Origin of the sequence: Gemmobacter caeni, from assembly GCF_003054195.1 — a bacterium.
In the GTDB taxonomy this organism is placed as follows: Bacteria; Pseudomonadota; Alphaproteobacteria; order Rhodobacterales; family Rhodobacteraceae; genus Gemmobacter; species Gemmobacter caeni.
This window is the reverse complement of the sequence record NZ_QBKP01000009.1, coordinates 1-112,122: the sequence shown is the minus strand read 5'-3', so window position 1 is coordinate 112,122 and position 112,122 is coordinate 1. Positions and strand designations below refer to the sequence as shown.

Annotated in this window: 109 protein-coding genes and 4 tRNA genes (1 of these 113 only partly in view); 45 read left to right on the top strand and 68 right to left on the bottom strand. The window is 65.0% G+C overall.

Annotated features, from left to right (window positions below; translation table 11 throughout):
- A protein-coding gene (locus C8N34_RS14900) for an OmpA family protein (protein WP_108129469.1) crosses the window boundary here: on the bottom strand, positions 1-649 show its start. The gene continues 1,154 nt to the left of window position 1, outside the view; only the first 649 of its 1,803 coding nucleotides appear in the window; it begins with the start codon at positions 647-649; the stop codon falls past the left edge of the window.
- A 288-nt stretch (positions 650-937) separates the two neighbouring features.
- Here C8N34_RS14900 and rpsF point away from each other — a divergent pair, with 288 nt between their 5' ends.
- From rpsF to rplI, 3 genes are read left to right on the top strand one after another with little or no spacing between them, the layout of a single operon-like run.
- Positions 938-1,369 (top strand): 30S ribosomal protein S6, encoded by a 432-nt coding sequence (gene rpsF, locus C8N34_RS14895; RefSeq protein WP_108129468.1) that lies wholly within the window; start codon positions 938-940, stop codon positions 1,367-1,369.
- 24 nt (positions 1,370-1,393) lie between these two features.
- Positions 1,394-1,621 (top strand): 30S ribosomal protein S18, encoded by a 228-nt coding sequence (rpsR, locus tag C8N34_RS14890; protein ID WP_023666208.1) that lies wholly within the window; start codon positions 1,394-1,396, stop codon positions 1,619-1,621.
- A gap of 12 nt (positions 1,622-1,633) precedes the next feature.
- A complete protein-coding gene (gene rplI, locus C8N34_RS14885) occupies positions 1,634-2,203 on the top strand; it encodes a 50S ribosomal protein L9 (protein WP_054304426.1) in 570 nt (189 codons plus the stop codon).
- Positions 2,204-2,259: 56 nt separating this feature from the next.
- On the opposite strand, the gene hisI is transcribed toward rplI, so the two are convergent.
- Positions 2,260-2,619 (bottom strand): phosphoribosyl-AMP cyclohydrolase, encoded by a 360-nt coding sequence (gene hisI, locus C8N34_RS14880; protein WP_054304427.1) that lies wholly within the window; start codon positions 2,617-2,619, stop codon positions 2,260-2,262.
- Between the two features lie 66 nt (positions 2,620-2,685).
- Between hisI and C8N34_RS14875 the strand changes: the two genes are divergently transcribed.
- The gene (locus C8N34_RS14875; protein WP_054304428.1) at positions 2,686-3,126 is read left to right on the top strand and encodes an iron-sulfur cluster assembly scaffold protein; all 441 of its coding nucleotides are present in this window, start codon (positions 2,686-2,688) and stop codon (positions 3,124-3,126) included.
- Positions 3,127-3,268: 142 nt separating this feature from the next.
- Here the strand turns inward: C8N34_RS14875 and C8N34_RS27170 are convergent, their stop codons facing one another.
- From C8N34_RS27170 to sciP, 5 genes are all read right to left on the bottom strand, one after another.
- Positions 3,269-3,391: a hypothetical protein gene (locus tag C8N34_RS27170; protein ID WP_255349808.1), complete on the bottom strand. Its 123-nt coding sequence runs from the start codon at positions 3,389-3,391 to the stop codon at positions 3,269-3,271.
- A gap of 134 nt (positions 3,392-3,525) precedes the next feature.
- A complete protein-coding gene (recG, locus tag C8N34_RS14870) occupies positions 3,526-5,610 on the bottom strand; it encodes an ATP-dependent DNA helicase RecG (protein WP_108129540.1) in 2,085 nt (694 codons plus the stop codon).
- Positions 5,607-7,856, bottom strand: coding sequence for an NAD-dependent DNA ligase LigA (gene ligA / locus C8N34_RS14865; RefSeq protein WP_242013804.1), 2,250 nt, complete (start codon positions 7,854-7,856; stop codon positions 5,607-5,609). The genes recG and ligA overlap by 4 nt, the downstream gene beginning before the upstream one ends.
- A gap of 60 nt (positions 7,857-7,916) precedes the next feature.
- Positions 7,917-8,630, bottom strand: a complete 714-nt coding sequence (gene ctrA / locus C8N34_RS14860) for a response regulator transcription factor CtrA (RefSeq protein ID WP_054304430.1) — start codon at positions 8,628-8,630, stop codon at positions 7,917-7,919.
- A gap of 96 nt (positions 8,631-8,726) precedes the next feature.
- Positions 8,727-9,005, bottom strand: coding sequence for a CtrA inhibitor SciP (gene sciP / locus C8N34_RS14855; protein WP_054304431.1), 279 nt, complete (start codon positions 9,003-9,005; stop codon positions 8,727-8,729).
- Between the two features lie 129 nt (positions 9,006-9,134).
- Between sciP and mnmA the strand changes: the two genes are divergently transcribed.
- Complete coding sequence (gene mnmA, locus C8N34_RS14850; protein WP_108129467.1) at positions 9,135-10,271, top strand: tRNA 2-thiouridine(34) synthase MnmA; 1,137 nt, start codon at positions 9,135-9,137, stop codon at positions 10,269-10,271.
- Here mnmA and lpxB read toward each other — a convergent pair.
- The 15 genes from lpxB to C8N34_RS14780 form a co-directional block, all read right to left on the bottom strand.
- Positions 10,268-11,392, bottom strand: coding sequence for a lipid-A-disaccharide synthase (gene lpxB, locus C8N34_RS14845; RefSeq protein WP_108129466.1), 1,125 nt, complete (start codon positions 11,390-11,392; stop codon positions 10,268-10,270). The genes mnmA and lpxB overlap by 4 nt on opposite strands.
- Entirely contained in the window at positions 11,389-12,192 is an 804-nt protein-coding gene (locus tag C8N34_RS14840) for an LpxI family protein (RefSeq protein ID WP_108129465.1), read from the bottom strand. The genes lpxB and C8N34_RS14840 overlap by 4 nt, the downstream gene beginning before the upstream one ends.
- Positions 12,189-12,977 carry an acyl-ACP--UDP-N-acetylglucosamine O-acyltransferase gene (gene lpxA / locus C8N34_RS14835; protein ID WP_054304435.1) on the bottom strand — a complete coding sequence of 263 codons (789 nt, stop codon included), beginning with the start codon at positions 12,975-12,977 and terminating at the stop codon, positions 12,189-12,191. Before lpxA ends, C8N34_RS14840 begins: the two co-directional genes overlap by 4 nt.
- A gap of 4 nt (positions 12,978-12,981) precedes the next feature.
- Positions 12,982-13,449 (bottom strand): 3-hydroxyacyl-ACP dehydratase FabZ, encoded by a 468-nt coding sequence (gene fabZ, locus C8N34_RS14830; protein ID WP_054304436.1) that lies wholly within the window; start codon positions 13,447-13,449, stop codon positions 12,982-12,984.
- Between the two features lie 42 nt (positions 13,450-13,491).
- Positions 13,492-14,109 carry an OmpH/Skp family outer membrane protein gene (locus C8N34_RS14825; protein ID WP_108129464.1) on the bottom strand — a complete coding sequence of 206 codons (618 nt, stop codon included), beginning with the start codon at positions 14,107-14,109 and terminating at the stop codon, positions 13,492-13,494.
- Positions 14,110-14,111: 2 nt separating this feature from the next.
- Positions 14,112-16,493, bottom strand: a complete 2,382-nt coding sequence (gene bamA / locus C8N34_RS14820; RefSeq protein ID WP_108129463.1) for an outer membrane protein assembly factor BamA — start codon at positions 16,491-16,493, stop codon at positions 14,112-14,114.
- A gap of 156 nt (positions 16,494-16,649) precedes the next feature.
- The gene (locus C8N34_RS26395) at positions 16,650-16,790 is read right to left on the bottom strand and encodes a hypothetical protein (RefSeq protein ID WP_170120559.1); all 141 of its coding nucleotides are present in this window, start codon (positions 16,788-16,790) and stop codon (positions 16,650-16,652) included.
- A gap of 82 nt (positions 16,791-16,872) precedes the next feature.
- Positions 16,873-18,210 (bottom strand): RIP metalloprotease RseP, encoded by a 1,338-nt coding sequence (rseP, locus tag C8N34_RS14815; RefSeq protein WP_054304439.1) that lies wholly within the window; start codon positions 18,208-18,210, stop codon positions 16,873-16,875.
- A 50-nt stretch (positions 18,211-18,260) separates the two neighbouring features.
- Entirely contained in the window at positions 18,261-19,451 is a 1,191-nt protein-coding gene (dxr, locus tag C8N34_RS14810; RefSeq protein WP_054304440.1) for a 1-deoxy-D-xylulose-5-phosphate reductoisomerase, read from the bottom strand.
- A gap of 1 nt (position 19,452) precedes the next feature.
- Positions 19,453-20,115, bottom strand: coding sequence for a phosphatidate cytidylyltransferase (locus tag C8N34_RS14805; protein ID WP_108129462.1), 663 nt, complete (start codon positions 20,113-20,115; stop codon positions 19,453-19,455).
- Positions 20,112-20,789: a polyprenyl diphosphate synthase gene (uppS, locus tag C8N34_RS14800; protein ID WP_229825238.1), complete on the bottom strand. Its 678-nt coding sequence runs from the start codon at positions 20,787-20,789 to the stop codon at positions 20,112-20,114. The genes C8N34_RS14805 and uppS overlap by 4 nt, the downstream gene beginning before the upstream one ends.
- An 84-nt stretch (positions 20,790-20,873) precedes the next feature.
- Positions 20,874-21,440, bottom strand: coding sequence for a ribosome recycling factor (frr, locus tag C8N34_RS14795; protein ID WP_054304443.1), 567 nt, complete (start codon positions 21,438-21,440; stop codon positions 20,874-20,876).
- Positions 21,441-21,565: 125 nt separating this feature from the next.
- Positions 21,566-22,300, bottom strand: coding sequence for a UMP kinase (pyrH, locus tag C8N34_RS14790; protein WP_108129461.1), 735 nt, complete (start codon positions 22,298-22,300; stop codon positions 21,566-21,568).
- A gap of 133 nt (positions 22,301-22,433) precedes the next feature.
- Positions 22,434-22,700 carry a hypothetical protein gene (locus tag C8N34_RS14785; RefSeq protein WP_108129460.1) on the bottom strand — a complete coding sequence of 89 codons (267 nt, stop codon included), beginning with the start codon at positions 22,698-22,700 and terminating at the stop codon, positions 22,434-22,436.
- Positions 22,690-25,485, bottom strand: coding sequence for a [protein-PII] uridylyltransferase family protein (locus C8N34_RS14780; RefSeq protein ID WP_108129459.1), 2,796 nt, complete (start codon positions 25,483-25,485; stop codon positions 22,690-22,692). Before C8N34_RS14780 ends, C8N34_RS14785 begins: the two co-directional genes overlap by 11 nt.
- Before the next feature lie 118 nt (positions 25,486-25,603).
- On the opposite strand from C8N34_RS14780, the gene C8N34_RS14775 reads away from it, so the two are divergent.
- The 7 genes from C8N34_RS14775 (at position 25,604) to C8N34_RS14745 (ending at position 29,511) form a co-directional block, all read left to right on the top strand.
- On the top strand, positions 25,604-26,074 hold the full coding sequence (locus C8N34_RS14775) for a YbaK/EbsC family protein (RefSeq protein WP_108129458.1): 471 nt from the start codon (positions 25,604-25,606) through the stop codon (positions 26,072-26,074).
- A gap of 51 nt (positions 26,075-26,125) precedes the next feature.
- The gene (locus C8N34_RS14770; protein ID WP_158640696.1) at positions 26,126-26,686 is read left to right on the top strand and encodes a TetR/AcrR family transcriptional regulator; all 561 of its coding nucleotides are present in this window, start codon (positions 26,126-26,128) and stop codon (positions 26,684-26,686) included.
- Positions 26,683-27,024, top strand: coding sequence for a DMT family transporter (locus C8N34_RS14765; RefSeq protein ID WP_108129456.1), 342 nt, complete (start codon positions 26,683-26,685; stop codon positions 27,022-27,024). The genes C8N34_RS14770 and C8N34_RS14765 overlap by 4 nt, the downstream gene beginning before the upstream one ends.
- A gap of 137 nt (positions 27,025-27,161) precedes the next feature.
- Positions 27,162-27,626, top strand: coding sequence for a DUF2852 domain-containing protein (locus C8N34_RS14760; protein WP_108129538.1), 465 nt, complete (start codon positions 27,162-27,164; stop codon positions 27,624-27,626).
- A 67-nt stretch (positions 27,627-27,693) separates the two neighbouring features.
- Positions 27,694-28,143, top strand: a complete 450-nt coding sequence (locus C8N34_RS14755) for an RDD family protein (protein ID WP_108129455.1) — start codon at positions 27,694-27,696, stop codon at positions 28,141-28,143.
- Between the two features lie 136 nt (positions 28,144-28,279).
- Positions 28,280-29,116 (top strand): arginyltransferase, encoded by an 837-nt coding sequence (locus C8N34_RS14750; protein WP_054304451.1) that lies wholly within the window; start codon positions 28,280-28,282, stop codon positions 29,114-29,116.
- Entirely contained in the window at positions 29,113-29,511 is a 399-nt protein-coding gene (locus tag C8N34_RS14745; protein WP_054304452.1) for a VOC family protein, read from the top strand. The genes C8N34_RS14750 and C8N34_RS14745 overlap by 4 nt, the downstream gene beginning before the upstream one ends.
- 105 nt (positions 29,512-29,616) lie before the next feature.
- On the opposite strand, the gene C8N34_RS14740 is transcribed toward C8N34_RS14745, so the two are convergent.
- Complete coding sequence (locus C8N34_RS14740; protein ID WP_054304453.1) at positions 29,617-29,925, bottom strand: DUF2834 domain-containing protein; 309 nt, start codon at positions 29,923-29,925, stop codon at positions 29,617-29,619.
- Positions 29,926-30,170: 245 nt separating this feature from the next.
- Between C8N34_RS14740 and C8N34_RS14735 the strand changes: the two genes are divergently transcribed.
- Positions 30,171-30,587 (top strand): GNAT family N-acetyltransferase, encoded by a 417-nt coding sequence (locus C8N34_RS14735; protein WP_054304454.1) that lies wholly within the window; start codon positions 30,171-30,173, stop codon positions 30,585-30,587.
- A gap of 127 nt (positions 30,588-30,714) precedes the next feature.
- Here C8N34_RS14735 and C8N34_RS14730 read toward each other — a convergent pair whose 3' ends face one another.
- Positions 30,715-32,580 (bottom strand): PhoX family protein, encoded by a 1,866-nt coding sequence (locus C8N34_RS14730; protein ID WP_108129454.1) that lies wholly within the window; start codon positions 32,578-32,580, stop codon positions 30,715-30,717.
- Between the two features lie 498 nt (positions 32,581-33,078).
- On the opposite strand from C8N34_RS14730, the gene C8N34_RS14725 reads away from it, so the two are divergent.
- Positions 33,079-34,845, top strand: a complete 1,767-nt coding sequence (locus tag C8N34_RS14725) for an acetolactate synthase 3 large subunit (RefSeq protein WP_054304498.1) — start codon at positions 33,079-33,081, stop codon at positions 34,843-34,845.
- Positions 34,846-34,942: 97 nt separating this feature from the next.
- A complete protein-coding gene (ilvN, locus tag C8N34_RS14720; protein ID WP_054304456.1) occupies positions 34,943-35,503 on the top strand; it encodes an acetolactate synthase small subunit in 561 nt (186 codons plus the stop codon).
- 38 nt (positions 35,504-35,541) lie between these two features.
- Here the strand turns inward: ilvN and C8N34_RS14715 are convergent, their stop codons facing one another.
- The 4 genes from C8N34_RS14715 to C8N34_RS14700 all read right to left on the bottom strand — a co-directional run bounded on the left by C8N34_RS14715 (position 35,542) and on the right by C8N34_RS14700 (position 39,433).
- A complete protein-coding gene (locus C8N34_RS14715) occupies positions 35,542-36,315 on the bottom strand; it encodes an enoyl-CoA hydratase-related protein (RefSeq protein ID WP_108129453.1) in 774 nt (257 codons plus the stop codon).
- A gap of 67 nt (positions 36,316-36,382) precedes the next feature.
- The gene (locus tag C8N34_RS14710; RefSeq protein WP_108129452.1) at positions 36,383-36,829 is read right to left on the bottom strand and encodes a cytochrome c-type biogenesis protein; all 447 of its coding nucleotides are present in this window, start codon (positions 36,827-36,829) and stop codon (positions 36,383-36,385) included.
- Positions 36,830-36,833: 4 nt separating this feature from the next.
- Positions 36,834-38,807, bottom strand: coding sequence for a heme lyase CcmF/NrfE family subunit (locus tag C8N34_RS14705; protein ID WP_108129451.1), 1,974 nt, complete (start codon positions 38,805-38,807; stop codon positions 36,834-36,836).
- Between the two features lie 194 nt (positions 38,808-39,001).
- A complete protein-coding gene (locus tag C8N34_RS14700; protein WP_054304499.1) occupies positions 39,002-39,433 on the bottom strand; it encodes an Lrp/AsnC family transcriptional regulator in 432 nt (143 codons plus the stop codon).
- A gap of 109 nt (positions 39,434-39,542) precedes the next feature.
- Here C8N34_RS14700 and rocF point away from each other — a divergent pair, with 109 nt between their 5' ends.
- Together rocF and C8N34_RS14690 are read left to right on the top strand one after the other, a co-directional pair.
- Positions 39,543-40,469, top strand: a complete 927-nt coding sequence (gene rocF, locus C8N34_RS14695) for an arginase (protein ID WP_108129450.1) — start codon at positions 39,543-39,545, stop codon at positions 40,467-40,469.
- A 10-nt stretch (positions 40,470-40,479) separates the two neighbouring features.
- Positions 40,480-41,538 (top strand): ornithine cyclodeaminase, encoded by a 1,059-nt coding sequence (locus C8N34_RS14690; protein WP_108129449.1) that lies wholly within the window; start codon positions 40,480-40,482, stop codon positions 41,536-41,538.
- 3 nt (positions 41,539-41,541) lie between these two features.
- Here the strand turns inward: C8N34_RS14690 and C8N34_RS14685 are convergent, their stop codons facing one another.
- The 4 genes from C8N34_RS14685 to C8N34_RS14670 all read right to left on the bottom strand — a co-directional run bounded on the left by C8N34_RS14685 (position 41,542) and on the right by C8N34_RS14670 (position 44,222).
- Entirely contained in the window at positions 41,542-42,216 is a 675-nt protein-coding gene (locus tag C8N34_RS14685; protein WP_108129448.1) for a GntR family transcriptional regulator, read from the bottom strand.
- Positions 42,217-42,293: 77 nt separating this feature from the next.
- Positions 42,294-43,133, bottom strand: a complete 840-nt coding sequence (gene olsA / locus C8N34_RS14680; protein WP_108129447.1) for a lyso-ornithine lipid O-acyltransferase — start codon at positions 43,131-43,133, stop codon at positions 42,294-42,296.
- Complete coding sequence (olsB, locus tag C8N34_RS14675; protein WP_108129446.1) at positions 43,130-43,915, bottom strand: L-ornithine N(alpha)-acyltransferase; 786 nt, start codon at positions 43,913-43,915, stop codon at positions 43,130-43,132. The genes olsA and olsB overlap by 4 nt, the downstream gene beginning before the upstream one ends.
- A 124-nt stretch (positions 43,916-44,039) precedes the next feature.
- On the bottom strand, positions 44,040-44,222 hold the full coding sequence (locus C8N34_RS14670) for a DUF3553 domain-containing protein (RefSeq protein WP_189379896.1): 183 nt from the start codon (positions 44,220-44,222) through the stop codon (positions 44,040-44,042).
- 38 nt (positions 44,223-44,260) lie between these two features.
- Between C8N34_RS14670 and C8N34_RS14665 the strand changes: the two genes are divergently transcribed.
- Positions 44,261-44,857 carry a histidine phosphotransferase family protein gene (locus tag C8N34_RS14665; protein WP_108129445.1) on the top strand — a complete coding sequence of 199 codons (597 nt, stop codon included), beginning with the start codon at positions 44,261-44,263 and terminating at the stop codon, positions 44,855-44,857.
- 70 nt (positions 44,858-44,927) lie between these two features.
- A complete protein-coding gene (locus C8N34_RS14660; RefSeq protein ID WP_054304467.1) occupies positions 44,928-46,241 on the top strand; it encodes a M10 family metallopeptidase C-terminal domain-containing protein in 1,314 nt (437 codons plus the stop codon).
- An 18-nt stretch (positions 46,242-46,259) separates the two neighbouring features.
- Here the strand turns inward: C8N34_RS14660 and C8N34_RS14655 are convergent, their stop codons facing one another.
- The 8 genes from C8N34_RS14655 to rplU all read right to left on the bottom strand — a co-directional run bounded on the left by C8N34_RS14655 (position 46,260) and on the right by rplU (position 52,892).
- Positions 46,260-47,516: a glutamate-5-semialdehyde dehydrogenase gene (locus C8N34_RS14655; protein ID WP_108129444.1), complete on the bottom strand. Its 1,257-nt coding sequence runs from the start codon at positions 47,514-47,516 to the stop codon at positions 46,260-46,262.
- A gap of 78 nt (positions 47,517-47,594) precedes the next feature.
- Positions 47,595-48,710, bottom strand: a complete 1,116-nt coding sequence (gene proB, locus C8N34_RS14650; RefSeq protein WP_054304500.1) for a glutamate 5-kinase — start codon at positions 48,708-48,710, stop codon at positions 47,595-47,597.
- Positions 48,710-49,741, bottom strand: coding sequence for a GTPase ObgE (gene obgE / locus C8N34_RS14645; protein WP_054304469.1), 1,032 nt, complete (start codon positions 49,739-49,741; stop codon positions 48,710-48,712). The genes proB and obgE overlap by 1 nt, the downstream gene beginning before the upstream one ends.
- A 72-nt stretch (positions 49,742-49,813) precedes the next feature.
- Positions 49,814-50,344 (bottom strand): GNAT family N-acetyltransferase, encoded by a 531-nt coding sequence (locus C8N34_RS14640; protein ID WP_054304470.1) that lies wholly within the window; start codon positions 50,342-50,344, stop codon positions 49,814-49,816.
- Positions 50,341-51,378, bottom strand: coding sequence for a GNAT family N-acetyltransferase (locus C8N34_RS14635; protein ID WP_108129443.1), 1,038 nt, complete (start codon positions 51,376-51,378; stop codon positions 50,341-50,343). Before C8N34_RS14635 ends, C8N34_RS14640 begins: the two co-directional genes overlap by 4 nt.
- A 9-nt stretch (positions 51,379-51,387) precedes the next feature.
- Entirely contained in the window at positions 51,388-51,984 is a 597-nt protein-coding gene (locus C8N34_RS14630) for a GNAT family N-acetyltransferase (protein WP_108129442.1), read from the bottom strand.
- Positions 51,985-52,213: 229 nt separating this feature from the next.
- Entirely contained in the window at positions 52,214-52,483 is a 270-nt protein-coding gene (rpmA, locus tag C8N34_RS14625) for a 50S ribosomal protein L27 (protein ID WP_054304472.1), read from the bottom strand.
- Positions 52,484-52,496: 13 nt separating this feature from the next.
- Complete coding sequence (gene rplU / locus C8N34_RS14620; protein WP_108129441.1) at positions 52,497-52,892, bottom strand: 50S ribosomal protein L21; 396 nt, start codon at positions 52,890-52,892, stop codon at positions 52,497-52,499.
- Positions 52,893-53,189: 297 nt separating this feature from the next.
- On the opposite strand from rplU, the gene C8N34_RS14615 reads away from it, so the two are divergent.
- Both C8N34_RS14615 and C8N34_RS14610 read left to right on the top strand, forming a co-directional pair.
- Positions 53,190-54,035, top strand: coding sequence for a helix-turn-helix transcriptional regulator (locus tag C8N34_RS14615; RefSeq protein ID WP_158640697.1), 846 nt, complete (start codon positions 53,190-53,192; stop codon positions 54,033-54,035).
- Between the two features lie 31 nt (positions 54,036-54,066).
- Positions 54,067-54,597, top strand: coding sequence for a YbhB/YbcL family Raf kinase inhibitor-like protein (locus tag C8N34_RS14610; RefSeq protein WP_108129439.1), 531 nt, complete (start codon positions 54,067-54,069; stop codon positions 54,595-54,597).
- 11 nt (positions 54,598-54,608) lie between these two features.
- Here the strand turns inward: C8N34_RS14610 and C8N34_RS14605 are convergent, their stop codons facing one another.
- Positions 54,609-55,487, bottom strand: a complete 879-nt coding sequence (locus C8N34_RS14605) for a DUF2059 domain-containing protein (RefSeq protein ID WP_170120558.1) — start codon at positions 55,485-55,487, stop codon at positions 54,609-54,611.
- Positions 55,488-55,729: 242 nt separating this feature from the next.
- Here C8N34_RS14605 and C8N34_RS14600 point away from each other — a divergent pair.
- Positions 55,730-55,819, top strand: a tRNA-Ser gene (locus C8N34_RS14600).
- Positions 55,820-56,513: 694 nt separating this feature from the next.
- On the opposite strand, the gene C8N34_RS14595 is transcribed toward C8N34_RS14600, so the two are convergent.
- The 3 genes from C8N34_RS14595 to C8N34_RS14585 all read right to left on the bottom strand — a co-directional run bounded on the left by C8N34_RS14595 (position 56,514) and on the right by C8N34_RS14585 (position 57,103).
- Positions 56,514-56,589, bottom strand: a tRNA-Pro gene (locus tag C8N34_RS14595).
- An 80-nt stretch (positions 56,590-56,669) separates the two neighbouring features.
- A tRNA-Ser gene (locus C8N34_RS14590) sits at positions 56,670-56,759 on the bottom strand.
- Positions 56,760-56,839: 80 nt separating this feature from the next.
- On the bottom strand, positions 56,840-57,103 hold the full coding sequence (locus tag C8N34_RS14585; RefSeq protein WP_054304484.1) for a hypothetical protein: 264 nt from the start codon (positions 57,101-57,103) through the stop codon (positions 56,840-56,842).
- Between the two features lie 179 nt (positions 57,104-57,282).
- Between C8N34_RS14585 and C8N34_RS14580 the strand changes: the two genes are divergently transcribed.
- Complete coding sequence (locus C8N34_RS14580) at positions 57,283-58,083, top strand: helix-turn-helix domain-containing protein (protein WP_054304485.1); 801 nt, start codon at positions 57,283-57,285, stop codon at positions 58,081-58,083.
- Positions 58,084-58,144: 61 nt separating this feature from the next.
- Here the strand turns inward: C8N34_RS14580 and C8N34_RS14575 are convergent, their stop codons facing one another.
- From C8N34_RS14575 to C8N34_RS14565, 3 genes are read right to left on the bottom strand one after another with little or no spacing between them, the layout of a single operon-like run.
- Positions 58,145-58,876, bottom strand: coding sequence for an alanyl-tRNA editing protein (locus tag C8N34_RS14575; RefSeq protein ID WP_108129438.1), 732 nt, complete (start codon positions 58,874-58,876; stop codon positions 58,145-58,147).
- On the bottom strand, positions 58,873-61,611 hold the full coding sequence (locus C8N34_RS14570) for a DUF3772 domain-containing protein (protein ID WP_158640698.1): 2,739 nt from the start codon (positions 61,609-61,611) through the stop codon (positions 58,873-58,875). Before C8N34_RS14570 ends, C8N34_RS14575 begins: the two co-directional genes overlap by 4 nt.
- Positions 61,612-61,616: 5 nt before the next feature.
- The gene (locus C8N34_RS14565) at positions 61,617-62,651 is read right to left on the bottom strand and encodes a cysteine synthase A (protein ID WP_054304488.1); all 1,035 of its coding nucleotides are present in this window, start codon (positions 62,649-62,651) and stop codon (positions 61,617-61,619) included.
- Positions 62,652-62,908: 257 nt separating this feature from the next.
- Between C8N34_RS14565 and C8N34_RS14560 the strand changes: the two genes are divergently transcribed.
- Together C8N34_RS14560 and C8N34_RS14555 are read left to right on the top strand one after the other, a co-directional pair.
- Positions 62,909-63,493, top strand: a complete 585-nt coding sequence (locus tag C8N34_RS14560) for a TRAP transporter small permease subunit (RefSeq protein ID WP_054304503.1) — start codon at positions 62,909-62,911, stop codon at positions 63,491-63,493.
- Positions 63,490-65,334 (top strand): TRAP transporter large permease, encoded by a 1,845-nt coding sequence (locus C8N34_RS14555; protein ID WP_108129436.1) that lies wholly within the window; start codon positions 63,490-63,492, stop codon positions 65,332-65,334. The genes C8N34_RS14560 and C8N34_RS14555 overlap by 4 nt, the downstream gene beginning before the upstream one ends.
- Before the next feature lie 175 nt (positions 65,335-65,509).
- Here C8N34_RS14555 and C8N34_RS14550 read toward each other — a convergent pair whose 3' ends face one another.
- Positions 65,510-66,607, bottom strand: a complete 1,098-nt coding sequence (locus C8N34_RS14550; RefSeq protein WP_108129435.1) for a TRAP transporter substrate-binding protein — start codon at positions 66,605-66,607, stop codon at positions 65,510-65,512.
- 225 nt (positions 66,608-66,832) lie between these two features.
- Complete coding sequence (gene epmA, locus C8N34_RS14545) at positions 66,833-67,873, bottom strand: EF-P lysine aminoacylase EpmA (protein ID WP_108129434.1); 1,041 nt, start codon at positions 67,871-67,873, stop codon at positions 66,833-66,835.
- A gap of 98 nt (positions 67,874-67,971) precedes the next feature.
- Between epmA and efp the strand changes: the two genes are divergently transcribed.
- The 5 genes from efp to ptsP all read left to right on the top strand — a co-directional run bounded on the left by efp (position 67,972) and on the right by ptsP (position 74,959).
- Entirely contained in the window at positions 67,972-68,541 is a 570-nt protein-coding gene (efp, locus tag C8N34_RS14540; RefSeq protein WP_054304491.1) for an elongation factor P, read from the top strand.
- A gap of 135 nt (positions 68,542-68,676) precedes the next feature.
- Positions 68,677-70,059: a bifunctional enoyl-CoA hydratase/phosphate acetyltransferase gene (locus C8N34_RS14535; protein WP_108129433.1), complete on the top strand. Its 1,383-nt coding sequence runs from the start codon at positions 68,677-68,679 to the stop codon at positions 70,057-70,059.
- A gap of 91 nt (positions 70,060-70,150) precedes the next feature.
- Positions 70,151-71,005 (top strand): bestrophin family protein, encoded by an 855-nt coding sequence (locus C8N34_RS14530; RefSeq protein ID WP_108129432.1) that lies wholly within the window; start codon positions 70,151-70,153, stop codon positions 71,003-71,005.
- A gap of 88 nt (positions 71,006-71,093) precedes the next feature.
- Positions 71,094-72,353, top strand: a complete 1,260-nt coding sequence (locus C8N34_RS14525; RefSeq protein WP_108129431.1) for an aspartate kinase — start codon at positions 71,094-71,096, stop codon at positions 72,351-72,353.
- Positions 72,354-72,715: 362 nt separating this feature from the next.
- Positions 72,716-74,959 carry a phosphoenolpyruvate--protein phosphotransferase gene (ptsP, locus tag C8N34_RS14520; RefSeq protein WP_054304495.1) on the top strand — a complete coding sequence of 748 codons (2,244 nt, stop codon included), beginning with the start codon at positions 72,716-72,718 and terminating at the stop codon, positions 74,957-74,959.
- Here the strand turns inward: ptsP and C8N34_RS14515 are convergent, their stop codons facing one another.
- Complete coding sequence (locus C8N34_RS14515) at positions 74,960-75,766, bottom strand: EcsC family protein (protein ID WP_108129430.1); 807 nt, start codon at positions 75,764-75,766, stop codon at positions 74,960-74,962.
- Positions 75,767-75,812: 46 nt separating this feature from the next.
- Positions 75,813-76,301, bottom strand: coding sequence for a GNAT family N-acetyltransferase (locus tag C8N34_RS14510; protein WP_054303729.1), 489 nt, complete (start codon positions 76,299-76,301; stop codon positions 75,813-75,815).
- Positions 76,302-76,444: 143 nt separating this feature from the next.
- On the opposite strand from C8N34_RS14510, the gene C8N34_RS14505 reads away from it, so the two are divergent.
- Genes C8N34_RS14505 through C8N34_RS14495 form a run of 3 tightly spaced genes read left to right on the top strand, consistent with a single transcriptional unit; the run spans position 76,445 to position 78,704 of the window.
- Positions 76,445-77,695 (top strand): DoxX-like family protein, encoded by a 1,251-nt coding sequence (locus tag C8N34_RS14505; RefSeq protein WP_108129429.1) that lies wholly within the window; start codon positions 76,445-76,447, stop codon positions 77,693-77,695.
- Positions 77,692-78,162 carry a DUF2269 family protein gene (locus tag C8N34_RS14500; protein ID WP_242013805.1) on the top strand — a complete coding sequence of 157 codons (471 nt, stop codon included), beginning with the start codon at positions 77,692-77,694 and terminating at the stop codon, positions 78,160-78,162. The genes C8N34_RS14505 and C8N34_RS14500 overlap by 4 nt, the downstream gene beginning before the upstream one ends.
- Positions 78,163-78,170: 8 nt before the next feature.
- Positions 78,171-78,704 (top strand): adenine phosphoribosyltransferase, encoded by a 534-nt coding sequence (locus C8N34_RS14495; RefSeq protein WP_108129427.1) that lies wholly within the window; start codon positions 78,171-78,173, stop codon positions 78,702-78,704.
- Positions 78,705-78,977: 273 nt separating this feature from the next.
- On the opposite strand, the gene C8N34_RS14490 is transcribed toward C8N34_RS14495, so the two are convergent.
- The 10 genes from C8N34_RS14490 to coxB all read right to left on the bottom strand — a co-directional run bounded on the left by C8N34_RS14490 (position 78,978) and on the right by coxB (position 87,966).
- Complete coding sequence (locus C8N34_RS14490; RefSeq protein ID WP_108129536.1) at positions 78,978-80,372, bottom strand: FAD-binding oxidoreductase; 1,395 nt, start codon at positions 80,370-80,372, stop codon at positions 78,978-78,980.
- Positions 80,373-80,444: 72 nt separating this feature from the next.
- Entirely contained in the window at positions 80,445-81,029 is a 585-nt protein-coding gene (locus tag C8N34_RS14485; RefSeq protein WP_054303733.1) for a GNAT family N-acetyltransferase, read from the bottom strand.
- Positions 81,029-82,288 (bottom strand): M16 family metallopeptidase, encoded by a 1,260-nt coding sequence (locus C8N34_RS14480; protein ID WP_108129426.1) that lies wholly within the window; start codon positions 82,286-82,288, stop codon positions 81,029-81,031. The genes C8N34_RS14485 and C8N34_RS14480 overlap by 1 nt, the downstream gene beginning before the upstream one ends.
- Positions 82,285-83,670: a threonine synthase gene (gene thrC / locus C8N34_RS14475; protein WP_108129425.1), complete on the bottom strand. Its 1,386-nt coding sequence runs from the start codon at positions 83,668-83,670 to the stop codon at positions 82,285-82,287. The genes C8N34_RS14480 and thrC overlap by 4 nt, the downstream gene beginning before the upstream one ends.
- Before the next feature lie 9 nt (positions 83,671-83,679).
- Positions 83,680-84,345 (bottom strand): SURF1 family protein, encoded by a 666-nt coding sequence (locus C8N34_RS14470; protein WP_108129424.1) that lies wholly within the window; start codon positions 84,343-84,345, stop codon positions 83,680-83,682.
- 91 nt (positions 84,346-84,436) lie between these two features.
- A complete protein-coding gene (locus C8N34_RS14465; protein ID WP_054303737.1) occupies positions 84,437-85,240 on the bottom strand; it encodes a cytochrome c oxidase subunit 3 in 804 nt (267 codons plus the stop codon).
- Between the two features lie 21 nt (positions 85,241-85,261).
- Entirely contained in the window at positions 85,262-85,837 is a 576-nt protein-coding gene (locus C8N34_RS14460) for a cytochrome c oxidase assembly protein (RefSeq protein WP_108129423.1), read from the bottom strand.
- Positions 85,837-86,052, bottom strand: a complete 216-nt coding sequence (locus tag C8N34_RS14455; protein ID WP_054303739.1) for a hypothetical protein — start codon at positions 86,050-86,052, stop codon at positions 85,837-85,839. Before C8N34_RS14455 ends, C8N34_RS14460 begins: the two co-directional genes overlap by 1 nt.
- Position 86,053: 1 nt before the next feature.
- The gene (gene cyoE / locus C8N34_RS14450; protein ID WP_108129422.1) at positions 86,054-87,001 is read right to left on the bottom strand and encodes a heme o synthase; all 948 of its coding nucleotides are present in this window, start codon (positions 86,999-87,001) and stop codon (positions 86,054-86,056) included.
- A 77-nt stretch (positions 87,002-87,078) separates the two neighbouring features.
- Positions 87,079-87,966 (bottom strand): cytochrome c oxidase subunit II, encoded by an 888-nt coding sequence (coxB, locus tag C8N34_RS14445; RefSeq protein WP_054303740.1) that lies wholly within the window; start codon positions 87,964-87,966, stop codon positions 87,079-87,081.
- A gap of 175 nt (positions 87,967-88,141) precedes the next feature.
- Here coxB and tldD point away from each other — a divergent pair, with 175 nt between their 5' ends.
- A complete protein-coding gene (gene tldD, locus C8N34_RS14440; protein WP_108129421.1) occupies positions 88,142-89,563 on the top strand; it encodes a metalloprotease TldD in 1,422 nt (473 codons plus the stop codon).
- A gap of 169 nt (positions 89,564-89,732) precedes the next feature.
- Here tldD and C8N34_RS14435 read toward each other — a convergent pair whose 3' ends face one another.
- Both C8N34_RS14435 and C8N34_RS14430 read right to left on the bottom strand, forming a co-directional pair.
- Positions 89,733-90,212 carry a VOC family protein gene (locus tag C8N34_RS14435; protein WP_108129420.1) on the bottom strand — a complete coding sequence of 160 codons (480 nt, stop codon included), beginning with the start codon at positions 90,210-90,212 and terminating at the stop codon, positions 89,733-89,735.
- 83 nt (positions 90,213-90,295) lie between these two features.
- Entirely contained in the window at positions 90,296-92,626 is a 2,331-nt protein-coding gene (locus C8N34_RS14430) for a Tex family protein (protein ID WP_108129419.1), read from the bottom strand.
- Positions 92,627-92,878: 252 nt separating this feature from the next.
- Here C8N34_RS14430 and C8N34_RS14425 point away from each other — a divergent pair, with 252 nt between their 5' ends.
- The 6 genes from C8N34_RS14425 (at position 92,879) to C8N34_RS14400 (ending at position 100,656) form a co-directional block, all read left to right on the top strand.
- On the top strand, positions 92,879-93,844 hold the full coding sequence (locus tag C8N34_RS14425) for a TAXI family TRAP transporter solute-binding subunit (protein ID WP_407645958.1): 966 nt from the start codon (positions 92,879-92,881) through the stop codon (positions 93,842-93,844).
- A 90-nt stretch (positions 93,845-93,934) separates the two neighbouring features.
- Positions 93,935-96,025, top strand: coding sequence for a TRAP transporter permease (locus C8N34_RS14420; protein WP_108129418.1), 2,091 nt, complete (start codon positions 93,935-93,937; stop codon positions 96,023-96,025).
- A 3-nt stretch (positions 96,026-96,028) separates the two neighbouring features.
- The gene (locus C8N34_RS14415) at positions 96,029-96,400 is read left to right on the top strand and encodes a DUF1850 domain-containing protein (protein WP_054303744.1); all 372 of its coding nucleotides are present in this window, start codon (positions 96,029-96,031) and stop codon (positions 96,398-96,400) included.
- A complete protein-coding gene (gene lhgO / locus C8N34_RS14410) occupies positions 96,397-97,596 on the top strand; it encodes an L-2-hydroxyglutarate oxidase (protein ID WP_108129417.1) in 1,200 nt (399 codons plus the stop codon). Before C8N34_RS14415 ends, lhgO begins: the two co-directional genes overlap by 4 nt.
- 7 nt (positions 97,597-97,603) lie before the next feature.
- Positions 97,604-99,343 carry a sensor histidine kinase gene (locus tag C8N34_RS14405; RefSeq protein WP_054303746.1) on the top strand — a complete coding sequence of 580 codons (1,740 nt, stop codon included), beginning with the start codon at positions 97,604-97,606 and terminating at the stop codon, positions 99,341-99,343.
- A complete protein-coding gene (locus tag C8N34_RS14400; RefSeq protein ID WP_054303747.1) occupies positions 99,340-100,656 on the top strand; it encodes a sigma-54-dependent transcriptional regulator in 1,317 nt (438 codons plus the stop codon). Before C8N34_RS14405 ends, C8N34_RS14400 begins: the two co-directional genes overlap by 4 nt.
- A 3-nt stretch (positions 100,657-100,659) precedes the next feature.
- Here the strand turns inward: C8N34_RS14400 and purU are convergent, their stop codons facing one another.
- The 3 genes from purU to C8N34_RS14385 form a co-directional block, all read right to left on the bottom strand.
- Positions 100,660-101,544 (bottom strand): formyltetrahydrofolate deformylase, encoded by an 885-nt coding sequence (gene purU, locus C8N34_RS14395; RefSeq protein WP_054303748.1) that lies wholly within the window; start codon positions 101,542-101,544, stop codon positions 100,660-100,662.
- 207 nt (positions 101,545-101,751) lie between these two features.
- Entirely contained in the window at positions 101,752-102,087 is a 336-nt protein-coding gene (locus C8N34_RS14390) for an Hpt domain-containing protein (protein WP_054303749.1), read from the bottom strand.
- Between the two features lie 19 nt (positions 102,088-102,106).
- Positions 102,107-103,111, bottom strand: coding sequence for a response regulator (locus C8N34_RS14385; protein WP_054303750.1), 1,005 nt, complete (start codon positions 103,109-103,111; stop codon positions 102,107-102,109).
- 277 nt (positions 103,112-103,388) lie between these two features.
- On the opposite strand from C8N34_RS14385, the gene C8N34_RS14380 reads away from it, so the two are divergent.
- The 3 genes from C8N34_RS14380 to C8N34_RS14370 all read left to right on the top strand — a co-directional run bounded on the left by C8N34_RS14380 (position 103,389) and on the right by C8N34_RS14370 (position 109,044).
- Positions 103,389-106,889: a CHASE domain-containing protein gene (locus C8N34_RS14380; RefSeq protein WP_108129416.1), complete on the top strand. Its 3,501-nt coding sequence runs from the start codon at positions 103,389-103,391 to the stop codon at positions 106,887-106,889.
- 163 nt (positions 106,890-107,052) lie between these two features.
- Positions 107,053-108,633, top strand: a complete 1,581-nt coding sequence (locus C8N34_RS14375) for an ATP-binding protein (RefSeq protein WP_108129415.1) — start codon at positions 107,053-107,055, stop codon at positions 108,631-108,633.
- 21 nt (positions 108,634-108,654) lie between these two features.
- Positions 108,655-109,044 carry a response regulator gene (locus C8N34_RS14370; RefSeq protein WP_054303753.1) on the top strand — a complete coding sequence of 130 codons (390 nt, stop codon included), beginning with the start codon at positions 108,655-108,657 and terminating at the stop codon, positions 109,042-109,044.
- A 42-nt stretch (positions 109,045-109,086) separates the two neighbouring features.
- On the opposite strand, the gene C8N34_RS14365 is transcribed toward C8N34_RS14370, so the two are convergent.
- Positions 109,087-109,162: transfer RNA gene (locus C8N34_RS14365), tRNA-Val, on the bottom strand.
- Between the two features lie 593 nt (positions 109,163-109,755).
- Positions 109,756-109,902: a hypothetical protein gene (locus C8N34_RS26390; RefSeq protein WP_170120557.1), complete on the bottom strand. Its 147-nt coding sequence runs from the start codon at positions 109,900-109,902 to the stop codon at positions 109,756-109,758.
- Between the two features lie 151 nt (positions 109,903-110,053).
- On the opposite strand from C8N34_RS26390, the gene C8N34_RS14355 reads away from it, so the two are divergent.
- Both C8N34_RS14355 and C8N34_RS25955 read left to right on the top strand, forming a co-directional pair.
- Positions 110,054-110,677 carry an SOS response-associated peptidase gene (locus C8N34_RS14355; RefSeq protein ID WP_108129413.1) on the top strand — a complete coding sequence of 208 codons (624 nt, stop codon included), beginning with the start codon at positions 110,054-110,056 and terminating at the stop codon, positions 110,675-110,677.
- Positions 110,678-110,896: 219 nt separating this feature from the next.
- Complete coding sequence (locus C8N34_RS25955) at positions 110,897-111,616, top strand: PIN domain-containing protein (RefSeq protein WP_145693608.1); 720 nt, start codon at positions 110,897-110,899, stop codon at positions 111,614-111,616.
- The last annotated feature ends 506 nt before the right edge of the window (positions 111,617-112,122 follow it).

The following is a 112,122-nucleotide window of genomic DNA, read 5'->3' as shown; positions in this document are numbered from 1 at the left end:
TCGCCTGGTCCTCTTCGGCACGCGGCTTGCGCGGCTTGCGCGGCTTCTGTTCGGCAGGGGCGGTATTGGCGGTGTTGACCGACGTATCGGGCGCCAGCGTCGGCGCATTGTCGTTGTCCGAGCTGCGCGGCGCGCCGCTGGGCACTTTCACCTGCGGCTCCTCGACCGGCGCGACGGCTTCGCTGCGCGTGGGTGCCTTCGGGACTACCTTGTCCTTCTTGTCGTCTTTCTTCTCTTTCTTCTCGGCCTTCTTCTCCTTTACGGGCTTGTCGGCCTTCTTCTCCTTGGCGGGTTTCTGTTCCTCAGCCGCCTTTTTCTGCTTCTTCACCGGCTCATCCGCCGCCTTCTTCTTGGCAGGCGCCGCATCCTGCTCGGCAGCAGCTTTTTTCTTCTTCGGCTGCTCGGCGCCTTCGCCGTTCTTGCGCTCAGGCGAGCCGCCACCGAATTTCTCGAAGGCGCGCTTCTCGCAATTCGCGGGGTTCTTTACCACGATGCAGTTGGCGCCATCCGGGCAGGCCGTCTTCTTGTCGGGCAGGCAGACCACGGTCTGCCCCTGGACCTGGACACGGGTCTGCGCGCTCAGGGCTGCGGGATTGATGCCAGCCAGAGCGACGGCCAGTGCCGTCGTGCAGTTCAGAATACGGTTCATGCCTATCCTCTTTCGATTCTTTGCGGTGGGCCAAAGGGCAACCACCTGCACCGGAGATGGTTCCCTGTAGACAAAAATCCCCGCTGATATGCCATATCATGCCACCGACAGCCCCTGACAGGCGGGAATTCCGGCAACTCCCCGGAAGTTTGCTTGCGCCAAAGCACAATCCTGTGTAAGGACGCCCATCCTTCCGCATGACCCATGAACCGGCGCAGCCTCTCGTGGACGGGCCGCGGAAGGCGAAAAGGCCCGCCCTATGAAATGCGCCTATGATACGGAGCTTACATGCCTCTCTACGAGCATGTCATGATCGCGCGTCAGGATCTGTCCAACGCGCAGGCCGAAGGTCTCATCGATCATTTCTCCACGGTCCTCGCGGACAACGGCGGCAAAGTCGTTGAACACGAATACTGGGGCGTCAAAACGATGGCCTACAAGATCAACAAGAACCGCAAGGGCCACTACGCCTTCCTGAAATCGGACGCGCCCGCCGCTGCCGTGCAGGAAATGGAACGCCTGATGCGCCTGCATGACGACGTGATGCGCGTGTTGACCATCAAGGTCGAAAAGCACGCCGAAGGCCCGTCGGTCCAGATGCAGAAGCGCGACGAGCGCGAGCGTGGGGACCGTGGCGATCGCGGTGACCGTGGGGACCGTCCGGAAGGCGAACGTGGCGAACGCCGCGAGCGCAGCTTCGGCGGCGACCGTCGTCGTTGATCTGACAGGGAAAGGACCATCATCATGGCGAACAAACCCTTCTTCCGCCGTCGGAAAGTCTGCCCCTTCTCGGGCGACAATGCCCCGGCGATCGACTACAAGGACGTGCGTCTGCTGCAACGCTACATCAGCGAGCGTGGCAAGATCGTTCCGTCGCGCATCACCGCCGTCTCGGCGAAGAAGCAGCGTGAACTGGCCCAGGCCATCAAACGCGCCCGCTTCCTCGCCCTGCTGCCCTATGCCGTGAAATAAGGAGATACTTCGATGCAAGTCATCCTTCTTGAGCGCGTGGCCAAGCTGGGCCAGATGGGCGATGTGGTGAAGGTGAAGGACGGCTACGGCCGGAACTTCCTGCTGCCGCAAGGCAAGGCGCTGCGCGCCACCGACGCGAACATCAAATCCTTCGAGGCCCGCAAGGCGCAACTCGAAGTGCAGAACCTGGAAACGAAGAAAGAAGCCGAAGCCGTGGGCGCCAAGCTCGACGGTCAGGCGTTCATCGTCATCCGTTCGGCTTCGGATTCCGGCGCGCTCTATGGTTCCGTCACCACCCGTGACGTGGCCGATGCGGCGACCGAGGGCGGCTTCACCGTCGCGCGCGGTCAGGTCGTTCTGGATCGTCCGATCAAGGATCTGGGTCTGCATTCGGTGACCGTCGTTCTGCACCCCGAAGTTTCGGTGCGCATCACGATCAACGTCGCCCGTTCGGCCGAAGAAGCCGAACTGCAAGCCTCGGGCAAGTCGATCCAGGAACTCGCAGCCGAAGCGGAAGCCGCGGCCGAGTTCGAGATCGCGGAACTGTTCGACGAAGTGGGCGCTGCCGCTTCGGACGAGTGATCCGACCGACAGAATGGAAAAGGCCGCGCGGGTTCCGCGCGGCCTTTTTCTTTGCCTCAGGCGATAGGGTCCGAGGTCACCACCTCCTGCCCGTCGCGGATCGCAGTATAGAAACACGACCGCCGGTTGGTGTGGCAGGCGGGTCCGATCTGATCGACCTGCATCAACAGGCAATCGCGGTCACAATCCACCCGCAGCTCCACCAGCCGCTGCACATGGCCCGAGGTCTCGCCCTTGGCCCAGAACCCCTGACGCGAGCGGGACCAATAAGTCACCTGCCCGGTTTCCAACGTGCGCTTCAGGCTTTCGGCATTCATCCAGGCCATCATCAGCACCTCGCCCGTGGCATGGTCCTGCGCGATGGCCGGGATCAGACCGTTCGCATCATACTTTAGGCCAGCCGGATCGAATGGCATCGGCGCCTCCTTTGCATTGCCGCAGTTGCAGGTCTATCTATGCGGGGACAGCGGCGGAGAAAAGCGATGAGCGACAGCGATCTTGTGAAACTCTATTCCGGCCGGATTCTGGCCCTGGCCGCCGACATCCCGCATCTGGGCCGCCTGCCCGCGCCACAGGGCAGCGCGCGCCGCCGCTCGCCGGTCTGCGGCTCGACCATCACGGCAGATGTGGTGATGCGGGATGGCCGCGTCGCGGAATTTGCGCAGGACGTGAAGGCCTGCGCACTGGGTCAGGCCTCGGCCGCCGTGGTGGGCGGTGCCGCCATCGGCCGCAACCGGGCTGAGGTTGAAGCTGCGCGGGACGCGCTGCGCGCCATGCTGAAGGACGGGGCGCCACCGCCTTCGGGCGCTTTCGCCGGGTTCGAAGTGCTGTTGCCCGCGCGGGATTACAAGAACCGCCACGCTTCGATCCTGCTGGCGATCGAGGCGCTGGCAGAGGCCATCACGGCGGCAGAGGCCGCATAAAAAAAAACCGCCGCAGTCATGCTGCGGCGGTGAGTGGCGTGTCTGGCAGGCAGGTGCGTCGGGGACAGTGACGCGGGCATCGCTTGGGGTCGATGCGCCCTTAACAGACCGCAGGCAGTGAAAAACCGGCAGTGTCAGCGGCTCAGGCAAGGCCTGGCAGATTCAGGCCGACAATCAAGAGAACGAACAGCGAGACCGCCCCGGCGGCATCCTCCAGCAAAGTTGCGCGGGAGCGGGTGATGATGGCTTTGACTTCCTTCAGCATCGGAACCTCCTGTCGTTTGTTCCATTATTGTTCTCACATGATTCACATCCTGTAAAGAACTTTTTGAGAACATCCGTGAACATAAAGAGAGAACGCCAGAGCGCGCCCCAGGGTTCCAACACAGAAAGGCGAGCTCAACCCACAGAAATCAGCCTGATCGCCCGATCCTGATCTAGCAGCCACAGCAGCAGGCGCACCGCCCGGCCGCGCGGGCTTTCCAGCTGCGGATCTTCAGCCAGCAGCCGCCGCGCATCACTTTGTGCAATTTCCATCAGCGCCGATTGCCGTTCCAGATCAGCGACCCGGAACCGTGGCAGGCCCGATTGCGCCGTGCCAATCAGATCGCCGGCGCCACGCATCGCCAGATCTTCTTCGGCAATACGAAAACCGTCCTCGGTATCGCGCAACGTGGTCAGCCGCCGCTCGCCGCCCTCGCTCAGCGGCGCCTGATACATCAGCAGGCAAGTGGATTCCGCCGATCCGCGCCCGACCCTGCCGCGCAGCTGGTGCAACTGCGCGAGGCCAAAGATCTCGGCCCGCTCGATCACCATGATCGAGGCATTGGGCACGTTCACCCCCACCTCGATCACCGTCGTGGCCACCAGAACGCTGATCTCCCCGGCGACAAATCGCGCCATCGCCGCGTCCTTCTCGGCGGGTGGCATCTGGCCATGCACAAGGCCGACACAATCGCCAAGGGCGGCGCGCAGATGTTGAAACCGCGCCTCGGCGCTGGCGTAATCGACCGTTTCGCTGTCTTCCACCAGCGGACAGACCCAATAAGCCTGCCGCCCTTCGGCCACCGCGCGCGCCAGATGCGCCACCACCTCATCCAGGCGCTGCGTCGAGACCATCACCGTCTTGACCGGCTTGCGCCCGGCGGGCTTTTCATCCAGCACCGACACATCCATGTCACCATAGCTCGCCAGTGCAAGGCTGCGCGGGATCGGCGTCGCGGTCATCACCAGCACATCCGCCGCCGCCCCCTTTGCGCCCAGCTCCATCCGCTGCGCCACGCCGAAACGGTGCTGTTCGTCGATCACCGCCAGCCGCAGGTCATGAAACTGCACATCCTTCTGGAACACGGCATGGGTGCCGACCAGAATGTCCGTCTCGCCCTCGGCCAGCGCGCGCAGCTTCGCCGCACGCTCCGCCCCCTTGTCGCGCCCGGTCAGCAGGTCAAGCCGCACCCCGGCCGCCTCGGCAAGCGGTCGCAGCCCCTCCAGATGCTGCCGGGCGAGGATCTCGGTCGGCGCCATCATCACGCCCTGGCCGCCCGCCTCCACCGCGACCAGCAGCGCCATCAGCGCGACCAGCGTCTTGCCCGCGCCGACATCGCCCTGCAACAGCCGGTTCATCCGCAGGCCAGAGGCCATATCGGCCGCGATCTCGCCCACGGCCCGACTTTGCGCCCCTGTCGGTCCATAAGGAAGTGAATCCAATACCTTGCGCTGCAAAACCCCGGTTCCGACCGAGGCACGCCCCTTACCGCGCCGCGCCCGCATCCGCGCCAGCGCCAGAGTCACCTGATGGGCAAACAACTCATCATAGGCCAGCCGCGCCCGCGCCGCAGCTGCAGGCGCCAGATCGGCGGCACTTTCCGGCGCATGTACGGCCTGAACTGCCGCGTGCCAGTCCGGCCAGCCCTCGCGTCGCTTCAACGGCCCGTCGATCCATTCTGCCAGCTCTGGCGCCCGCGCCACTGCCGCCTGCGCCGCTTTGGCCAGAACCTTCTGCGTCACGCCGGCGACCAGCGGATAGACCGGCTCGAACTCTGGCAGATCGCCCGCTTCTTCAGGCCGCAACACATGATCGGGGTGGACCATCTGCGCGATGCCGTCGAACAGCTCCACCCGGCCAGAAACGATCCGGCGCTGCCCGGTCGGCAACAGCCGCGACAGGAAATCGCCGCGCGCATGGAAATAGACAAGCTGGAATTCCAGCGCCGAATCCTTCACCGCCACACGATAGGGCCGCCCTTTCTGGCGCGGCGGAAAATGGCTGCCCACCGTCACCTCGACCGTTACCACCGCAGGCGGCACCACATCACGGACCGAGGCGCGGCGGCTGCGGTCCACCCCGGAATGCGGCAGAAGGAACAGCAAGTCCTTCGGCCGTTCAACCCCCAGCCCGGCCATCGCCTTCGCCGTCTTGGGGCCGACGCCTTCCAGCGTCTCCAGATCGGCAAACAGCGGGAAAAGCTCGGGCGGGCGGCTCATCCGGCGGCGCCCGCCAGGGCCAGCCATTCCTCCTCGTCAATCACCCTTACGCCGAGTTCCGCCGCCCGCGTGGCCTTCGAGCCGGCACCCGGACCAGCCACCAGCAGATCGGTCTTGGCGCTGACCGATCCCGCAACCTTGGCCCCCAGCGCCTCGGCCCGCGCCTTGGCCTCGGCCCGAGTCATCTTTTCCAGCGTGCCGGTGAACACGACAGTCAGCCCGGCAACCGGGCTTTGCGTTGCGCGGGCTTCGGGCGGTATGATCTCGGCCAGCTCTGCCACCAGATCCTCGACCGCCTGACGCTCATGCCCGCCCGCCGCAAGCGTGGTCACCAGAGAGGTTGCCAGAACTGCGCCAACCCCTTCAATCGACAGCATTTCCTCCCATGCCGCGCGCGCCTCGGGGCTGGCTTCCGCCATGATCTGCGCCCGCGCCTTCGAAACCTCGGCCCGGCGACCTGCTTCAGCCGCCGCCGCGCGCTCTGCCACCTCGGCCTCATCCGCTTTCAGGTGCAGGAGCGCAGCCGGATGCGCGGCGTCGATGGCCTGCGCCAGCCCGGCCCAACTGCCGTAATGCCGGGCCAGATCCTTGGCCGCGACCTCGCCCAGATGGCGGATGCCAAGCGCGAAAAGGAAGCGTTCAAATGCGATGCGGCGCCGGTCGTCGATGGCTGCGAACAGCTTTTCGGCACTGCGCTTCCCGAACCCGTCGCGGTTCGCCAGTTTCGCAAGGTTGCGGGTGTCCCGGTCCTGAAGGGTGAAGATATCGGCAGGCGCACGCACCGGCAGCAGATCGTCGGCAAAGAACATCTCGATCTGTTTTGCCCCCAGGCCCTCGATATCGAAAGCACCACGACTGACGAAATGCTTCAGCTTTTCAATGGCCTGCGCAGGGCAGATCAGGCCGCCCGTGCAACGGCGGACCGAATCGCCCGGCTCCCTGATCGCGGGGCTGCCACATTCGGGGCAGGTTTCGGGGAAGGTATAGGGCGCGGCCTCTTCGGGGCGCTGCGCCAGATCGACATCAGCCACCTTGGGAATTACATCCCCCGCCCGATAGACCTGCACCCAATCACCGATGCGGATGTCCTTGCCATCACGGATCGGCGCGCCCGAGGAATCGCGACCCGCGATATAATCCTCATTATGCAGCGTGGCGTTGGAGACGACGACGCCGCCCACCGTCACCGGCGTCAGCCGCGCGACAGGGCTCAGCGCGCCGGTGCGACCAACCTGAATGTCGATCGCCTCCAGCCGCGTCCAGGCCAGTTCGGCGGGGAATTTATGCGCGATGGCCCAGCGGGGGGTTGCCGCGCGAAACCCGAGCCGCCGTTGCAGCGCCAGATCGTTGACCTTGTAGACGACACCGTCGATGTCATAGCCCAGAGTCGCGCGCTGTGCCTCGATGCTGCGATATTGCGCCAGCATTTCCTCGACCGTCAGGCAGAGCCGTGTCAAAGGGTTGGTCCGAAACCCAAGCGCCGCCAGCCGCTCGATGGCGCCGGACTGGGTTTCCGACAGAGGTTCCGACAGCGCCCCCCACGCATAGGCAAAGAAGCTGAGCGGACGCGAACGGGTGATCGTTGCATCGAGTTGCCGAAGCGAACCGGCGGCGGCATTGCGCGGGTTGGCAAAGGTTTTCTCACCCGCCTCGGCCGCGCGTGCGTTCAACGCGGCGAAATCGGCGTGGCGCATATAAACCTCGCCCCGCACCTCCAGCACATCGGGGGCGCCGATCAGCCGGTGCGGAATATCGGCGATTGTACGCGCGTTTTCGGTAACATTTTCTCCCGTTTCGCCATCACCGCGCGTTGCCGCCTGCACCAGCACACCGCCCTCGTAGCGCAGCGATAGTGACAAGCCATCGATCTTTGGCTCGGCAGTGAAGCTCAGCGGCCCTTCATGGCCCAGATAACTGCGGATGCGGGTCACGAAATCCGTCACATCCGCATCCTCGAAGGCATTCTCAAGGCTGAGCATCCGCACTTCATGCCGGACCTTGCCAAAGCCTTCGGCCAGCGGGGCGCCAACCTGATCCGAGGGGCTGTCGGCACGTTTCAGCGCCGGGAACTGCGCCTCGATCTCCAGGTTTCGGCGTTTCAGCGCATCGTAATCCGCATCACTGATCTCGGGTGCGTCCTGCCGGTGATAGGCTTCATTCGCCCTGGCAATCGCCTCGGCAAGCCGGGCCAGTTCGGCCTGAGCTTCGGCTTCGGTCATACGATCGACAGGCTGATCTGTGGCCATGTTCCCCTCCGGCTTTGCGCCAGATTTAGGACGCCAGCCCCTCAAGGTAAAGCGCGCGCCTCACGCCCCCATCGCCAGTCGCCGCCCCAGATCATCGGGCAGCGGGTCGCGCAGCACATAGCCACGGCCCCAGACGGTTTCGATGTGGTTCTGCCCACCCGTCGCCTCGGCCAGTTTCTTGCGCAGCTTGCAGATGAAGACGTCAATGATCTTCAGCTCCGGCTCATCCATACCGCCATAGAGGTGGTTGAGGAACATTTCCTTGGTCAGCGTGGTGCCTTTGCGCAGGCTCAGCAGCTCCAGCATCTGATATTCCTTGCCGGTCAGATGCACGGTCTTGCCATCCACATCCACAGTTTTGGCATCCAGATTGACGCAGATTCGTCCGGTACGGATCACCGATTGCGAATGTCCCTTGGACCGGCGGATGATGGCATGGATACGCGCCACCAGTTCCTCACGATGGAAAGGCTTGGTCATGTAGTCATCCGCGCCGAAGCCAAAGCCCTTCAGCTTGCTGTCGGTATCGTCCGCGCCAGAAAGAATCAGGATCGGTGTATCCACCCGTGCAAGGCGCAGTTGCCGCAGGACCTCATGCCCGCTCATGTCCGGCAGGTTGATGTCCAGCAGGATCAGATCGTAGTCATAGAGCTTGGCCAGGTCGATGCCATCCTCGCCGAGATCCGTGCAATAGACGTTGAGATTCGCATGGGTCAACATCAGTTCGATACTGCGCGAGGTCGTCGGGTCATCCTCCACCAGCAAAATGCGCATCTCTGTCTTCTCCGCTTCAGCGCCAGGGTTGTTAACGATACTGGAGGGCAATGGTTAACTAGCGGTTACTGTGACATAGGTTGCGCAGAAAACAATCTAAAGTTGTCTATACTTTTGGATGGCTGTCACTTTCAGGGCTTTCTCGCCATGGCGTTCGACTGCGGCACGCCACAGCGCAAATTCCTCTTCCGACAGGGCATAGCGTTCCAGCGCCTCGGCCAGCGGAAGAAGCCCGTAGATCACCGCCTTAACCACCACTGCCTTGCGCGAGGCCACCCAGCGACTGGTCTCCGGCGGTGGCAGATCGGCGCGGGTCAGGATCGAGCCATCCGGCAGCGTGACCTGCCGCGGCCCGTGGACACGTTTCAGATACATGGCATTCCCCTCGTCTATCACGCGAAGTTTCGGCCGACAGGCTTAAGCCTTGGTGAAGCGACGGGTTGAGAGTGTCGCGCATTTTCCTATATTGCGCGTAACTTTCCCTGATCCTGCCAGAGCTCCGTCATGCTGGACCATCCGCTGAATTCCCTGGGCTTCGCAAAGCCCCCCTCCGAGACGCGCGTCGTCGTTGCCATGTCGGGCGGCGTCGACAGTTCGGTGGTGGCCGCGCAGCTGAAGGAGGAGGGTTATGACGTTGTCGGCGTGACGCTGCAACTTTACGACCATGGCGCGGCGCTGGCGAAAAAGGGGGCCTGCTGTGCCGGACGCGACATCCATGATGCCCGCCGCGTGGCCGAGACGATGGGCTTTCCGCACTACGTCCTGGATTACGAGAACACCTTCCGCGAGGCGGTGATCGAGGAATTTGCCGATGCCTATCTGGCCGGCGCGACGCCAGTGCCCTGCATCCGCTGCAACGAGCGTGTGAAGTTCAAGGATCTGCTGGCCACGGCGAAGGATCTGGAGGCCGATTGCATGGCGACCGGCCATTACATCCAGCGCATGCAAGGCGCGGCCGGGCCGGAACTGCATTGCGCCGCCGATGCCAACCGCGACCAGAGCTATTTCCTGTTCTCGACCACGCCGGAACAGCTCGATTACCTGCGTTTCCCTCTGGGGCATCTGGCCTCGAAGGCGGAAACACGGGCGCTGGCGTCGAAATACGGGCTGCCGGTGGCGGACAAGCCCGACAGCCAGGACATCTGCTTTGTCCCGAACGGCAATTATGCCGCTGTGATCGAAAAGCTGCGCCCCGGCGCGGCCGAACCGGGCGAGATCGTCGATCTGGAGGGTCGCGTGCTGGGCACCCATCGCGGCGTGATCCATTACACCATCGGGCAGCGCAAGGGGCTGGGCATCGGCGGTCTGGGCGATCCGGTCTATGTCGTACGGCTGGACCCCGACAGTCGCCGTGTGATCGTCGGCCCGAAAGAGGCGCTGTCCACCCGCATCGTGCCGGTGCGCGAGGTCAACTGGCTGGGCGATACACCCTTTGACAGCCGGGCGGAATGGCATGTGAACGTCAAGGTCCGCTCCACCCGCCCGCCGCGCCCGGCAGTGATCCGCCCCATCTCTGCCACCGAGGCAGAGGTGGAATTGCTGAACCCCGAGGATGGCGTCAGCGCAGGTCAGGCCTGCGTGTTCTATGCGCCGGAAGGCAGCCGCATCCTCGGCGGCGGCTGGATCTGGCGCGGGCGTTAAAGCACCGAAAGCACAGAGCGCGCCGCGCGCAGGCCGGGCGGCTCGCCACCTTTGCCCAGACGCTCCATCGTCAGGCGCATCGCCGCCTCCTGCGCCGCGCGCTCGGGGCCTTGTGCCAGCAGGGCCAGTACGGCGGGGGCGATGTTTTCGGCCAGACAGGCGGGGCCAAGGAATTCCGGCACCGCCCGCGTCTCGGACACCAGATTGACCAGCGTTACCGTATCAATCAGCGCCGCACGCTTCATCAGCCAGAAGCTGACGGGATGCAGGCGATAGGCAATGACCATGGGGCAGCCATTGGCCGCCAGCTCCAGGGACACGGTGCCCGAGGCCGCCAGCGCCACATCAGCGGCGGCAAAGGCGCCACGCTTGCGGGCCGGGTCCAGCACGATTTCGGGTGCCACCGGCCATTCGGCGGTCACCTCGCGCACCAGAGGCTCTACCGTCGGCAGGGTGGGCAGCACCACGCGCAGGCCCGGATGACGCGCCCGTAACAGGCCCAGAACCGCACCCAACACCGGTGCCAGCCGCCGCACCTCGCCCTGACGCGATCCGGGCAGGGCCAGCAGCAACGGACCATCAACGGCAAAGGCCGCACGCTCCACCTCCGTCGCCAGCGGTTCAGCCACAACCGGATGGCCGACGAAATTGCAGCTCATCCCCGCCGCCGTCATATAGGGCGGCTCGAAGGGCAGCAGCGCCAGAACGTGATCGACCGCCGTCGCCATCTTCGCCGCCCGGCCCGGCCGCCAGGCCCAGACCGAGGGCGCGACATAGTGGATTGTCCGCAGGTCGGGCCGCGCCGCCTTCACCAGCCGCGCCACGCGCAGGCAGAAATCGGGGCTGTCGATGGTGATCAACGCCCGCGCCCCGCTGGCCAGCACGGCCTCGGCGGTTTCGCGGATACGCCGCTTCAGGTGGCGATATTTCGGCAGCACCTCGGCAATGCCCATCACCGAAAGCTCAGCCATCGGGAACAGGCTTTGCATCCCTTCGGCCTGCATCAGTGGGCCGCCCACCCCGTCAAAACGGACACCCGGCGCGAGGTCCTTCAGCCCCGCCATCAACGCGGCCCCCAGTCGGTCGCCGGAAGGCTCGCCCGCGACGAGGAACAGCTTCATGGCTCGCGCGCCCAGAGGAACAGGCCCAGCCGGTCTGCCTCGGCAATCATCGCCGTACGGTCGAGCAGGATCACCCCGCCCGCCTCGAAGGCAATCCCTGCAAGCCCGGCGGCATGGGCACGTTTCAGCGTCTCCAGCCCCAGCGCCGGAAGGTCGATGCGCCGATCCTGCGCCGGTTTCGGCGCCTTGTAGAACACGCCTTTCGCGCCATTCGGGTCAGGACGGCGGGCGGTTTGCGCCACCCAGTCCAGCATGGCATCGGTGCCCGGCAACGCCTCGACCGCAAGGCACAGCCCCTGTGCCACCACAGCACCCTGCCCCACATCCACGGCCCCGAGCGCGGCGACAATGGCAGCGGCCCGCGCGGCGTCGCGCTCATCGGAGGCACCCGGCGTTCCGCACAGGATGCCCGGCCCCGGCACCAGATCGGGCGCGACCTCCTGCGCGCCGACAACGGCGAATCCGGCTTCCTCGAAAATCGCGACCACCTCGCGCAGGGTGGCATCATCGCCCGCCTGCATCGCGGCCAGAAGGCGCGGCACCATCTGGGCGGTGCCCTGATCGAACAGCGACGGGTCCAGTCTTGGCCGCTGCACCGCACCTGCAAAGACCACACGGGTCACGCCCGCATCCTCCAGCGCGCGCAGGAAGGGCACCAGCCGTTCCACCCGGAACAGCTGATCCACGGCCAGCCCTGCGGGGGTGAAACCGTCCAGCGTGCAAACCAGTGGTGACGGCAGCGCGGCGGCAAGGGCAGCGGGCAAGTGCCCGGCGCCTGCAATGATGGCGGTGCGGCTCATTTCGGGGTCAGGAAACTGCGGTCAGTCTGAGACAGGATGAAATCGGTCATTTCGCGCACATGCTGGCTGTCGGTTTCATCCGCCAGACGGCGCGCGCGGTCGAGGAAAGACCCTTCACCCTGCGCCAGCATCTGATAGGCGGCGCGCAGCGCGGTGATTTCCGACCGTTCGACCCCGCGCCGCTTCAGCCCCACGAGGTTCAGCCCATCCAGCACGCCGCGCGGTCCCTGCACCAGACCATGCGGCAGCACATCATTCGTCACCATCGTCACTGCACCGATGATGGCACCACGCCCGACGCGGACCCATTGATGAACGCCGGACAGCCCGCCGATGATGACATCATCCCCGATATGGCAATGCCCGGCGATGGCAGCCTGATTGGCCATGACAACGCGGTCGCCGATGATCGCGTCATGGCCAACATGGCTGCCGGTCATCATCAGCACATCGTCGCCCACGCGCGTTACGCCACCACCACCCTCGGTGCCGGTGTTCAGTGTTGCACCCTCGCGGATGCGGCAGCGCTTGCCGACGATCAGCCGCGTGCGCTCCCCCTTGTATTTCAGATCCTGCGGCACCTCGCCCACAACGGCGCCCGGAAAGATCACCGTGCCCTCGCCGACCTCGGTCCAGCCAGTGACCACGCCATGCGGCTTCACCACCACGCCGGGGCCAAGCGTAACCTCCGGCCCGATCACCGCGAAGGGGCCGATGTCACAGCCGGGGCCGATGAGCGCCCCCGGTTCGACCACCGCCATGGGATGAATGCGCGCGTCCGACATCCGCTCAGGCCTTCGGCACGTCAAACATGGCCATGAACTCGGCCTCACAGGCCAGTTCGTCGCCGACCATCGCCCGGCCCTCGAATTTCCAGACCCGGCCGCCGCCGCGCACCGCCTTCACATGCAGTTCCAGCACGTCGCCGGGGCCAACCTTGCGGCGAAACTTCACCTTGTCGACGCCCATGAAGAACACCTTGGCATTCTTGTCGACCAGATCCATCGACAGACCGACGAGAATGCCCGAAGTCTGCGCCATCGCCTCGATGATCAGCACGCCCGGAAACACCGGCATCTCCGGGAAATGCCCGGTGAACTGCGGCTCGTTCATCGTGACATTCTTGATGCCGACGCAGCTTTCGTTGACATAGATGTCACGCACCTTGTCGACCAGCAGGAACGGATAGCGGTGCGGCAGGATGCGCTGGATCAGCGCGATATCAGCAGTCTGCGGCGCGGTCTCGGTTGCGGTCATCGATCACTCCTCTCAGGGGCCGCCGTACCGGCAGCCCGCGTGTCATTGTTCGGGCTGGCCCGCATCGGACGGTTCCGGGGCCTCGGCCGGGGCCTCGCTCGCCGACCCGTCACCCAGCGTGCTGTCGATCCGCGCCACCGCACGGTCCGTCACGTCAATCGCTTCCAGCGAGATGATGATATCGGATTTGTCCATCAGCGCCACGGCACCGATTTCCGCCATCAGCCGCGCCAGAACGGGATAGGCGGTCTGGAAGAACCGCTGCCGGTCCTCCTCGGCCTGGCGGGCCACGGCGCGGCCCTTGGCCTCCTGCGCGGAACGGATGCCCTCAACCTTGGCGTCGAAGGCATCGGCCAGCTTGCGGAACTCGGCGGGTGTCATCGTCGGGCGGCGCTGGGTCAGCGCACGTTCTTCCGCTTCCAGACCGGCCTCGATGCGCTGGTTTTCTGACAGAAGCGACTGCCGGGCCGCCTCGATCCGGGCCTGAACCGCCTTGCCATAAAGCGTGCGCGCGAAAAGCTGGTCCTGCTGCACCACGGCAAGCTGGCTTTTGAAGACAGGACCGGGCTGACCCTCCTGCGCCAGGGCGGGCATGGCCCACAGGGCGGGCGAAAGACCCGCCCAAAGCGCCAGAAGCGCCTGTCGCAGGCCCCGCCCCATGATCAGAACTTCGTCGAGATCGTCAGGTCGAAGACCTGTTCCTTGTCGTAGCTCTGCTTCGACATGGCTTTGGCGAAGTTGAAGCGCAGCGGCCCGATCGGCGTGTTCCAGAACACCGAGAAGCCGACGGCCGAGCGCAGGTGGAAGCCGTCATCCACCGTGCCGCTGGCCCCGGCCACGTCATCGAGGCTCCAGACCGAGCCGAAATCGGCGAACAGACCGCCGGTGATGCCGTATTCCTCGGGCAGGCCCAGCGGGAAGTCGGCTTCGAACCGTGCGACGGCAAACAGGTTGCCGCCCAGGGCGTCATCGGTCGCCAGATCGCGCGGGCCAAGACCGCCGCGTTCAAAGCCACGAATCTTGCCACCGCCGAAGTAGCGGTCGGTCACGCGGCTGTCGCCGTCCAGCATATGCACCGCGCCGCCTTCAAAGATCGCGCGCAGCGTGACTTCCTCGTTCCAGACCTTCTGTTCGGCCACGGCCAGGGCGCTGGCGGTCACGCTTTCGACATCGCCGCCCAGCCCCGCATAATCCAGACCGAAGCGCAGCAACACACCGCCATTGGGATTGAGCCCGCTGGTGCGGTTGTCATAGGTGTAGCTCAGCCCCACCCCCGACGACATCATGTTGCCCCGCGCCGCATCCCGCTGAATGATCGGCGTGGTCGCCACCACGGTTTCATCAACATCGAGGGTCGCCGGATCATCCGCCACCGCCTGACGCAGGTCCAGCAGCTTGGAATTCTTCAGGGTATAGCGCAGTTCCAGCCGCCCCAGTTCGCTGACCGGGAATTCGATGGCCGGCGAAATACCGATCAGGCGCGTGTCATAGGTCGCATCCTGATTGTCGGTCTCGTTGTAATAGGCGTTGAACTTGAACTTCAGGTCACGGCCAAGGAAGGCCGGTTCGACGAAAGTGATCGAGCTGTTGGCGTTGTCGGTGCCCGAGCTGATGTTCAGGCCCAGGGTCTGCCCACGACCAAGGAAGTTGTTCTCGGTGAGGCCCATGCTGAGGCCGACGCCGGTCTGCACCCCATAGGACACGCCGAAGGACAGCGAGCCGGTGGGCTGTTCTTCCACATCGACGTTGACCACCACCTGATCCGGCGCCGAGCCGGGTTCGGCATTGACCTTCGCATCCGCGAAATACCCCAGCGCACGGATACGCTCGGCCGATTGACGGATCTCGCGCGGGTTGAAGGGGTCGCCTTCGACCGTGCGGAACTGGCGGCGCACCACCTGGTCGAGCGTGGTCGTGTTGCCTTCGATGTCGATACGCTCGACGAACACTTTCTGTCCGCGCACCAGCGTGAAGGCGATATCCAGCGTGCCATCCCGGTCGTTCCGGGTGATGCGCGGCTCGATGGTGACGAAGTTCAGCCCCTGCTTCAGCGCAAGGCTTTCCAGACGGGCAATGTTGGTATCGACCACCCCCGGCGAATAGACCGAGCCGGATTTCACCTTCAGCGCCGCGTCATAGGGGGCGGCATCCAGCCCCTCGATCTCGCTGACGGTGGTGATCTTGCCGAACCTGAACTGCTGCCCCTCACGAACCGAGAAGGTCACGAACACGCCATCACGCTCGCGCGCGACTTCGGCGGCGGCATCCAGCACCTCGAAATCGACGAAGCCGCGCGACAGGTAGAAATCCCGCAGCAACTGCTTGTCGACATCCAGCCGTTCCGGTTGCAGCGAATCGCGGCGGATGAAGGTGCGCAGCAGACCCGCCTGCTTGGTTTGCAGAACCTGCCGCAGGCGGCGGTCGCTGAAGGCACGGTTGCCGACAAAGGCCAGACGCTCGATCTCGACCGATTTGCCTTCGGTGATCTCGAACACCAGATCGACGCGATTGTCGGAGCGGCGGATGATCTTCGGCGTCACGGTGGCAGCAAGGCGACCCTGCACCTCGTAGCCTTCCGCGATGGAGGCGGCATCGGCTTCGGCCAGCGCGGGCGAGTAGGCCCGGCGCGCCTTGGACTGGATCGCCTCGGACAGCACTTCGTCCTTCAGGCGCTTGTTGCCCTCGAAGGAAATGGCGTTGATCATCGGGTATTCCTTGACCCGGATAACCAGCCGCGAGCCCTGCGGCTCGACCGAGACTTCCTCGAACAGACCCGAATTTTGCAGCCCCTGATAGGCGTCATTCAGCTGCGCGGCCCCGATCGGCCCGCGACCGATTCCGGCCAGTTTCAGGATGGTGGTATTGTCGACGCGCTGGTTTCCTTCCACGGTCACCTGCGTCAGGTTGATCCCTTGCGCCAGTGCCGGGGTCAGTGCGGGCTGCGAAACGATTGCCCCCGCAAGAAAAACCGATACGGCGACACTGCGCATCAGAACAGACTTGCCCCGGTTCCGGGCTTTCGTTGCGCGCTGTGCCTGATCCATGGCCGGTCCCACACCTGAATGAAATTCCTGGACCTGACTAGCGGGATTGGCGGGACTTGTCAAAAGACTCGGCGCTATCTCTAGGGGCATTGTGGGTCTCGGGCACCAGCCCTGTCGTGCCCGCCGTCAGCCGCGGGCACGAAACCTGACCCGGCGTCAGAACGCGGGCAGCAGTTGGGTGCCCAGAAAGGCCCCGGCCAGAAGGCCCACGAGAACGGTGCCAAGCGTGAACAGCCAGTCCCAGTTGAGACCGACCAGATAGGACAAGCCGCGATAGCCATTCATGACGGTTTGCATGTCACACCTCATATCGACACGAGGATGTGATATCGCGCCATTGTGGCATGATTTGGGCGGCCCGGAACCGCCTCAGCGTGGCTCAGCGGCAGAACAGATCGTTCGTCAGACCGAAGGCCATGGTCGCCAGAACCACGATCAGCCCCAGCGACATCAGTCGCTGCAACATCGCATCCGAGGGCGGGCGGCGCATGACCGCTTCCCAGGCGTAGAACACCAGATGGCCGCCATCCAGCACCGGCACCGGCAGCAGGTTCATCAGCCCGACTGCCGCCGAAAGCAGCGCCACAAGCCAGATGAAACTGTCGATCCCCTGCGAAGCCGCCGTGCCCGTGGCCTCGGCGATTCCCAGCGGACCTTGCAGGTTGCACGACGAAATCGCGCCGGTGATCATGTGCCACAGGCCCGACAGGCTGGTGCGTGCGACAAGGCCCACCTGCTGCACGCCCAGACCCAGCCCCTCGGCCACGCCGGGGGTGCGCAGTTCGGGCCCGAAGGCCAGCCCGCCGGTCAGCCCGATCAGCCAGCGCGTCTCGAATCCGCCTTCGCGCAGCGGCAGGTCAACGCGGCGGGGCGTCAGCGACAGGTCCAGCAATTCGCTGCCCCGCTGCACGGTCAGCACCATCGTGCGGCCTTCCGAGGCGCCGACGATTTCGCGCATCTGGCCGAAGCTTTGCACCGCAGTACCGTCAATGGCCCGCACCAGATCGCCCGGCAGGATACCGCTTTCATCCGCCGCCGATTTGGGCTGCACCGAATCCACCAGCGCCGGATAGGGATGCGGGCCAATGATCTCCTGCTCTGCCCCGTCGCGCAGCACGCGGTAATCCGCGTTGGGCGCCGGTGGCAGGGCATTGCCCCGCGCCATCAGTTCTTCCAGCGTGGTGACCGGCGTGCCCTCCAGCGCCAGAATGCGATCTCCGGGCAGCAGCGGCTGGCCATCATAGGGAAAGGCCTTGGTCTTGCCCACCAGCGGCTCGTCGGTGGCGATCCCGCTGACCCAGAAGAAGCCTGCAAATACCAGCGCCGAAAAGATGAAGTTGAAGACCGGCCCCGCCGCTACAGTGGCCGCCCGCGCCCAAAGCGGCGCGCCATGCATCGTATGGCGCCGCTCGGCAGGGGACAGCCTGCCAATCGCCTCGCCATCCTTGCCCGAGGCTGCATCGGCATCGCCAAGGAATTTCACATAGCCGCCGAAGGGCAGTGCCGCGAGTTGCCAGCGCGTGCCGTGCCGGTCCACCCGGCTCAGCAGAACCGGGCCGAATCCCAGGCTGAACACTTCGGCATGGATGCCCGACCAGCGGCCGACGATGTAATGGCCGTATTCATGCACCGCCACGATGATCGACAGCGCCAGAACGAAGGCCAGCACCGTCAGGGCCAGATTTCCGAAACCGGGCATCAGTGCGAGAATGTCCAAACCTTCGTCCTTTCCTCAATCGTCCGGCGTGCGGCAGTCGGGCGAGGGCCTCAGCCCGCGCGCCGCGCCGCCAGATCCGACGCAATGCCGGTCGCCAGGGCACGGGCACGAAGATCCGCCGCCAGAACCTCCTGAAGGCTCATCGGGGCATTTCCAAGGCCGGTCTCGCGCGAAAGCGCGGCAAGCGTGTCTTCCACGATTCCCGCCATATCGGCAAACCCCACCCCTCCGCCAATGAAATGGTCGAGAGCGATCTCTTTCGCGGCATTGAACGCCGCACCCGCCTGGCCGCGCACCGCCATCACCTCGCGCGCAAGCCGCAGCGCCGGATAGCGCGCCTCGTCCGGCGCGCGGAAACTCAGGCGACCGAGGGCCGCGAAATCCAGCCGCGCCACCGGCAGTTCGCCACGCTCGGGCCAGTTCAGCGCATAGCCGATGGCATGGCGCATGTCCGCCGCCCCCAGATGCGCCATGATGGCACCGTCGCGGTAACCCACCATGGAATGAATGATGCTTTCGGGGTGGATGATGACCTCGATCTGCTCCGGCGCGACACCGAAATATTCGCGGGTCTCGATCACCTCCAGCGCCTTGTTGAACATCGAGGCGCTGTCGATGGTGATGCGCGGCCCCATTGACCAGTTGGGATGCGCCAGCGCCTCGGCCACCGTGGCTTTCGCCAGCTTGTCCAGCGGCCAGTCGCGCAGCGCGCCCCCAGAAGCGGTGAGGACGATGCGTTCCACCGCCGCCAGATCCTCGCCCACCAGCGCCTGAAAGATGGCGCTGTGCTCGCTGTCCACCGGCAGGATACGCGCACCATGACGCGCAGCCTCGGCCATCAGCAGCGGCCCGGCGGTCACAAGGCTTTCCTTGTTCGCGAGCGCCAGCGTGGTGCCATGGCGCAGCGCCCGGAACCCCGGTGCCAGCCCTGCCGCACCGACGATGGCCGACATCACCCAGTCCGCCGGGCGGTCTGCGGCTTCCAGCAGCGCCTCAGACCCCGCCGCCGCCGCAATGCCGCTGCCTTCCAGCGCGTCGCGCAAGGCGGGCAGACAGTCGTCATGCGCGGTAACCGCCACCCCGGCCCGCAGGGCGCGTGCCATCTCGGCCAGCCGGGTCACATTGCGCCCGCCGGTCAGCGCGACAGTGTGAAACGCCTCCGGCCCGCCCGCCCGCATCATCAGGTCGAAGGTGGATTCGCCGATCGAGCCGGTGGCGCCGAAAACCGAAATGCGCCGCATGTCAGTGCCCCGCACCGAAAAGGAACAGCGCCGCCGCGCCGACAACAATCGCCGCGAAGATCAGCGCGTCAAACCGATCCAGCACACCGCCGTGACCGGGGATGAGGTTCGAGCTGTCCTTGACACCTGCCCGCCGCTTGATCGCGCTTTCCGCAATGTCGCCCATCTGCCCGGCGAAAGCCACAAACGGCGACAGCAGCACGAGGCCAGGACCCGTCCCCCGGTCCAGCGCGGCAAAGACCACACCAACCAGCGCCGCACCGATCCAGCCCGCGACTGTGCCGCTCCATGTCTTTTTCGGGCTGATGCGCGGCCAGAACTTCGGCCCGCCAAGCGCACGGCCCGCGAAATAACCCATCACATCGGATGCAATGACCACGGCCAGCAACCAGCAGATCAGCAAAAATCCGTTCGGCAGACCGCGCAGCCAGATCAGCGCCGCCCCGGCCAGCAGGATGGCCAGCCCGTAACCGGCCCAGAGCGGGGTATCCCGGCCCTGCCCCAGCGTCATGCGCCACAGCTCCCACTGCATCGCGGCAACGGCTGCAAGGATCAGCAGCAGATAGACCGACCCGCCCAGCCAGATCGCGACGGCGCCGACCGCCAGCATCACCAGTGCCGACAGGCTGCGTGCCCGAAGATCGGCCCAGTTCGCGCCGCTCATGCGCCGAAGACCCCGCCGAAGCGGCGTTCCCGCACGCCAAAGCGGCTCAGGATGCGGCCCAGTTCCTCGGGCGTGAAATCGGGCCAGAGCGTTTGCGTGAACTCGTATTCGGCATATGCCGCCTGCCAGGGCAGGAAATTCGAGGTCCGCGTCTCGCCGCTGGTGCGGATCACCAGATCGGGGTCGGGCAGATCGGCGGTATCCAGATGCTGCGTCAGATGCGCCTCGGTAATCTGCGCCGGATCGACCAGCCCTGCCGCCACCGCCTTCGCCAGATCGCGCGCGGCACGGGTAATTTCGTCCCGGCCGCCATAGTTGATGGCAACCGTCAGGTTCAGCCGGTCATAGACCGCCGTCCGAGCCTCGATCCCGGCCATCAGCTTTTGCAGCTTCGGATCCAGCCGCGACCGATCCCCGATGAACCGCATCCGCACCGATTCAGCGGCCAGCCGGTCGGCCTCGCGCTCGATGTAGCGCGCAAAGATCGACATGAGGCCCAGCACCTCTTCGGTCGAACGCTTCCAGTTCTCCGTCGAAAAGGCATAGATCGTGAGCCATTTCACGCCCAGATCCGGGGCGCAGCGCACGATTTCCTTCACCCGCTCGGCGCCCTTGCGATGCCCCACCAGCCGCGGCCAGCCGCGATTGGTGGCCCAGCGGCCATTGCCGTCCATGATGATGGCCACATGACGCGGGCCGGTTGCGGATGTGTCGCTGGCGGCCAAGAGCAGCCCTTTCGCTGGCGCGGATGCAGGTCGTCAGACCTGCATGATTTCCTGTTGCTTCGACTCGAGCGCCTTGTCCACCTGCGCGATGGCCTTGTCGGTCAGCTCCTGCACCTCGTCGGCATACATCTTCTGGTCGTCCTCGGACATGCCCGAGCCTTTGGCCTTCTTGATCTGGTCCATGCCGTCGCGGCGCACGTTGCGGATGGCGACCTTGGCGCTTTCGGCATATTGCGCGGCGACGCGGGTCAGTTCGCGGCGGCGCTCTTCGTTCAGTTCGGGGATCGGCAGGCGGATCAGCGGCCCGTCGGTCACCGGGTTGATGCCCAGACCGGATTCGCGGATCGCCTTTTCCACCTTGTTGATCATGCCCTTGTCCCAGACATTGATCACGACCATGCGCGGCTCGGGCACGTTCACGGTGCCAAGCTGGTTGATCGGGGTCATCTGGCCATAGGCCTCCACCTGAATCGGGTCGAGGATCTGGGCCGAGGCGCGGCCGGTGCGCAGCGAGGCGAATTCCATCTTCAGGGCGGTCATGGCGCCGTCCATGCGGCGGCTCAGGTCGTCGAGGTCGATTTCGATTTCGTCGTGCGACATGGGGTCCTCATCTTTCGGCTCGGGCGCCGTTTCGGGCCTCTATAACAGCAGGCGGCGCCGTTGGATATAGGGGGATGCGCGCCGCAGGGGCGCGATGGGCGACGCCTTGCCGCCCGGAAGCCGGATCAGCCCTGCACAGTGGTATAGGTGCCCTGCCCGGCCAGAATGCCGCGGAAGCCGCCCGGCTCATCCAGCGAGAACACGATGATCGGCAGGTTGTTGTCGCGGGCCAGCGCAATGGCCGAGGCATCCATAACGCCCAGATGTTTCGCCAGACACTCGTCATAGCTGACATGATCGTAGCGTTTCGCATCGGCGTGTTTCTTGGGGTCCTTATCATAAACCCCGTCGACCTTGGTGCCCTTGAAGATCGCCTGACAGGCCATTTCATTGGCGCGCAGCGTGGCAGCCGTATCGGTGGTGAAATAGGGGTTGCCGGTGCCTGCGGCGAAGATGCAGACCCGCTTCTTTTCAAGGTGCCGCACCGCGCGGCGGCGGATATAGGGCTCGCAGACCTGATCCATCGGAATGGCGCTGATGACGCGGGTAAAGACCCCCATCTGCTCCAGCGCCGATTGCATGGCCAGCGCGTTCATCACGGTGGCGAGCATCCCCATGTAATCGGCGGTGGTGCGTTCCATCCCCTGCGCAGATCCGGCCAGACCACGGAAGATATTGCCGCCACCGATCACCATGCAGACCTCGACGCCCAGATCGCGGACCGATTTCACCTCGGCTGCGATGCGGGCCACGGTCGGCGGATGCAGGCCAAAGCCCTGATCGCCCATCAACGCCTCCCCCGAGATTTTCAGCATGACGCGGCTGTATTTCACGGGCGGATGGGCGGTGTCGGCGGTCATCGGGTTTGTCCCTGTCGTTGTTTCGGGTGGCGGCGAAATTGTCGTGGCGCAAAATGTCGGAAAACGCGGGCAGGTTCAACCGGGCAGAACCGGGCGAAGCGCCGGGGGTCCGCGACAGATCGCCGGATGGGGCTCAGCCCGCCATGCGGCCGATGCGGCCACCGCGACGGCGCGGCGCTTCGGGCGCGGCCCGCGCGGCTTCAAGGATTGCCGTCATCGGGTGATCCGCCGCCGCGCCATAGCGCGCCAGCAGCACGCTCAGCGCCTCGGGCGTTTCGGTGCCCGCGCGCAGGCTCAGCGCCCAGTCGATGAAGATCGACCGGCATTCGCCGTCGGTGATCCCGTCGATGTTATAGCTTTCGCGTATCAGCCCCTTGGGGTCCGCTTCTTCAAGCTGCATCTGTCGTCTCTCCCAGCCGCGCGTCGATCACCGCCGCCGCCGCGGCAACCGCCGCCTCAAGCCGCGCCGACAGATCCGCGCCGTCTGCCGCCCCGGTCTCGCGCACCAGAAAGGCGCGTCCGCCCTCGCCCACAGTGTCGAGGTCCAGCGTCCGGTCGGTCAGAAGCCGCGTTCCCGCCTGCAACCGCCACAGAAGCCTGTAGGCATCCAGCAACACCTGCTCGTCGGAAACCGACAGGAAACCGCGCTTTACGCCCGCGCGCAGTTGCTGTTCCACCCGCCGCGCCGGATCGGCCACGCGCAGGCAGGCGGTCTGCGCCAGCAACTCAATATCCATCAGGCGGCCCGCCCCGTTCTTCGCCTCCCACGAGCCGGCCGGGGGCTTGGCCGCTTGCAGGCGCTTGCGCATCTCGGCCACATCGGACAGCACGCTGTCGCCGCCCGCCTTGGCCGCCAGCACCTCGCGCCGCACCCCCTCAAGATCAGCGGCAAGGTTCGGATCACCCGCCAGCACCCGCGCGCGGGTCAGGGCCAGATGCTCCCATGTCCAGGCCTCGTCCATCTGGTAGCTGCAGAAGCTGGTGATCGAGGTGGCCACCGGCCCCTGCCGCCCCGAGGGGCGCAGCCGCATGTCGACTTCGTAAAGCCGCCCTTCCGGCATCTGGGCAGTCAGCGCCGTCACCATGGCCTGCGTCAGCCGGGCGAAATAGGGCCGCGTCGCAAGCGGCTTCGGCCCCTCGCTGTTTTCCGCGCCCTGCGCATCATAGATGACGATCAGGTCCAAGTCAGATCCGGCGTTCAGCCGCCCGGCCCCAAGGCTGCCCATGCCCAGCACCACCGCCCCGCGCCCTGGCGCAGGCCCGTGCTTGCGGGCGAATTCGGCGCTGACCACGGGCCAGAGCGCACCCACGATGGCATCCGCCAGATCGGCATAGCTTTTCCCGGCTTCGAAGGCGTCGATCAGCCCGCGCAGGTGATGCACGCCGATGCGGAAGTGCCATTCCTTCATCCAGCGCCGCGCGGTATCAAGCTTCGCCTCGTAATCCGCCACCTCCCCCAGCGTCGCGGTCAGGTTGGCACGCAGGTCAGCGGTGCCGGGCCAGTGGGCCCAGAAGCTGCCGCCGATCACCGCATCCAGCACCCCGGCGTTGCGGCTGAGGTAACGCGCCAGCGCGGGCGTCGTGCCGGCGATGTCCACGATCAGATCGACCAGCACCGGATTGGCGTCAAACAGCGCGAAAAGCTGCACCCCTGCGGGCAGGCCCTTGAGGAACCCGTCAAAGGCCAGCAGCGCCTCGTCGGGGTTCGCCGCCTTTTGCAGCGCGCGCAGCAGCGTGGGACGCAGGCGCTTGAAGATGCGCACAGCGCGTTCCGATCGCAGCGCCGGATAGGCGCGCCAGCCATCGACGATCTCGCGCGCGCTGTCCGAAAGCTCCGGCCCTTCCTCGGCGGCGCCGGGGGCGAAGAAACCCTCGGTCAGCGCCTCGGTCCGTTCCAGCCGCGCCTTCAGCGCTGCCCGGAAGGCAGCCACATCGCCCTCGCCGCAGAAGGCCGCGATGCGCGCGACACCCTCGGCGCTGTTCGGCATGTCATGGGTCTGGGCATCGGCGACCATCTGCAAGCGGTGCTCGATTTCCCGATGCGCGCGGTAAAGCGCGGTCAGCTCGTCCGTCACCTCGCCCGGCACCCAGCCCGCCGCCGCCAGCGCGGCCAGCCCCCCCACCGTGGTCCGGTCGCGCAAGGACGGGTCGCGCCCCCCCGCGATCAATTGCCGGGTCTGGGTGAAGAACTCGATCTCGCGGATGCCGCCGGGGCCGAGCTTCATGTTATGCCCCTCGATCGAGATGGGGCCGTGAAGCCCGCGATGATCGCGGATGCGCAGCCGCATGTCATGTGCATCCTGAATCGCCACGAAATCCAGATGCTTGCGCCAGACGAAGGGCACCAGCGCCTTGAGGAACCGCTCCCCCGCCGCCAGATCGCCGCCCGCTGGCCGCGCCTTGATATAGGCCGCGCGTTCCCAGGTGCGGCCCTGCGCCTCGTAATAGGCTTCCGCCGCCGCCATGGAGATACAGACCGGCGTCACCGCCGCATCGGGCCGCAGCCGCAGGTCGGTGCGAAAGACATAACCCTCGGCCGTGATGTCGGACAGCAGCGCCGCCATCTTGCGGGTCACGCGGATGAATCCCATCCGCGCCTCCTGCCAGTCTTCGCCATAACGGTCCTGATCGAACAGACACACGAGGTCGATGTCGGACGAATAATTCAGCTCGCCCGCACCGCCCTTGCCCATGGCCAGCACCACCATCCCGGCGGCGGTTTCGGCATCCTCGGGACGCTGACCGGGCAGTTTGCCACGACGGATTTCATCGGCCACCAGCCGCCTGAGGCTGAGGTCCACCGCCCGGTCGGCCAGCGCCGACAGCGCGCCGGTCACCGCCTCCAGCGGCCAGACGCCGCCCAGATCGGCCAGCCCGGTCAGTAGCGCCACCCGCCGCTTGGCCTGCCGCAAGGCGCTGCCCAGGCCGTCCAGCGGCACCTCGTCCAGCCCCTCCAGCACTGCCTCGATGGCAGCTTCCGGCGCCCCGGCAAGTGCGGCGCGCAGCCAGTCGGCCTCGCGCCCCATCAGCCCTTTCAGATAGGGCGAGCAGCCCGCCGTTCCGGCCAGCAACCCGCGCAGTTCGGGCGCAAGATCGGCGAAACTCGCGGCGGCATCCGCCCCGGCCTCGGGGTCGAAAGCGATGGGCGAGCGGGTCAGGCGGGCGGCGAAATGCGTCTGTGTCATGCCGCGACCATGGCGCCCGGCCACGCCCGCGTCAACGGGCGGAACCGACCCTGCGCCCCCTTGACCCGCCGCACCGGGAATGGCCGTATCCCCCCTGTGCCCTGCGAAGGATGTGCCGATGTCGAAAAGCCTTGCCCGTGTCACCGCTGCGCTGGAGGCCGCCGGGGTCGCCGCGCGCCCGGTCGAGATGCCCGCCGAAACCCGCACTGCCGAACAGGCGGCCGCGGCGGCGGGCTGCGCGCTGGACCAGATCGTGAAATCCATCCTGTTCCGGGGCGAAGGTTCGGGGCGGCTTTACCTGTTCCTGACGGCGGGCGGCAACCGGATCGACGCGGTCAAAGCCTCGTCCCTCGCCGGGGAGCCCCTGGGTCGCGCTGATGCGCAGGAAGTGCGTGCGGTGACGGGCTTTGCCATCGGCGGGGTCAGCCCGGTCGGGCATCTGACACCCAGCCCCGAATTCCTTGACCCCCGCCTGATGGATTTCGCGCAGGTCTGGGCGGCGGCGGGCACCCCGCGTCACATCTTCCCCATCGAGCCGGGCGAACTGCTGCGCATCACCGGCGCCAAACTGGCCGATTTCACGGCTTGACGAAAACATACCCTACGGTATCTTTCTGGGGAAATCCCCGGATGCTCCGCCGTGTCAGACGCCCATCGCCGCCCTAAAACGCCCGAGGCCACCCGGCAGGCCCTGCTGGACGCAGGCGTGCGGCTGGCGCTGGCCGAGGGGCTGGCGGCGCTGGCCCTGCCTGCGGTTTCGGCTGAAGCCGCCGTGACGAAAGGCGCTCTCTTTCACCACTTTGGCAATCGTCAGGGGCTGGTCGAGGCGGTAGCGGCAGAAATCCTTGCCCGGATCGACGCCGAGTTTCAGGCGGCGCTGGCCAAGGATGCAGGGGGGCACGGCGTTCTGACCCGCGCCTATCTGCACTGCATCTTCCATCCCGCCAGCCCGCACAGCCCCTGGGCCGCGCCCTCGCTGCGCAGCCTTGCCGATACGGCACTGGCCGGGCTGTGGCGCGACTGGATTGCCGCGCAGATGGCGGTTCATGCCGACACGGACAGCAACACCGCGCTGGTGGCGGTGCGGCTGGCGGCCGACGGCTACTGGATGTCGCGCGTCTTCGGATCGGTCCCCGTGCCGCCGGGGCCGGACGCGCTGTTTGCTCATCTTCTTGCCCGCACCCGGAAGGACGCGCCATGACCCTGCCCGCCACCTATGCCATCCTTGGCTTCGCCATCGCGCTGGAGGTCATCGGCACCTCGCTTCTGAATGCGACACAGCAATTCACCCGCCCCCTGCCCACCGTCATCATGGCGCTGTGCTATGGGGTGTCGTTCTATTGCCTGTCACTGGCGGTGCGTGTTCTGCCCGTTGGCATCGTCTATGCGATCTGGAGTGGCATGGGCATCGTGCTGATCGCCGCCGTTTCGGTGGTTTTCCTGCGCCAGAGCCTCGATTTCTGGGCCCTGACCGGGCTCGGGCTGATCATCGCCGGGGTCGCGGTCATCAATCTGATGTCGAAAAGCCTGCCGCATTAAGCACTTGGCGACCCGGCTTCCCCTGCGTCAGATAAAAATGTGAAAATCTTTCACATCAGCCCTTGAAGCGGGGGCGTCCCATGCGCATCTCGGATCATGTGAAAGCAATTCACATCCAACGCAACCGGGAGACCGCCATGTCCTACGCCACCTCCACCGCCGTGCCGAGCGGCCCCACCAACATCTTCCGCCGCGCCGAAGGCTGGCTGGACCAGCGCGGCAAGCTCGCCTGGATCGCCGCCATGGTGCTGGGCTTCATCTTCGTCTGGCCCGTGGGCCTCGCGCTGCTGGCCTACATGATCTTCGCCGGCAAGTTCAGATCCTCCAGCTACTCCGACCGAAAGGATGACACCATGTTCTGCCGTCACCGCCACCATCACCATGACCATGCCGCCTTCCGCAGCTCGGGCAATACCGCCTTCGACGCCTACAAGGCCGAAACGCTGAAGCGGCTGGAAACCGAGCAAGAGGCTTTCGAAAGCTTCCTGCAACGCCTGCGCGAAGCCAAGGACAAGCAGGAATTCGACAGCTTCATGGATGAACGCGCCCGCCGTGCCGCCGAACCCAAAGCCGAGGAACCGGCAGCCCCCGGCGCGTATTGATCCACAGGACGGGGGCTTCGGCCCCCGCCCTTCCCCGAACCGAGGCCCGAACCAAGGACCGCCGCCGATGTATGCCAACAGCGAAGACCACTTCCTGCCCGACCCCGAACGCCACGCCGAATTCTATGAAGGCGTGACGATGAAGCGGGGCCTTGCCTGGGTGGTGGATGTGATCCTGACCGCGATCATCACTGCGATGATCGTGCCATTCACCGCCTTCACGGCGCTGTTCTTCCTGCCGCTGCTGTATCTTTGTGTCAGCTTTGCCTATCGGGTGCTGACGCTGGCCTCCTCTTCGGCCACGCCCGGCATGCGGCTGATGAACATCACCTTCCTGACCCGCAATGGCGAGAAATTCGATTTCGCCCATGCCTTCCTGCACACGCTGGGTTACACGCTGTCCATCGGTACGCTGCTGGTTCAGGTGCTGTCGGTCTTTCTGATGGCGACCTCCTCCCGCGGTCAGGGGCTCAGCGATCACGTTCTGGGCACGGTGGCGATCAACCGTCCGCGCTGAACCCTGACGAAAGCCGGGCCACTGCCCGGCTTTTCATCCTCTCGCAATCCGGTCTTGGCGAGCGGGCGCGGGCTTGCTAGGCTTCGCGCGACAAAGCCCTTTCCCATCCCGCAACCGGACAGGCCCGCCCGCCAAGATGCGCCACACGGTCCCCATCGCGCCGCAGTTCTATGTGACGGCCCCACAAGCCTGCCCCTATCTGGACGGGCGGATGGAGCGCAAGCTGTTCACAGCCCTTCAGGGCGAACATGCGCAGCGGCTGAATGATGCGCTGTCCAAGCAGGGGTTCCGGCGCAGCCAGAACGTGCTGTACCGGCCCTCCTGTGCCGAATGCTCTGCCTGTCTGTCGGCCCGCATCCGCGTCGCGGATTTCGAACCGAACCGCACGCAGCGCAAGATCCTCCGCCGCAACGCCCATCTGCGCCGCAACGCCACAAGCCCCTGGGCGACCGAAGATCAGTTCGCGCTGTTCCGTCGCTATCTGGATCATCGCCATGCCGATGGCGGTATGGCCGACATGGACATCTTCGAATTTGCCGCGATGATCGAGGAAACCCCGATCCGGTCGCGTGTCATCGAATATACCCGCCCCGCCGGGGATGGCAGCCGCGCCCGGCCGCTGGCCGCCGTCTGTCTGACCGATGTGTTCGATGACGGGCTGAGCATGGTCTACAGCTTCTATGACCCTGACCTGACGGCGCAGAGCCTGGGCACCTATCTGATCCTTGACCATATCGAGATCGCGCGCGAGGCCGGGCTGCCTTATGTCTATCTGGGCTACTGGGTGCCGGGCAGCCGCAAGATGGGTTACAAGGCGAATTTCGCCGCGCTGGAGCTTTACAAGGCTGGCCAGTGGCAGGACATCGGCAGCCCCGAGGATCACACGGCGGAACTGCACCCGCTGTCCGTCGACCCGATCGCCGAACAGGTGGCGCGCATCGCCCTGCCCGAAGCCCGCCCCCATCACGAATGACCGCACCGCTTTCGGATGCGCGCATCGCCGCGCTGGCGCTGATCGTGCCGGATTACGCGGCGGGGCTGGCGTTTTATGTCCAGAGGCTCGGCTTCCGGCTGATCGAGGATGTCGATCAGGGCCGCAAACGCTGGATCACCGTCGCGCCGCCCGGCGGTGGCCCGGTATTGGTGCTGGCCCGCGCCGACACGGAGGAACAGCGCGCCGCCATCGGCAGGCAGGGCGCGGGTCGGGTCTGGCTGTTTCTGGAAACCGGCGATTTCGCCCGCGACCACGCCGCCCTTCTGGCCGCAGGCGCCATCTTCGAGGAAGCCCCGCGCCACGAACCCTATGGCACCGTCGCGGTCTGGCGCGATCCTTTCGGCAACCGCTGGGATCTGCTGCAACGGCATTGAGGCCATCTGAACGGAGCGCACGAGGCCAGCGCTTCGCGGGATGGAATACTCGGGGGGATCGGCCCCCCATAATGAACTGGAGCGCGGGACTGATGGTCGCCCTCGTCAGTCCCGCTCTCTCAGATACAGGTAGAGCGGGAGCGCCAGCGAAAGACCCACGAAGAAACTTGCGGGCAGAACCAGCCACCACCGCTCGACCTTGTGCTTCGCTGCGTCAGACCAGGACCATACCCAGAATATCAGAATCGAAATGAGCACATCTGCCGAGAAGCCCGCAGCGGGCCCGTTTGCGAACAGCGACTGAATAAAGAGCGGAAGCGCGAGCCCGTGCTGCGCGAAAAAAGAGCCGAAGAATAACCATGGCACCCCGGTCCCGACAATCGCCATCAGGAGATAAAAGTTCCTGATTGTCATATGTTTATCCCCCTTGGAAAAGTCTTTCGTATCCAGATGATCTTTCGAGAGGCATTAGCAAAGGTTGACCGCGGGCGCTATAGCAGCCGGAGGTTCGGGGGCGGGTCGGAGACCTCAGGCTGGCAGGATTGAATGGAACCTCTGCCGGACACCCAAAAGAGGACCCGCGACCTTTGCAGTCGACAGCCAAACTCACTAGGGTGCTGTTTCTGCAAGTGCAAACCGATCCCGAAAGGAAGCCGAACATGGCCGGAAACACCTACAAGGTTGTCAGGCGGACACCCACTGTCGGCGAATATATGCAGCTTCGCGCAGAGGCGGGCCTGAGCCCGTTTTCCGAAGAGGCCGCCACGAAAGGCCTCGCCGGTACAGTCTTTGCCGTGGTGCTTGAGCATGGCGACCGCGTCGCAGGCATGGGCAGGCTGATCGGGGACGGCGGGTGCTTTTTCCAGATCGTGGATATTGCCGTGACCCCGTCGGATCAGGGACAGGGGCTGGGCAAGACGATCATGGGGGAGTTGATGGAGTTTGTCACAACCCGGCTTCCCGCATCAGCCTATGTCAGCCTCATCGCCGACGTTCCGGCAAATAAGCTTTACGAAAAGTTCGGGTTTGTGGAGACGGCGCCCCGCTCTCTCGGCATGGCGCGTCGGGCGCGGTAACGCTCGGGCCGCCTGCCCTGCACGGCTGACACGGCACGCTTACCCACAGGTCATCCGGCACAACGCTCTGCCAGTCACAGCAAAAGGAGCCGCTTGCGACGGCCCCTTTCGTACCATGCGTTAACGCTCAGGCCAGCGTCGCGCCATCGGTGCGGCGGATGGCGATAAGGGTCGAGCGCGGCAGGCCACCTGCCATATCAGGGAAATCGCCACCCGGATGCTGGATGCCCACAAAGACCGTGCGGCGATCCGACGAGAAGGTCATGCCCGTCACCTCCGAGCCTTTGGGGCCGGTCAGGAACCGCTCGATCCGGCCAGAGGCCGGGTCACCGACCAGCATCTGGTTGTTGCCCTGCCCGGCGAAATCGCCCTCGTTGCTGTCTTCGCCATCGGTCTGGATCCACAGCATTCCGGTCTGATCGAACATCATCCCATCGGGCGAATTGAACATGTTGCCCGCGTTGATGTTGGACGATCCGGCATAGGCATCCTTGTGCACCCCGGGGTTGCCCGCCATCACGAAGAGATCCCAGCGGAAGCTGTCGGCCGCGTGATCCTCGTCCGCCGGATACCAGCGCACGATCTGGCCATAATGGTTTTCGGCACGCGGGTTCGGACCGCCCACCGGGGTTTCGTCGCCACCGGCATTGGATTTCATACCCCGGTTCTTGTTGTTGGTCAGGGCGCAATAGGCCTCGATCGCGCGGGGGTTCACCGCCACCCATTCCGGGCGGTCCATGGTGGTGGCGCCAACCTTCGACCCGGCCTGACGGGTGTGAATGCAGATTTCCGCCGCCGTCATGCCGGTCGCCTCGGGCGTCAGGGCAAGCCACTTGCCGGTGCCGTCCTCGGCGAATTTGGCGACGTAAAGCTGGCCTTCATCCAGCAGCGCATCGGTCGGCGCGCCGGGGGCGTAAACGCCGGTCGAGACGAATTTGTACAGAAACTCGCCACGTTCATCATCGCCCAGATAGACCACCACGCGCCCGTCGCGCGCCAGGGTGCAGGCGGCGTTTTCATGTTTGAAGCGGCCGAGGGCGGTACGCTTCACCGGCTTCGAGGTGGCATCGGCCGGGTCGATCTCGACCACATAGCCGAAGCGATTGGGTTCATTCACGTTCTTCGCCAGATCGAAACGCGGATCGAACTGTTCGTAACCATAGACCGATTCCGCCTCGATCCCGTACCGGGCGAAGGCTTCGGGCAGCTTTGCCCCGACATCGGTCGCACCGAAGTACCCGTTGAAGTTTTCCTCGCAGGTCAGATAGGTGCCCCAGGGCGTCTTGCCTGCGCCGCAGTTGTTCAGCGTGCCCAGAACCTCGGTGCCAGCGGGATCAGCCGGGGTGCGCAGCAGCTCATGCCCCGCCGCCGGGCCGGACAGGCGCATCGGCGTCAGATGGGTGATGCGGCGGTTGAACGGGCTGTCGGGCACAATGGCCCAGCCATCCGGCCCTTCCGCGACTTCCATCACCGTCACGCCCTGCAGGTTTTGCAGCAGGCGCACATCGGCCTCGGACTTGACCTTTTCCTCCTGCTCCGCCGGCAGGTTGATCTCGGGGTTCACATATTCATGGTTCACCGCGATGACCTGATGGCCGCCGATATTGAACAGCTCCATCCCGTCGGTGTTTTCACCGAACACCCGGTCGGCCCCCTGCGAGGGCACGCCCTTTGCCGCGTCATAGGCCGGTGCATCGGAAAACAGCGCATCACCCCAGCGCGCCACCGGCTTCCATTCATAGCCTTCCGGCACATGTACGGTGCCATCGGTGGCGACCGGGATCGGCGTGAAGGCGAAACGGGCGGTCGCGGCCTCTGCCGCCGTGCCGCGCAGCAGGCTGCCCATGACGCTGGCACCCGAGCCGAAAGCCACGAGCCCGGTCAGGAAGCCGCGACGCGACAGGCCACTCGCCACGATACGGTCGAAATCGGTGGTTTCGGCACGCGGGCTGCGGGCCTCGTCGAAGTCGTCGAAGGAAAAGCGGTCGGTCATCACTGGCTCCTGAAAGGCTGGATCGGCGCCCCTCCGTCACCTTCGGGGACCCTTCCGGCTGACTGCCAGTCGGAGGTGACACGGGGGTTACAGCCTTGCGAAGGTTGCATGACGCGGCGACTCGCCCCTTCCCCGACCCATGTATTTTGCAGTTATTTCCATTAATTGCCAGTAAACGCAATAAAAGTTCAACTTTCTGCGTCACTGCGACATTTTTCTTGGATTTTTGCCATTGACGCCCCCCGCCGCCGCTCATAAGGTCCGCTGCACTGAATCAAGCCACTGGGGACACGACATGATGTCGCTTCTCGTCATCGTAGGGATTGGGCGCATGGGCCGGTAACGGCAGACCATCTCGGTTCCCCATGCGCCCCCCGAGGAAACTCCGGGGGCTTTTTCATACCCGTGCCCGCCGCGATATTGCGGCAAGAAGTGCCCGCCGCGGTATCGCGGCAAGAACGTGCCAGCCGCGGTGCAAGCGGCAAGAAGGAAGAGAACATGACTCAGGCGAATGCGAGCGCCATGACGGGCGCAAAGATGATCGTGAAGGCGCTGAAGGATCAGGGGGTCGAGGTCGTATTCGGCTACCCCGGCGGCGCCGTGCTTCCGATCTATGACGAACTCTTCCTGCAAAACGACATCCGGCACATTCTCGTCCGTCATGAACAGGGCGCGGTGCACATGGCCGAAGGCTATGCCCGCTCCACCGGGAAACCGGGGGTGGTGCTGGTGACCTCCGGCCCCGGCGCCACCAATGCGGTGACCGGGCTGACCGATGCGCTGCTGGATTCGATCCCGCTGGTGGTGCTGTCGGGTCAGGTGCCGACATTCATGATCGGCACCGATGGCTTTCAGGAAGCCGATACCGTGGGCATCACCCGCCCCTGCACCAAGATGAACTGGCTGGTGAAGGATACCGCGAAACTGGCGGAAACCATTCATACCGCCTTCCATGTGGCAACCTCGGGCCGTCCCGGCCCGGTGCTGGTGGACATTCCGAAGGATGTGCAATTCGCCCAGGCCGAATATGTGGCGCGCGAGAAGATCAAGACCTCGCATTACCAGCCGCGCGTGAAGGGCGACATCGAGGCCATCACGAAACTGGTCGAACTGCTTGAGAAGGCCGAACGCCCGGTGTTCTACACCGGCGGCGGCGTCATCAACTCGGGCACCGCCGCGAGCCAGCTCTTGCGCGAACTGGTGGATGCGACGGGCTTCCCCATCACCTCGACCCTGATGGGTCTGGGGGCCTATCCGGCCAGCGGCAGGAACTGGCTGGGCATGCTGGGGATGCACGGGCTTTACGAGGCCAATCTGGCGATGCACGGCTGCGACCTGATGATCAACATCGGCGCCCGCTTCGATGACCGGATCACCGGCCGCGTCGCCGATTTCAGCCCGCATTCGGTGAAGGCGCATATCGACATCGACCCCTCGTCAATCAACAAGGTGATCCGCGTCGATCTGCCCATCGTCGGTGACGTGGGCCATGTGCTGGAGGATATGCTCCGCATCTGGAAATCGCGCGGGCGCAAGGTGAACAAGGAAGGTCTGGCGAAGTGGTGGGCACAGATCACGGAATGGAAAGCCGTGGACTGCCTCGACTACAAGAACAGCGAAAAGACAATCAAGCCGCAATATGCGCTGCAACGGCTGGAGGCGCTGACCAAGGGGATGGATCGCTACATCACCACCGAGGTCGGCCAGCACCAGATGTGGGCGGCACAGTTCCTGGGCTTCGACGCACCGAACCGCTGGATGACTTCGGGCGGCCTGGGGACGATGGGTTACGGCCTGCCCGCCTCGATCGGCGTGCAGGTGGCCCACCCCGAGGCGCTGGTCATCAACGTGGCGGGTGAGGCGTCCTGGCTGATGAACATGCAGGAAATGGGCACTGCGATGCAGTTCCGCGCGCCGGTCAAACAGTTCATCCTGAACAACGAACGGCTGGGCATGGTGCGTCAGTGGCAGGAATTGCTGCATGGCGAGCGTTACAGCCATTCCTGGTCGGAAAGCCTGCCCGATTTCGTGAAACTGGCCGAGGCCTTCGGCTGCAAGGGCATCAAGTGCAGCGACCCGAAGGATCTGGACGATGCGATCATGGAAATGATCCGCTACGACGGGCCGGTGATCTTCGACTGTCTGGTCGAGAAGCACGAGAACTGCTTCCCGATGATCCCCTCGGGCAAGCCGCATAACGAGATGCTGCTGGGCGAGGCCGAGACGCAGGGCGTGATCAAGGCTGGCGGCGCGGTGCTGGTGTGACCCTTGCACGGGGGGCTGTCTGCCCCCCGACAGGGGCGCGCAAGCGCGCCCCTTCCCCCCGAGGATATTTTCAGACAGAAAATGAAAGGGAGCCCCCATGTCGGCGCTCAATATCACCAAGGGCTCGTCGAGCCATTCCGCCTACGACCTCCGCGATCCTTATGCCGAGGTGATCGAAAGCCATACGCTGGCCGTGCTTGTCGATAACGAAAGCGGGGTTCTGGCCCGCGTTATCGGGTTGTTTTCGGGCCGTGGCTACAACATCGACAGTCTGACCGTGGCGGAGGTGGATCATACCGGCCACCGCAGCCGCATCACCATCGTCACGCGCGGCACGCCGCAGGTGATCGAGCAGATCAAGGCGCAGCTGGGCCGTCTGGTGCCGGTGCATGCGGTGAACGATCTGACGGTCGAGGGGCCGGCGGTGCAACGCGAGCTGGCGCTGCTGAAGGTTGCCGGAAAAGGCGATGCACGGATCGAGGCGCTGCGTCTGGCCGAGATCTTCCGCGCCAATGTGGTTGATTCGACGCTGGAAAGCTTTGTGTTCGAGATGACCGGCACGCCGGAGAAGATCGACGCTTTCGCCGAGCTGATGCGGCCTCTGGGTCTGCGGGAAGTGGCGCGGACCGGCGTTGCGGCGCTGTCGCGCGGCGCCTGAGCGACTGGTGGCTGCCCCTTGCCGGGGCAGCCCTTGCTTCATGCCCCAGTAAAGCGCGGCGGGCGCTTTTCAAGGAAGGCGGCCACCCCTTCGCGGAAATCGGTGGTCTTGCCTGCCGCCTCCTGCAGCCGGGCCTCCAGCGCCAGTTGCGCTTGCAGGTCATTCGACAGCGACCCGCGCAGCGCCTGTTTCAGCGCGCGATAGGCCGCGGTCGGGCCGTTGGCCAGATGGGTCGCGCGTTCGGCGACACGGGCGGTAAAGGCGTCATCCGCCACACATTCATAGATCATGCCCCAGGATTCTGCCTGCCGCGCCGTGACCTTGTCGGCGAAGAGGCAGGCGCCCATTGCCCGCGCGGCGCCGATCTGGCGCGGCAGCCACCAGGTGCCGCCCGCATCGGGGATCAGGCCGATCCGGGTGAAGGCCTGCACGAAGCTCGCGCTTTCCGCCGCGATCACCACATCCGCCGCCAACGCCAGATTGGCGCCCGCCCCGGCCGCCGCGCCATTGACAGCGGCGATGGTCGGCACCGGGCAATCATAGATCGCATTGAGGAGCGGCACATATTCCTCGTTCAGGATTTTCTCGAACGGGACGTCGGTGCCCATACCCTGTGCATCCGCCAGATCCTGACCGGAGCAGAAAGCCCTTCCGGCGCCGGAGAAAACGATGACGCGGGCGCTGGATTCGGCCTGCCGGATTGCGGCCAGCATCTGCTTGCGCAGCTCCGACGACAGGGCATTCATCACCTGCGGCCGGTTCAGCGTGATCGTGGCGATGCCGCCCTGTTCTTCCAGAATGATCGGGTCCAATTCTGCCTCCCTTTCCTTTGCCCGGCAGATTAGCCGCCGGGCACCGGGGGGAAAGCGGAACGGCGCGTCACTCTTTCAGAATCTCTTTCAGCCGGGCCTCTTCCTCGGCGCTCAGCGCCTCGGTCTGCTGGGCCGCGCGGCGGCGCAGGAAGGCAAAGGCGGCGATCCCGCCCAGCAGCAGCATCCCCGGACCGGCCAGCCAGAGAACAAGGTTCGAGCCGGTGGCGCGCGGTTCGAACAGCACGAACTCGCCATAGCGATCCACCACGAAGTCGATCACCGCGTCGTCGCTGTCGCCAGCCACCAGCCGTTCCCGCACCAGAAGGCGCAGATCGCGGCTGATGTCGGCGTTTGAATCGTCGATATTCTCGCCCTGACAAACCGGGCAGCGCAGCAGTTGCGAGATAGCGCGCGCGCGCGCCTCCAGCGCCGGATCGGGCAGCACCTCGTCCGGCTGGACCGCCAGCGCGGGGAAGGCCAGAAGCGACAGGCACAGGGCAAGGATCAGGCGCATCGCGTTACTCCGCCGCGACCGGGGCAGCCGCGCGCCGGGCTGCCCCTGCCGCCACGCGGTAGCGGCGGTCCGAAAGGGACAGAAGCCCCCCCAGCGCCATCAGCGCGGCGCCAATCCACAGCCAGTTCGCCAGTGGTTTCCAGTAGCCCCGGATCGCCCAGCCGCCGTTATCCTGCGGATCGCCGATCACCAGATAGATGTCACGGAAAAAGCCGTAATCCAGCGCGGCTTCTGTGGTCGGCATGGCCTGCACCGGATAGACGCGCTTTTCGGGGTAAAGCACCGCCACTTCGCGCCCGTCGCGGCGCACCGCCATCTCGGCCATGGTGGACAGGTAGTTCGGACCCTCGACCTGTTCAACCTTGTTCAGCGTCACCTCATAGCCATGCAGCGGGAAGCTTTCGCCCACCTGCACGACCTTGATGATCTCGGTCGCCCAGGCGTTCATCGCGCCGACCGCAATCATCGTGACGCCCAGCCCGGCATGGGCGGTCACGCGGCCCCAGTCGGCGCGCGGCAGACGGCCAAGGCGTTGCAGGCGCCCGCGGACCGCGCCACGCCCGGTGCGCGCCCAAAGGTCGGTCAGCGCGCCGAACACCAGCCAGGCGCCAAGCGCCGCCGCCACCGGCCCCACCGCCGAACGGCCGGTTTCCAGCGCCCAGGCCAGCAAACCACAGGCCACTGCCAGGATCAGCGCGGGGATCAGTTGCCGGAACACGCGCCCGACCTCGGCCCGCTTCCACGGCAGCATCGCGCCAATGGGCAAAAGTACCGCCAGACCGATCATGAAGGGCGAGAAGGCCGCGTCAAAGAACGGGGCGCCGACGCTCAGCTTGCGGTCCCACAGCATCTCGGCCACCAAGGGCCAGATCGTGCCGACAAAGACCACGAAGGCCGCAACTGCCAGCAGCAGGTTGTTCACCACCAGCGCGCTTTCGCGGCTGACCATGGCGAAGATGCCCTTCGCCTCCATCGCGCCGGCACGGGCGGCAAACAGCGTCAGCGCGCCACCCATGAAGACACCAAGGATCATCAGGATGAACACGCCACGTTCTGGGTCATTGGCAAAGGCATGGACCGAGGTGATGACACCCGAGCGTACGATGAACGTGCCGATCAGCGAGAATCCGAAGGCGAGGATGGACAGAAGGATCGTCCATGCCTTCAGGCTTTCGCGCTTTTCCACCACGATGGCGGAATGCAGCAGGGCCGCGGCAAACAGCCAGGGCATGAAGCTGGCGTTTTCGACCGGGTCCCAGAACCAGAAGCCACCCCAGCCAAGCTCGTAATAGGCCCACCACGACCCCAGCGCGATACCGATGGTCAGGAAGATCCAAGCCGCCAGTGTCCAGGGCCGGACCCAGCGTGCCCAGGCGGCATCAACCCGCCCCTCGATCAGCGCCGCGACGGCAAAGCTGAACGCCATGCTGAGCCCGACATAGCCGAGGTAGAGGAAGGGCGGATGGAAGGCGAGACCGGGGTCTTGCAGCAGCGGGTTCAGGTCGTCACCGTTCAGTGGCGGTTCGGCCAGACGCAGGAAAGGATTGGAGGTGAACAGAAGGAACGCGAGGAAAGCCACCCCGATCATCCCCTGCACCGAAAGAACCCGCGCCTTCAGCGTTGCGGGAAGGTTGCCGCCGAACAGCGCCGCCGCGCTGCCATAGGCGGCAAGGATCAGCACCCAGAGCAGCAGAGACCCCTCATGGTTGCCCCAGACGCCCGAGACCTTGTAGAGCATCGGCTTGTCGGTATGGCTGTTCAGCACCACAAGACGCAGCGAGAAATCCGAGGTCACGAAAGCCCAGGTCAGTGCCCCGAAGGCCACCGCGATCAGCACAAACTGCACGACCGCCGCCGGATCGGCCACTGCCATCCACCCCGACCAGCGCTTCTGCGCCCCGATCAGCGGCACCACCGCCTGTACCACGGCCACCGCCAGTGCCAGCACCAGCGCGAAATGCCCAAGCTCTGAAATCATGCGCGTCTCCCTTGCAGGCGGGATCATAGGACAAGACGCCGCGCGCCGCCATGGGGCTGCGCCCAAGCGTCGCAACCGGCGCGCCCAAATTTCTTTGAAGAAATTTGTAAATCTTTTCGTTGAAAAGATTTGGGGGCCAGCCCCCATCGCGCGTGCCGCGCGATTCCCCCGGGATATTTGTGGACAGAAAATGATCAGCGTCGGCCCGCCTTGCGGGTGGAGAGGAGAAGGTTGGTCTCGGATGTGGTGACGCCTTCGATATTGCGGATGCGGTGGATCACCTCATCGAGTTCCAGCAGCGTCTGGGTCGAAAGTTCCACGATCAGATCCCATTTGCCGTTGGTCGAATGCACCGCCATGACGGCAGGCAGACCAGCGAGGCGCGCCATGATCTTTTCGCCGCCGCGCCCCTCGATCCCGATCATCATAAGCCCGCGCACCGGGGCAGCGGTGACATCGGCGCGGGTGAGCACGGTAAACCCAGCAATCTCGCCCCGTGCGGTCAGCCGCTCCATCCGGGCGCGCACCGTGGCACGGCTGAGGCCAAGGCGATCAGCAAGTTCGGACAGGGCCGCCCGGCCATCCCGGCGCAACTCAGCGATCAGCCTTTGGTCGATTTCGTCCATTTCGACGGTTTTCCTTTTCATCCCGCTGAATTCTTCGCGCATAATGCTCATAATGCCGCTGGATGCTGCCGCAAAGTGAAAACATGTTTGTCGGAACAGGAGATTTGCCATGACACGGACCATTCTGATCGGCGCGCCCGTCGATTCCGGCCAGCGCCGCCCCGGTTGTCTGATGGGCCCGGCGGCCTATCGCGTGGCGGGGATTGCCGGCGCCATCCGCGATCTGGGCCATGGGGTCGAGGACTGGGGCGACGTCGCCCTGCCAGATCTGCAGGAGGCCGTTTGCGCCAACCCGGCGGTGGATCAGCTGCCCGAGACGCTGGGCTGGACCGAGGTTCTGGCGGACCGTGTGGATGACGCGCTGTCCGAAGGCGCGATGCCGGTGATTCTGGGGGGCGATCATTCGCTGGCGCTGGGGTCAGTATCCGGGGCGGCGGCCCATGCACGCCGGGCCGGGCGGCCGCTGTTCCTGCTGTGGCTGGATGCGCATTCGGATTTCCACACGCCGATGACCACGACCAGCGGCAATCTGCATGGCACGCCGGTCGCCTATATCGCCGGGCGCGACGGGTTCGACGCTTTCCCGCCCTTCCCGGCCCCGATTCCGGCAGACCGCATCTGTCTTTACGGCATCCGCTCGGTCGATCCGGCAGAACATGCGGCGCTGCTGGAACATGATATCGCGATCAATGACATGCGGGTGCTGGATGAACATGGCATCGTCGCACCGCTGCGCAGCTTCCTGACCAAGGTGCGCGAGGCGGGCGGGATGCTGCATGTAAGCCTCGATGTCGATTTCCTAGACCCCTCCATCGCGCCTGCGGTGGGCACCACTGTTCCGGGCGGCACCACTTTCCGCGAAGCGCATCTGGTGATGGAACTTCTGCACGAATCCGGGCTGGTGACCTCGCTCGACCTTGTGGAACTGAACCCTTTCCTCGACGACCGGGGCCGCACCGCTAAGCTGATGGTCGATCTGGTCGGCTCGCTGATGGGCCGCAAGGTGTTCGACCGTCCGACCCGCAGCTTTACCTGAGAGAGATGACATGACCGCCCCCTCCCGCAATGCTCTTGTGCCTTTTGTCAGCGTTGACAACATGATGAAGCTTGTTCTTCACATCGGGGTTGAACGCATGATGGCCGAGCTTGCAGCCGAGATCGAGGCCGATTTCCTGCGCTGGCCGCTGTTCGACAAGACCCCGCGCGTGGCCAGCCATTCCGAGGTGGGCGTGATCGAGCTGATGCCGACCTCGGATGGTGAGACCTATGGGTTCAAATATGTGAACGGCCATCCGTCGAACATGAAGAAAGGCCTGCAAACCGTTACAGCATCTGGTCTTTTGGCGGATGTGGCAACGGGCTATCCGCTGATGCTCAGTGAAATGACCCTGCTGACGGCGCTGCGCACGGCGGCGACCAGCGCCATGGCAGCGAAATGGCTGGCGCCGAAGGGCGCGCGGGTGATGGCGATGATCGGCAATGGCGCGCAGGCGGAGTTTCAGGCGCTGGCCTTCAAGGCAGTCTGCGGCATCGAGGAGATCCGGCTTTACGACATCGACCCGGCTGCGACCGTGAAATGCGCCCGCAATCTGGCGGGGCGCGGGCTGACCGTCGTATCCTGCACCAGTGCCGAACAGGCCATGGAAGGCGCGGAGATCGTGACCACCTGCACCGCCGACAAGCAATATGCCACCATCCTGACCGACAATATGGTTGGCAGCGGCGTGCATATCAACGCGGTCGGCGGCGATTGCCCCGGCAAGACGGAACTCCACCGCGACATCCTGCTGCGGTCGGGCATCTTCGTCGAATACCCGCCCCAAACCCGTATCGAGGGCGAGATCCAGCAGCTTGAGGCCGATCATCCGGTGACGGAGCTTTGGCAGGTCATCGGCGGTCAGGCGGCGGGACGCACCGATGCGCGGCAGATCACGCTGTTTGACAGCGTGGGCTTCGCCATCGAGGATTTCAGCGCGCTGCGCTACGTCCATTCGCGGCTGCGCACCTCGGGCCTGTATCAGAACCTTGATATGATCGCCGACCCGGATGATCCGCGCGACCTGTTCGGCATGCTGCTGCGCGCTGGGGCGGCGCAGGCCGCCTGAGCCTCAGGCGGTTTCCGCCAGCGCGTCGCGCACCTGTTCCACCCCCTGCGTCAGGTCGAGGCGGATCGCCTCGGCCAGCGCCTGCGGATCGCCCGCCTTCATTGCAGCCAGGGCATCGGCATGACGGTCCGGCAGGCCATTCTCGATATAGCGCCCCAGAACGGCCCGCAGCGACGGCCCGAACCGAAGCCAGAGCGAGCGGGCGATGTCTTCCAGCACGGTTGCCCCGGCTGCTTCGTACAGCGTGAAGTGGAAGGCGTGGTTCTGACGCAGGTATTCCTGCACGTCGCCCGCCCGGATCGCCGGCTCGATCAGCGCGTCGATCGCCTCCAGCCGGGCAATGCGTTCGGGCGTCAGCCGGGGGGCGGCCAGTTCCGCAAGCTTCGGTTCGATTGCCAGACGGGCATGGACCAGCTGGCCAAACAGATCTGGCGTCATCCTTGGCACGGTCACGCGGCGGTTGTCCTGAAGCGCCAGCGCCCCTTCGGCGGTCAGTCGGCGGATCGCCTCGCGCACCGGGGTCATGCCCGCATCCAGATCGCGGATCAGACCCTGGATGGTAACCGGCTGTCCCGGCAGCAGCACGCCATAAAGCACCATGTCGCGCAGCCGCAGATAGGTGAGCTCATGCGTCGGAATTTTCCGCGCCTCGCCCCGGTCCTGCCCTGTGTCGTCCATCGCCTGCCCTCCGTGATCTCGCGGAACATGGGGCAGCACCGCGATTTGATCAATAGCCGATCCGCGTCGCTCCGACGTCATTCCGCGTGGATTTCGGCGGTCTGCGCAAGCGGATGCGCGGTGCGGATCACCCTTTCGCAATAGGCCGCCAGTTGCTTGCGATCTGCGAAGGCATCGACGGGGACGGACGGGTGAAAGATCACCTCGACACGGCCCTGCCGGGGGGTGGCCAGAACCTTGATCAGATGGCCCGCAAAATCCATGTCGCCCCACCAGCCATAATAGCGCGGGTCGCGGCCCACGGGGGCATGATAGACCACCGTCACTGGCTGGATATGCAGTACCCGGTCCATGCCATGGGTGAAAAACGCCTGAAACAGCGGGGTCTTGAACGGCAAGACCCGGGTCGCATCAGTCGAGGTGCCCTCGGGGAAGAACAGGAGCCGATGACCGGCCCGCAGCCGCGTCTCCATCATCTCTTGCTGGGTCCTGGCCTCGGCAGGGCGGCGGTTGATGAACATGGTGCCGGTGGCGCGTGCCAGGATGCCGATGCCGGGCCAGTTCGCCACATCGTCCTTCGATACGAAATACACCCGGTCGGCGGCGTTCAGGGTGAAGATGTCCAGCCAGCCGACATGATTGGCCACGATGGCGCCCTGCCCCTGCATCGGCCGCCCGGTCACGCTATAGCCGAACCCCATGATGGCAAGACCTGCGCGGCAGACGAACTGGGTGATCCAGGGCGTGATCGGGCGGTGCAGGCCGAACAGCGGTTTTTCGACCAGCCGTACCAGCAGGAAGATCGCCAGACAGCCATAGGTCACTGCCCCGAGTGCCAGCCCCCGCAGCCCGACGAGCCCCCAGCCCAGCGGTCCGATGCGGCCGGGTTCCAGCCGCGCCTCGTGCCAGGAGCTCATGCTTCGTCTCCACGACGGCGGGTGTAATAGTCGCGGTGCCGTGCCGACATCTGCGTAGTGTCCATCACCAGCAACACGTCGATGGTATTGAATTCATGGTCAATCCAGGCACCATCCCCGACGAAGCCCCCCAGCCGCAGATAGGCCTTGATCAGCGGCGGTGTCGCCTGCATGGCGCGGCGGCGGTCCACCGCCTCGGGCGGCAGAGCGTCCATCTCCAGCCGGTGCGGGGCACGCGCCACCGGGCGCAGCCCCTCGGGTGCAAGGTGGTGGCGGTAAAGGTAGGCCAGCGGCTCGGCCACACTGGCGGGATCGGTGCCCGGAAAGCTCGCCGTGCCGAACATCAGGTCGATGTCGCGGTCCAGCACATACTCGGCCAGCTTGTTCCACATCAGCATCATCGCAGGCCCGCCCCGATAATCGGGATGCACGCAGGAACGGCCCAGTTCCAGCAGGCGCCGCCCCCCGCCCAGCAAGGGGCCAAGGTCAAATTCCTGCTCCGAGTAGAAATCCCGGCCCTCGGGCAGACGCGCGCCCGGCAACAGCCGATAGACGCCCACCACATCTTCCAGCCGTTCGGGATCACGACTGCGGTCGATCAGCAGAAGGTGATCGCACAGATCGTCGTAATCGTCGCATTCCAGCCGCGCCGCGTGATCGACCATCGGCCCGTCGCTGCCCATTTCCCCGACAAACACCTCATAGCGGAGGCGCTGCGCCGCGCGCAGGTCGCGCGCATCGGCCGCAAGCCGCACCTCGAACAAGCTTTCGTCGGTCTTCATCCGGCGCTCCCTCGTCCGTTCCGGCCCGAACCGGCTTTAGGCGCTGGGGCCGCGCAATGCAAGCGGCCCGCCTCTGCGGCTCAATCACCAGTTGCGCCGGGGTGTTTCGAGATATAAAGCTATATCAATCGAATACACGCTCCAGGGTGACGCGGCTCCCGTCTATTACAACTTTGCCGCGGTGTTCAAAGTTCACGGTGATCCGGGCTCCGACATTCGACTGGACCTGTCCCAGACCCCAGTCGGGTTCCTGCGGGTGGCGTACCAGCATGCCGGGCTCCAGCAGTGCATTCAGTCCCAGTTGCATTTCCGTTCCCTGCCCTCCGTCCTCTGTCAGGAACATCCATGCCGGACCGCCCCGACCTCAGTGCCCTTCTGGGCTCCCGAATCTGCCATGATCTTATCAGCCCGATCGGCGCGATCGGCAACGGGGTCGAGCTTCTCATGCTGGATGGCGGCACGCCGGGGCCGGAAATCGCGCTAATTGCCGAAAGCGTGGGCCATGCCAATGCGCGCATCCGTTTCTTCCGCATCGCCTTCGGGGCCTGCACCGGGGATCAGCGGCTTGGACGGCCCGAGGTGAAGGCGCTGCTGGCCGATCTGGCGCGCGGCAGCCGGCTGAGCTTTGACTGGACGGGACCGCAGGACATGCCCCGCCGCGAAGTCAAACTGGCCTTCCTGCTGATCATGTGCCTGGAAACCGCCATGGTGCATGGTGGCCGCATCCGGATCGAGCGCGACGACCGGGGCTGGCATATCCTCGGGCTGGGCCCGAAGCTGCGGATCGACCCCGATCTGTGGGAGGTGCTTTCCAACCCCGGCGCCCGGCACCAGATCACCGCCGCGCAGGTGCAGTTTGCCCTCGTGCCGGACGAACTGACCCGGCTTGGCCGCACTCTCGGGGTCGAGACGCGGGACGGGGAAATCCGGCTGAGCTTCTGAAAACCCTTTTTTTCTTCCTTCCGCAGGGCGGGCATGAATAATGCCTGTTGTAAGCGCGAGGGAGAGAGACATGGCAACGCTTGATGGTAACCTGAGCCTGACCCTGAACGGCTCGACCGATTTCAGCATCGGGTTTGATGAATATGTGTGGTCCGACAGACATCTGAAGGCACTTGAGCTTTGGAAACCGGATGACAGCGGCCTTGCCACGGTCAAGATCTCGCTGACCGGAAACAACTGGGGCACCAACCTCATTCAGGCCGGCGGCGATCTGGGAGTGACGCTCACCGATTCCGCAAAGGGCAGCGGCCGCTTCATTGCCACCATCCGCCTGGACGGCGCGGGCGACAATGTGGTGAAGCTGGCCCGCAGCGACGTGCAGCTTCTGACCACCGGCAACGGCAACGATACGATCACGACCGGCAAGAACTGGATCGGCTTCATCGCCACCGGCGAGGGCAATGACCGCGTGACCACCGGAAATGCCGGGGTGATGTATATCGACCTCGGCGAGGGGGACAATTTCGCCAGCATCGGCGCGGGCGGCGCGAGCTCGGTTCGCGCGGGCAGCGGCAACGACACGATCACTGCCACAGGAGAGATCGAAACCCTCTACAGCGGGCGCGGCAATGACCAGATCACCACCGGGGTGAACTATGTCGACGCGATCAACACCGGGCGCGGCATGGACAAGGTGGTGCTGGGCAGCGGCGGCGCCTCTTTCGTGGCTCTGGGCCGCGATGCCGATGTGCTGGTGGTGAAACAGCAGGCCGATCCGACCGCCCTTGTCGTGGTCGGAGGCGGCGGCAATATCTCCACCCCGGAGGACGAGGACCGCGATCTTGTCGATTTCTCGGCCTTCACCAAATCGCTGACGGTCGACCTTTCCAGCGGCAACGCAACCTCGGCGCAGGGCACCTTCCTTCTGCGCGACATCGAGGATGTGACCGGCGGACGCGGCGCCGACCGCCTGACCGGCGATGGCGAGGACAACGCGCTGACCGGCGGCGGCGGGCGTGACACGCTGACCGGCGGTGAAGGCGCCGACATGCTGCGCGGCAATGCCGGGGCGGATCGTTTCGTCTTTACCAGCGTCGCCGACAGCACCGAGGAATTTGCCGATACAATCCTCGATTTCAGCCGCAAGCAGGGCGACCGGATCGACCTCAGCGCCATCGACGCCAATGCGGCGGCAAATGGCAACCAGTCCTTCGCCTTCATCGGCAAGAAGGATTTCACCGAAAAGGCAGGCCAGTTGCGCTACGAAACCTCCGGCGGCAAAACCGAGATCCAGGGCGATGTCGACGGTGACGGCGCGGCGGATCTGGTGATCCTGCTCAACAGCGCGCTTTCCCTGCGCGCCGGTGATTTCATCCTCGGCTGAAACCTTCTGCCGCGCCCCTCAGGCGCGGCAGGTGCCATCCCCGGTGACCAGATATTTGAAGCTGGTCAGTTGCTCGGCCCCCACCGGGCCGCGCGCATGCATCTTGCCGGTGGCGATGCCGATTTCCGCCCCCATGCCGAACTCGCCGCCATCCGCGAACTGGGTGGAGGCGTTGCGCATCAGGATCGCACTGTCGAGCCGCTGGAAGAACCGCGCCGCCACCGCATCATCCTCGGTCAGGATGCTTTCGGTATGGCTCGATCCATAGCGGCGGATATGGGCAATCGCGCCGTCCACGCCATCGACCAGCTTCGCCGCGATAATCATGTCCAGAAACTCGCGCCCGAAGTCTTCGGGCGCCGCCTGCACCGTGCCCGGCACTGCCAGCAATTCGCCCTCGGTCCGCACCTCGACGCCCGCCTTCACCAGATCCTCGATCAGCACCGCGCCGTGGCGGGCATAGAAGGCCCGGTCGATCAGCAGACATTCGGCCGCGCCGCAGATGCCGGTGCGCCGGGTCTTGGCGTTCAGCACCACGCGCCGCGCCTTTTCCAGATCGGCGGCCCCGTCCGCATAGATGTGGCAGATGCCCTCCAGATGCGCGAAGACCGGCACCCGCGCCTCACGCTGCACAAGGCCCACCAACCCCTTGCCACCACGCGGAACGATCACGTCGATGAACGCCACGGCCTGCAACATGGCCGAAACCATGGCCCGGTTGCGTGTCGGCACCAGCTGAATCGCCGCTTCCGGCAGACCGGCGGAACGCAGCCCTTCCACCATGCAGGCATGGATCGCCCGCGAGGAATGAAAGCTTTCCGACCCGCCGCGCAGGATCACCGCATTCCCGGCCTTCAGGCACAGCGCACCCGCATCCGCCGTCACATTGGGGCGGCTTTCATAGATCACGCCGATCACGCCCAGAGGCGTCGCCACCCGCTGGATATGCAGGCCCGTCGGCCGGTCCCATTCCGCCAGAACCCGCCCCACAGGATCAGGCTGTTCGGCAATGGCGCGCAGCCCCTCGACGATGCCCCCGATCCGGCCCTCGTCCAGCGTCAGCCGGTCCATCATGGCGGGCGTCAGCCCCTTTTCGGCGCCATAGGCCAGATCCTCGGCATTGGCGGCGATGATCGCGGGCACGCTCGCCGCCACCGCATCGGCAGCAGCCAGCAGCGCAGCGCGTTTGGCTTCGGCTGGCGCGAAGGCAAGCTCCGCCGCAGCTTCGCGGGCCTTCGCCCCGATCTCCTGCATCAGCTTGCCTGCGTCTTCCATCCTCAGCCCCTTTTGCTTCTCGCAGAAATACTCCACGGGGGTCCGGGGGCGTGAAGCCCCCGGGATCTCCCTCCGCGTCTAGATCACCATATCGTCGCGGTGAACCAGCGCCGCCCGCCCCTCATACCCGAGGATCCCGGCAATATCACTTGACCGATGCCCGGCAATCGCCCGCGCCTCGTCCGACGTATAGCGGATCAGCCCGCGCCCCAGCGCCGCGCCGTCGGGACCAATGATCCCCACCGGCTCGCCCCGGCCGAACGCACCCTCGACCGCTGTCACCCCCGCTGGCAGCAGGCTCTTGCCCGACCTGAGCGCGGTGACAGCCCCGGCATCGACCCGGACCCTGCCCTTTTCCTTCATCGCATTGATCCAGCGCTTGCGCGCGACCTGCGGATCAGCCTGCGCCACAAACCAGGTCCGGTTCGCACCCTCCGCCAGCGCCTTCAGCGGTCGCGGGACCGAGCCCTCCATGATCGCCATGGCGCAACCGCCCGCCACGGCGGTCTTGGCCGCCATCAGCTTGGTCTTCATCCCGCCCTTCGACAGGCCCGAAATCGGATCGCCCGCCATTGCCTCGATCTCCGGCGTGATGGTCTCCACCAGATCGAAGCGCTGCGCCGTCGGGTCTTCCTTCGGATTCGCCGAATAGAAACCGTCGACATCGGACAGCAGGATCAGCTGATCCGCCCCCGCCGTCACCGCGATCTGCGCCGCCAGCCGGTCGTTGTCGCCAAAGCGGATCTCGTCCGTCGCCACCGTGTCATTTTCATTCACGATGGGCACGACGCCCAGCCCCAGCAGTGTCTCCATCGTGGCGCGGCTGTTCAGATAACGGCGGCGGTCCTCGGTATCTTCCAGCGTGACCAGAACCTGCCCGGTGGTGATCCCATGCGGCGCCAGCACTTCCTCATAGGCACGCGCCAGCCGGATCTGCCCGACCGCCGCGGCGGCCTGCGATTGTTCCAGCGTCAGCGCCCCGGCGGGCAGGCCAAGGATCATCCGCCCCAGCGCGATGGAGCCGGAGGACACCAGCACCACCTGTGTTCCGCGCAGCTTGGCTTCGGCCACATCCAGCGCCAGCGCGGAAAGCCAGCCCTGCCGCAGCCCCTTCTGCCGGTCCACCAGCAGGGCCGAGCCAATCTTGATCACCAGCCGCCGCGCCGCGCGCACATCGGGCGCGGCGATCTGCATCAGGGCTGCCACGGCTTCACCTCCACCGGCATGCGGGATTTGCGGTCTTCCATGATCTCGGCATGGATCGCGCGCAGCGCATCCTTGATGCCCTCGCCCGTGGCGCCTGAAATCAGATGCACCGGCCCGCCGCTGGCTTTCTCCAGCGCGCGTTTGCGGGTGCCGATGGTTTTCTTGTCCAGCGCGTCAATCTTGTTCATCGCAAGGATGCGCGGCTTGTCCGCCAGCTCTTCGGCATAGGCTTCCAGCTCACCCACGATGGTGCGGTAATCCTTGGTGATGGTCGACGACGTGCCATCCACCAGATGCAGCAGGACCGAACAGCGTTCGACATGGGCAAGGAACTGGTCGCCCAGACCCCGCCCCTCTGACGCGCCCTCGATCAGCCCCGGAATATCGGCCATGACGAATTCATGCCCGTCGATCCCCACCACGCCCAGGTTCGGCACCAGCGTGGTGAACGGGTAATCCGCGATCTTCGGCCGGGCGTTGGACACGGCGGCAAGGAATGTCGACTTGCCCGCGTTGGGCAGGCCCACCAGCCCGGCATCGGCGATCAGTTTCAGGCGCAGCCAGATCGTGCGCTCCACCCCTTCCTGACCCGGATTGGCGCGGGCGGGCGCGCGGTTGGTCGAGGTCTTGAAATGCAGGTTGCCGAAGCCGCCGTTGCCGCCCTTGGCCAGCAACACCTTCTGCCCGACCTCCACCAGATCGGCCAGAACGGTCTCCTCGTCCTCGTCGATGATCTCGGTTCCGACCGGGACTTTCAGCACGATGTCATCGCCGGTCTTGCCGGTTTTCTGGTTGCCCATGCCGGGCTGGCCCGACTTGGCGAAGAAATGCTGCTGGTAGCGGAAGTCGATCAGCGTGTTCAGCCCCTCGACTGCCTCGGCCCAGACCGAGCCGCCATTGCCGCCGTCGCCGCCATCCGGGCCACCAAATTCGATGAACTTCTCGCGCCGGAACGAGACGCAGCCCGATCCGCCGCCGCCCGAGCGGATATAGACTTTGCAGAGATCGAGGAATTTCATGGGCGAGCCCCTTCGGGATTGGATGATTGGCGATAGCCGCGAAGCCGCGCGGGCGCAAGCAGGGCTTGCGTTTCAGGGCGCTGGCGGAGGTGCGGCGCGGTCGTCAAGACGGCGCTGCATGAACACGAGGTCCAGCCAGCGCCCGAATTTTTGCCCGACCTCGGGCATACGGCCGGTTTCCACGAAACCGGCGCGGGCATGAAGGTGCAGCGAGGCGGTATTTTCCGAGGTGATGGCGGCAACCATCTCGTGCTTGCCACAGGCGCGGGCACGATCTGTCAGAACCTGCAACAAGGCCAGCGCCACGCCGCGCCCGCGCGCCTCGGGTGCGACATAGACCGAGTTTTCCACCGTGGCCCGGAACCCGTCAAACGGGCGCCAGTCGCCGAAGCTGGCATAGCCCAGCACCGCCGCGCCTTCGGCCGCCACCAGCACCGGATAGCCCAACTGCCCGCGCATCTGCATCCAGGCGATGCGGTTCGCGGCATCGACCTCGCCCTCCATCAGAATGGCGGTCGTGTTGCGCACGGCATCATTGTAGATGGCGGCGATACCGGCGGCATCGTCGGGCGTGGCGTCACGGATGGCAAAGGGTGCGGTCATGGTGCCGCATCCTGCCCGTTTCCAGCCGCGCGGTCCAGCCGCAGCAGAACCGTCGGATGCAGGCCGATGCGTGCCGGGCTTTCCCCCTCGCCCCGGCCGGTCTCAACGAAGCCAAGCCCCCGCAACAACCGCAGCGAGGCTGCGTTGTCGGCGAAGACGGTGGCACTCAGCGACGGCAGGCCGAAACGGGCAAAGGCACTGGCGATCAGCGCCTGCAACGCCTCGCGCGCATAGCCCTTGCCCCATTCGGCGGGGTCCAGGAACAGGCCGATCTCTGATGCCTTGCGCTGAAGCTGCACGACACCAATCAGCCGCCCATTGCGCCAGACACCCAGCCTGAAGCCGGGACAGCCGCGCCACGGCAGCGCCTCGACCCAGGCGCGCACCACATCCTCGGGCCAGGGAGACAAGAGGCTGCCCGTGTTGCGCGCCACCACCGCCTGCCCGCCGATCCGGGCCAGCGGCGCAATGTCGCGCGGCACCTCCAGAGGCGCCAGCCGCAGATGCGGCGTGTCGATCACCAGCGGATTGCGCGCGGCCCATGTGTCACGGTCCAGCATGAACACTCGCTGTTCGACCTCGGCACCCCGCGCACGGGCGAATTGCATCGCCCTACCCCGTTCACGAAACCCTGCCTTTTCAAGTACATGCGCCGAAGTCGCATTATCTGCAAAACACCGCGCGGGCAGGTCGCCCGCCTCCGGGTCCGCGAAATGCGCCGCCAGAACGGCGGCCAGTGCGGCGGAGGCATGACCCCGCCCCTGCGCCTCGGGCACAATCCAGTAGCCGGGGCCATCGGGTTTCAGGGCGATCAGGCCGACGAAGACCCCCGCATCCTCAATGGCCCAGACCGCGTTCTGCGGCGCGGTAGCCAGCCAGTCGCGGAAGTCAGCCACGCCATAGGGATGCGGCACCGAGGTCAGCCAGCCGGCAACCTCGATCCGCGACAGCGCCGCCACGACGGCGGCCTCGTCCTGTATCGTCAGGGGGCGGAGCAGTCTCCGCCCCGCGTTCAGCCGGGCGGAGAGGGTCATGCTATCCTCTCAGTCCAGCTTGCGCAGGTAGGTCCAGGTCGGAACCCTGGAATTGCGGGCGACCGAGAAGGTTTCCGCATCGCCAAGATACTGGAACCCCGCATTGGTCAGGACACGGGCCGAACCCGGATTGTCCTGAAACACCTCGGCAAAGATGGTGCGGTTCTTCTGCGGATTGGCCATCACCAATGCGCGCACCGCCTCGGACGCAAAGCCCGTGTTCCAGAAGGCAGGTGCCACCCAGTAACCGATCTCGCTTTGATCGCGGTTGAACTGCGCCTCGTCCATGCGCTTGAGGCTGATGACGCCCAAGACCTCGGCCAGACCATGCGCAGATCCGTCCAGCACCCAGACCTCTTCGCGCCCGTCATGCGCCATGGCACGGCTCACGAAGTTCTCGGCCGCGCCTGGCGGAAGCGGATGCGGGATCGAGCGGGTCGCCTCGGCCACGCGGCGGTCGCCCGCATACATGGCAAACAGGCCCGCATCGGATTTTCGGACCGGGCGCAGCACGAAACGGCCTGCGCCGATCACACCGTCGACAACCTGGCCAAAGCCGGTGATCCCGGTGAAATCCTGATCCTTCGCAATCACATCCAGCTTCATCGCTTCCCTCCTTCGAAGCGCCCCCGGGCGCAAACCGGCGCCCATCGCACGAATAACTTCAACTCTCCCCCTTCCCGCGACTTGGGGCCGGGGTCTTTCCGGCACAAGGGCTGCCAAAGCCGCCATGGCCGTTTTTTCCCCTTCCTGCCGCACACTGGCGGCGAAAATGAGGAAAGGGGCCGGCCTTTCGGCCGACCCCCTTGTTACAAGCCAGTTGTAACGGTTCGGCTTACTCGGCCGCCTCCGCAACCGGGAGGACCGAAATGAAAGTGCGGCCCTTGAGGCCCTTCTTGAAGGTGACGCGGCCTTCGACAGTGGCAAAGATCGTATGATCGGTGCCCATGCCGACGCCTTCACCCGGGAACCAGGTGGTGCCACGCTGACGGACGATGATGTTGCCCGGAATGGCAGCCTGGCCGCCATACAGCTTCACGCCAAGACGACGACCGGCCGAATCACGACCGTTGCGCGAGGAGCCGCCTGCTTTCTTGTGTGCCATGGGGTGTTACTCCTTATTTCGCCGGTGCGTTGTTATGCGCGGCGCGGCGGGCATCGGCGGTGCCGGTGGCAGCCATGACGCCCGATTTATCGGCACCCGAGGACAGCACGTCGGTCACGCGCAGCAGGGTGAGCTGCTGACGATGGCCTTTGGTGCGCTGCGAGCTGTGCTTGCGGCGACGCTTGACGTAGTGGATGGTTTTCTCGCCCTTGATCTGGGCAATCACCTCGGCCTGCACGGCAGCGCCGGCAACGGTCGGAGCGCCGAGGGTGACGGTTTCACCGCCCACCATCAGGATTTCGTTGAACTGGACTTTGTCGCCAGCATTGGCCGCGAGCTTTTCAACGCGCAGGATGTCACCAGCCTGCACCTTGTATTGCTTGCCGCCCGTCTTGAGGACCGCGAACATGGGTCTTTCCTTTTCGAACTTCCGCATCCTGTGGCCCCGCCCCGTTGCCGGTTTGGTGTTGCCGGGTTTCCCTGCCTCGGACAGCGCGCCCCTCGGGGGCGAAGATGAGAATAAGCCCGCTGACTCGGACCGAGCCTTCGGGATGCGCGCTTATCGGGGATCAGGGATACGAAGTCAACACCCGTGCGGGCGGACTTTGTCTGTCGCGGGCTTCGGGGTATGCTGGGGCATGATCCGCGCCGACACATATCCCTGCCTGACCCGATCCGCCGCCGCCGTCAACCGCCGGTGGCCGCAATGACCATGCTGCCCGGACAGATCATCCGGCAGGCCAGGCAGGCCCGGATGCACAGCCTGGTCTCGCCGATGCCCGCGCTGATCGAAGTGCGCCGTGGTGTCAAAGAGGTGATCACGGCAGGGCAGCGGCTTGCGGTGCCCGAGGGCGGGCTGGTCCTGCTGCCCGAGGCATTGCCGATGACCATTTGCAATATCCCCGACGGTCGCGGTGGATACGAGGCCCGCGCCCTGCCCCTGCCACGCACCGCGATCGAGGCGGCGATGGCGCGGCTTCCGGCCACACCACGCCCCGCTTCGGCCAGACCGATGCCGCTGGCCGCCCTTCCTGAACCGGCTGCGACCCTGCTTGGCGGTTTCTTTGCGCCCTCGCCTTTCGCGGTTCTGCCCGCCGATGTGCTGGCGCTGCGGCTGGAGGAACTGGCGCTGTGGCTGGCGCTGGACGGGGCGGTTCTGCCGCCCCCCGGCCCCGTCCGGCTGTCAGACCGGCTGCGCGCCCTGATCGCCGCCGATCCGGCTGCCGACTGGACGGCGAACAGCGCCGCCAGTCAGATGGCGCGCAGCCCCGCCACCCTGCGCCGTCATCTGGCCGCCGAGGGCACCAGCTTTGCCGTCCTGCTGCGCGATGCCCGGCTGACGCAGGCGCTGGGGATGCTGCAATGCACCGCCTTCCCGGTGTCGCGGATCGCCGCCGAAGTGGGCTATGCCTCGCCCCAGCAGTTTGCGGCGCGCTTCCGGGCGCGGTTCGGCCTTGCACCGCATGAAATCCGCCTCCCGCTGTCCGAGGATGAGCGGAACGGGGCAGAGCCTGCGCGGAACGGGGCCATGCCGGGGGTCACGACCGGCTAGAAGGACGCATCCCCAGCAACAGGAGATTGCAATGCGTTCCTTCTATCCCGTCCTTCTGGCCGCCAGCCTGATCGCCAGCGGCGCCGAAGCCGATATGGTGCTGACCTCGGATGCGCTTGGCACAGGCACGCTTGGCATGGATCAGGTGTTCAACGGGTTTGGCTGCACCGGCGGCAATATCTCGCCCGATCTGGCATGGCACGGCGCGCCCGAGGGCACCGGGGCCTTCGTCCTGATGATGCATGACCCCGACGCGCCGACCGGATCAGGCTGGTGGCACTGGTCGGTGGCCAATCTGCCCGCCGATGTGACCGGCCTGCCTGCGGGCGCCAGTGGACATATGCCCGATGGCGCCGTGGAAACCGCCACCGATTTCGGGACCACGGGGTTTGGTGGCGCCTGCCCGCCCGAAGGCGATGCGCCGCATCATTACACGGTCACGCTTTACGCCCTGCCCGCGCCCCTGCCCAAAGGCGCGCTGGCCAGCCCCGCGATGATCAGCTTCATGGCCCGCGCACAGGCGTTGGGCAGTGCCAGTCTGACCGCGACCTACGGCCGCTGACCGGCCCCGCGTCAGATGTCTTCGCCCAGCATCTGACGCCCCGCTGCAAGGCCGAGTTCAGTGCTGATGCGGACGAACATGCCATCGAATGCGGCGAAGACCGCCGCATTCAGCCGCTTGCCCTCGGGACTTTCGGAAAACCGCTGATAGGCTTGCAGTTCCTCATCCGACAGCGGCTGATAGGCCAGCGAGAGATAGGGCCAGAGCCAGTCCTCCGCCTCGGAGCGCACCTGCGCCTCCTGCCCCCAAACCTCGGCCAGCATGTCGGCTTCGGACATGGCATCGCCAAAGGCACCGCCCGCATTGAGCCCGCGATAGAAGGCTAGATTGGCATTCATCGCGCCCATGACATTCATCTCGACCAGATCATTGGCCTCGGCGAAACGGTGCAGCGCCTCAAGCCGGGGGGCGCCTTCGGCCTCCATCCGGGCGACGGCGGCCTGCGCGGCCTCCTCCACCTTGTCATCCAGCAGCGCCTGACGTGCCTCGATCTCCAGCGACAGGATCTTCTGGCCTCGCGCATCGCCGAAGAAGGCCTCCGCAGCCGCAATGACCTCCGGTGCGCCGGTGAGTTCCCGTGCCAGCGCGGTCTCGAACTCGGCCTGCATCCGCCCGGGGTCATAGATATGCGAGACCAAAGCCTCCCAGGCTGCAGGCGCCTTGTCGGGCAGCATCTCGGTCTTCAGCGCGGCACCATAGTCCAGCCCCTCTGCCCGCATGACCGCGATCAGCTCGTCAATGTGCAGGGTTCGGGTCAGCTCGGTCAGCCCGGCCGGAATAGAAGCCCCCGCCGCCGGCGCCCCGGTCGGCGCCTCGGCATGGGCAAGCGGCGCCTGCCCCATCGCCAGCATCACGGCCAGAATCGCCACGGGGCCGCAGAATTTCGACACGGGCCTACCTCCTGCCACATCGGGCCCGTTTGCGGGCCGCAGGTCCAGAGCTAACCCGTCGCCACGCCTTTGCCAACCAGCCCGGCCACATCTTCACGTGATCGCACCGCGAGACGCAAGCACCCGAAGGGATTTCCGCCCCATTCCAGCAACTTGACGCAATTTTCAACTTTTCTGTGAAAGGGGTCTTGCAAGCCCCCGAATGCTTCGTTAAATCCCCGCTCCACGACGATCCCTGACGCGGAGAGGTGGCAGAGTGGTCGAATGCGGCGGTCTCGAAAACCGTTGTCGGTTTGCGCCGACCCAGGGTTCGAATCCCTGTCTCTCCGCCACTTGCTTCCATTTAACCTATTGAAATAGCTGACAAATCTGCGACTTCACGTCGTCAGCTTCCACCATTCTTTCCCCCATTTGGCGGCGGATTGACGCGGAAATGTAATGCGACAGAAACAGGGGGCCATAAGAGGCGGTGCCACGCCTGAAGCGTCGTTACCTGTCGTAAGGTGTCCCGAGCCGTCTTAAGCCAATAAAATAAGGCATTTATCGATAGGCGCAGCGAGATTGGCACTATGGCTTACCTGTATGTCCACGATGGGACATCGGACAAAATTAGGGGGCCAAAAGCGCGAACCAGTCCAGTGACGGTTTCCGAAGGCTCCTGCGGGCGCTCTGTTGGAAAACCGCGTTTAGCCCAACGATACAAGGCGTTTTCGAGCCACAGTGCCCTTTTGGCGGGAAGTCTCCGACTGGCCGTAGGATGCAACTAGCGCGCGCTTTCTGTAACGCGACAAAAACATAGGGGTTTTTAAGAGAGTGCGTTGCCCTATCCGTCGCTAGGTGTCGTTACCCGTCGCCAGCCGTCTTTCCTCAATAAAATAAGGCGCTTGCCGAGGCTGTGAGGCTCTGGTTGATAGCTGACACGCAAATTTGCAGTGTTTTACACTGAAAGTTGCAGCAGCGCAATTTTGCGGCTGATTGTTCGTGTGCGGGTTTCGGGGTTTAGTCAGTCTGGCGTTCGTGATTCCGTGGTCTGGGCGGCGGGGATCGAACCCGCGACCAGCGGCACCCAAAGGCGTCGCGCTACCTCCTGCGCCACGCCCAGAACGATGCACCTTTTGCACCACAATTCGAGACACAATAATACGGCCAAAGACCATAAAAACACAGAAGATTTTATGATGATGGCGGACAGTGAGGGATTCGAACCCTCGAGACGGTTCCCCGCCTACACACTTTCCAGGCGTGCGCCTTCGACCACTCGGCCAACTGTCCGTTGCAGCCGTATAACCGCAGTTCCGGGACGGGTGCAAGGGGCTGCGGTGCGGTTCTGTATCACCGGCTCCGCCCTTCGGTCATGCGGCGGCGATTGCGGTGCGGCGACCGCGCAATTCGCTGACGACATCGGGCATGTAGCCCTGCTCGATCAAACGCAGATCGGCACAGCGACGCACGCTGCTGTCCGGCAGGAAGGACATTTCAACCAGATCCCCGACATCGATCCGCAGCGGTGCAGTGCCCGCGGCCGGCCCGTCGTAATGCGCCAGATCACGATGATCGGAACACCAGACAATCGCCCGGCCTGTGCGATGGCAGTTCCAGATCACGACCCCAAGCATCTGACACTCCGTCTCCGAACAGGTTGCGCCAACTTCGGGCAAGCTTGCCCTTTCAATCATTTATGCACAGGCTCTTTGACGCTGCATGTGGAATTCCGCATCAATACCGTGGACAAGCCTGCGATTTTGTTTCAGGAGTGACGCTGAACAGCGTCAGACCACCGCCCGAGGGTTGACCCATGGCCAAGGCCCCCCTGTCACCGACCGAAGTCCGTTCGATCTTCGGCCGCAATCTGCGCGAACTTTGCGACGGTGGGCCGCCGATCTCGGTCCTGTGCCAGCAGATCGGGATCAACCGCACGCAGTTCAACCGCTACCTCGCGGGGGAGGCCTTCCCGCGTCCCGATATCCTTGCACGGATCTGCACCCATTTCGAGGTGGATGCGCGCATTCTGCTGGAACCGCTGGAAGATCTGCGCCGGTCAATCCCCGACCGCTTCCTGCTGGAGATGCGCGACAAGCTTCTGATCGGAAGATCGCGCCCCGTGGACCCCGAGGTCTTGCCGGACGCGGTTTACAGATTCTGGCGCAAGTCCTTCATGTTTCAGGGAAAAATCGTCACCAACGTTGCCCTGATCCGCACGCGCGACGAGGTCACCCTGTTCAAGGGATTCGAGGAAAATCTGCTGGCCCAGCAGGAAAATCCGAATGCGCGCCGCTTCCCCCGGCTGGCCTATTTCGGCCTGGTACGGCAGCATCTCGATGGCGTGTCGATCTATTGCCAGGACCGGCAGAACCAGTCGAACATCAATTTCTTCGAATTCGGGCTGGAGGGGAACATGCGCTTCTACCCCGGATTCTCGCTTCTGGTGCGTCGGCGCATTGACGGGATGAACCGGATGACGGCAGCCGTGCTGGAGCGCCTGCCCCATGATCCGGCGCTGTGGCGGGCCATCGTGCGCCAGGATACCGTGCATGACATGAGTTATGCCCCCCCGATCATTCAGCGGGCGCTGAGCCGCATTCCTGACGGGTTGTGAACGCGCCCTGACGCGAAAGCGCATCAGTCGCCCCGCGCAGCCGTTGTGACGCGCTGTCGCGTCAATCCGCCAGTGTGAGGCTGACCCGACGGTTCTGGCGGCCCTTGTTCTCGATCTTGCCGATCTCGACGCGGCCGATCTCGGCCGTGCGGGCGACATGGGTGCCGCCACAGGGTTGCAGATCGACCTGGCCTGCGCCCTGCCCGATCCGCACCAGCCGCACCCGTCCCTGACCGGCGGGCGGGCGGACCGACATGGTTTTCACAAGCCCCGGATTGGCGGCAAGCTCCGCATCGGTGATCCATTGCTCGCCCACCGGCAGATCGCGGTCGATCAGCGCATTCAGCGCCTCATTCAGCGCCCCGACATCGGCGGGCGGTTCGGGCATGTCGAAATCCAGACGCCCGCGCTCGGCCCCGATCTGGCCGCCGGTCACCGGCAGGGGGATCACGACCGACAGCAGGTGCAGCGCGGTATGAACACGCATGTGACGATGCCTGCGCTCCCAGTCGAGATACTGCCGCAGGCTGGTGCCCACCGGAGGCAAAGGGCGCGGCTCTGCCGCCACCAGCGCGATCTGTGCGGGCCCGACCTTGACCGCCGTCGCAATGTCCAGCGTGCCGCCCTGCCATTCCAGCCGCCCGCTGTCGCCCGGCTGCCCGCCGCCCGTGGGATAGAAGATCGAGGCATCCAGCACGATGCCGCCCTCAGGCGTATGCGCCAGCACCTGCGCGGGCGCATCGCGCAGATAGGCATCCTCGCGGAACAGCAGGCGTGTGTGCGTGTCGGTCATCGTTCTGTCCCGTCGTCGAAATCCGGTATCTCGTCTGCGCGCGGATCGGCTGGCGGGTCAAGCTGTATATCGTCGCGCTGACGCGGTTGCGGTCGCGCGGCAGAGCCGTCGCCATCAGCGGGGGCCACGGGTCCGGCACCGCCCACCGCAGCCCGCAGCCCGGCCAGCGCCTCGGCCACCGCCTCGGGGTTGCGCAGCCAGATGTCGCGCTGCGAAAATGGCATCGCCACGCCCTCTTCGCGGAAGCGGCGCACGATGGCGTGATTCACTTCGGTCCGAACCGACAGCGAGAAATTCACGTCGCGGATGATCATGCGGATCTCGAAGTTCAGCGCATCCGCACCAAGCCCCATGAAGGCCACGCTGGGCGGCGGCTCCAGCACCACAAGCGGATGCGCCTCTGCGATCTCGCGCAGGATGCGGGCCACCTGTTCGGTGTCAGAGCTGTAATCCACACCGACGGGCACGATGACCCGCCCGGCCAGGCTGAACCGCGTCCAGTTCGTCACCTGCTGGCTGACCAGATCGGCATTGGGCACGATCACATCCGAGCGGTCGAAGGTCTGGATGCGGGTCGAACGCACAGAGATCGACTTGACCGTGCCGGTCACGCCGCCAACCTCGATCCAGTCGCCCTCGCTGACCGGACGTTCGATCAGCAGGATGATGCCGGAAACGAAGTTCTGCACAATGTTCTGAAGGCCGAAACCGATACCGACCGACAGGGCGGAGGCGACGATGGCCAGACCCGACAGGTCGATCCCGGCGGCGGAAACCGCGATCAGCGCGGCAAGAAAGATCCCCACATAGCCGGTGCCCGAGACGATGGCGTTGCGCCCACCCTGATCCAGCTTGGTCTTGGGCAGGATCGAGCTGCGCAGCGCGCTCTGGAACAGCCGGGTGGCGCCGTAGCCGATGATGAACAGGATCAGGAAATAGACGAAGTTCGACGGTGATATCCGCGTCTCGCCAATGGTGAACCCTTGGGCAAAGCGGTTCCACAACTCGCCCAGATCCTCGATCCTCGCGCCCCAGATCAGGGCGAAGACCGGCAGCGACACCAGCGTCAGCAGAAAGCCCGCCAGCACCGGCAGCAGCCCCTGCCCGGCGGTATCCTCGTCACCCGGCACCACGGCGCCCCAGAGGTCGCCGATCAGTTGCACAAGGATCAGCAGCAGGCCGATCAGGAACAGCGAGGCCGTGGCCGGGAACAGCAGCGCGCTGGCGGCAGAGCTGTAGCCGATCAGCGCCAGAACGGGCGCGACAACGGCAAGTGCGATGACGAATTTCGCGATGATCTGGATCAGGCTCAGCCGGAAGCGTCCGGCATCTGCCGCCCCTGCCACGGACCCGTCGCTGGCCTGCTGACCCGCACAGCGGTTCACCAGATGACCAAAACGCCACAGCGTCAGGCTGAGCAACAGCTGCAACGGCAGGCTCATCACCGGAACCGCAGCTTCGCTCAGCTGCGCAGGCGGGAAGATCGCGGTTTCCAGCGAGCCAAGGCCGAGCAGCAGCCCCATGAACTGCACATGAAAGCGCGCCTCGATCCGGGTCTGCACCGGAAAGCCCAGCGGGCCGCCATCATCGGGATGTTTCGGGAAGACCCGCGCCGCCAGCCAGATGCCGGTGAACAGGGTGATGCCGGTCAGCACCAGCCCCTCGACCATACTGGCCGCCATGCCGGTGAACATCTTCGACGCCAGTGCCGCCACCGCGACCATGATCACACCCACCGAGGGCACGACGATCTGGCCCAGCGAGGCGATGAAGGCAAGCACGCGGCTCCAGCGGCCGGATCGGCTGGGGCCCTGCAACCAGTTGGCAAAGCGTTCGATCCAGACGCGGCCACGCCAGATCAGCACCACCGCCATGACCAGAAGAATACCGATCACCGGCAGGGTATCGAACATCTCGGCCCGGCGGTCGGCGCGCTGCCAGTTGTTCGTCAGGTCGCGCCAGATCGTTGCGCCGGTATCGCGCACGGCAATGGCCGCATCCTCCCAGTTCGCCGGATTGGCCGGGCTGGGCCAGAGCTTGAGCAGTTGCTTGGCCTGCCGGTCGCGCAAAACGGCGTCGATCTGCGCAATCAGCCCGTTGGCCCGGCGATAGGCCTCTTCCGCCGCGCGCCCCGGCGCCTCAAGCCGCGACAGCTCCTCCGAAAGGTCGCGCCGACGCTGCGCGATTTCCGGCGCCTCGGACTGGCCTTCGGCCGGAACCGGCCCCAGGGCAGAGATCTGGTCGCGAAGGCGGGTGATCCGCGAACTGTTGGCAGTCTGCGCAGTCTGGAATTTGGTGCGCCAGGCAACAAGCTGGCCACGCAGAAGTTCCAGCCCGTTGTTCGAGGTATTGGCATCGGCCAGAGCGCGGTCGGCGCGCTGGCCCATCTGTTCCCAGGCCGCGTAATCGACCTTGGCGCTGTCAGGCGTCGAAACCGTGATCGACTTGCCGCCGGTCGTCGACCCGGCGGTCTGGCTCTTGCTCAGCCCTCCCGTCGCGGGGGCGGCGCCCGCCCCGACCTTCGCCGCATCTATCGCCGGTTCGGCGGGCGGTTGGCCCTGCGGTTCTGCGGGTGCCGGTGTTTCTGCGGGTGACTGTGTTTCTGCGGAAGCAGGCGCATCGGTGCCCTGCCCTTCCTGGGCATATCCGGCGCCCGCACCGACGCCGGACGCCAAAGCCAGAACGAAGGCCAGAACCGCGAGCGGTTGTGACCGCAGGAACCCCGGACGAACCATTGCGATCAGGCGTCCTGATAGACTTCGGGCAGACGGCGCCCGGCATCGTCCAGCCATTCCGGCACCGGCAGCCCCTTGTCCTTCAGGAAGGCGGGGTTGAACAGCTTGGACTGGTAGCGCGTGCCATAGTCGCAAAGCACGGTGACGATGGTATGGCCCGGCCCCATCTCGCGCGCCATGCGGATGGCGCCCGCCACGTTGATGCCGGACGAGCCGCCAAGGCACAGCCCCTCTTCCGACAGCAGGTCAAAGACAATGGGCAGCGCCTCGGCATCGGGGATGCGATAGCTGAAATCAGGGGTGAAGCCTTCGAGGTTGGCGGTGATCCGCCCCTGACCAATCCCCTCGGTGATCGAGGAGCCGGGCGAATCCAGCGTGCCGGTGGTGTAGAAGGCATGCAGCGCCGCGCCCTCGGGATCGGCCAGACCGATCTTCACGCCCTTCGGCTGCAAGGCCATGCCAACACCGGCGAACGTGCCACCCGACCCCACGGCGCAGATGAACCCGTCCACCTTGCCGCCGGTCTGTTCCCAGATCTCCGGCCCGGTGGTTTCGATATGTGCCTGACGGTTTGCGGTATTGTCGAACTGGTTCGCCCAGATCGCGCCGTTCGGTTCAGTCCGCGCCAGTTCTTCGGCCAGACGACCGGAATAACGGACATAGTTGTTCGGGTTCTTGTAAGGCGCCGCAGGCACCTGCACCAGTTCGGCCCCGGCAAGGCGCAGCATGTCCTTCTTTTCCTGGCTCTGCGTCTCGGGGATCACGATGACGGTGCGGAAGCCCATCGAGGCGCCGACCAGGGCAAGTCCGATGCCGGTATTGCCCGCCGTGCCCTCGACAATCGTGCCGCCAGGCTTCAGCAGGCCGCGCGCCACGGCGTCGCGGATGATGAACAGCGCCGCGCGGTCCTTCACCGACTGGCCCGGGTTCATGAACTCGGCCTTGCCGAGGATCTCGCAGCCCGTCAGCTCGCTCGCCTTGCGCAGGCGGATGAGGGGGGTATTGCCGATCGACGCGGCAAGATCGCTAGAGACACGCATGAATGGCTTCCTTTGTTGCGTCCCATAGGTTTAGGGTCGAAGGGGGAGGAACTCAAGAACCGCAGCGGCATGTGCGGTCGCCGAACCGGAATGCAGGAGGGATTTCCGCCACTTCCCCCTTGGTTTCCGAACAAAAATCCATGAAAAAGAAGCTAGGGCAAAACCCGATCCCCGATTTTGGAAAACTTTTCTTACCAATTTCGGCAAACTGAGGTATGAGCGCCGCAAAGGCGCCTTTATATGGGGGGATCTACGAGATGAAGAGCCTGCTGGCAGTCTCTGCCGCGATAGACCGTATCAACGAGTTTATAGGAAAATCAGTCATGTGGCTGATCCTGGTTGCCGTCATCATCAGCGCGGCGAATGCCATCGTTCGAAAGGCGTTCAGCACCTCGTCAAATGCCTGGCTGGAAATGCAGTGGTATCTGTTCGGCGCCGCCTTCCTGCTGGCTGCGGCCTATACGCTGAAACAGAACGAACATGTGCGCATCGACATCGTCTATGGCCTGTGGTCGCGGCGCGTGCAGCACTGGATCGACCTGCTGGGCCATCTGCTGTTCCTGATGCCCTTCGTGCTGCTGATGGTCTGGTATCTGGTGCCCTATGTACAGCGCTCGGTACGCATCGGCGAGGTTTCCACCAATTCGGGCGGTCTGATCCTCTGGCCCGCCAAAGCCCTGCTGCTGGCAGGCTTCGTGCTGCTGGCGTTTCAGGGCGTCTCTGAAATCATCAAGAAAATCGCGGTGATGCGGGGCGTGATACCCGATCCCTCTCCCTTCGTGTCCTCCCATGCGGCAGCGACGCTGGAAGGTGAGGAAATGGCGCGGGAGAACGTCAAATGATGGAATTCATCGCGCTGAACCTTGCGCCGATCATGTTCGTGTCACTGGTGGTGTTTCTGCTGCTGGGCTATCCGGTGGCGTTCTCGCTGGCGGCGAACGGGCTGTTGTTCTTCTTCATCGGGGTCGAACTCGCCCCCCTGTCCGGTGGGGCGATCAATCTTGACTGGCCTCTGCTGAACACGATGCCGAACCGGCTGTGGGGGGTCTTGTCGAACGAGACATTACTTGCCATCCCCTTCTTTACCTTCATGGGGATCGTGCTTGAACGATCCGGCATGGCCGAGGATCTGCTGGATACGATCGGTCAACTTTTCGGGCCGGTTCGTGGCGGTCTTGCCTATGCGGTGATCATCGTGGGCGCGCTGCTGGCGGCGACGACCGGCGTGGTGGCGGCCAGTGTGATCGCGATGGGCCTGATCTCGCTGCCGATCATGCTGCGCTATGGCTATGACCGTTCCATCGCCTCCGGGGTCATCGCGGCTTCGGGCACCCTGGCACAGATCATCCCGCCCAGCCTCGTTCTGATCGTTCTGGCCGACCAGCTTGGCCGTTCGGTGGGTGACATGTATGCCGGTGCCCTGCTGCCCGGTCTGGTGCTGACCGGCATTTACCTCGGTTATGTGCTGGTGATGTCGATCCTCCGGCCAAAGTCGATGCCCGCCCTGCCGCTGGAGGCGCGGACACTCGGCTCGGGCGTCACCTCGCTGCTGGTGGCCATCGTGGTCGGCGCGGCACTGTCCTATGCTGCCTTCCACTGGCTGCACCCCAAGGTCGGCACCAATGCCGACATCTATGCGCCTACCATCGGCATCGGCCTGGTCTATCTGGCGGCTCTGCTGGACAAGGCGCTGAAAATCGGCGTCATGTCGCGTCTGGCGCAACAGGTGATCATCGTGCTGATCCCGCCGCTCGCGCTGATCTTCCTCGTGCTCGGCACCATCTTCCTCGGCATTGCGACGCCAACCGAGGGCGGCGCCATGGGCGCGGTGGGCGCCATGGTTCTGGCGGCGGCCAAGAAGCGGCTGACCCTGCCGGTCATCAGCCAGGCGCTCGCCTCGACCACCCGCCTGTCTGCCTTCGTCATGTTCATCCTGCTGGGGGCACGGGTCTTCTCGCTGACCTTCTATGGCGTGAACGGGCACCTCTGGGTGGAACACCTGCTGACCTCGCTTCCGGGCGGGCAGATGGGCTTCCTGATCGTGGTGTCGGTGCTGGTGTTCTTCCTGGCCTTCTTCCTCGATTTCTTCGAGCTGGCCTTCATCATCGTCCCGCTGCTTGTTGCCCCGGCTGAGGCGCTGGGGATCGACCTGATCTGGCTGGGCGTCATCCTGGGCGTGAACATGCAGACCTCGTTCATGCACCCACCCTTCGGCTTTGCGCTGTTCTTCCTGCGCTCGGTCGCGCCGCGTCTGCCCTACATCGACAAGGTAACCGGCAAGGAAACTGCTCCGGTGACGACAGGGCAGATCTACTGGGGGGCCGTACCCTTCGTGTTCATCCAGATCGTGATGGTGGCCGTCGTGATCGGCTTCCCGGGGCTGGTGATGCACTACAAGGGCAAGCCGGTGGATACCACCAATGTCACCATCACCCTGCCGCAGATGCCGAGCCTCGGCGGCGGCGGACTTGGTGGTGGTCTGGGTGGTGGTCTCGGCCAACCGGGTAGCCTGGGTGGCGGCCTGGGTCAGCCGAATCTCGGCGGCACTCCGGCCCCCGCCCCCGGCCAGCCCGCGCTGGGTCAGCCCTCACTCGGCCAACCCTCTCTGGGCCAGCCGTCTCTGGGCCAACCCTCTTTGGGCGCGCCTGCCATCGGGCAACCGGAACCCCAGCCGCAGAACTGATCGCGACCCCTTGCGACAGCACAAAGGCCCCTCCCCACCGGGAGGGGCCTTTTCCATCTCAGCGCATCACATCAGATCGCGCCCCGGACCGTGACAAAGAAAAACCCCCGGTCCTTCCGAACCGGGGGAGAGGTTGTTCGCGCCGGATGACCCCCGGCTACGAAACGGGGAAGACTTACAGCTTGCCCGCGTTCTGTTGCATCATCATGAAGGTGTCGTAGTTGTATTCGGCGATCTGCGCCCAGGTGTAGTTCTCCGAACGGAACGCCTTGATCGACTGCCAGATCTTCGCGAAGGCCGGGTTGGTGGCCTCCATGTCGGCATAGACCTCATTCGCGGCGTCGAAGCAGGCGCTCAGGATCTCGGGGCTGAACGGACGCAGCTGCGTGCCATTGGCCACGAGGCTCTTGATCGCGGTCGGGTTCTTGTAGTCGTACTTTTGCAGCATGTCGGCATCGACACCCTGGCAGATCGAACGCAGCAGCGACTGATAGTTCTTCGGCAGCCCCTCATAGGCGGCCTTGCCGAACATGAAGTGGACGGTCGGGCCACCTTCCCACCAGCCGGGATAGTAATAGTAGGGCGCCACCTTGTAGAAGCCCAGCTTCTCGTCGTCATAGGGGCCGACCCATTCGGCGCCGTCGATGGTGCCTTTTTCCAGCGACGGATAGATGTCGCCGCCGGCGATCTGCTGCGGCACGACGCCCAGCTTTTCCAGCACTTTGCCCGCAAAGCCGCCAACGCGGAACTTCAGGCCCTTCAGATCCTCGACGGTGTTGATTTCCTTGCGGAACCAGCCACCCATCTGCACGCCTGTGTTGCCACCCGGCAGCGCGAAGATGTTCTTGTCGGCCAGGAATTCGTTGTAAAGGTCGATCCCGCCGCCATGGTAGTGCCAGGCATTGATGCCGCGCGCCGACAGCGAGAACGGCACAGCCGCCGCCACCGCCCAGGTCGGGTCTTTGCCCCAGTAATAGTAACCGACGGTGTGGCAGGCCTCGATGTTGCCCGCGCTCACCTCGTCAGCGGCCTGCAGGCCCGGAACCAGTTCGCCCGCCGGGAAGCACTGGATGGTGAAATTGCCGTCCGTCGCTTCGGAAATCCGCTGCGACAGCACTTCGGCCGCCCCATAGATCGTATCCAGCGACTTCGGGAAGGACGAGGTCAGGCGCCACGTCACCTTCGGAGCCTCCTGCGCCAGCGCCGGTGCCGCAAGCCCCCCGGCTGCCAAACCGCCAAGACCCGCATTCCTCAAAAACTTCCGACGATCCATCCGTTCCTCCTCATTGCACAACGCGGCCGGATCTGCCGCGCCATCGGTGTCGACGGGCAGCCTAGCGGCCCCAAACGGGTTTGAGAACCGTTTTCTGCGCGGCAAGATGGCATTCGGTAAGGTTTTCTTACCACAGGGCAAAAAACATGAAATGACCTTACGGCACCCTGAGCTGCCCTGCCCGTTCGCGCGGCAACTGCCCGCGAATGCGACAGCGCGGCAGGTTCAGCCCCCCGCGACCGGGGTCCAGATCACGTAGTCGATCCGGGGCGCATGGGTCGCCAGCATCACCAGCCGGTCGAACCCCAGTGCGATACCACTGGCCGCAGGCATGAAGGCGAGCGCTGCCAGAAAATCCTCGTCGAGCGGGTAACGTTCGCCGTAGATGCCCTGCTTCTCGTCCATCTCGGCCTCGAAACGGCGGCGCTGTTCGGCAGGGTCGGTCAACTCGCCAAACCCGTTCGCCAGTTCCACCCCGCAGGCATAGATCTCGAACCGTTCCGCCACGCGGGCGTCATCGGCGCAACGCCGCGCCAGTGCGGCCTCGGCGGTCGGGTAGCGGTCAAGGATCGTCGCGCGGCCATGGCCCAGATGGGGTTCGACCTTTTCCACAAGGATCTTGGACAGCAGGAAAGACCAGGTGTCGTCATCCCGCACCTCGATACCTGCCGCGCGCGCCTGCGCACGCAAGGCAGCGGCATCCGTCTCCGCCCCGTCACAGGTCGCGAGCAGGTCAATCCCGGCGAAACGCCCGAACGCCTCGGCCACCGACAGTCGTTCCGGCGCCGCGAAAGGATCACAGGTGATGCCGCGATGCTGCAACGTGGTGACCCCCGCCGCCTCGGCGGCAAGCCGCAGCATCGCCGCGCAATCCTCCATCAGCACCGTGTAATCCTGACCCACGCGATACCATTCCAGCATCGTGAATTCCGGGCTGTGCAGCGCCCCGCGCTCGCGATTGCGCCAGACATGCGCGAAAGCAAAGATCCGTTCCTCCCCCGCCGACAGCAGCTTTTTCATCGCAAACTCGGGCGAGGTATGCAGATACATCTGAACCGGCAGCCCGTCGTTGCCAATGGCCTCGGTGGCAAAAGCGTGCAGATGGGCCTCATTGCCGGGACTGACCTGAAGCGCCACCGGATCGACCTCAAGGAAATCCTGCCCCGCGAACCAGCCGCGCAGCGCGGCCTGAAGGCGGGCACGCGCCAGCAGCGCGGGGCGGCGGTCGGCGTGGCGCGCGGGGTTCCACCAGGGTGTCGGGCTCATTTCGCGGGCTTTTCTCTGGAAATCGGGTCGCGGATGGTTTAGGCGCTTCGCCATCCGGGCGCCAGAGCCTGTCTCAATTCCAACCAAGGACCGTAACAATGGCTAAAGTGATCGCCTCTTCGATCCGCAAGGGCAACGTGATCGACCTCAACGGCGTGCTGCATGTCGTGATCGCCGCCGAAAACGTGCATCCGGGCAAGGGCAACTCGGTGACCCAGGTCGAGATGCGCCGCATCTCGGATGGCGTGAAAGTGCAGGAGCGCTGGCGGACCGTGGACAGCGTGGAAAAGGCGCATGTCGACGAGAACGAATTCGACTTCCTCTATGAGGATGGCGAAGGCTTCCACTTCATGAACCCCGAGAGCTATGAGCAGATCGCAGTGTCCGAGGATGTCGTCGGCGATGCCAAGGTCCACCTGCGCGACGGTATCCGCGTCTGGATCCTGACCCACGAGGGCGTGGCACTGTCGATCGAACTGCCGCAAAAGGTTACCGTCGAGGTTGAAGAGACCGAGCCGGTCGTCAAGGGTCAGACCGCCTCGTCCAGCTACAAGCCCGCGATCTGCACCGGCGGTATCCGCGTGATGGTTCCGCCGCATATCGGCGTCGGCACCCGCATCGTGATCAACACCACCGACAACAGCTATGTGGAACGCGCGAAGGAGTGATCCTTTCCCTTTCCGCTGACTTGCAGGGCCCGGAGGCATCTCCGGGCCTTTTGCATGGGCCTGCCGTCGCGCCACGGCTTGACCCGCGCCCCGATTCCCGGCCACCCATCCCCTGCCCACGCAAGGAAGATGCCGATGCATATGGTGAACCGGACCTTTGACGAAATCGCCGCAGGCGACAGCGCCGAAATCCGGCGGCTGGTGACACCCGACGATCTTTATGTCTTTGCCGCCGCCTCGGGGAACTATAACCCGATGCACCTGCCCAATGCCGATACCGATGGTGATGGCCACCCCGAACAGATCACGCCGGGGATGTTTCTGGGCGCGCTGATCTCCGGGGTACTCGGCACGCAACTGCCCGGCCCCGGCACGCTTTACCTGCGGCAGACGCTGGATTTTCATGCCCGTGCCCATGCGGGCGATGAACTGGTCTGCCGCGTCACCGTGCTGGAAAAGTGCGCGGGCAACGTTCTGCGTCTGGGGACCGAGATCCGCCGCACCGGCGACGATGCGCTGCTGCTGTCGGGCGAGGCCGAGGTACAGGCGCCCACGGTGAAATTCCGCCGCGACGATATCGAGGTTCCGGGCCTCATCGTGCAGCGCCACCGGCATTTCGATGCGCTTCTGGATCGCGCACGACCTCTGCCCGCGCTGCCCACAGCCGTGGTCTGCCCCGATGACGCCAATTCACTGGGCGGCGCGCTGCTGGCGGCGCGGGAAAGCCTGATCACCCCCATTCTGATCGGCAAGGCGGCCGCGATCCGCACGGCGGCGGCGGAAACCGGCGCCGATATTTCGGGGTTCGAACTGATCGACGTGACCTCGGGCGATGCGGCGGCCTCGGCCATGGCCTGCAAGCTGGTGCATGAAGGCCGCGCGGCCGCAGTGATGAAGGGGCACCTTCATACCGAAGACCTGCTGCGCCCGATGCTCGACCGCGACACAGGCCTGCGCATCGGCCGCCGCTTCACCCATATCTTCGTCATGGATGTGCCGGGCCAGCCGCAGCCGGTGATCGTGACGGATGCCGCCATCAATATCGCGCCCGACCTCACCACCAAGATGGACATCTGCCAGAACGCTATCGACCTCGCGCTGTCACTGGGGATGGAGCCGCGTGTCGGCGTGCTGAGCGCGGTGGAAACCGTGACCCCCGCCATCCAGTCCTCCATCGACGCGGCGCTGCTGTCGAAAATGGCCGAGCGCGGCCAGATCAGGGGCGGGCTGGTCGACGGGCCGCTGGCGATGGACAATGCGGTGGATATCGGCGCGGCCCGCACCAAGGGTTTGCAGGGCGGCGTGGCAGGGCGGGCCAACATCCTTGTCGTGCCCGACATCGACGCGGGCAATATGCTGGCCAAGCAGCTCGCCTTCATCAGCCATGCAGAAGGCGCGGGGCTGGTGATGGGCGCGCGGGTGCCGGTGATCCTCAACTCCCGTTCAGACAGCCCGATGTCGCGGCTCGCCTCCTGCGCGGTGGCTGCGCTGCACCATTTCGGCGCGGCACGGGCCTGAGACCGTCGCAGACAGGCGCGGCCCTGTCGGCTCCGGCCTTGACGGATGGCGGCTTCGGGCCGATCCAAGGGCAGGAAAGACGGAGGCCGCGATGATCCTGCGCGAAAAACCCGGCACGGCAGAGCTGCTGTTCGCCCTGCGCGGTTCGGTCCTGCCGCATATCGCGCCGCAGCTTGCGCTGGTGGGCGTGCTGGCGGTGGCCGCAATGCTGTGGGATCACAACATCATGCCGCTGCCACATCTGAGCGCCACCCCCTTCGCGGTATTCGGCGTCGCCCTGTCGCTGTTTCTGGGTTTTCGCAACAATGCGGCCTATGACCGCTGGTGGGAGGCACGCAAACTTTGGGGCGGGCTTCTGGCCGACAGCCGCAGCCTCGCGCGCGAAGCGGATCTGTTTCTCGACGACACCGAGACCCGGATGCAGTTGCTGCTGTCGATGCGTGATTTCCTGCATCTGCACCGCAGTGCGCTGCGCGGCCTGCCGCTGGCAGCGGGCGAAGGCCCGGATGCGACGCTGGACGCGATGAACAGCCTGCTGGCCGAGGCCCGCCGCAACGGGCAACTGGACGGCTTCGGCGCCCGCACCCTTTCGGCCCGCCTGTCCGGCATCGCGCTTGCGCAGGCCGGGTGCGAGCGTATCCGCGCAACGCCGCTGCCCTACGTCTATTCCCTGCTGGTCTTCCGCACGAGCTGGCTCTACTGCCTGCTGCTGCCGCTTGCGCTGGTAGAACCTGCGGGCTGGCTGACGCCGGTCTTCGCGCTGATCGTGGCCTATACTTTCTTCGGCCTGGCCGAGGTGACCGAGGAACTGGCGCATCCCTTTGGCAATACAGCGAATGCGCTGCCGCTCGATGCAATCTGCCGTCTGGCCGAGATCGGCCTCGCGCCGCATCTGGGCGAAGCCGCGCCGCCACCCTTGCAGCCGGTGAACTTCCGGCTGGACTGAACCGCCTTCCCCATCGGAAAGCGCGCTTGCATCCCCCCCCGCTTCTGGTATGGAACGCGCGGTTTTAATGGCAGAACGGGGGTTGGCCATGCCGCTTCTGGTTATGAAATTCGGTGGTACCTCGGTGGGCGATCTCGCGCGGATCGAAAATGCCGCGAAGAAGGTGCAGCGCGAGGTCGAGCGTGGCTATGACGTGATCGTCATCGTCTCTGCCATGTCGGGCAAGACCAATGAACTGGTCGGCTGGGTCGAGGGCACGTCGAAGCTTTACGACGCCCGCGAATATGACGCGGTGGTGGCCTCGGGCGAGAATGTGACCGCCGGTCTGATGGCGCTGCGCCTGCAGGAGATGGGCGTGCCCGCCCGCTCCTGGCAGGGCTGGCAGGTGCCGATCAATACCACTTCCGCGCATGGGTCGGCCCGGTTCGTGTCGATCCCGCGCGAGAATATCGACGTGAAATTCGCCGAAGGCTTCAAGGTTGCCGTGGTCGCGGGTTTTCAGGGCCTGTCTGCCGAGGGCCGCATCACCACGCTGGGCCGGGGCGGTTCGGATACGACCGCCGTGGCCTTCGCCGCCGCCTTCGGGGCCGAACGCTGCGACATCTATACCGATGTCGATGGCGTCTACACCACCGACCCGCGCGTGTCCGACAAGGCGCGCAAGCTGAACAAGATCGCTTTCGAGGAAATGCTGGAGCTTGCCAGCCTCGGCGCGAAAGTGCTGCAAACCCGGTCCGTCGAACTGGCGATGCGCTACAAGGTGCGGCTGCGCGTGCTGTCGTCCTTCGAGGATACCGACGAAAACTCTGGCACCCTGGTCTGCGACGAGGAGGAAATCATGGAATCGAAAGTCGTCTCGGGCATCGCCTTCTCGCGCGAGGAAGCGAAGATCACCCTCTTCACCATCGAGGATCGTCCGGGCGTGGCCCAGGCCATCTTCGGCCCGCTGGCCGAGGCGGGCGTGAACGTCGACATGATCGTTCAGAACATCTCCGAGAAGGATTATGACGACAGCCACCCCGGCGCCGTCACCGACATGACCTTCTCCTGCCCGATCAACCAGGTCGAGCGCGCCAAGAAGGCGATGGAAGATGCCCGCGCCGCCGGCGTCATCAAATATGACGAGCTGATCATCGACACCGATGTCGCCAAGGTCTCGGTCGTCGGCATCGGCATGCGCAGCCATACGGGTGTTGCCGCCAAGATGTTCAAGGCGCTGGCCAACGAGGGCGTGAACATCAAGGTCATCTCGACCTCGGAAATCAAGATCTCGGTCCTTATCGACCGCAAGTATATGGAGCTGGCCGTGCAGGCGCTGCACGATGCGTTCGAGCTGGAAAAAGCCTGATCGCGGCCAAAGCTGACCCGAACGCCCCGCACTCTGCGGGGCGTTTTTCATTCTGCGCCCCAAATCTGCAACGGACCGCGCCGGATGCAGGCGCGGGACGGAGTCAGGACCGGCCCAGGGATTCCCGAATCGTCCGCAGGTCAGGCGCGGGAAGACCTGCCGGCGGTTCCCATCGTCTATCGCGCTGCACGCCATGGCTGTCCGGCACATCCCTTGCCGGATGCGATGCGTCCGGGGACGGCACTGCCCAAATCGGCGGCAGTTGGCGGTGACTTCGGGGCGCGACCCTCTCCCCCGTTCCGTTTTGCCGCGTGCTGTGATTAAAGGGGGCAAAGGCATCCAGAAGGACGGCACCCCCAAACATGCCCGAACGCAGCGAGAGCGACAGCCGCAAACTCCTCCGCCGCCTGCGCGACAGCCTTGCCCTGCCCGGCAAGGGCCAGGACAGGCTGGACCGCATCACCCATCTGATCGCCGATTCCATGGGGACCGAAGTCTGTTCGATCTACCTGTTCCGCGACGAGGACACGCTGGAGCTTTGTGCGACCGAGGGGCTGAAGAAAGAGGCCGTCCACCAGACCCGCATGAAGGTGGGTGAAGGTCTGGTCGGGCGCGTCGCGCGGACCGCGACGCCGGTCAATGCGGCCGATGCGCCGTCAGAGCGCGGCTTCCGCTACATGCCGGAAACCGGCGAGGAACTCTTTTCCAGCTTCCTCGGCGTGCCCATCCAGCGGGTCGGGGAAAAGCTGGGCGTTCTGGTCGTGCAGTCCCGCACGGCGCGGCAGTTCTCGGATGACGAGGTCTATGCGCTGGAAGTCGTGGCCATGGTGCTGGCCGAGATGACCGAGCTTGGCGCCTTCGTCGGCGAAGGCGAAGGCCCCGGCGCCCTGCACCGACAGCCGCGCATCTTTCGCGGCGGCACCGGGCAGGAAGGCACGGCCGAGGGCAATGTCTGGCTGCACGAGCCGCGCGTCGTCGTCACCAATCCGGTGGCCGACGATCCGCTGACCGAGATCGACCGCATCCGCGACGCGGTGGGCCAGTTGCGCATCTCCATCGACGATCTGCTGAGCGCGGAGTCGCTGGACAAGGATCAGCGGCAGGTGCTGGAAGCCTATCGCATGTTCGCCCGCTCGCGTGGCTGGCTGCGCCGGATGGAAGAGGATATCCAGCGCGGCCTGTCGGCCGAAGCGGCGGTGGAAAAGGAACAATCCGCAGCCCGCGCCCGGCTGGAACAGGTGCCCGACGCCTATCTGCGCGAACGGCTGAACGATCTGGACGACCTGTCGAACCGCTTGCTGCGCATCCTGACCGGACAGGGGCAGGACACCGGCGCGACCATGCCGGAAAACCCGATTCTGGTGGCCCGCAACATCGGCCCCGCCGAACTTCTGGAATACGGCCGCAAACTGCGCGGCGTGGTTCTGGAGGAAGGCTCGGTCGGCAGCCATGCCGCCATCGTTGCCCGCGCGCTGGTCATTCCGCTGATCATCCATGCCGAACGCATCACCTCCGAGGCGCTGAACGGCGATCCGATCCTCGTCGACGGCGACAGTGGCACCGTGCATCTGCGCCCGGACGAGGTGGTGGTGCGCAGTTTCCGCGACAAGATGGCGATGCAGGCCAAGGCGCAGGAGCGCTATGCCAGCCTGCGCGGCCTGCCTGCGGAATCGCGCTGCGGCACGGTGACCCGGCTTTACATGAATGCGGGCCTGATGGCCGATCTTCCCTCGATCGAGAATTCGGGGGCCGAGGGCGTGGGCCTGTTCCGCACCGAGCTGCAATTCCTGATCCGCAACCAGATGCCGAAACGGGACGAGCTTGCCAAGCTGTACGCCCGCGTCATGGATGCGGCCAAGGGGCGGCCTGTGGCCTTCCGGACGCTGGACATCGGCTCGGACAAGGTGCTGCCCTACATGAAGCCGCAGGACGAGCCGAACCCCGCGATGGGCTGGCGCGCGATCCGCGTCGGTCTCGACAAACGCGGCGTGCTGCGGATGCAGTTGCAGGCGCTGCTGCGCGCCGCACGGGGGCGCCCTCTGACCGTGATGTTCCCCTTCATCTCCGAACATGAGGAATTCGTCACCGCCCGCAATGAATTGCTGCACCAGCGTGACCGCGAGGCGGCCATGGGTCATCCCGTGCCCGAAACCCTGCGCATCGGTGCGATGCTGGAAACCCCCAGCCTGGCCTTCGCGCCCAAGGCGTTTTTCGAATCCGCCGATTTCATTTCCATCGGTGGCAATGATCTGAAGCAGTTCTTCTTCGCCGCCGACCGTGAAAATGAACGGGTGCGCCGCCGCTATGACACGCTGAACACCTCTTTCCTGCGCTTCCTGCGGCTGATTGCGGATCGCTGCGCGGAAAGCAACGCCCAGCTTTCCTTCTGTGGCGAGGATGCGGGCAGGCCCATCGAGGCCATGGTCTTTGCCTCGCTGGGCATCGGCACGCTGTCGATGCGCCCCGCCTCCATCGGGCCGGTAAAATCATTGCTGCGTCAGGTCGATCTGCGCGAGGTGCGCGCGGTGGTCACCGCGGCCATGGCGGAAGGCGTGGAAAGCGTGCGCCCGGCGGTGATGGGCTGGCTCGCCACCTTGCCGGAGTGATCAGTCCGACCGCAGCAGCGGCTTCACGCTGGCCGCCGCGTTGAAGCGGGCGACCACCCGTTCGGCGCCATGCTCCTGCGCCAGCCGCAGCAGGCGAAAGCGGATGCGCGCAAGCTCGCGATAATGGCTCAGGAAAGCCGCGTTCACCGCCGCGCCGGACAGAGCGCCCAGAACCGGCACCGCCTGCGCCGCAAGCTTCTGGCTCAGCCCCGCCGCGATCTTCGGCGCCAGCGTGGCGATCAGCTTTTGCAGGGCCGGTCCGGTCAGCGTCAGCCGCGCACCGATGAGCGCAGTATTCACCCCGTCATCGCCGCCCGAGGGCGTACCCGCTGCGAAACAGCGCAGGATCTCTGCCTGAATGGCGGGATCGGCAGTGTCGAACCCCTCGTCCTCCGCCGCCTTGCGGATGGCCGACAGGATCAGCGTGATGGTCACGGGAAGTTCGGCGATGGAAGTGGCAAGCCCGCCCGCGCCGCCCGCCGCACCACTGATCGCCGCCGCCAGCGGCGCCCCGGCGGGGCCGATATCGGGCGCATGACGCCCCAGCGCCGCCACCCCCAGCGCACGGGTCAGCGTCGCCATGGTCAGCGCCTCGATCCGGTTGCGCGCGGCATCGGGCAGCCGGTTCATCTGCGTCTCCACCGAACCGCCCAGCTTTTGCAGCAACGACATCAGCGGCCCGTTGGTCTTGCGCGCACGCCGGGCAAGCTCGGCAATCTCGTAATCGGGGAAGGCCGCGCGCCGGGGCGCGGGCAGCGCCGCATCGGCGCTTTCAGGGGCGGGGTCCGGGGACTGATCGTCGCTCATATTCCGAAAGTAGGAAGCGCGGCGGCCTTGCGCAATGGGCCTTCGATCAGGACCGCGCCTTCGTCACTGTGCCGGTGACCCCATCCCAGGCCCCGCGCACCAACGCGATACCCAGAACCCGGTCGGGGTTGGTCGGCGGCGGCATCACCACCCCCTCCAGCTTGCTAAAGCCGAAACGCTTGTAATAGGGCGCATCCCCCACCAGCATCACCCGTTCCCAGCCAAGGCGCCGCGCCTCGGCCAGGCTTTCGTTGATCAGAAGGCCGCCCAACCCCTCACCCTGCCGCGTCGGGTGCACTGCCACCGGCCCCAGCAGCAGCACATCATGTTCGCCCACTTCGGCGGGCCAGTAGCGGATCGCGGCCGCAAGCGTGCCGGTTTCATCCCGCAAAACAAGGCACAGCGGCGCCACCGTCGCCACGCCGTCACGCAGCCGATAGGAGGAAAGCGCCGTTCGCCCCGGCGCAAAGCAAAGGTCGTAAAGCGCCTCCACCTCCCACCAGTCGGCTTCGGTCTCTTCCTCGAGCTGATACATCGGCCGCGCCCTCAAGGGAATCCTGCGGGAACGCGCGTAACACGCGAGGGCAACAGGGAAAAGACGCAATTGCCCTGTGACGGCGCATCGCTTGGAATCGCGGGGTCGCGTAGGTAGTCTGGGGTGAGATCAAGGCATGGGTGATGCGGGTGAAGGTTCTGGTTCTGGGCGCCGACGGCTTCATCGGGCGGCATATTGCCTTCGCCCTGCGCGACGCGGGGCATGAGGTCATCGCCTCCGCCCGGCGGGTGGAGCGTTTGCAGGCCATGGGCTTTCGCACGCTGCGGGCCGATCTGACCGATCCGGCCAGCCATGCGCCCGGCTTCTGGGCTGAGGTGCAGGATTGTGCGCTGGTGAATGCCGCTGGTCTTCTGACCGGGAACGAGCAAGCCTTTGCCTCCGTGCATGACCATGCGCTGCGCGCCGTGCTGGCGGCGGTGGCGGGTCCGTGCCTGCAAGTGTCGGCGGTGGGGATCGAGGCCGACACACCTTTCGCCCGCTGGCGCCGGGTGTCAGAGCAGGTGGCGCTGGCCGCTGGCGCCATGGTATTGCGCCCCGGTCTGGTGATGGCAGAGACCAGCTATGGCGGCACCTCGGCGCTGCGCGGCTTCGCCGCCCTGCCCTTCGTCACGCCGGTCGTGGGAACAGGCGCGCAACCGTTCAACCCGATCCATGCCGCCGATCTGGCCGTCGTGATTGCGGGGATGCTGGCAGAGCCACAGCCGGGGGTGTGGGAGATCGGCGGGCCGGAGGTTCTGACCCAATCCGAACTGGCAACCGGCCTGCGCCGCTGGCTGGGCCTGCGCCCCATGCCGGTCTGGCAGGTTCCGGAAGGGCTGGCGCGGCTGGCCGGGCACATCGGCGATGCGCTGCGCCTGGGGCCGGTTTCGACCACCGCGCTGCGGCAGCTTGAACAGGGCGTGCAGACCGATCCCGCGCCGCTGCTGGCGCGGCTGACCGTTCGTCCACGCGGCTTCACCGCCTTTCAATTCGCCCGGCCCGCAGGCACGCAAGACCTGTGGCAGGCACGGCTTTACCTGCTGAAACCGCTGATCCGGCTGACACTCGCGATGATGTGGCTGGTCTCGGCCGGTTTGGGCCTGTTCCTGCCGGGCAGCGCTTTCCTGCCTCACCTGCCTGCCTTGCCCGAAGGGCTGGCGCTGACCATGGCCCGAGCGGGCGGGCTCGCTGATCTGGCGCTGGGGCTCGCCCTGCTGCGCGACTGGCGGCCCGCGCTGGTGGCACGGGCACAGATCACGCTGGTTCTGGCCTATACGGCTGGCCTGTCCCTGCTTGCCCCCGCGCTCTGGCTTGATCCGTTCGGCGGGCTTCTGAAGAACCTGCCCGTTCTGGCGTTGTTGCTGGTGCATCTGGCGCTGGTGGAGGAACGATGATGGAGCCTTACCTGCTGGCGAAATGGCTGCATGTGCTGTCCTCGACCGTGCTGTTCGGCACCGGCATCGGCATGGCCTTTGCAATGGTCTGGGCAATGCGGTCGAACCGGGCCGAGGTGGTGGCGCATGTGGCGGCCGGGGTGGTGGTGGCCGACTGGCTGTTCACCCTGCCCTCGGGCGTGGTGCAGCCGCTGACCGGGCTTTGGCTGGTGCAGGAAACCGGGCGCGGCTGGAACGAAGGCTGGCTTTTGCTGACCTATGCCGCCTATCTGCTGGCGCTGGCCTGCTGGCTGCCGGTGGTCGTTCTGCAATACCGCATCCGCGATCTGGCCCGCGCCACCGCCCCCGGCCCGCTGCCCGCCGCCGCGGTCCGGGCCTTCCGGCTTTGGTTCGTCCTCGGCTGGCCCGCCTTCGGCGCGCTTGTCGGCGTGTTCTGGCTGATGATAGTGAAACCCGACCTGTTCTGAGAGGCCCCATGTCGAAAACCGTCAAGGATTACATCCGCACCATCGTCGATTTCCCGCATGAGGGCATTCTGTTCCGCGATGTGACGACGCTGTTCGCCGATCCGCGCGGCTTCCGCATGGCGATCGACCAGTTGCTGCACCCCTATGCGGGCACCCGCATCGACAAGGTTGTGGGGCTGGAGGCGCGGGGCTTCATCCTGGGCGGCGCGGTGGCGCATCAGCTGACCACCGGCTTCGTGCCGATTCGCAAGAAGGGCAAGCTGCCGGGGCAGACCATCGCACAGGCGTACAGTCTGGAATATGGCGAGGCGGTGGTCGAGGTGCACGACGATGCGATCCAGCCGGGCGAGAAGGTGCTGCTGGTCGACGATCTGCTGGCCACCGGCGGCACCGCCGAGGCCGGGATCAAGCTGGTAGAACGATTGGGCGGCGTGATTGTCGGCTGCGCCTTTGTGGTGGATCTGCCCGATCTGGGCGGCCGTCGCAAGCTGGAGACGATGGGCATGGAGGTCCATGCGCTCTGTGCCTTTGAAGGGCTGTGAGGCAACGCAGTTAACCCGCCTTTAACCCGAATCGGTGCAAGTCTTGGTCATGGGGCCGGAACCGGCCTCGGGCGCTGCTTGCACAGGTGACCCAATCCTGACCCCAGCCCCGTCGGATCGAATGTCCGGCGGGGTTTTCTCATCCCGCCCGGCCCTCGGGGGCATCGAGCCCCCTCATGCCGACTTCCGTGGACAGCGGTATCCGGGCGCTTTCGCCCTGCCATATGCAGGCGGCACTGTCGGCATGGAGATTTACGCTAAGGTAAAATGCCGTCAGGCGCGCAGGACGGCACCGGGGTTCAGGATGCCAAGCGGATCCAGCGCCGTCTTGATCGCGCGCATGGCGATCAGCTTCACCGGATCGCCATAGGTTTCCAGATCTTTCACCTTCAGCCGCCCGATGCCGTGTTCAGCACTGATCGACCCATCGAACCGATGCACAAGATCGTGGACGCAGGTCTTCACTGCCTCGCGCAGCCCGTCATATTCCGCGCGCTGGCGGCCTTTTGCCGGGAAGACGTTGTAGTGCAGATTGCCGTCGCCCAGATGCCCGAAACAGTTGATGCGGAAATCACCCAGTTGCGCCAGCGCAGGCGCGGCCTCGGCCAGAAAGGCCGGGATCGCCGAGAGTGGCAGCGAAATATCATGGCTGGAGATCGAACCGACGCGCCGGTTGGCCTCGGGGATGGTTTCGCGCAGCGTCCAGAATTCCAGCCGCTGGGTTCCGGATTGCGCGATCACGCCATCCAGCACCAGTTCCCCCGCCGCCTCGTAAAGCGACATCAGCGCCTCGGTCGCATCCAGCGCGGCGGGCAGGCCGATGTCGACCAGCACGCACCATTCCGGGGCCACGGCGAAGGGCTGGCGCAGGTCAGGCAGGGTTTCGGCAAGGAAATCGAGCCCCTGACGGTGGATCAGTTCGAAGCCCGAAACCATGCCGGGCAACTGGCTTTCAGCCAGCGAAAGCAGCGCCAGCGCGGCCTGCGGATCGGGCACCACAAACAACGCGGCGCCAGTGACGGCAGGGCGCGGGAATAGCTTCAGGCTGGCAGCAGTGATCAGACCCAGCGTGCCCTCGGCGCCGATCAGCAGATGGCGCAGGTCATAGCCGGTATTGTCCTTCCTGAGCCGCTTCAGCCCGTGAAAGACCGTACCATCGGCCAGCACCGCCTCGACGCCAAGGCAGAGATCCCGCGCATTGCCATAGCGCAGCACATTCACCCCGCCTGCATTGGTCGCCAGATTGCCACCGATCCGTGACGATCCCTGCGAAGCCAGCGTCAGCGGGAACATGCGGTCCTGCGCTTCGGCTGCCGCATGAATGTCAGCGAGAATGGCGCCTGCTTCGGCGACGATGACATTTTCCTGCGGATGAACTGCGCGGATCGCGGTCATCCGCTCGAAGGACACGATCAGTGGCACGGGGCCTTCCGGCATGACCTGCCCGCCGACAAGGCCGGTGCCACCGCCCAGCGGCACGATGCCGACCCGCGCCGCCGCACAGGCGCGCACCAGCAGAGAGACCTCGGCCGTATTGCGGGGGGTCGCCACAGCCCCACCCTGCCCCTGCCAGCGACCGCGCGGCTCTTCCAGATCGGCGGGGCGCACCGCGCGCAGCAGCTCTTCGGGAAGGCTGGCCAGAAAGCCCGGATCGGCGGGGTTGAGCATCACACTCTCCATCTGCGCGCAAATTCGTTATGAACGAATTTGCAAATTTCTTTGCAAGAAATTTGTCCCGGCTCAACCCGCATCGGTGCGACCGCGGCGGTCGCTGCGCAGGTTGGCGTAAAGCACATGGTTGCGCCAGCGGCCCGCGATTTGCAGATAGCTTTGCGCCACGCCCTCATATTTGAAGCCGCATTTTTCCAGTACCCCACGCGAGGCGGCGTTTTCCGGCAGGCAGGCGGCCTCGATACGGCTGAGGTCCAGCGTGGTGAAGGCATGATGCACGATGGCGCGGATCGCCTCGCGCATGTAGCCGCGCCGCGCATAGCGCTCGCCGACCCAATAACCCAGTGTCCCGGCCTGCACCGGACCCCGGCGGATATTGTCCAGCGTGATCGCCCCCAGCAGCACCTGATCGTCGCGGCGGATCATCAGGACCGGCAGTGCCGTGCCCTGCGCCTCGGCCCGCTTGGCCCAGTAGACGCGGTTGGTAAAGGCCTTGCGGCTGAGGTGATCATGCGCCCAGACTGGCTCCCAGGGCGCGAGGAAAGCCGCGCTTTCCTGTCGCAGATCGGCCCAGGCACGGTAATCTGAATGCGTCGGCAGGCGGAGCGTCATCCGCTCCGTCTCGATCCGCGGCTTTGCCCTCAGGCCGATCATCAGGCGGCGAGCCTGTCGCGGATCGCCTCCAGCCCCGGAGCGCGTTCCACCGGGCCGTAAAGCGCCAGCGCCACTCGCGAGTTGGTCAGCGCGGCACCATAGCGCCGGACATCGGCGGTGGAGACCGCGTCAATCCGCGCCACCGCCTCATCCACCTCAGGCACCCGGCCCCAGATCGACAGCAGGCGGGCATTCCGTTCCGCCCGCGCCGAGGGGCTTTCGAGGCCCATCAGCAGCCCGGCCTTCAGCTGTGCCCGCGCACGGGCAACTTCGGCCTCGGTCATGTCATCGGCGGCGCGTTTCAACTCGTCCAGCGTCAGAGTTGTCAGATCGGCAATCTCGTCCTCAGAGGTACCCGCATAGACGGTGATCGAGCCGGTATCCTCATAGGCGCCGGATTGCGCGAAGATCGAATAGCACAGGCCACGCTCCTCGCGGATCTTCTGGAACAGACGCGAGGACATGCCGCCCCCCATCGCCATGGAATAGACCTGCGCGGTGAAGACATCGGGGTCACGATAGCCCGGCGCCTCGAAGGCAAGGGCGAAATGCACCTGCTCCAGCCCCTTGACCTCGCGCCGCTCCCCACCGCCGAAGCGCGCGGCTTCCAGCTGCGGCAGACCGACCGGGCGCAGGGCGCCGAAGATTTCGGTCGCCTGGGCGACAATGGCGTCGTGGTTCACCCCGCCTGCGGCGGCGAGGATCATCTGGTCCGGGCCATAATGCTCCGCCACAAAGCGGCGGAGATCGGCGCGACCAAAGGCGGACACCCGTTCCGTCGGGCCCAGAATGGTGCGGCCGAAGGGCTGATCGGGGTAGCTGACTTCCTGAAGCCAGTCGAAGATGATGTCATCGGGCGTATCCAGCGCCTGACCGATCTCTTGCAGGATCACATGACGTTCAGTCTCGATTTCCTTCGCGTCGAACACCGGGTTCAGCACGATGTCGGAAATCACATCCAGCGCCAGCGCCACATCCCCTGACAGGACACGCGCGTAATAGGCGGTCATTTCCTTCGATGTATAGGCGTTGATATAGCCGCCCACATCCTCGATTTCCTCGGCAATCCGCAGGGCGCTGCGCTTTTCAGTACCCTTGAAGGCCATATGTTCCAGGAAATGCGCGATGCCGTTCTGATCGGCCCGTTCATGCCGCCCGCCCGCCGTGACCCAGATCCCGACCGAGGCCGATTGCAGCCCCGGCATGTCCTCGGTCACGATGCGAAAGCCGTTGGGCAGGGTAGTGATGCGAAGCGTCAACGCGCGATCCTTTCGCGGACGAGGGTTTGCAGCGCGGCAAGGTCGTTCGGCACCCGCGTCACCCGTTCGGGCCGGTCGAACAGATCCGCCATGCGCGGCGGCAGCGCCGGGCGAATGCCGGTCGCCTGTTCCACCGCATCGGGGAATTTGGCAGGATGGGCGGTCGCCAGCGTGACCATCGGCACGGTGCCCAGATGATCCGCTGCCACCTTCACGCCCACGGCGCTGTGGGGGCACAGAAGCTCGCCGGTCGCGGCGCGTTCGGCACGGATGGTGGCCAGCGTCTCCTCCTCCGAGCAACGGCCCGAAGCGAAGGTGGCGCGCAGGCTTTCCAGCGCGCCCTGGCTGATGCGGAAGCCGCCCGATTTCATCTCGTCCATCAGTTGCGCCACGGCGGCGCCGTCGCGGCCATAGGCATCGAACAGCGCGCGTTCGAAGTTGGACGAGACCTGAATGTCCATCGAGGGGCTGATCGAGGGTTTCACCCCGTTCGTCTCATAGACACCGGATTTCAGCGCGCGGTCCAGAATATCGTTCTGGTTGGTGGCGATCACCAGTTCCGCAATCGGCAGACCCATGCGCTGCGCGATATAGCCCGCGAAGATGTCGCCGAAATTTCCGGTCGGCACGGTGAAACTGACCTTGCGATGCGGCGCACCGAGGCTGGTCGCGGCCGAGAAGTAGTAAACCACCTGCGCCAGAACCCGCGCCCAGTTGATGCTGTTCACACCCGCCAGCCGCACGCCGTCGCGGAAGGCATGATCGTTGAACATGTCCTTGAGCCGCGCCTGACAGTCATCGAAATCGCCATCCAGCGCCAGCGCATGCACATTCGTCTCGGTCGGCGTGGTCATCTGACGGCGCTGCACCTCAGACACGCGGCCATGCGGGAACAGGATGAACACATCCACATTCGCCAGCCCCTTGAAGGCCTCGATGGCCGCCGAGCCGGTATCGCCGCTGGTCGCGCCGACGATGGTGATGCGCTCACCCGATTTGGCCAGCGCCGCCTGCATCATCTGGCCGATGATCTGCATGGCGAAATCCTTGAAGGCCAGCGTCGGCCCGTGGAACAGCTCCAGCAGGAAATGGTTGGGCGCCAGTTGCTTGAGCGGCGCGCGCGCCGGATGGCCGAAGCCCTGATAGGCCTTGGCAATCAGGCTGCGAAACTCGGCTTCCGAAAACAGATCGCCCATGAAAGGGCGCATCACGCGAAAGGCGATTTCCTCGTAGGGCAGACCCGCCAGCGCGGCGATGTCATCGGCAGTGAACTGCGGCACGGTTTCGGGCACATAAAGCCCGCCGTCACGCGCCAGCCCCGTCATCATCGCTTCGCCGAAAGTCAGAACGGGCGCCTGCCCGCGGGTCGAGATATAGTGCATCGCCTCGCCTCATGCGTTCCGGCGTCTGATACGCCAGAGAAACAGAACTGTCATCCCCGCCCATGCGACCGCAAGCAGAAACCACGTCAGCGCATAGCCCAGATGATCGTTGGGAATACCCGAAGTATCGACCGGCAGCGGCGCGATTTCCGGCACGACTGGCTCACGCGCGACAATCAGTGTCGGCTCTGTGCCAAGCCTGGCCGCCATGGCCGGCACATCGCGAGCGAACCACAGGCCCGTCACCGGATTCGGCTCGGGCGTGAAGCTGTCTTTTTCCTCGGGCCAGTGCAGGTTGCCCACCACACGCACGGGGCCTTGCGGCAGGTCCAGCGGTTCACCATCCGGCACGAAGCCCAGATCGACCAGCACGCGGCGCCCGCCGGTCTCCAGCACACCGATGAGCCGGTGCCCCGGCCCCACCAGCTTGCGCGAGGCCAGCACCTTCAGCCCCTCGCCGGTCATCCGCCCTTCGGCCACCACCGGAAGATAGCGGTCACGCGGGGATTCGGGATGATCGGGCAGCGGCACCGGCGCGGCGGCAATGCGCGCCTCGATCTCGGCCAGCACGCCTTCCTTCCAGTGCAGGCGCTGCATCTGCCAGCTGCCCAGACCAATCAGGATGGCACAGCCGACAAGGCCGAACAGCAGCGGCAGGATCATGCGGCGGGTCATCGGAGCCTCGGAAAAAAGAAAAGCGCGCGCCTTTTACAAGGCCCGCGCCCGGGATGGAAGGGCGCCGGGTCGCGTGACCCGGCACCGGAGATCAGCCCTGACCCCAGACGTAGATCGCGGCGAAGAGGAACAGCCACACCACGTCCACGAAGTGCCAGTACCAGGCAGCCGCCTCGAAGCCGACATGCTGCTCCGGGGTGAAGTGGCCTTTCAGCGCGCGGATCAGGCAGACGGTCAGGAAGATCGTGCCGATCACGACGTGGAAGCCGTGGAAGCCGGTCGCCATGAAGAAGTTCGCGCCATAGATGTTGCCGGCAAAGCCGAAGGCGGCGTGGCTGTATTCATAGGCTTGCAGGATGGTGAAGAACACACCGAGGATGATGGCCAGCGCCAGACCGTTCACCAGATCCTTGCGGTTGTTCTCATGCGCCAGGGCATGGTGCGCCCAGGTCGCCGCCGCGCCCGAGCACAGCAGGATCAGCGTGTTGATCAGCGGCAGGTGCCAGGGGTCGAAAGTCTGGATGCCTTCCGGCGGGAACACGCCGTCAACGATGGGCGACATCGGCCCCATCGGATAAAGCGCGTGTTTGAAGAAGCTCCAGAACCAGGCGGCGAAGAACATCACTTCGGACATGATGAACATGACCACGCCATAGCGCAGACCGATGCGCACCACCGGGGTATGATCGCCCTCCTGCGCTTCCTTCACCACATCGGCCCACCAGCCGAACATGACGTAGAGCACCATGACAAAGCCGATCAGCCCCATCCACGGGCCCGAGCCGTGCATCCACAGCACCGCACCGAACAGCATGACGAAGGCACCGACCGAGCCGAGGAACGGCCAGATCGACGGTGGCAGAACGTGGTAATCGTGGTTCTTGGCGTGAGCCATTGGAGGTCCCTCGTTGTCTTGTCAGTTTACCGCGCCCGTCGGGGGGGCGGCCAGCGCAGCCTGACTTTCGGGCAGCGCGGTTTCGTGGAACGTGTAGGACAGCGTGATTTCCTGCACGAATTTGCCTTCCGGGTCTTTGACGATCTCGGGATCGACGTAGAACGTCACCGGCATGATCGCGGTTTCGCCCGGTGCCAGCACCTGCTCGGTAAAGCAGAAACAGGCGATCTTGGTGAAATAGCCACCGGCGGAATCCGGGGTGACGTTGTAGCTGGCGGTGCCCGCCACGGTGCGGTCGGTCGGGTTATGCGCCTCGTAGAAGGCAAGTCCGGTTTCCCCGATCTTCAGCCGCATGGAATGCTGCTGCGGCTTGAAATCCCAGGGCATGCCCGCCTCTTTCGAGGCGTCGAAGCGCACGAGGATCTCACGGTCCAGCACCACATCCGGTGCGCTGGTGGCGACCGAGGTGGTGCCCGCAAAGCCGGTGACGCGGCAGAACCAGTTGTAGAAGGGCACAGCCGCGAAGCTGAGCGCGCTCATGGTCAGCACGACGCCGACAAGCAGACCTGCGGTGCGTCCGGGCGAACGGTTGGTCATCAGTTGCTTCCCCCCTGCTGCTGGCCGGCCTGTGGCAACGGCACCATTTCGGGCCGCACCACATGATCGAAGGCCTGCATCGGATCGCCGCGCGTAACCTTCACGACGGTCAGACCGAAGACCAGCACCACGAAGGCCACCAGCACGAGACCCAGCCCGACATTGCGGCCAAAGCGGCGGCGATGCAGGTCATGGGTGGGTTTGAGCGTGGCCATGTCACCAGCCTCCTAAACCATAGGAATGCAGCGCCGCCTCGACCAGAAGCGCCACGAAATGCAGGAACAGATAGAGCAGCGAGAATTTGAAGACCGCTTTCTCGGTGGCATAGCCATCGGCCTCGGCCGCGGCTTCGTCCCGACGCCAGATCTTCCAGGCGCCCCAGAGGAAGCCCGCGTTCAGCGCGGCCGAAACCGCCAGATAGACCGGCCCGCCGATCGAGGTAAAGCCGGTCGCCAGCGCGAAGGGCACCAGCGCGACGGTGTAGACGAGGATATGATTGCGGGTGACCCGCTTGCCATGCGTCACGGTCAGCATGGGCACACCGGCCTTTTCGTAGTCGCTGTTCATGAACAGCGCCAGCGACCAGAAATGCGGCGGCGTCCACATGAAGATCAGCATGAACATCAGAACCGCCTCGACGCTGATGCTGCCGGTCGCGCAGACCCAGCCGATCATCGGCGGGAAGGCCCCCGCCGCGCCGCCGATCACGATGTTCTGCGGGGTCGAGCGTTTAAGCCACATCGAATAGATGACGGCATAGAAGAAGATGGTGAAGGCCAGCAGCAGCGCGGCCAGCGTGTTGGCGGCAAGCCACAGCATCATCACTGCAAGGCCCGACAGCGCCAGACCGAAACCCAGCGCCTCACCCGGCTGCACAAGGCCCGCCGGAATCGGGCGCCCCTTGGTGCGGCGCATCACCTGGTCGATATCGGCATCCCACCACATGTTCAGCGCGCCCGAGGCCCCTGCCCCCAAAGCGATGAACAACACGCAGGTGAAGGCCACCAGCGGATGCAGCGAGACCGGCGCGACCAGCAGGCCGACCAGCGCGGTGAAAACCACCAGCGACATGACACGCGGCTTCAGAAGCGCCACGAAATCACCGAAACCGGCTTCGGCCGGTCCGGTCTCGCTGCCGAGGCTGTTGGCGTGGATATCGCTCATATCCGGCTGTCCCCTGGTGGGATCGGGCGGCGGCACCCCGAAGGCCCGCCGCCCGACCGCAAAGTCACATCAGTCTATCAGTTGTTCGCGGCGACCTGCACGGCGGCAGGGGCGGCGATGGAGGAGAGCTGCACATCGCCTGCCTTGGCCTTGGCGAGCCATTCGGCATACTTCGCCTCAGACACAACCTTGACGGTGATCGGCATATAGGCGTGGTCCTTGCCGCAGAGTTCCGAGCACTGACCGAAGAACACACCCTCGATGTCGGCCTTGAACCACAGCTGCGCCAGACGGCCCGGCACCGCGTCCTGCTTCACACCGAAGGCCGGAATGGTCCAGGAATGGATCACGTCGGCGCCGGTCACCTGCATCACGACGGTCTTGCCGACCGGCACGACCACGGCGGTATCCGTCGCCAGCAGGTAGTCGGTTTCATCGTAGCCGTATTGCGCCAGCTGGTCTTTCTCCAGCTTGAAGCTCTCGAAGGCGACCGGATCGGTGCCGTCATTTTCCGGGGTGATGCCGTCCTGCACATATTCATAGCCCCAGTACCACTGGTAGCCGGTCACCTTGATGGTGATGTCAGCCACCGGGATTTCCTGTTGCTTGAACAGGATCGGCAGCGAGTAGCCGCCGATGACCAGCAGAATGATGATCGGCACCACGGTCCACGCAATCTCGATGGGCGTGTTGTGGGTGAAGGTGGCGGGTTTCGGATTGGCGCGACGGTTGAAGCGGACAAAGCAGTAGACCATCAGCGCCGTCACGAAGAGCACGATGCCGGTGATGATCACCAGAATGAAGTGGTCGAGCCAGTGGATGTCGGCCGCGAGTTCCGTCGCCGCCGGCTGGAAGCCCAGCTTGCCGTCGACCGGACGGCCGAGCACCGGCAGGTCCTGAGCCAGGGCGGCGCCCGCGACGGCCATCGCAGCCACACCGGCAGCGAGACCCGAAAGGTTCTTCATGAGTCGCATCTTTCTATCCCGTTCGAAGTGCGGCTTATCGTCCGCTTTTCGGCCATGCCCGATGCCCGGGCAGAATCCCGTTGTTTCTGCTTGTGTTGAAACCATATTAGGCAGGAAACGACAAGCAAAACCGTGCGACACTCGGTCGCCGTTTGACATGGATCAAGGACTTCACATGACCGCCAACGCCTTCCGACCGTTCGACATGTCGCTGGATGAGGCGGCAGCGCTGGCCATACTGCGACAGGCTGTCGCAGGGGCTGAAGATGGCGAGCTGTTTCTGGAACGTCGCCGCTCCGAAGCACTGGTGCTGGATGATGGCCGGGTGAAAACCGCCTCTTATGATGCCTCCGAAGGGTTCGGACTGCGCGCCGTCCGGGGCGAGGTCGCAGGTTATGCCCATTCAACCGAAATCTCCGAAGCCGCCATGCGCCGCGCCTGCGAAACCGTGCGGCTGGCGGTGGGCGACGGCGGCGGCGTGATGGCCCCTCCCCCCAAGGGCACCAATGCACGGCTTTATACCGACGCCGATCCGATGCTGGACGCGAGCTTCGCCGCCAAGATCGACGTGCTGAAGGAAATCGACGCCTATGCCCGCGGCCTCGACCCGCGCGTGATCCAGGTTTCCGCCACGATCAGCGCCGGTTTGCAGGAGGTGGAGATCCTGCGCCCCGAGGGGCTGCGCTTCGCCGATGTGCGCCCGATGGCGCGGCTGAACATCTCGGTCATCGTCGAACAGGCGGGGCGGCGCGAGTCGGGCGGCATGGGCGGCGGCGGCCGCTTCGGCCTTGCCACCCTGCTTGACCCCGGCCACTGGCAACCTGTCGCACGCGAGGCGCTGCGCATCGCACTGGTGAACCTTGAGGCCGAACCCGCCCCGGCGGGCGTCATGGACATCGTGCTTGGCCCCGGCTGGCCCGGCATCCTTCTGCACGAGGCGATCGGACACGGGCTTGAGGGGGATTTCAACCGGAAGGGCACCTCGGCCTTTGCCGGTCTGATGGGCCAGCGCATCGCCGCCCCCGGCGTTACCGTGCTGGACGATGGCACCCTGCCCGACCGGCGCGGCTCGATCTCGGTCGATGACGAGGGCACGCCCTCGAACCGCACTGTCCTCATCGAGGACGGCATCCTCACGGGCTACATGCAGGACCGCCAGAATGGCCGTCTGACCGGCACCGCCAGCACCGGCAACGGGCGGCGCGAAAGCTTCGCCCATATCCCGATGCCGCGCATGACCAATACCTATATGCTGGGCGGCGACACCGATCCGGCGGCAATCCTTGCCGATCTGAAAGACGGCATATGGGCCGTGGGTTTCGGTGGCGGGCAGGTCGACATCACGAACGGCAAGTTCGTGTTCTCCTGCACCGAGGCCTACCGGGTGAAGAACGGCAAGGTCGGCGCCCCGGTGAAAGGCGCCACCCTGATCGGCGACGGCGCCACCGCCCTGCGCAACATCCGTGCCATCGGCAATGACATGATGCTCGACCCCGGCATCGGCAATTGCGGCAAGGCCGGGCAATGGGTGCCGGTGGGCGTGGGGCAGCCGACCCTGATGATCGGCGGGCTGACCATCGGCGGCTCGGCGGCCTGAGACGAAGAAAGGGGGGCTGTCTGCCCCCCTCTGAGCCTTCGGCTCATTCACCCCCCGAGGATATTTGCGGACAGAAAATGGACGAGTGGAACATCTGAAATTTTCTGTCGAAAAATATCCTCGGGGGTGAGCCCCGCAGGGGCGAGGGGCAGACAGCCCCCTTTCCTCGTCAGCCACGTCGCGCGGCGTCAATAGCGGCGACGTCGATCCGGGTCATATCCATCATGGCGGCAAAGGCGCGCGCGGCCTCTGCGCCACCCGCGGCCAGCGCCTCGGTCAGGGTGCGGGGGGTGATCTGCCAGTTCATCCCCCAGCGATCCTTGCACCAGCCACAGGCACTTTCCCGGCCACCATTCCCGACGATGGCATCCCACAGCCGGTCAGTTTCCGCCTGATCCTCTGTGGCGATCTGCAGGGAAAATGCCTCGGTCTGCGGGAAGGCGGGGCCGCCGTTCAGCCCGAGGCAGGGCAGACCGCAGATGGTGAATTCCACCGTCAGCACATCCCCGGCCTTGCCCGAGGGGTAATCGCCCGGCGCGCGATGCACCCTGCCCATGTGGCTGTCGGGAAAGGTGGCGGCGTAAAACCGCGCCGCCGCCTCGGCCTCGCTGTCGAACCAGAGGCAGAGCGTTGCCTTGGGCTGTGTCATGGCCTATCCTTTCGCAAGACTGTAAAAGTTCAGTCTCGCATCCTTTGAACAGGTTGCGAAGCGCCGTGATCAGGGATGAGCGGTCAGCGGCCGAATTTGCCCTTCAGCGCATCGGCAAAGGCATTGCCGCCCGCCCCCCCTTTCGGACCCGAGGACATCGGCCCGCGTGGTGCGGGCTTGCCGCCCTTCGGCCCCTGCGGCCCGCGTTCGGCGGCGCGTTCCCGCGCACTGTCGCGGGCGTCGGCGCTGTCCTTGCGCATGGTCAGGCCGATGCGCTTGCGCGGCACGTCCACCTCGACCACGCGGACCTTCACCACATCGCCCGCCTTCACCACCTCATGCGGATCTTTCACAAAGCGGTCGGCAAGCTGGCTGACATGCACCAGCCCGTCCTGATGCACGCCAATATCCACAAAGGCACCGAAGGCCGCGACATTGGTCACCGTGCCTTCCAGCATCATGCCGGGTTTCAGATCCTTGATATCCTCCACCCCGTCGGTGAAGGTCGCCGTCCTGAAGCTCGGGCGCGGGTCGCGGCCGGGTTTTTCGAGTTCGGACAGGATGTCCTGCACCGTGGGCAGGCCGAATTTCGCGTCGATGAAATCGCGCGGGTTCAGCCGTTTCAGGGCGGCGCTGTCCCCCATCAGGGCGCGGATGTCGCGGCCGCAGGCGGTGACGATGCGGCGCGCAACGTCATAGGCTTCGGGGTGCACCGAAGAGGCATCCAGCGGTTCCTTGCCGCCGGTGATGCGCAGGAAGCCCGCCGCCTGTTCAAAAGCCTTCGGCCCCAGCCGCGCGACCTTCAGAAGTTCGCGCCGGGTGGCGAAGGGGCCATTGGCGTCGCGATGCGCCACGATGCTTTCCGCAAGCCCCGGCCCCACGCCCGACACCCGCGCCAGAAGCGGCGCCGAGGCGGTGTTGAGATCCACCCCAACCGCGTTCACCGCGTCCTCGACCACCGCATCAAGCTGGCGGGCAAGGCGGTGCTGATCCACGTCATGCTGATATTGGCCGACACCGATGGATTTCGGTTCGATCTTCACCAGTTCCGCCAGCGGGTCTTGCAGCCGCCGGGCAATCGACACCGCGCCACGCAACGAGACGTCCAGCCCCGGAAACTCCTTCGCCGCCAGTTCCGACGCGGAATAGACCGAGGCACCGGCCTCACTCACCACCACCTTCACCGGCTTTTCGCCGGGCAGATGCGCCAGCAGGTCCGCCACCATCTTTTCCGTCTCGCGGCTGGCGGTGCCGTTGCCGATGGCAATCAGCTTGACCCCGTGTTTCGCGATCAGCTGCGCAATCGCCACCTGCGCGCCGCGCAGGTCGTTCTTCGGCTGGAACGGATAAACGGTATCGGTCGCCAGCAACTTGCCGGTCGCATCCACCACCGCCACCTTCACCCCGGTGCGGATGCCGGGATCGAGGCCCATCGTGGCCTTGCCACCCGCAGGCGCAGCCAGCAGCAAATCCTTGAGGTTGCGGGCAAAGACGCGGATCGCCTCTTCCTCGGCCCGTTCGCGCAATTCGCCCATCAGATCGAGCGTCAGAGAGGTTTTCAGCTTCACCCGCCAGGCCCAGCTTGCCGCCTCGCGCAGCCATTGGTCGCCCGCCCCGGTGCTACCCGCCTGAAGCGCGGCGCCGCACATACGTTCGGCGGGTGACTGGCCGCGCGGAGCCTCGGCATCAATTTCCAGATCGAGGGTCAGCACCCCTTCGTTGCGACCGCGCAGCATGGCCAGCACCCGGTGCGAAGGCGCAGTTTCCCATTTCTCGCGGTGATCGAAGTAATCCGAGAATTTGGCGCCTTCAGCCTCTTTCCCGGCGACCACGCCCGCCTTGATCTCGGACACCTGTTTCATGTGCCCGCGCAGACGGCCCAGCAGATCGGCGTTTTCGGCAAGGGCTTCCGCCACGATGTCGCGTGCGCCCTCCAGCGCGGCTTTCACATCCGGCACCGCCTCGGTGATGTAGCCCGCCGCCAGCGCGGCGGGATCGGCGGAACGGTCGGCCAGAATGGCCTCGGCCAGCGGGCCAAGGCCGTTCTCGCGCGCGATCATGGCACGGGTGCGGCGCTTGGGCTTGTAGGGCAGATAGATGTCTTCCAGTTCGGCCTTGGTCTCGGCCCTGGCGATGCTGGTGGCCAGATCATCGGTCAGCTTGCCCTGTTCGGTAATCGACCCGAGGATGGCCGCGCGCCGCGCCTCCATCTCGCGCAGATAGGTGAGGCGGTCGGCCAGCGTGCGCAACTGCGTGTCATCCAGCCCACCCGTCACCTCCTTGCGGTAGCGCGCGACGAAGGGCACCGTGGCGCCGCCGTCCAGCAGTTCGATGGCGGCCCCGACCTGCGCGGGCTGCGCCCCGATCTCGCGGGCGATGACAAGGGGAATGCGGCGCGCGGCGTCCTGAATCACTGATGGCTCCGTCAGAATGTGGGAGCGCGACCATAGCCCCGCCGCCCCCGAAGGCAAGAGCGGCCGCGCGCCAGATCTGGCGAAATCCCGCCGCGGCGCTGGCGGCGGATTGCGACGAAAGTGCCTGTCACGCGGCCGTGACCGGTTGTCAGGCCAGCCCGCTTTGTGGAACCCTTCGCCCGTTGACCCCGTGAGGAGACGGGGCCGAACCGGAGGCCGCAGCCGATGCGGCCCGCAATGGGAGGATACCACATGACGAAATCCATGGGCGGATTGCGCCGTTTCCGCATGGCCATGCTGGCCGGTGCCGTGGCGCTGAGCCCGGCCGCCGTGCAGGCCGACCAGTTCATCAACATCCTGACCGGAGGCACCTCTGGCGTCTACTACCCGATCGGGGTCGCGCTGTCGAAAATCTATGGCGACGGGATCGAGGGCGCCCGCACCCAGGTGCAAAGCACCAAGGCCAGCGTCGAGAACCTGAACCTGCTGCAACAGGGCAAGGGCGAATTTGCCATCGCGCTTGGCGACTCGGTCAAGATGGCCTGGGAGGGCAACGAGGAAGCGGGCTTCAAGGCGCCGCTGTCCAAGCTGCGCGGCATTGCCGCTGCCTATCCGAACTATATTCAGATCGCGGCCTCGTCCGAGGCGGGCGTCAAGACGCTGGCCGATCTGAAGGGCAAGAGCCTGTCGGTCGGTGCCGCGAAATCGGGGACCGAACTGAATGCCCGCGCCATCCTTGCCGCCGCGGGGATGAGCTATGACGATCTGGCCAAGACCGAATATCTGCCCTTCGCGGAATCGGTCGAACTGCTGAAGAACCGCCAGCTGGATGCGACGCTGCAATCGGCCGGTCTGGGGGTTGCCTCGCTGAAGGATCTGGCGACCTCGGTGCCGACGACCATCGTGGCCGTTCCCGCCGATGTGGTGGAAAAGATCGGCGCGCCCTATATCCCGGCCACCATCCCGGCGGGCACCTATGAGGGCCAGACCGAGGATGTGCCGACCGCCGCCGTGGTCAACTTCTTCCTCACGCATGAGGATGTGCCGGAAGAAACCGTCTACCAGATGACCAAGCTGATGTTCGAGCACCTGCCGCAGCTTGTGGCGGCGCACAAGGCAGCCGAGGCCATCTCGCTGGAAACGGCCACGCAGGGCATGCCGCTGCCGCTGCATCCGGGGGCCGAACGGTATTACCGCGAAGTCGGCCTGATCAAGTAATCCGGCCTGCCCGCTGCGATCACGGCGCGCGCCTTGCGGTGCGCGCCGGTTGCGCACCCCTGACCCCATTTCCCCCGAGGGCATGACGCCATGACCACCCCCTCTCCCGCCGCGGCCGAGGCTGCGAACGCCACATTTCACGATCCGCTGGCCGAAGGCTTTCCCCCCTCCGTGCAGGGCAGGCTGCTGTTCTGGATCGCCGTTGTCTTTTCCGCTTTCCAGATCGCCACTGCCGCGCATCTGATCGACATGCCAAGCCAGGTCGTGCGCGCCGTGCATGTGGGCTTCCTGATGCTGCTTGGCTTTCCGCTGCTGGCGCTGGCCAAAGGGGCCGCACCCTCGATCCGCCTGCTGGCCTGGGGTCTTGCGGCGGCCGGGGTCGCGGTCGCGTTCTACCAATGGTGGGAATATGTGCCGCTTCTGATGCGGGCGGGTGATCCGCTGCCGCGCGACATCGCCTTCGGGACGCTGGCCATCGCGCTGACCTTCGCCGCCGCCTGGGCCATGATGGGGCCTGCATTGCCCCTGATCGCGGGGATGTTCCTCGCCTATTGCCTGTTCGGCCAGCATCTGCCCGCGCCGCTGGATCATCGCGGCTATGATTACGCGCAGGTGATCGACCATATGGGCTTTGGCACCGAAGGCATCTATGGCGTGCCGACCTATGTAAGCTCCAGCTACATCTTCCTGTTCATCCTGTTTGGTGCCTTTCTGGAAAAGGCCGGGATGATCAAGCTGTTCACCGATGTCTCGCTGGGTCTTGTCGGGCACCGGATGGGCGGTGCGGCCAAGGTCGCCGTGTTGTCCTCGGGTCTGATGGGCACGATTTCCGGCTCGGGCGTCGCCAATGTGGTGACCACCGGGCAATTCACCATCCCGCTGATGAAGCGCTTCGGCTATCGCCCCGCCTTCGCTGGCGGGGTGGAGGCCACGGCCTCCATGGGCGGGCAGATCATGCCGCCGGTCATGGGCGCCGTCGCCTTCATCATGGCGGAAACGCTGGGCGTCGAATATGTCGAGGTGGTGAAGGCCGCGCTGATCCCGGCGATCCTCTACTTCGCCGCCGCCTTCTGGATGGTGCATCTGGAGGCGGGGCGGATGAACCTGCGCGGCCTGACGGCGGCGGAACTGCCCTCGCCGCGCAAGGCGCTGCGCGAGGGCTGGCACCTGATCCTGCCGCTGGCGGTGCTGGTCTGGCTGCTGTTTTCCGGCTACACGCCGCTGTTTGCCGGCACGGTGGGGCTGGGGCTGACCGTCATGCTGATCCTCGGCGCCTCGGTGGCGCTGGGTCTGCCTGCGGGTACGATCCGCTATATCTTCTGGATCGGGCTGGGCCTCATCGCCGCCGCCTTCCTGAAATTCGGCATCCATATCGTCGCGCTGGCAGTGGCCGCGCTGGTGGTCGCGAATATCTTCGTCGCGGGAGGCCGCAAGACGCTGGCCGATGTGCGCGACGCGCTGGCCGATGGTGCCCGCACCGCGCTGCCGGTAGGCATCGCCTGCGCGCTGGTGGGCATCATCATCGGCACCATGACCCTGACGGGCGCCGCCAATACCTTCGGCCAGTTCATCGTGGGTGTCGGGGAAAAGAGCCTGTTCCTCAGCCTGATCCTGACCATGATCACCTGTATCGTGCTGGGCATGGGCATCCCGACCATCCCGAACTACATCATCACCTCCTCCATCGCGGGGCCTGCCCTGCTGGAACTTGGCGTGCCGCTGATCGTCAGCCACATGTTCGTGTTCTACTTCGGCATTCTGGCGGATCTGACGCCGCCGGTGGCGCTGGCCTGCTTTGCCGCCGCCCCCATCGCCAAGGAGCGCGGGCTGACCATCAGCCTCAACGCGGTGAAGATTGCGGCGGCGGGTTTCGTGATCCCCTTCATGGCGGTCTATACCCCCGCGCTGATGTTGCAGGATGGCGGGCCGCTGGCCTCGGAAATCGGCTATATTCCCGCCGTCGCCTATATCGTGCTGAAAGCGGTGCTGGCGATCGGGCTTTGGGGGGCTGCGGTCATCGGCTGGCTGGGCCACAGGCTCGCGGTGTGGGAACGCGTGCTGGCCATGGTGGCGGCAGCGGCGCTGATCGCGGCGCTTCCGGCCTCGGACCTCGCAGGCTTCGTGCTTTGCGCCGCTTTCGCCGCGCTGATGTGGCGCGCGCGCGGCGCCCGCCCGGCCTGAGCCATGGCAACCTGCCTGATCGCGGGGGCGATGACACTCGCCCTCGCCTCGCCCGGCTTCACACTGAGCTGGACGCATTCAGTTGAAAAGATCACCTGGCGCGAAAGCTGGGCCATCACCGGAACCGGGCTGCGGCTGGCCGAGGCCGCCGTCAAAGGCTCCGGCGCGGGGATGGAGCCGGGCGACGGCGCCGTCCTGCGCAACGGCTGGTGGGTCTGGGTGCCCGACCTGCCGGAACAGGCGGAGCTGCACCTCGCCGCCTCGGGCGCGACCGGCGCGGGCTGGCGGTTGTGTGACAGCGCCGGAACATGCCATGAGATCGGGGCAGCACCGGGCCGCGCCCTGCGCCTTGCCCCCTGCGGAGCGACCGAATGACCGAAACAGCCGATATTGCCATTCTGGGCGGCGGCATCGTTGGGCTGGCCACCGCGCTGACCCTGCAATCCCGCCTGCCCGGCGCGCGGATCGTGGTTCTGGAAAAGGAAGCCGCCCCCGCGCTGCATCAAACGGGGCGCAATTCCGGCGTGATCCATGCCGGGGTTTACTATGCCCCCGGCAGCCTGAAGGCCCGCTTCTGCCGGGAAGGTGCCGAGGCCACCCGCGCCTTCTGTGACGAACATGGCTTGCCCCATGAAACGACCGGCAAGCTGATCGTGGCGACGGACGAGGACGAACTGCCCCGCATGCGCGCCCTGCTGGCGCGCGCGCAGGCCAATGGCATCGCCATTTCCGAAATCGCCGCGACCGAGGCGCAGGAATGGGAGCCGAATATCCGTGTCGCCGGGGCGCTGTGGTCCCCCGATACCGGCATCGTGGATTTCGGCGCAGTGGCGCGGCGGATGGCTGATCTGTTCACCGCACGCGGCGGCGCGATCCGGCTGAACACCCGCGTCACCGCAGCCTCCGAAGATGCTGCCGGTATCCGGCTGACCACGCCTTCGGGCGAGGTTCATGCCGGGCGCGCGGTGATCTGCGCGGGGCTGCATGCCGACAGGATGGCGGCGGCGATGGGGCTGGACCCCGGCTTCCGCATCATCCCGTTCCGGGGTGAATATTTTCGCATCCGGAACCAGCCCGCCGATCTGGTGCGCCGGCTGATCTATCCGGTGCCGGACCCCGAACGCCCCTTCCTTGGCGTGCATCTGACGCGCAAGATGGATGGCGGGTTCACCGTGGGGCCGAATGCCGTGCTGGCCATGAAACGCGAAGGCTATGCCAAGACCGACATCTCGCCCGCCGATCTGGTGGCGACCTTCGGCTGGCCGGGGTTCTGGCGCATGCTGGGCCGCAACCTCGGCCCGGCACTGTCCGAGCTTTCGGCCTCGGTGCTGCGCGGCCTCTATCTGAAGAAGGTGCAACGCTACTGCCCGCGCATCACCGGCGCCGACCTCACGCCCTACCGCGCCGGGGTGCGGGCGCAGGCGGTGGCGCGCGACGGCAGGCTGATCGACGATTTCCTGTTCCTGCGCGGACGACATTCGCTGCATGTCTGCAATGCCCCCTCGCCCGCCGCCACCTCGGCCCTGCCCATTGGCGCCCATATCACCGATCAATTGCTGGCGGAGGGCTGAGCCACCCATGTCCGCACCCCGCCCGATCCTGCTGCCCGTCCTTGCCGCGATCCTCGCCGCCGCACTGGCTTTCGCGGCGGCGGAACGGCTGGGCTACCGGGCGGCGGCCGAGGGGCTGGACCAGTCGCTCTTGCTGACCGCACGCGCGGTGGAGGCCGAGATTGGCCGCTTCCGCGCCCTGCCCGATGTGGCGGGCGAGGATGCGCGCATCCGTGCCGCGCTGGCCGATCCCGCCGGGATTGGCGACGCGAACCTGTATCTGGAACGCATTGCCGCTCATACCGGGGCCGATATCTACCTCATCGCCGCCAATGGCCGCACCATCGCCGCGTCGAACTGGAACCGGCCGGAAAGCTTTGTCGGACAGGACTATAACTTCCGTCCCTATTTCCGCGATGCCATGGCAAGGGGTCAGGGCCAGTTCTATGCCATCGGCGTGACCACCGGCATTCCTGGCTATTTCCTGTCGCGCCGGATCGACAGCCCGCGCCGGGGCGTACTGGTGGTCAAGATCGACCTGCGACCCCTGCAGGCGACATGGCAGGCTGCCGGGCTGGAAACCGCGCTGGCGGATGCCGATGGCATGGTGTTTCTCTCGGGCCGCGCAGACTGGCTCTACCGCCCGCTTTCGCCGCTGCCGCAGCCTGTTCTGGACAGGGTCGCACGCGAACGCACCTGGGTCGGCACCGATCCCGCCGGGACGACGCCCCTGTTGCGCGCCGATGCGCCGGACGGCTTTCTGGGCGGCGCGGGCTGGATCGGGCGCGACACGCCGCTGCCCGCTGAAGGCTGGCGCCTGATCGCCGCCACCCCTTCCGCCACCATCACCGCCATGGCTGCCGTCTGGGCGGCGGTGGCGGCCCTGGCAACGCTTGCGCTGGCAGGGGCCGCGATGGTCTGGCAGCAGCGGCGGCAGATCCTCGCGCTGCGGCTGTCGCAATCGGAACGGCTGGAGGCGATGGTGACGGAACGCACCGCCGATCTGGCGCGCGAGGTCGAGGCACGTCGGCAGGCCGAGAACGACCTGCGCGCGGCGCAGGAAGGCCTGATCCATGCCGAGAAGATGGCTGCCCTTGGCCGCATGTCTACCGCCATCGTGCATGAGATCAGCCAGCCGCTTGCCGCGATGGAGGCGACGCTGACGGCGGCGGAAATCACGCTGCCCGCCGGTGAAAGCCGCACCGCCCCGCGCCTCGCCACCGCCAAGGGTCTGATCCGCCGCATGCAGCGCACCATCAAGCATCTGAAAAGCTTTGGCCGGAAAGAGCCGGGTGAGCGGCGGCTGACCGATCTTGGCCCGGTCATCGCCTCGGCCATCGAACTGGTCACGCCGCGCGCCCGTGCCGTCGGGGTCAACCCGGTTTTCGTGGCACCGGATGTGCCGCAACTGGTGATGGCGGGCGTGGTGCGGATGGAACAGGTGGTGGTGAACCTGCTTTTGAACGCACTGGACGCGGTGGAAGGCTGCACGGCCGCCGCGATCACCGTGACGCTGGACAGCACCGGCGAAACCGTCCGCATCCGCGTCACCGACACCGGCCCCGGCATCGCGCCAGAGGATCTGCCCCGCGTGGCCGAGCCGTTCTTTTCCACCAAGCCCGGCGGCGCGGGGCTGGGCCTTGGCCTGTCGATCTGTCGCGCCATCGTTGGCGAGTTCGGCGGCGCGCTGACGCTGATCTCGGAACCCGGTCGCGGCACCGAGGTCACCGTCACCCTGCCCGCCGCAACTGCCGAGGCCGCCGCATGACCCCCGCGCCCCTGTTCATCGTCGAGGATGACACCGATCACCTTGCCGCGCTTTGCGATCTGCTGGATGCGGCGGGCCATGCGCCGCAGGGATTTTCAAGCGCGACAGCCGCACTGGCTGCGCTGGACACCGCGACGCCCGCGCTGATCCTCACCGATCTGCGGATGCCGGGCATGGATGGCATGGCGTTCCTGCGCGCGGTGAAGGCCCTGCCGGAACGGGATCTGCCGGTCATCATGCTGACCGGCCACGGCGACGTGGTGCATGCGGTAGAGGCGATCCGGGCCGGGGCCGAGGATTTTCTGGAAAAGCCCTATGATGCGGCGCATCTCGTCATGGTCATCGCGCGGGCGCTGGCGGCGCGGGCCACACGGGCCGAGGTGGCGCGGCTGCAAGGTGCGCTGGCCGGGGACGGGCCGGAAATCCTTGGTGAAAGCCGCCCCATCCGCGCCTTGCGTGATCGCATCGCGGCGCTGGCGCCGCTGGATATTGACGTGGTGATCACTGGTGAGACCGGCACCGGCAAGGAACTGGTGGCCCGCGCCCTGCATGACGGCAGCCCGCGCGCGCGCGGCCCCTATGTCGCGGTGAACTGCGCCGCCCTGCCTGACAGCATGGTGGAAACCCTGATGTTCGGTCATGCCGAGGGCGCCTTTCCCGGCGCCGGCCCCGCCCGCCCCGGCAAGCTGGAGGCAGCGCAGGGTGGCACGCTGATCCTTGACGAAGTGGAGGCGCTGGCGCCCCCCGCACAGGCAAAGCTTCTGCGCGCGCTTCAGGAACGCAGCGTCGAGCGGCTGGGCGAGTTAACCGCACGGGCGCTGGACCTGCGGGTGATCGCCATATCGAAAACCGATCTGCGGGCGGCGGCACAGGCGGGCAGTTTCCGCCCCGATCTGTTTTACCGCCTTGCAGGCGCCGAAATCGCCACGCCACCCTTGCGCGAAACGGGCGAGGATATCGCGCTGATCTTCAGCCATTACGCCCAGCTTGCCGCGCGCCGCTATGGCCGCCCCGACCCGGAGCCGGGCTGGGCCTTCCGGCGCGAGTTGCTCAGGCGCGGCTGGCCCGGCAACATGCGCGAACTGAAAGCGGCGGCGGAGGCCTTTGCGCTGGGCCTGCTGGATCTGCGCGCCGACGACACGCCCGCCCTGCCCGATACCACGCTGGCCGACCGGGTGGCGGCCTTCGAGGCGCGCGAAATTGCCGCCGCGCTGGACCGTTTTCGCGGCAATACCCTGCGGGTGGCCGATCATCTGGGCCTGCCGCGCCGCACCCTGAACGACAAGATGCGGCGCTACGGTCTGGGCGGCTGAGCCTCAGCCCATCCGTTCCGAGGCGTAAGACCCCGGCGAGGCCGGGAAGACCACGGTCTTGTTGCCATTCATGAAGGAACGGTGGTGGATATGGGCATGGATCGCCCGCGCCAGCACCTGCGCCTCGACATCGCGGCCAAGGCTGACGTAATCCTCGGCGCTTTGCGCATGGGTGATGCGCACGATGTCCTGTTCGATGATCGGGCCTTCGTCCAGATCGGCGGTGACATAATGCGCCGTCGCACCGATCAGCTTCACGCCGCGTTCGTAAGCCTGCTTGTAGGGATTGGCGCCCTTGAAGGACGGCAGGAAGGAGTGGTGGATGTTGATGATCTTGCCCGACATCTTCTTGCACAGCGCATCCGACAGCACCTGCATGTAGCGCGCCAGCACCACAAGCTCGGCCCCGGTATCCTCGACCACCGCCATCAGCTGCGCCTCGGCCTGCGGCTTGTTGTCCTTCGTGACCTTGATGCAATGGAACGGCAGGTCATGGTTCACCACGACCTTCTGATAGGTCATGTGGTTCGACACCACGCCCACGATGTCGATGGGCAGCGCGCCGATGCGCCAGCGATACAGCAGGTCGTTCAGGCAGTGCCCGAAGTTCGACACCATGAGCAGCACCTTCATGCGCTCGGCCTGATCGTGGATTGCCCAGTCCATCGCGAAGGGTTCTGCCACGGCGGCAAAGCCCTCGCGCAGCGCAGCCAGCGCGGCGCCGGTTTCGGGACGGAAGCTGATGCGGGCAAAGAACTTGCCGGTCAGCGCATCGTCGAATTGCGCGGAATCGGTAATGTTGCAGCCGCTGTTCGCAAGAAAAGTGGAAACCGCCGCAACGATCCCGCGACGGGATTCGCACTGCACGGTCAGCACATAGGTGGTCATGCCGGATGTCCTTTCAGGAGGAGGAGGGACGGAACCGGGGACATCCGGCGCCGACGGAGGCCGGGACGGCGCACCCCTGCCCGCCCGAGATCCGTCTTCAGGGATATCACGATCCCCTCCTGCGACAAGATGTCCAAACGACACCCTCTCGCCTGCAATCGCCATGTGCTCCGGTCGGGAAACCTGCCGGGGCGGAAGCCCCGCGATTCAGCCCTGCACGATCAGGGCCATTTCGCCCAAAAGATCGTCGATTTCATCCAGAAGCGCCGCAGGGGGACGAAGGGCGCTGGTGCTGCGGTGGCTCTGAATCGCCAGCTCGGTCTGGCGCGAGAGCTGCCCCAGATCCCCGAACCCCATGGTCGCCGCAAGCCCGGCGATACGGTGCGCGCCTTGCATCAGTTCGTCCAGCAGCGGGCGCGCATCGGCCGCACTGTCGATCTCGTCGCGCAGCGCGTCAAACCGATCCAGCCGCGCCGAAAGATCGGCCAGAAACCGCGGGCGGATTTCGGCGATCTTGCGGGCGATGATTTCGGCCTGTTGCATGGCGCTCCTCTTGCGACCGTCAGAATGCCATCGAGAAAACGCGCGAGAACAGGCTGCGGGCCGTCGACGGACGGGCATGGCGCACGCCCGGCTTCGGCTGGTTCCAGGTCAGATCCTCGACCGCGCGCTGCATCTTGGCCACGGCATCGCGGCCCGATTTCGTGATGCCCACGGAAATCGGCTTGCCGACCGCCACGCGCACCTCGATGGGCTGCTGCTTGTCGTCGATCAGGTCCAGCTGGTCGATCAGCACATTGATCATCATTTCAATGTCGTCGAAATCGTGCTGTTCCGCAAAGGCGATGACACCGGCGAAGGCGCCGTTGCCCGCGTAGGCCATGATGCATTCGGTCTGTGCCAGCGCCGACAGCGCACATTCCGCGACATCGGCAAGGATATCGCGGAACAGCATGGGCGAGCAGCGGGTATAGATGTCGCCGACATCGACGATCCGCATGGCCAGCACGCTGGTTGCGAAGAAATCGCCGCGCGACAACTGCAGAAGGTAATTCTGCAACGCCATGTAGTCGATCAGCCCGTCCACATCTTCCAGCACCACGGGCTCGGACAGAGCGGCACGATACCGTTCCTCAAGCTGCGCGTTCAGCGCCTTGATCTGAAGGCTGCTTTCGCGCACCTGCCGCGTGCTTTGATACTGGCGCTCGGCCAGACGCACGCGCGTCACCACTTCGACCGGATCGAAGGGCTTGGTGACGTAATCCGACGCCCCGGCCTTGAACGCGGCGTCGATGAAGGTTTTTTCGCTCATCGAGGTGATCATCAGGATCGGCGCGGTCTGATATTGCGGGATCTTGCGAATCCAGCGGGCCAGCTCGATCCCGGTCACGCCCGGCATCATGATATCCAGCAGAAACCCATCGAACGGCTCGGTGGATTTGGTGATGATCTCGGCCGCTTCCTTTGCATCGCCAGCAGTCACGATATTCCCGTAACCATTCGCCTGAAGCGTGGTCTTGAGAAGTTCGAGGATCAGCGCGTCATCGTCGACAGCAAGTAGTCTCATCGGATTGTGCCCAGCCAGAGGGATGCTTTCGCATCTGCCCGCCAGCACACATGGCTGGACAGATGTCTCAACTTACTCTCCTGAAAATTGTGTGTATTTGCGGCCACAATATGGCAGAGTGGTACAAATTTCCGGGATTTTCCCGCCCGCCCGGAATACCGCAGAAATGCCAGATTTATGCCTCCCCAGAGACATGAAGCGGCAAATCTTGAAACCGGAGCTTTCAGACCGCAATCAGGGCGTGTATGCTCTGCACGCCTAAGACAAGAAGTTCGGCATGACCCGAAACGACCAGAACGCCTCGCCTTCCCTACAGGGTAATATATTTGGCCTTGCACCGATTACCAGCCTCGTCCCGCTGACGCTGCTCGTCGCGGCCTTCTGCCTGACGGGTGTCCTGCTTGCCCCGTCGGGAGAGCCGGATGTCGTGGTGCTGCGCGGTACCGGCGTGGCGGTCGCCAGCCTGCTGGTTCTTGGCCTGCGGTGCTGGCCTGCCGTGTTCTGCGGCGCGCTGGCTGGTCAGATGCTGATTGCCGGCATGGGCTATGCCAATGTCGGCGGTGACGGTCGGCTGCCCTCCATGCTGATTCAGGCCGGGGCCTCGGCCTTCCAGGCCCTTGCAGGAGCCGGGGCGCTGATCTGGCTGTTCGGCTTTCCGCTCCGGCTGAATCGCGCACGACAGATCCTGTTCGCAGTGCTTGTGGTCATTCCGGTTACCAGCACCATCCTTCCGACGGCCGTAGTCCTGCTGATCAAGGTCACCACCCCCGATGTGCCTGCCGCGATGGGCTGGCACTGGTCGATCTGGTGGATGGGCAATGTGATCGGCGCGCTGCTGGCGATTCCGGTGGCCCTGCTTGGGCCGTGGAGCCGCCTGCCCGTCCTCTACTGGCGCGGCACGCCGATGCCACGCTTCAGCGGACAGGCGATCTTCTATCTGGCGCTTTCGGTACTGGCCACGTTCATCGCCTGGCATCAGGTCTCGCGCCTTGGCAATCAAAGTGACGAGGCGCAGTTTGAAATGCTGGCGCGCGATTCCGCCCATGCCCTGCGGCACCGGCTGGAAATGTTCACCTACGGGCTGAGCGGCGGCGTTGGTCTGTTTCAGGCCTCGAACGAGGTGACGGCTCAGGACTGGCGCGACTTCGCGGCCGCCTACGCCGAACGTGACGGGCTGACGGGGCTTGGCTTCATCGTTCCGGTGCCGCCGGGCGGCGGCGAGGCTTTCCTTGCCCAGTCGCGGGCCGACGGCATCGAGGACATGCACATCACCTCGCCGCGCGATGACGAAGAAATGTTCGTGATCAAATATGTCGAACCGATCGAATGGAACAGCGCCGCGCGTGGCCTGAACGTCGCCGCCGAGGAAAACCGCCGCATGGCCGCGATTACCGCCCGCGACACCGGGCGCGTCACCATCAGCCGTCCGGTCACGCTGGTGCAGGATCAGAAAAAGGGCTCCGGCTTTCTGTTGCTTGCCCCGCTTTACGATCTGCCGGGAACCCCGCCCACGGTCATGGGGCGCCGTGGGCATTTCGTCGGCTGGATCTATGCGCCGATCATCGTCGACAGGATGATGGCCACACTGCTGGATCATACCAATCCGCAGACCCGGATCTCGCTTTACGACGGCCCGCATATTGCCGAGGCTCAGAAGTTCTATCAAAGCAGCGCGCCGGCAAGCGCACAACCGAAGTTCCGTTATGTCGAGCGGCTGAACATCTACGGCCAGACCTGGACCGTGGTCTGGGAAAGCACGCCCGCGCTGGAGGCCCGGCTCTGGAATATCGAGTCGCTGAGCGTGCTGCTGGTCGGCCTGTCGTTTTCAACGCTGCTGGCGGTGTTCCTGATTTCGGTGATGCGCCGAGAGGAGCTGGTACGCGCCACCGTCGCCCGCCGGACCCGCGAACTGGCGACGCAGGTCGAGGAAAACCGCTCGATCATCGAAACCGCCCTGACCAAGATCGCCCTGCTGGACGATGCCGGAAACGTGTTGCGGGTCAACGATGCTCTGCTGCGGCTTCTGCAACTGGACGAGCACGAGATTCTGGGCAAGCCCTTCTCGACGCTGTTGCGGGGGCAACTGGACGAATATTTCTCGCTTCCGCGGAAATCCGAACTGCCGACCACCTATCGCGGCGAACTGGCTGCGGAATCACGCGACGGTCAGGCGCTGATGCTGGATGTGCAGGTGAACCCCTGGCGCAACAGCGATGGCCGTCGTCGCTATACCGTGGTGATGCGCAACATCACCGAGGTGCGCCGCATTTCGGATCAGCTGCGGACCACGCAGCACCGGCTGGATCTTGCCCTGACCGGGGCGCGCATCGGTGTGTTCGACATCGACCTGCACAGCGGAAAATCCGTCGTCTCGCGCACCTGGCTCGACCTTCTGGGGCTGGGGAACGAGGCCGCGACCGAGGCGCAGGCGCTGTGGCTGCAACGCATTCATCCCGATGATCTGCCAACCGTGCAGGAGGCGGATCAGGCCTGTATCGAAGGCCGGGCCGAAAGGTCGGTCAGCGAATACCGCATCCGCATGGATGACGGAAGCTGGCGCTGGATGCGCTCCAACGCGGTGGGTGAGGACCGGGACGAAACCGGGCGGGCCTGGCGTCTGATCGGGGTGCAGACCGATGTGACGGATCAGCGGCAACTGGATGAGATGAAGAAGCAGTTCGTCTCGACCGTCAGCCATGAACTGCGCACCCCGCTCACCTCGATCAACGGTTCGCTGTCCCTGCTGCTGAACACCATGGCAGCCGGGATTCCCGATCCGGCGAAACGGATGCTGACGATCGCGCAGAAGAACTGCGATCGGCTGATCCATCTGGTGAACGACATTCTGGACATGGAAAAGCTGGACGGCATGTTGCAGCGCCCCGAACTGGTGTCCAGCGACATATCGGCCCTGATCAGGAACACCATTCTGGTCAACCAGCCCTTCGCCACCCGCTTCGACGTGGCGTACCGGCTGGTTGCGGATTCGCCCGGCGCCATCGTCCGGCTGGACGAGAACAGGTTCCATCAGGTCATGGCAAACCTGCTGTCCAACGCGGCCAAATTCTCGCCGCGCGGCGCCCAGGTCGACGTGCGGCTGGAACGTGGCCCGAAATATGTGACGGTAAGCGTCAGCAATGCAGGAAAAGGCATCCCTCCCGGTTTCCGCGAACAGATGTTCAAGCCGTTCTCGCAGGTCGACAGTTCCGCCAACCGCGAGGCCGAAGGCTCCGGTCTGGGCCTGCATATCGCGAAGCGTATCGTGGAACAGATGGGCGGCCAGATCGACTTCCGGTCCGAGCCAGGCGTGCTCACGACCTTCTGGTTCACCTTGCCGCTGGAAACGCCGGACGAACATCCGCCTGCCCCGCCTGAAGGTAACGGCCCCCGAACCGGGCAGCCTGCGCATGTGCTGCATGTCGAATCCGATACCGAGGTTTCGGCGTTGCTGGCCACCGCCTTCGGAGCGGAGGCGAGGCTGACCAATGCCCTGAACGAAAGCAGCGCCCGCAAGCTGCTGTCCGAGACCAATTTCGACCTCGTCGTGCTGGGCTGGGGGCTGGAAACGGGCGATGGCAGGGATCTTCTGCGGGATGTCGCGATCTGGCAGCCGGGCGTTCCGGTTGTCACGCTTACTGCCGATGCACAGCGGCGCTCCGATCCGCGGGTGCTGGAAAGCTTCATCAAATCCAGCGCCACGCTGAGCAATGTCGCCGCCCGCTGCCTTGAGATCATGCGCGCAAACCCGCCGCCAAAAACAAGGGCTTGTGCCGGGTGAGGCCCCAGCGCCGGCAGGCAAATGCCCGGCTGCCTTGGAGATATCGGATTAGAATCCCAAAAACGCCACAGTTTCCGACAAGTTTACGCTCCAATAACCAGGAATTCTGAGACGGTGACTACCCGGCCGACAGGACGCGCGATCATCTAAAGAGGAATTACATATGTACGAGTTTCTGCAACAGAGCCTGTTGTCGCTCAGGGAGAATCTGGACGGTTTTCCCTTGGAACGTGCCATTTTCGCGCTGACCGTGTTTGCCATCCTGCTGGCCTTCGCCCTCAAGTGCCGGTCCAGCAATGCCGAATCTGACAACCTGAAACTGCGCATCGAGGATCTGGAGGCCGATCTGAAGGCCGTGGATGCGCATGTGATGATCAATATTACCAATGCCGATGGCGGAATTGCCTATGCCAACAGCACGCTTGCGGCCGCGACCGGCTATGCCCCGTCAGAACTGATCGGCTTGCAGTTCCGCGATACGCTTCTGGTCAGCCGTGAGGATTCGCCGCCTGACCTCGACATCTTCATGCAGGAAGGCCGGACCTGGTTCGGCGAAACGCGTATCCGGCGCAAGGACGGCAGCCTGATCTGGACCCGCACGACCATCGTGCCGGTCATGGATCGCGCTGGCAAGCTGCGCCGCAGCGTCAGTTTGCGCACCGATATCACGCAATCCAAGCTGCTTCAGGCCGAATTGCAGGAACGGGCGATGATCGACCGCCTGCGCGACGAGGTTTACATCTTCTCAGCCGATACGCTGGAGCTTCTGTATCTCAACAAGCATTCGCTCGCCTCGATGGACCTGACGCCGGAACAGGTGCGCGGCAAGCGTCTGGTGGATCTGATCCAGCCCTTCGACGAAGAGAAGTTTCGCGCCCGTGTCGCACCGCTTCTGTCGGGCGAGGTCGATTCCATCCTGCACGAGGCCAACTGGCGTGGTCATCCGGTTGAGATCAACCTTCAGCAGGAACGCACGCTTGACGGCAAGTCGCGCTTCATCGCCGTGGTGCGCGACATCTCCAAACGCAAGCGCGCCGAACGCAATCGCGCCGAATTCGTCGCCACCGTCAGCCACGAGCTGCGCTCGCCGCTGACCTCGGTGAAGGGCTCGCTGAACCTGATCAACTCCGGGGTTCTTGGCGCCCTGCCCGACAAGGCCGCGAATATGGTCGAGGTCGCGCTGCGCAACGTTGACCGCCTGCTGCGGCTTATCAACAACCTGCTCGACCTCGAAAAGCTCGACGCTGACATGATGGAGCTCAACATCGCACCGCTGGATGTGGTCGCACTTGCCGAAGAAGCCGTCGCCGCCAATGCGGGATATGGCCTCGAATACGGCGTCAAGCTGCGCTATGTCGGCACGCGCGCGCCGGTCATCGCCGAGGTCAGCCGCGACGGCATGTTGCAGGTTCTGACCAATCTGCTGTCGAATGCGGTCAAATTCTCGCCCCGGGCGCAATGGGTGGATCTGGCGGTCAGCGAAACCGCCACAGGCGTCCGGCTCAGCGTGACAGACCGCGGGCCCGGTATCCCGCCGGAGGCGCACCAGACCCTGTTTGCGCGCTTCGTCCAGGCCCATACCGAAACCGACCGTTCGCGCATCGGCACCGGGCTGGGGCTGAGCATCGCGAAGTCCATTGTCACCAAACACGGCGGCCGCATTTCCTTTACCAGCGAGGTCGGCGCCGGCACCACATTCTACATTGACCTGCCGCGCAGCGCCGTGCTGCGTTCTGTCGCCTGACGAAGACCCGAAGGGAACAAGATGCCGCAACTGCCCAAAGTCATGCATGTCGAGGATGACCCGGATATCCGTGAAATCGCCCTGATCGCGCTTGAAATGGTCGGTGGGCTGGAGGTGATCCAGTTCTCCTCGGGGCAAGAGGCTCTGGCGGGGGCGGCTGCGGCAAACCCCGACCTGTTTCTGCTGGATGTGATGATGCCAGGCATGACAGGCGAGGAAACCCTGCTGGCGCTGCGCGCCATGCCGCAGTTTGCCGCCACCCCGGCGATCTTCATGACCGCGAAGGCACAGCATTCCGATGTGCGGCAGTTCATCGAGGCCGGTGCGCTGGATGTGATCGTGAAGCCCTTCGATCCGATGCAGCTTGCCACGCAGATCGTCGCACTGTGGAACCAGTCGCTCGTGTCCTGAGCGGCTGCCCTGCCCTTGCCGTCTGCCACCGGGTACGGGGAATGGTGGGCGGTGAGGGACTCGAACCCCCGACATTCTCGGTGTAAACGAGACGCTCTACCAACTGAGCTAACCGCCCGCCCTGCGCACGACCTAACGGATCGTGGCAGCCGGTGCAAGGGGCACGAACGAGACTTCCGGCCACTCAACTGCAAAATGAAAAAGCACGGCCAAAGCCGTGCTTTTTCGAATGATGGTGGGCGATAACGGATTTGAACCGCTGACATCTTCGATGTGAAGAAAGCGGCTGCACCGTAACCTGCGGTTCTGGCAACATACGACCGCTTTGTGTTGAACCGAAATCACCACTTGCGCCACCTGTTCGCGTTTCGTGCAGTTCACTGAACTAAGGAGCACTTTGTATCTCGGCTGGGCCAGGCATGATGAATGACCAGCCCAGCGTCACCATTTTGGGACGCCCCGCGCGACCGCAGGCAGAACAGCGCAAGCGGTTCAGTAGATCGAGCCGCGCCTCCCCTTTTTCATCGAACAGCTGTGGGGTGGTGCTTGGCCGGAACATGCGATTTCGCCCGCACTGGCATTCCACGCTCAGATAGCGTTCTCCAGATGACATCGTTGTGCGCAGGCATTCAGTTGACAGAAACGGCGCGCATGTTCTCATTGTGTTCTGGTCTGCGCAACACAGAATCGCCGATGCCCGCCCGCGCCCCGTCATCCAACCCGTTCCGCAATCCACGCATCTCTGACGCCGCGCGGGACGGAAAATTGCTGACCATGCGCTGCGGCCTCTGTCGGCGCACCGCGCATTTTTGGGCGACCGATCTGGTGGCCGTAGTCGGCGGCGATCACCAGGCGCATATCGCTCCGTTTCCGTGTTCCAGGTGCGGCAAGACGGATTACATCGACCTGCGCTGGTCTGTCCCCAGCGCGACCGAGCTAGAGACGTTGACCGTCAGGCGCCCTGTAAGGCAAGTTGTGAAGTGGATCTGGCGCAACGAGAGGGCGTGACATGTGCAATCTCTACACGTCCACGACGGCGGTTGACGCGATGCGCCGGCTGTTCAGAGAATTTGATAACCGCGCGGGCAACGTGGAGCCGGGGGACATCTACCCCGACCGCATGGCCCCGATCATCACGGCCGAGGGACAAACTCACATCCTGCGCCGGGCGCGCTGGGGCCTGCCGTCACCACCGCAGTATCACAGCCCGAGCGGGATCGACCGCGGGGTGACCAATATTCGCAACACCGGCAGCCCGCACTGGCGCCGGTGGCTGGGGCCGGAATGGCGGTGTTTGGTGCCATTCGACAGGTTTGCGGAACCGAAGCCAGGCGGGCGCGGCGCGGGAAATGCGTGGTTTGAGGTGACCGATGAACGCCCGGCATTTTTCGCCGGGATCTGGGTGCCGGAGTGGACCAGCCTTCGGAAGCTGAAGGACGGCCAGACAACCGACGACCTGTTCGGCTTCCTGACCTGCGATCCGAATGCGGTGGTCGCGCCGATCCATCCGAAGGCCATGCCTGTGGTGCTGATCGAGCCGGGCGAATGGGATGCGTGGTTGCGGGCACCGTGGGGTGAAGCGCGGGGGTTGCAGCGGACGTTGGGGGATGAGGAGCTGGTGGTGGTGGAGTGAACGGCCCAAAGCCGCCGGTCGCCTCATGTGACAGAGGCCTCCGAAGCGGCCGTTCGAGGACGTCGCAGCCAAGCGACCGAGCAGCCCTACGGAAGCCTGCGTCCACACTCAGTAGCAACCCAAGGAGACACGAGATCGACAGTGCCAACTAACGACCACACTTGAAGCTTAACAAAATGGAGTTATTGTGAAGAGGAATTGCACTCGCAAAGCGAAACAATGAGCAAAGTTACAAGAAGATGTTTTGTTCTCGTTGACTGGTGGGGACAAGTCAGGTCGGAATTTCATCGCGCAGCCATCGCTGCACCTGGTCACCGAAGCGAAGTAGCTCTTCGAAACGTGGAAAGCCTTGTAGAGAAACATCTGATTTTGGAGCGTGAGCAACCCGGACGATGGGAAATATGCTTTAGACTGTATGCGGGTTGGATGCGCGGCGGCGCTGCAACTCAAGTCCTCAAGGACTTCGATGGTCTCTCTGATGGATATGCCAAGAGACGTAGAACTGGGTTTACTCTTAGAACGGCGATTTTTCTACCTAGCTCGATAGGCCTTCATCGGGGCGATAGTCTTCTCGCGGATGATGCTGGACGCAGAAAAGACAGGAAAACAAGGGTTCATTTTCCCTTCACCTCAAGATCAGAGTGTGGGTGTCCTCTTTGCAATCACCTAAAACACATTGCACCCGATGGCTTTAAGTGTGATCGAACGATTGAAAAACAAGTCGATACATCAATTGTCGCTGACGCGATTACGCTTTGCATATCACAGGAAAAACCAAAAGTCATCGTAATCAGTAATGATGACGATATCCTTCCTGGCATTGTTGCCGGTGATGCGCTTGGTGGGGACATCGCGCTAATGAATACAGTGCAGAAAAGGCATACGCACGCATCACAACTATCCGACCTCATCTTTGGCCCCGAGGAGCTATGCGCATGACCCCTGCCAAAAAAGAATTGAAGGACCTGCAGCTCTTCGCGGATCCATTCTCTGCGTCTATTTTTAGGCACGACGAAAGCGAAACCTGGACTGCAGAGTTCGAAAGACGAGGCAATAGGATTGCGCTACGGCGTGATGACTTGGGGCGAATTTATAACTTAGCGGACGGTTCGCTGCTGGCAGGCAATTTTAGGTCACTCCTAGCAAGCAAAGATTTTGCTGATCTAGACTATCTTTCTCGCGCAATTAAACACTCATACTTGAGATCTGAGACTAACTGGATGGAACTGCCATTTAGTATAGACCCGGGGGCACGTAACGCGCGGTCTTTTGAAGAAGTTGATCGATTTCTCTCAGAGCTTTCTTCTGGAGGTGTCGTTGGACTCGAAGGACCTGCTGGTGCCGGAAAGAGGCTCTGTTGCACAAACCCCTGTGGGATTCATCTCATGAATCCAGCGTGGTAGCTGGGGTGCATGAGCAGACCTACATCCCCGACCTACAAGACC

Coding starts and splice junctions, on each gene's coding strand:
- rpsF (WP_108129468.1), top strand. CDS start 938: ATGCCTCTCTACGAGCATGTCATGATCGCGCGTCAGGATCTGTCCAAC.
- rpsR (WP_023666208.1), top strand. CDS start 1,394: ATGGCGAACAAACCCTTCTTCCGCCGTCGGAAAGTCTGCCCCTTCTCG.
- rplI (WP_054304426.1), top strand. CDS start 1,634: ATGCAAGTCATCCTTCTTGAGCGCGTGGCCAAGCTGGGCCAGATGGGC.
- hisI (WP_054304427.1), bottom strand. CDS start 2,619: ATGCCATTCGATCCGGCTGGCCTAAAGTATGATGCGAACGGTCTGATC.
- C8N34_RS14875 (WP_054304428.1), top strand. CDS start 2,686: ATGAGCGACAGCGATCTTGTGAAACTCTATTCCGGCCGGATTCTGGCC.
- C8N34_RS27170 (WP_255349808.1), bottom strand. CDS start 3,391: ATGCTGAAGGAAGTCAAAGCCATCATCACCCGCTCCCGCGCAACTTTG.
- recG (WP_108129540.1), bottom strand. CDS start 5,610: ATGAGCCGCCCGCCCGAGCTTTTCCCGCTGTTTGCCGATCTGGAGACG.
- ligA (WP_242013804.1), bottom strand. CDS start 7,856: ATGGCCACAGATCAGCCTGTCGATCGTATGACCGAAGCCGAAGCTCAG.
- ctrA (WP_054304430.1), bottom strand. CDS start 8,630: ATGCGCATTTTGCTGGTGGAGGATGACCCGACGACCTCGCGCAGTATC.
- sciP (WP_054304431.1), bottom strand. CDS start 9,005: ATGTATCTGAAACGTGTCCACGGGCCGCGGCAGGTCACGCTGCCGGAT.
- mnmA (WP_108129467.1), top strand. CDS start 9,135: ATGCTGGACCATCCGCTGAATTCCCTGGGCTTCGCAAAGCCCCCCTCC.
- lpxB (WP_108129466.1), bottom strand. CDS start 11,392: ATGAAGCTGTTCCTCGTCGCGGGCGAGCCTTCCGGCGACCGACTGGGG.
- C8N34_RS14840 (WP_108129465.1), bottom strand. CDS start 12,192: ATGAGCCGCACCGCCATCATTGCAGGCGCCGGGCACTTGCCCGCTGCC.
- lpxA (WP_054304435.1), bottom strand. CDS start 12,977: ATGTCGGACGCGCGCATTCATCCCATGGCGGTGGTCGAACCGGGGGCG.
- fabZ (WP_054304436.1), bottom strand. CDS start 13,449: ATGACCGCAACCGAGACCGCGCCGCAGACTGCTGATATCGCGCTGATC.
- C8N34_RS14825 (WP_108129464.1), bottom strand. CDS start 14,109: ATGGGGCGGGGCCTGCGACAGGCGCTTCTGGCGCTTTGGGCGGGTCTT.
- bamA (WP_108129463.1), bottom strand. CDS start 16,493: ATGGATCAGGCACAGCGCGCAACGAAAGCCCGGAACCGGGGCAAGTCT.
- C8N34_RS26395 (WP_170120559.1), bottom strand. CDS start 16,790: ATGCAAACCGTCATGAATGGCTATCGCGGCTTGTCCTATCTGGTCGGT.
- dxr (WP_054304440.1), bottom strand. CDS start 19,451: ATGCGGCGCATTTCGGTTTTCGGCGCCACCGGCTCGATCGGCGAATCC.
- C8N34_RS14805 (WP_108129462.1), bottom strand. CDS start 20,115: ATGAGCGGCGCGAACTGGGCCGATCTTCGGGCACGCAGCCTGTCGGCA.
- uppS (WP_229825238.1), bottom strand. CDS start 20,789: ATGGACGGCAATGGCCGCTGGGCCACCAATCGCGGCTGGCCGCGGCTG.
- frr (WP_054304443.1), bottom strand. CDS start 21,440: ATGTCGCACGACGAAATCGAAATCGACCTCGACGACCTGAGCCGCCGC.
- pyrH (WP_108129461.1), bottom strand. CDS start 22,300: ATGACCGCCGACACCGCCCATCCGCCCGTGAAATACAGCCGCGTCATG.
- C8N34_RS14785 (WP_108129460.1), bottom strand. CDS start 22,700: ATGCAGCTTGAAGAAGCGGACCCCAAGGGGCTGATACGCGAAAGCTAT.
- C8N34_RS14780 (WP_108129459.1), bottom strand. CDS start 25,485: ATGACACAGACGCATTTCGCCGCCCGCCTGACCCGCTCGCCCATCGCT.
- C8N34_RS14775 (WP_108129458.1), top strand. CDS start 25,604: ATGTCGAAAAGCCTTGCCCGTGTCACCGCTGCGCTGGAGGCCGCCGGG.
- C8N34_RS14765 (WP_108129456.1), top strand. CDS start 26,683: ATGACCCTGCCCGCCACCTATGCCATCCTTGGCTTCGCCATCGCGCTG.
- C8N34_RS14760 (WP_108129538.1), top strand. CDS start 27,162: ATGTCCTACGCCACCTCCACCGCCGTGCCGAGCGGCCCCACCAACATC.
- C8N34_RS14755 (WP_108129455.1), top strand. CDS start 27,694: ATGTATGCCAACAGCGAAGACCACTTCCTGCCCGACCCCGAACGCCAC.
- C8N34_RS14750 (WP_054304451.1), top strand. CDS start 28,280: ATGCGCCACACGGTCCCCATCGCGCCGCAGTTCTATGTGACGGCCCCA.
- C8N34_RS14745 (WP_054304452.1), top strand. CDS start 29,113: ATGACCGCACCGCTTTCGGATGCGCGCATCGCCGCGCTGGCGCTGATC.
- C8N34_RS14740 (WP_054304453.1), bottom strand. CDS start 29,925: ATGACAATCAGGAACTTTTATCTCCTGATGGCGATTGTCGGGACCGGG.
- C8N34_RS14735 (WP_054304454.1), top strand. CDS start 30,171: ATGGCCGGAAACACCTACAAGGTTGTCAGGCGGACACCCACTGTCGGC.
- C8N34_RS14730 (WP_108129454.1), bottom strand. CDS start 32,580: ATGACCGACCGCTTTTCCTTCGACGACTTCGACGAGGCCCGCAGCCCG.
- C8N34_RS14725 (WP_054304498.1), top strand. CDS start 33,079: ATGACTCAGGCGAATGCGAGCGCCATGACGGGCGCAAAGATGATCGTG.
- ilvN (WP_054304456.1), top strand. CDS start 34,943: ATGTCGGCGCTCAATATCACCAAGGGCTCGTCGAGCCATTCCGCCTAC.
- C8N34_RS14710 (WP_108129452.1), bottom strand. CDS start 36,829: ATGCGCCTGATCCTTGCCCTGTGCCTGTCGCTTCTGGCCTTCCCCGCG.
- C8N34_RS14705 (WP_108129451.1), bottom strand. CDS start 38,807: ATGATTTCAGAGCTTGGGCATTTCGCGCTGGTGCTGGCACTGGCGGTG.
- C8N34_RS14700 (WP_054304499.1), bottom strand. CDS start 39,433: ATGGACGAAATCGACCAAAGGCTGATCGCTGAGTTGCGCCGGGATGGC.
- rocF (WP_108129450.1), top strand. CDS start 39,543: ATGACACGGACCATTCTGATCGGCGCGCCCGTCGATTCCGGCCAGCGC.
- C8N34_RS14690 (WP_108129449.1), top strand. CDS start 40,480: ATGACCGCCCCCTCCCGCAATGCTCTTGTGCCTTTTGTCAGCGTTGAC.
- C8N34_RS14685 (WP_108129448.1), bottom strand. CDS start 42,216: ATGGACGACACAGGGCAGGACCGGGGCGAGGCGCGGAAAATTCCGACG.
- olsA (WP_108129447.1), bottom strand. CDS start 43,133: ATGAGCTCCTGGCACGAGGCGCGGCTGGAACCCGGCCGCATCGGACCG.
- olsB (WP_108129446.1), bottom strand. CDS start 43,915: ATGAAGACCGACGAAAGCTTGTTCGAGGTGCGGCTTGCGGCCGATGCG.
- C8N34_RS14670 (WP_189379896.1), bottom strand. CDS start 44,222: ATGCAACTGGGACTGAATGCACTGCTGGAGCCCGGCATGCTGGTACGC.
- C8N34_RS14665 (WP_108129445.1), top strand. CDS start 44,261: ATGCCGGACCGCCCCGACCTCAGTGCCCTTCTGGGCTCCCGAATCTGC.
- C8N34_RS14660 (WP_054304467.1), top strand. CDS start 44,928: ATGGCAACGCTTGATGGTAACCTGAGCCTGACCCTGAACGGCTCGACC.
- C8N34_RS14655 (WP_108129444.1), bottom strand. CDS start 47,516: ATGGAAGACGCAGGCAAGCTGATGCAGGAGATCGGGGCGAAGGCCCGC.
- proB (WP_054304500.1), bottom strand. CDS start 48,710: ATGCAGATCGCCGCGCCCGATGTGCGCGCGGCGCGGCGGCTGGTGATC.
- obgE (WP_054304469.1), bottom strand. CDS start 49,741: ATGAAATTCCTCGATCTCTGCAAAGTCTATATCCGCTCGGGCGGCGGC.
- C8N34_RS14640 (WP_054304470.1), bottom strand. CDS start 50,344: ATGACCGCACCCTTTGCCATCCGTGACGCCACGCCCGACGATGCCGCC.
- C8N34_RS14635 (WP_108129443.1), bottom strand. CDS start 51,378: ATGACCCTCTCCGCCCGGCTGAACGCGGGGCGGAGACTGCTCCGCCCC.
- C8N34_RS14630 (WP_108129442.1), bottom strand. CDS start 51,984: ATGAAGCTGGATGTGATTGCGAAGGATCAGGATTTCACCGGGATCACC.
- rpmA (WP_054304472.1), bottom strand. CDS start 52,483: ATGGCACACAAGAAAGCAGGCGGCTCCTCGCGCAACGGTCGTGATTCG.
- rplU (WP_108129441.1), bottom strand. CDS start 52,892: ATGTTCGCGGTCCTCAAGACGGGCGGCAAGCAATACAAGGTGCAGGCT.
- C8N34_RS14615 (WP_158640697.1), top strand. CDS start 53,190: ATGACCATGCTGCCCGGACAGATCATCCGGCAGGCCAGGCAGGCCCGG.
- C8N34_RS14610 (WP_108129439.1), top strand. CDS start 54,067: ATGCGTTCCTTCTATCCCGTCCTTCTGGCCGCCAGCCTGATCGCCAGC.
- C8N34_RS14585 (WP_054304484.1), bottom strand. CDS start 57,103: ATGCTTGGGGTCGTGATCTGGAACTGCCATCGCACAGGCCGGGCGATT.
- C8N34_RS14580 (WP_054304485.1), top strand. CDS start 57,283: ATGGCCAAGGCCCCCCTGTCACCGACCGAAGTCCGTTCGATCTTCGGC.
- C8N34_RS14575 (WP_108129438.1), bottom strand. CDS start 58,876: ATGACCGACACGCACACACGCCTGCTGTTCCGCGAGGATGCCTATCTG.
- C8N34_RS14570 (WP_158640698.1), bottom strand. CDS start 61,611: ATGGTTCGTCCGGGGTTCCTGCGGTCACAACCGCTCGCGGTTCTGGCC.
- C8N34_RS14565 (WP_054304488.1), bottom strand. CDS start 62,651: ATGCGTGTCTCTAGCGATCTTGCCGCGTCGATCGGCAATACCCCCCTC.
- C8N34_RS14560 (WP_054304503.1), top strand. CDS start 62,909: ATGAAGAGCCTGCTGGCAGTCTCTGCCGCGATAGACCGTATCAACGAG.
- C8N34_RS14555 (WP_108129436.1), top strand. CDS start 63,490: ATGATGGAATTCATCGCGCTGAACCTTGCGCCGATCATGTTCGTGTCA.
- C8N34_RS14550 (WP_108129435.1), bottom strand. CDS start 66,607: ATGGATCGTCGGAAGTTTTTGAGGAATGCGGGTCTTGGCGGTTTGGCA.
- epmA (WP_108129434.1), bottom strand. CDS start 67,873: ATGAGCCCGACACCCTGGTGGAACCCCGCGCGCCACGCCGACCGCCGC.
- efp (WP_054304491.1), top strand. CDS start 67,972: ATGGCTAAAGTGATCGCCTCTTCGATCCGCAAGGGCAACGTGATCGAC.
- C8N34_RS14535 (WP_108129433.1), top strand. CDS start 68,677: ATGCATATGGTGAACCGGACCTTTGACGAAATCGCCGCAGGCGACAGC.
- C8N34_RS14530 (WP_108129432.1), top strand. CDS start 70,151: ATGATCCTGCGCGAAAAACCCGGCACGGCAGAGCTGCTGTTCGCCCTG.
- C8N34_RS14525 (WP_108129431.1), top strand. CDS start 71,094: ATGCCGCTTCTGGTTATGAAATTCGGTGGTACCTCGGTGGGCGATCTC.
- ptsP (WP_054304495.1), top strand. CDS start 72,716: ATGCCCGAACGCAGCGAGAGCGACAGCCGCAAACTCCTCCGCCGCCTG.
- C8N34_RS14515 (WP_108129430.1), bottom strand. CDS start 75,766: ATGAGCGACGATCAGTCCCCGGACCCCGCCCCTGAAAGCGCCGATGCG.
- C8N34_RS14510 (WP_054303729.1), bottom strand. CDS start 76,301: ATGTATCAGCTCGAGGAAGAGACCGAAGCCGACTGGTGGGAGGTGGAG.
- C8N34_RS14505 (WP_108129429.1), top strand. CDS start 76,445: ATGCGGGTGAAGGTTCTGGTTCTGGGCGCCGACGGCTTCATCGGGCGG.
- C8N34_RS14500 (WP_242013805.1), top strand. CDS start 77,692: ATGATGGAGCCTTACCTGCTGGCGAAATGGCTGCATGTGCTGTCCTCG.
- C8N34_RS14495 (WP_108129427.1), top strand. CDS start 78,171: ATGTCGAAAACCGTCAAGGATTACATCCGCACCATCGTCGATTTCCCG.
- C8N34_RS14490 (WP_108129536.1), bottom strand. CDS start 80,372: ATGCTCAACCCCGCCGATCCGGGCTTTCTGGCCAGCCTTCCCGAAGAG.
- C8N34_RS14485 (WP_054303733.1), bottom strand. CDS start 81,029: ATGATCGGCCTGAGGGCAAAGCCGCGGATCGAGACGGAGCGGATGACG.
- thrC (WP_108129425.1), bottom strand. CDS start 83,670: ATGCACTATATCTCGACCCGCGGGCAGGCGCCCGTTCTGACTTTCGGC.
- C8N34_RS14470 (WP_108129424.1), bottom strand. CDS start 84,345: ATGACCCGCCGCATGATCCTGCCGCTGCTGTTCGGCCTTGTCGGCTGT.
- C8N34_RS14465 (WP_054303737.1), bottom strand. CDS start 85,240: ATGGCTCACGCCAAGAACCACGATTACCACGTTCTGCCACCGTCGATC.
- C8N34_RS14460 (WP_108129423.1), bottom strand. CDS start 85,837: ATGACCAACCGTTCGCCCGGACGCACCGCAGGTCTGCTTGTCGGCGTC.
- C8N34_RS14455 (WP_054303739.1), bottom strand. CDS start 86,052: ATGGCCACGCTCAAACCCACCCATGACCTGCATCGCCGCCGCTTTGGC.
- cyoE (WP_108129422.1), bottom strand. CDS start 87,001: ATGAGCGATATCCACGCCAACAGCCTCGGCAGCGAGACCGGACCGGCC.
- coxB (WP_054303740.1), bottom strand. CDS start 87,966: ATGAAGAACCTTTCGGGTCTCGCTGCCGGTGTGGCTGCGATGGCCGTC.
- tldD (WP_108129421.1), top strand. CDS start 88,142: ATGACCGCCAACGCCTTCCGACCGTTCGACATGTCGCTGGATGAGGCG.
- C8N34_RS14435 (WP_108129420.1), bottom strand. CDS start 90,212: ATGACACAGCCCAAGGCAACGCTCTGCCTCTGGTTCGACAGCGAGGCC.
- C8N34_RS14425 (WP_407645958.1), top strand. CDS start 92,879: ATGACGAAATCCATGGGCGGATTGCGCCGTTTCCGCATGGCCATGCTG.
- C8N34_RS14420 (WP_108129418.1), top strand. CDS start 93,935: ATGACCACCCCCTCTCCCGCCGCGGCCGAGGCTGCGAACGCCACATTT.
- C8N34_RS14415 (WP_054303744.1), top strand. CDS start 96,029: ATGGCAACCTGCCTGATCGCGGGGGCGATGACACTCGCCCTCGCCTCG.
- lhgO (WP_108129417.1), top strand. CDS start 96,397: ATGACCGAAACAGCCGATATTGCCATTCTGGGCGGCGGCATCGTTGGG.
- C8N34_RS14405 (WP_054303746.1), top strand. CDS start 97,604: ATGTCCGCACCCCGCCCGATCCTGCTGCCCGTCCTTGCCGCGATCCTC.
- C8N34_RS14400 (WP_054303747.1), top strand. CDS start 99,340: ATGACCCCCGCGCCCCTGTTCATCGTCGAGGATGACACCGATCACCTT.
- purU (WP_054303748.1), bottom strand. CDS start 101,544: ATGACCACCTATGTGCTGACCGTGCAGTGCGAATCCCGTCGCGGGATC.
- C8N34_RS14390 (WP_054303749.1), bottom strand. CDS start 102,087: ATGCAACAGGCCGAAATCATCGCCCGCAAGATCGCCGAAATCCGCCCG.
- C8N34_RS14385 (WP_054303750.1), bottom strand. CDS start 103,111: ATGAGACTACTTGCTGTCGACGATGACGCGCTGATCCTCGAACTTCTC.
- C8N34_RS14380 (WP_108129416.1), top strand. CDS start 103,389: ATGACCCGAAACGACCAGAACGCCTCGCCTTCCCTACAGGGTAATATA.
- C8N34_RS14375 (WP_108129415.1), top strand. CDS start 107,053: ATGTACGAGTTTCTGCAACAGAGCCTGTTGTCGCTCAGGGAGAATCTG.
- C8N34_RS14370 (WP_054303753.1), top strand. CDS start 108,655: ATGCCGCAACTGCCCAAAGTCATGCATGTCGAGGATGACCCGGATATC.
- C8N34_RS26390 (WP_170120557.1), bottom strand. CDS start 109,902: ATGCGCCTGGTGATCGCCGCCGACTACGGCCACCAGATCGGTCGCCCA.
- C8N34_RS14355 (WP_108129413.1), top strand. CDS start 110,054: ATGTGCAATCTCTACACGTCCACGACGGCGGTTGACGCGATGCGCCGG.
- C8N34_RS25955 (WP_145693608.1), top strand. CDS start 110,897: ATGAGCAAAGTTACAAGAAGATGTTTTGTTCTCGTTGACTGGTGGGGA.